This window comes from Microcoleus sp. PH2017_08_TRC_O_A (assembly GCF_020738665.1).
Lineage (GTDB): Bacteria > Cyanobacteriota > Cyanobacteriia > Cyanobacteriales > Microcoleaceae > Microcoleus.
This window is the reverse complement of the sequence record NZ_JAEQCE010000067.1, coordinates 40999-156341: the sequence shown is the minus strand read 5'-3', so window position 1 is coordinate 156341 and position 115343 is coordinate 40999. Positions and strand designations below refer to the sequence as shown.

Sequence of the window (115343 nt, the reverse complement as noted above, 5' to 3'; positions counted from 1 at the left end):
CTGATGACTGAAGGATTTAATGCTGCTGACGGTAGTTCGATCGCACCTACGATCTTACCGATCGCCCTGGATAATTGTCAAAATTCTGCTGTGGGCGCGGCTGTGGGGGCTAAACTGGCGATCGACTCTGAGGGGTTTTTTCGCTTAACTGTTGAGGAATTTTGCGAAAATGCGATCGCGATCGTGAAACGAGTGATGCAAAAGGGCGATCGTTTTATTTTACAGCAAGCAGGGAAGGATCTAGCTGCGATCGTTCCCGAAGCAGAGTTTCACAAGATAGATTATCTCATGGAAGAACTCAAACCCTCACAATTCTTTCCTGACGAAGAAGCATATTATGAAGATGAGAGAGGAATCCACTGCATTTACCCGGACGAACTTGTAGAAGACTTTGATAATATTTTAGCAGATGTCAAGGAATTCGACGAATTATTTGGCTTATTGCCCACTGAGGAAATGGGAGAAAATATTGATATTTTCATGTCTGTAGCTATTCTCATGTCGATCGATCGTTTTTGGGTACCGGAGTACCTAATCGCCGAGAAATCCCGACTAAAAATGCTATCATAATACTATTAGTAGGGTGTGTCGCCATTGAAATACCTCGCATCAGATCGACAATCTCATAGCGACGCACCTGACTATTAGTAGGGTGTGTCGCCATTGAAATACCTCGCATCAGATCGACAATCTCATAGCGACGCACCGGACAAAATACTAAACAACACTTCTTTCCTAACACGGCTGTTTATAACTGCTATAAGTTTGTTCACCTTCGATCGCAAAACCAATACAGAGGACTCGCAATATGAATCCGCAAACAATAACCCCGTCTCCTCCCGTACAAGAGCAAATTATCCGAGAGTCAAAAGTTGTTTTGAAAGGCGTTAGCTGGCAAACTTTTCAAGCGTTGCTTGCTGATGTTGGAGACGATCGTGCGTGGAGAATTGCCTATGACAATGGAGTATTAGAAATCAGAATGCCCTACCAAGAACATGAAATGCCTACAGGGATGTTAGAAAGTTTTATTGAAGCCCTAGCAGATGAGCTAGAAATTGAGGTAATGAAACTCCGATCTCTGCTGCTTAAACGAGAAGATTTAAGTCGCGCGATCGAACCAGATACCTGTTTCTACATCCAGAATGAAGCTTTAGTAAGAAGCAGAGATATTGACTTGGAAACCGATCCGCCGCCGGATTTGGCTGTCGAGTCGGATTACACCAATTCTTCTCTAAACAAATTCGCAATTTATGCAGCTTTGGGCGTTCCAGAAATTTGGAGATACCGCCGCCAAACTCTAGAAGTTTATCAACTTGTCGATGACAAATACGAGAGTGTTGGTCAAAGTGTAGCTTTTCCATTTTTGCCGATCGCAGAAATACCAGGATTTATCGAACAAAGCAGGGCGATCGGACAAAGATCGGCCGTGCGTCTATTTCGGACAAGAATTAGAGAAATTTTGCAAAATTCCAACCTATAATAAATGTAAAATTCCAACCCATAATAAAATATAATTGGGGTGGATCTGAGTTTGGTAAATATGATTGTAGGGGCGAAGCATGACCGCAGTCAATATGAGATTATAACTAATAACTCATATACGGTCATGCTTCGCCCTCTTGAAAAACCCGATGCACCCTATAATTGGTTCGTAGCCAGGACTTCAGTCCGCATCCAATCCAAGGACTGAAGTCCTCACTACGAACCTTTAAGAAGGACTGAAGTCCTCACTACAAACCTGTGAGTCTTAAAAAATATTAAATTTTTTGATTATTTCTTTCGCATCTTTCTCTGTGAACCTCTTTTAGCCAGGTGCTTAATTTCATTGTCGGCTGGAACATCCACTTGTTCTACAATTTCTAAATCCAAAACTTCAACCTCGCCTCCGCTGATTTCTTCAGCTTTCTCAACATCCTGCAAATCCTGCTGATGTTCGATTAACTCCAATCCAAATCCAGAATCTAAAATCGGCAATTCATCGATTTCTTCACTAATTTCAGATTCTCCAACCCAATCGTCAATTTCCGCCGCTAAATCTTCCTCAATTTCTTGACTAATTTGAGTTTCTCTAATTTCCTTCTCTACTAGCTGCACCGATAACTGCTGGTTTTCCCTTGACAAATGCTCAATCTGAGTCGATTGAATTCTAAGCTGTTCATTCAAAACGCGAATTTCTCGGTTTTGCTGCTGAATCATTTCTTCCCCATCAGCAATAGTTCGATTTCTCTCTAATATGACTTCATTTCTAGTTTCTAATTCCAAAGCGCTCATTGCTGCTTTAATTACATTATAAAAATGCGGCTTAGACACATCAACTTGTTTAGCATTATGGCGACTTTTCCCCAAAAGTCCAATCTTTTCTCCTTGCTTAACAGCCAACACAAAACCTTGATGATTTTTAATTTTTAATTCTTTGACAAAATCAACTTGAACTAAGCTGCAAATATATCTGTGACAGTCATAATAAAATTCTGCTTTCATGAAAAAGCACCCCTTTCTGCTACAGTCCCGCAGAATTATAGCACGAAGAATGTTAAATCTCGAACAAAATCTCTAAACCTATGGTGCGCGCCGATCGCCCTACCATAATTTCAAATGTATGCGATGTCAAGAGTTGTTGCTAAAATTAATCAAAAATCAATAATCGATCGCCATTTCAATCAAAACATAAGCGTATCGCGAGTAAGCCCTGGCATTTTTAATGATTTTTTGAAACGAGCGGGCGAGACTTAAAGATTGAAAAAATAGTCATCCCTATAGCCATCAACGGTTTGAGATACTAGATTAGATCTAAAACTGTCCTTCGTATTGCTAATCAATAATAAATAATATCTTCCTCCAACTCAATCACACCCGCAATCAACTTCCAACAAGGATCGTCTCCTTCCCAATCATCAGGCCGCCAAGGCATACTTAAACTGATGGTTAGCAAACAAGCTTTTTCCGGGCGATAACCCAAATCCAACCTTCTAGTAAACACCGGATCGGTAATTGTTGCCGTCAATTTTTGATTGTATGCAGTTACAATAGATCCTTCCCATTTATTCCCACTTTCAAATCTTTTGCCGACCATTCTTACGGTAAATTTTACTGCTTTTATTAATTGTAAAGTAATGCGCTCTTCCCTTGGCAAAGACTGCATATAATCTACTGTCACAAATCGCAAATCATTATGCAAAATATATGCCCGATCGCGGAAATATTTCAGTAAATATGCAGAAGAAACCTTCCCGACGTGCTGCCATTTTCCCGGAATAATAGACAGATTTTCACACTCAAAACCAAAATCCGGCCCCGTATTTGCCAAAGGAATGTCTATAACATCTAATAATGCCGGTTCCAGTCTATTTATCTGCCGTATTTCTTTAGGAATCTGGCCGTCTGGTAAGTCGGAAATTGGACGTACCCAGTTACCATTAATTTCATTAATTCCAGCGATGCACCTGTCACCTCGTTTCCAGGAATTAGCAAGGCAAATTATCCGAGTCATTCGATTTTAGATGTTAGATTTTAGATTGATTCCTGTATTTATGGCGTACACTCCCCGCCAGCTATGCAATTCAAAGATGACTAATTTTGACATTTTGCCACTTATCGTTGAGATATTCAGCAACTAAACGGCGGTGACAGTTGTGAGGCTGTGGTTCGCTACAAAGCAGACACCCGCAGTCTAGAATATCCGGCGAAATTTTTTGCTCAATTTGTCGATCGCGAATCAACTGCAAAAACTGCTGTTCATAAACATCCCAATCTCCCTTTTTCTTTTTATAATCATCCAGAATATCTTGAGTCGGCGCTAAATCCAGAATATGCACATACTTAATATTACCAATTGTCCGCAAAAAATACTCTAAATCTTTCCGCTTAGCAAAACCAGCTAACTGGGACACATTATTCAGCCGCGTATCTATCACCCTGCGGACTCCGGCTTTTATCAAAGTATCAAAAAATTGCTCGGCGCTTTTTTGAGTAAAACCAATTGTAAATAAATTAATTGCTTTCTTTGGTGACATAAGCGATTTCCAATCCATAACGATAATAAGCTGTTTCTAAATCAACTATTTCATCTTTAACTTGAGGTTCTAATTCAAACAAGCTTAACTGAATTGGCTGATTATTTTTTTTACCTTTGTTAAACTTGCTCAAAAGTCTTGCTTCTACATCCTGATGCGATTCTAAACTGCCATCGGACAGAATATGATTTATTTGCAAATTAAATTCTTTGAGTTTGTGGCAAACTAAAATAGTGCGGTGACAAGTAATCGGGTCTTTTTCCGCACACATTAAACTGATTTTATAATTGGTGGCGCCTTTGAGCAAGCGTTGAATTCCTGAGGCAAATAGAGGAGTCGCTGCTATGCGATCGTACAAAGCTTTACCGCTAGTATCGTAACAGCTTAAGTCTTCCGGCCTCGCACCCAATTCTTGCCCCAAAAAAACATATTGAATGCCCGCAGCAGACAGAGAAGCTGTAATTTCTGATTTATTAAAATGAGGTAAATAGCGGCTGAAAGGATGCGATCGCACGTCCGCAACCGCTGTAATTCCGTGTTGTTCCAATAACAAAATAAACGCTTCAATACTGTGATTGGAGTGTCCGATCGTAAATACTTCCATTGCTTCGATCTTACTATTAAGTATTCAGCTTGCAGGCTAGATTTTCTGTAGTCTGATAGTTTCAACCAGCAGGTTTCTTCACCAACTTTTGAATCCCAATTTGCAAACCCAGCAGCATTAAGCCGACTGCCGCCAGCCCAAAAACGCCCGTACCTAAAGCCACCATCCCCACGACTAAAGTTCGCACGGCGACACTAATTTTAAGCACAGTAATATTGGTGGAATGCAGCGGCTTGCTAGCAAAATTTAGAGCGATCGACATAGTTAGCGAATACAAACCAAAAGCGAACACACTCGCGATCAGCGAACCAATCACGCACCGCAAAACAGTCGGCTGCTTGGGAGATGCAGGCGTTGCATCCCGCGCCGAACTTAGAGGTTCAGAAGTGGAATTTGGATTAGTTAAATCAGCCATGGCGATTTTAGATTTTAGATTTTAGATTTTAGATTTCTGGTTAATTTACCAAAACTAAAATCGGTGTTTCATGTCATTTTATCAGTTCTGCGATCTTAATAGACTCCGCGCAAAGTTAGATTCATTTTTGCCGTTAGCGCAGCCCTCGGAGAGGATCGCCCCCACTGACATTTAACCGACGATCGCGATCGCACCCGACAGCGAGTTACACCCTCACAATCGGCGGTTTCGTATCATTTCCTTCCGAAAAAATCCGAATCCCAGTATTGCTAAACTTTGCTACCCAAAAATCCAAATCGGGAGAAGCGATCGCACTTTTCACCCGTTCCAGAACCTGCTGAGCCTGCTCTGGAGACTCACACAGCGCAAACACCGTCGGCCCGGAACCGGACATCATCGCGCCCAAAACCCCCGCCGACTCAAAAGCCTCCCGCAATTGCAACACCTGCGGGTACACGGGTAAAGCAACTTTTTCTAAATCGTTGTGCAGCAATTGACCAATTTTCGATCGATCTTTTTGGGCGATCGCCCCCACCATCGGCCCTGAATGTAGCCTTTGGCGGCGACATTCCAAATCTTCTGGTGCACAATAGGAACTACTGAACTGTTTGCGATAAGTTTGATACGACCATGCAGTAGAAATACTGAGATTGCGAAACTTCGCCAGCACCACACAAAAACCTCCCAAATCAGGCAGTGGAGACAATTTATCCCCGCGTCCGGTTGCCAAAGCCGTACCTCCTCCAATGCAAAAAGGCACATCTGAACCCAGAGTTCCCCCCAACTCTTGCAACTCCGATTGAGTGAGTCCCAATTGCCACAGTAAGTCCATCCCGACTAAAACTGCGGCAGCATTTGCAGAACCGCCGGCGAGCCCAGCAGCCACCGGAATCTGCTTGTGAATCGCAATCTCAACTCCGCCGTATTTCGCCAAAGCATCTGGAAATTGCTGCGCCAACAAATCCGCCGCGCGATAAGCCAGATTATTCTTGTCCGGCGGGACTTGGGGGTGATCGCAGCGCACGCGGATCGTGTCCGTTCCGATCGCGCGCAAGTCAATTCGATCGGCCAAATCTATGCTTTGAAGCACCATCGCCAGTTCGTGATATCCGTCGGGGCGATCGCCTATTATCTCCAAATACAGATTGATTTTTGCTGAAGCTAGCAGAGAATATGAACGCATAGGTGATTAAGCCGCGGGTGAAAGAAACCCCTGGTTGAAGAAATTAATTGACACCAGTCAGACTACATTTTCTCACAACTCAAAGGAAATATTATGCAGGAAATGTGGAAAACTTTTTTTAGTTCGGGGTCATTTATTCCCCACGGGCGCTGTTATCGATGGCAGACCAAGTTAGTCTGGCTGCACGTAGCCTCAGATTCAATAATTGCGATCGCCTATTTCTCGCTCCCGATTACACTGCTTTACTTTATTTCCAAACGCGAAAGTCATTAGTCATTATTCATCAGTCATGTTTTGCGAGTAAACAAGAGTTCGCGAACGTTATTAATCATCAGTTATCAGTAAACTTATTGCATAAATCTTTGATTGATAGGCGAACCGCAGATGCAACCGACGATGCAACGCAGATTATTTCCAGATAAGAAAGCTTGGGAGTGCAAGGATTCTAGTCATCGGAAAACAAATTATTGCTCAAATTTACCCATTGCGCCACGCTTAAATCTTCAGCGCGAGATTGAGGATTGATCTGTAACTTTTCTAACAATTGAACGAGTTTATCTAAATCCACAGATCCTTTTAAATTATTACGCAGCATCTTGCGCTTGCTGCCAAATCCTAACTTGACTAAAGTCTCTAAATAACGCGGATTAACTGCTGGCGTTTCTATCACTCGGGGCAGCAGCCGCACCACGGCGGAATCGACTTTTGGCGGCGGATAAAAGTCTCTAGACGGCACATCGCAAATTAACTCGCATTCTGCTAAATACTGCACCCGCACCGACAAAGCGCCAAAAGCTGTCGAACCAGGTTTAGCGTAAAGCCTTTGGGCTACTTCTTTCTGCACCAACAGGACGATCGCATCGAAGGGTTTCGCAACCGGCACAGATATCGTTCCCAGCAGTTTTTGCAGGATGGGGCCGGTGATATTGTAGGGAATGTTGGCAACAACTTTATTGGGATCTTGGAATTTGGGAAAGGCGATTAGTTCAGCCTCTAAATCCATTTCCAGAAAATCGCCTTGTAGCAGTAAAAAGTTGTCGTTTTTGCCTAGTTGCTTGGCGAGTTTTAGGCACAAATCTCGATCGATCTCCACCGCAACAACAGACTCAGCCGCAGCCAGCAAGGGTCGAGTCAGAATCCCAGTGCCCGGCCCGATTTCCAGGACGCGATCGCCCGACAAACTCGCCGCTTTGACAATCTTATCTAAGGCTTTCTCGCTTTTGAGCCAATGTTGAGCAAACTGTTTCCGGGGTCTGGTCGATCGCATTTTTTGAATTCTTCGAGAAATCTTAGCCTGCCATTCTATCACAACCCCATATTTTTTCCCAAGCTAAAGTTATGTTTATTTTTGTAAACAGGGGTTGAATTCAGCAAAAAACTTGGGCATCATAAAATAATTAACGATAAAAAATAAGTTTATTTCTTCCCAATTACCAATTACCAATTACCAATTACCAATTACCAATTACCAATTACCAATTACCAATTACCAATTACCAATTACCAATTCCCCAAAAATGAAATTCCAACGAGTATTTGGTACATTACCCCAAACCCAAGCCAGCGCGCCCGGAAGAGTAAATATGCTGGGCGAACACACAGACTACAACGATGGATTTGTACTTCCGACTGCGATTGGGCAGCGCACAACAGTACAAATTGGCTTCAGCAGCGATACCCGACACCATTTTTATTCAGCCGAATATGACGAACTCATAAATTTTTCAGACGACGATACCATACCGCAAAAATTCGTCAGTTATATCTGTGGCTGCATCAGACTTTTAGAAAAAGAAGGGTACAAAATACCACCAATAAATCTCTACATTACCTCCGATGTGCCAATCGGCGCCGGTTTGTCCAGCAGCGCCGCTTTAGAAATAGCCACCCTCAGAGCAATCCGCGCGCTGCTGAACCTCCCCCTAGACGACGTGCGGCTGGCTCAAATCGGACAGCTAACCGAAATCCGGTATGCCGGGGTGAACTGTGGCATCATGGATCAAATGGCGTCGAGTTTAGCAGACACCAAAACGATGCTATTTATCGACACCCGCAGCCTCGAATACCGCGCCCTACCTTTTCCCACAGGCACAGAAATTTTAGTCATTGACAGCGGTGAAAGCCACAACCTAGCAGCCGGAAGTGGCTACAACCAGCGGCGTGCTGAGTGCGAAGAATCCGCCCGGATATTGGGAGTTAAAGCCCTTAGGGATATCAGCGATCCCAAAGCAGTGGAAGTATTGCCAGAACCCCTAAAAAGGCGATCGCGCCACGTAGTCACCGAAAACAACCGCGTGCTGCAAGCTGTAAAATCTTTACCAGCCGAACGTTTCGGCGATTTAATGAATGCTTCCCATGCGAGTTTGCGCGACGACTACGAAGTTTCGGTGGTTGCAGTAGATGCCTTGGCGGCAATCTTGCAGTCAATCCCCGGAGTCTTCGGCGCGAGGCTGACGGGCGGAGGTTTTGGTGGTGCTTGTGTTGCACTGGTTAAGAGTGGGAAAGCCGATGTTATTGCATCAGAGGCGATCGATCGTTACCACCGCGCGGGTTATAATGGTCGCGTTTTAGTTCCCGAAGTTCAAGTTAATTCTTAATCGCAGAACTATCTCCCGACACCGAAGGCCACCGCACAGTCACGATAACCGAATCCTCCTCGGCCGACCAATAATGAGGCACTCCCGGCAGCCAGAGAGCATAATCTGCTTCACAACACAGCAAGATTTCTTGCGAAGGAAATTGCAAGCGAAACCGCCCTTTTACCAGAATAGAAAGCGTAGTTGCTGCCGCATTTACCGCCCACTGAGTCCTGCAATCTCCGGCGGAGTGAACGCCCCATTTTACCTCTAACGCAGAAGTCGATCGCGCGTCATCTTCGGGCATTATAAAGTGACCCGCAAACCAACCGCCGCGACTTGCACCTTCAGCACCCGCATTTCCAAAAATCACTTCAGGTGGCATCAGTTAATAATCTAACAAACAAATATTTTAAGTAACACAAACTCAAAGGTTCGTAGTAAGAACTTTAGTCATAAACACAACTGGCAATTGATCTTTAGGTACGTTGTTGCGCTTCAGCGCTCTTTGATAGATCTAGCATAGCGCCCAAGCGCAACAACGTACCTCATCCTTGATGATTTTTAGACGAGCCAACACGATCGCAATTATAACTTGCGGTCCGAAGATTGACCTTCCGTCGTAGCTATTTCCCCAGCTTCCATAAACTGCTTAAAGTGGCGCAAATCGTCAGCAATTTGCTGTTCTGGATCTTCCCCAAATAGTTTAGCAGCGCCCGCACCGATCGCACCGCCCGGAGGGTTGTATTCGATCGCCACTTTTACCTTTGATTCGCATCCGCAGCCGACTGCAAACCCTCCACAACCCCGAGTCCGCGCGCCGCCAAACTGCCGCCCGCAACCGCCAGCAAAGCACCTCTGAGTGAACGCTGCGACAAACCAAACAGCACCAGCGCTCGCCCACCAATTAACGAAGCCCAGCGTTCGGTATCGCTGGTGTTAGCTTGGTTTTGTTTGTCAGAATTTGCGATCGAAGTAGATTCGATTGCTTTAAACCTCGTCAGTCGATTTTAGATTTTAGATTTTAGATTCTTCGACTTCGCGATCGAACCAGTTTTAGATTTTAGATTTACTCCACAGATAAATCTGCGAGGTCTAACTAAGGTCTAAAATCTTGGGATACCCACGACAGCCCTGCGGGGACTTCCGTTTTTGGGCGGGTCAATTAATCGTGAAAAACAGCAGCAAAAGGGGCAACCCAAACAGATCCATCGAAACTGGGAGCATCTCAGTTTTTCATTTATAGCGGTTCTCAGAAAGATTCGCGGATGTTGTTGGGCTTGGGCCCTCTTGGTTTAAGGGTTGTGTGGGCTGTCAGTTATACCTCATCTTTTTGAGAAAGGCTATATATAGATAGTGCTGTCCCCGCTCGCGAGTTGTACAATACGCGAGCGGGGACAGCACTATAATAAAAAAAATGCTTTTTACAAAATTGAGATGCTCCCACATGAATCGCCTCAAACCGTCCCTGAAAAAGTGAACCAACTCTTTGATAGCGTTTATTAATAGCCTTAGTATAAGACAGAGTAAATGCCTGCATCAGGTTGGAAAAACGATTGGTGTTCAGGTGAACTAATAAATGATAGTGGTTCGGCATCAAACAATAAGCAATAATATCGACACCATGAGTAATCAGATGGTTTCTTAATTGACGTAAAAAATAAATATAGTTTTCTCGCTCAAAAAATATCAACTGACGGTTATTACCTCGGTTATAAACATGGTAGTAATTACCCGCTTGCAAGATAACTTGGCGACGTGGCATATCAGATAGTAGGTAAGTGGCTAGCCGAAGTCAGAAACTGGGAGGCTCAGAAACCGGGTTTCTACGAAAAATCTGGTGAGGTTGTTTAAATTATCGCAGAAACCCGGTTTCTTGGACTAAGCGCGTGGAACTCAGAAACCGGGTTTCTCGCGAAAATCTGGTGAAGAGGCGTAAATTCTCACAGAAACCCGGTTTCTTGGGCTCAGCGCGGGAACTCAGAAACCGGGTTTCTATGAAAAATCTCGTGAAGATACGAAAATTCTCGTAGAAACCCGGTTTCTCGGACTCAGCGCGTGGGACTCAGAAACCGGGTTTCTCGCGAAAATCTCGTGAAGAGGCGTAAATTGTCGTAGAAACCCGGTTTCTTGGACTAGGCGCGTCGAGATTCAGAAACCGGGTTTCTTCAGATCATCTCATGAGGAGGCGTAAATTCTCGTAGAAACCCGGTTTCTCGGACTCAGCGCGTGGGACTCAGAAACCGGGTTTCTGCGTAAAATCTCATGAGGAGGCGTAAATTACCGTAGAAACCCGGTTTCTTGGACTAGGCGCGTCGAGATTCAAAAACCTTACTCAAACCTCACGAATCGCCAAAATATTCGTGTTATTTTGTAGTGAGATTAAGGAATATTCAAAATCAAATCATGTCTCAAGATCGCCCTTTCATCTCAAAAGGCGATGATCGAACTTATATACAAAAATCAAAATAAGGAATTGGCAATGTCAGGAACTGAGGGCGATCGGAAAGCATATCAGCGCATTGGAAAAGCGCGGCGAGAGGGAGCAAAAACACTCAATCTTAGCGATCTGGAACTGACGAAACTGCCAGAGGCGATCGCCTCCCTCACTCAGTTGGAAAAGCTTTACCTTCACAACAACCAACTGACAAAACTGCCAGAGGCAATCGCCTCCCTCACCGAATTACAACAGCTTTACCTCCACAACAACCAACTGACGAAACTGCCAGAGGCGATCGCCTCCCTCACCCAGTTGCGTGGGCTTTACCTTTCCAGTAACCAACTGAGGGAACTACCAGAAGCGATGGTCTTCCTCACCGAGTTGCGACTGCTCTACCTCCACAACAACCCTCTCAATTCTGACCTCGCCGCCGCCTATGAACAAGGCACTAAAGCCCTTTTGCAATACCTACGAGCAAAGGCAGAAGCACAAATCACCCTGAACGAAGCCAAGCTGATTTTAATCGGCGAAGGCGAGGTAGGCAAAAGTTGCCTCCTCGGAGCATTACGAGAAGACGAATGGCTAGAAAGTCGTCCCACCACTCACGGCATTGAAATTAAGCCAGTCATTGTCACCCATCCTGAAACCGACACAGAAATATCCCTCAATGGTTGGGATTTTGGCGGTCAACCGGTTTATCGACCCACACACCAGTTGTTTTTCAGTGCACCAGCCGTGTATCTAGTGGTGTGGAAGCCACGGGAAGGCCCCCAGCAAGGCTTTGTCAAAGAGTGGATTACCCTAATCAAGCATCGGGAACCAGATGCCAAAGTGCTAGTAGTCGCCACCCACGGCGGCCCCGGACAGCGACAACCCGACATTGACAGACAGGAAATTTGCGATCGATTCGGCTGCGATACGGTGCTTGGCTTCTTTCATATCGACAGCAAACCTGACACTCAGAACTCCTGCAACGGCGTGGCAGAATTAAAAAGTGCGATCGCTAATGTCGCCGCCTCTCTTCCCGAAATGGGACGTTCGATTCCCGCCAAATGGCAGCGAGTGCGGGAAATCTTGCAGACAAACGACAAAGCCTATCTGCCCTACGATGAAGTTATTGCCATCTGCGCTAAACACGGAATCGATAAAGAACAAGCAGAACTTTTTCTTCGCATTTCCCATACCTTGGGGCATATCATCCATTACCATTACGATCCAATACTGCGAGATATTGTCATCCTCAAACCCGACTGGTTGGCCAAGGCAATTAGCTTCGTACTTGATGATGAAACGACCCGCCGCCGCAACGGTTTAGTAGACTTTGAGCATCTGGGTGAATTATGGAGGAATCCCCCGTTTCCAGGCGAAAACGGCTACCCGAAAGAACTACATCCCATCTTTCTCAAGCTGATGGAACGCTTCGATTTGTCCTACCGCGTGGTACTCGATCCAACTAAACCCAGTAATACCAGTTTGATTGCTCAACTCGTACCCGATACACGCCCGGAATTGTCCAATTGGGGACAGCAACCGGAAGCCGGAGACAGACAACAAATACAAATCTGCCGCATTGTGGACGATCGAGGACAACTTGCAGTCGCAGAAGGATTGTTTTACCAGTTAATTGTGCGCTTGCACAAATACTCACTGGGGCGATGCAATTACGAACAAAGTATCCATTGGCAACGCGGTTTGATGCTTGACGACGACTACAACGGTCGGGCATTGCTGGAATATATTAATACGGATGTCAAAATCACCGTGCGGGCGGCTTATCCAGAACGGTTCTTGTCTTATCTCACGGCAGAGATTAAATGGCTAGTCGAGAATTTCTGGGAAGGATTGCGATGTAATGTGATGGTTCCTTGTATTGCGCCTTGTGGTAAAAATCTGCCTGGAAACGCGCTATTTGAAGTAGAGAAACTAATTGAAAGCAAAAAAGATAATCGTCATGATTATCCATGTTCACTCTGTAATAAATGGCAAAACATCGATTCTTTGCTGAATAACGCACCGATTGCTCAACCCCCATCTCAAGAAATCGGCATTCAGCAGTTCCGAAATATGTTCAAAGACGAGCTAAAAATCATCCGCGAAGATTTAGTGATTTTCGATAGTCGAAATCAAGAACGATATCAGTCATTGTCTCAGGATCAGCGAATCATTCTCAGTAAAGTCGATGAAGAATTTGCGTCACTGATGCAAATGCTCACCGATGAAGCGAAAGATGGCCCGCGCCTGTTTAGTTTCAAGCCCGTCGATCCCAAGTTTTTCAATCGCCCAAAATGGATTAGTACAAAATTGCAAATAACCCTCTGGTGCGAACACTCTCGTCAACCGCTTCCCGCCTTAAATCCTCACGACAAGCAGAAAGGAGTTTATGAATTGGAAGTATCGCGCCAATGGTTTACCATAGCAGCCCCATATCTCAAAATTTTGACCGGAACCCTGAGTCTAGTCTTACCTGTCGCAGCCTCTGCCACCAAGTTCATGCTAGACGAAGCTACCTACAAAGGCATTGAAGAAGAACTCGATTTAGGACAAAAAAGCATCGAATCTACCTTGAAAGGTAGCGATTTAGCTACTAATTTGTCTGGCGAAAATGACATCCCAGATTGGCAACAGGGCGACTCAGCAATCATGGCGAAAGGCTCGATTTTGCGAGAATTACACGCGCTGCTAAAAGCAAAAGATCCTGGTTTTGGTGGCTTAGTTCGGGTACAGAACAGACGGCGCGAATTCCTGTGGGTTCACGAGCAGTTTGTAGATGAGTATTAATATTGTTCGCCGATCGCCCGTTCCGCGCTACGATCGAACTATGATTCGGCGATTAAAATCGCTTCTACAAAAACGAAGTCCGCCTTCGCGGACTAAGAAAATAAACGGCGCTCTAAACCCGGATTTGGTATGATTACTGATGGCTAATAACTAATGACTGATAACTCATAACTCATACATAACTAATAACTAATGACTGATAACTCCAAACCGCCGTTATACGAGATGAATCCGCTAGGTCGATTTTCCGATCGCGCTACGGATTATGTCAAATACCGCCCGAGTTATCCAGCCGCTGCGATCGATCCGATTTTAGCAGGACTTGGGGAACCTTCACGGTTAACCGCAGCCGATATCGGTGCAGGTACAGGAATTTCTTCCCGTTTGCTAGCAGAAAGAGAGGTTCGAGTATTAGCGATCGAACCCAATGCCGAGATGAGACAAGCGGCCGCACCTCATACTTTGGTAGAGTTTAGAGACGGAACTTCCGAAGCCACTAATTTGCCTGACCGATCGCTCGATTTAGTCGCGTGTTTCCAGTCTTTCCATTGGTTCAATCCTGTTTTAACTTTACCAGAATTTCGGCGAATTCTCAAGCCATCGGGAAGGTTGACTGTAGTTTGGAATTTGCGCGATCGCACGGATGCGCTGACAGAGGGCTACACTCAAATTGTTAAGAGCGCTTCCCAGAGCTATCCTGCCGAAAAGCACGATCGCTCGATCGAACCTTTGCTTGCGAGTGCAGATTTTACTGATGTGCGATCGATCGAATTTGCTAACAGACAAGATTTAGATTTAGCAGGGTTAATCGGGCGGGCACAAAGCTCATCTTATATGCCGAACTCCGGGCCTCAGTTGCAGAAACTCACCTCGGATTTAACCGAACTTTATCAAGCTTACTGTGGCGATCGTGGCTTTGTTTCATTGGTTTACAAAACAATAGTTTATCTGGGAAATTCTACGGATTGTTAATTTTTTATATAATACCGATAAATTAAAACTTCTGTGATATGATGCTGGGCAAATTGGCGTGGCGATCGCTCGTTCGTTCAGTTGACAGTTGACAGTTGACAGTTGACAGCTACCTCTACCTGGAAGGAAGAGGATTGGAGTAATGAATAGTCTGATTTTAATTTCTCCCGATCGGGATTGGGGCTTTAAACCAATTCTTTCTGGTAAATTCAAGAATAAATAAAGGCGATCGCACAGCAGCACTAGGTAAGAACTCCATCTTTTGTAAGATGCTCAAACTAATCTCTTAAGATGAATCTATTTCTATTGATAGAGCCCGCAAAGTTGTTAACATTTGTAAAATGAGAAAAACATCCTATCCCAAAGCTTCATCTATGCAAACGTATGACGTGATTATCATAGGAGCAGGTCACAACGGGCTTGTCTGTGCGTCTTATCTCCTCAAAGCCGGATATACCGTTCTTTTGTTAGAAAAACGTTCCGTTCCCGGTGGCGCCGCGACTACCGAAGCTGCGATTCCCGAATTACCAGATTTTAAATTCAACTTGTGCGCGATCGACCACGAATTTATCCATTTAGGGCCAGTTGTAGAAGAGTTAGAACTGGAAAAATACGGATTAGAATATCTTTACTGCGATCCAGTGGCGTTTTGTCCGCATCCAGACGGCAAATATTTCTTAGCGCACGGTTCCGTAGAAAAAACTTGTGCAGAAATTGCCCGCTACAACGAACGCGATGCGAAAAAATATGCCGAATATACAGATTTTTGGCAGCGCGCTTTAAGCGCGATGATTCCGATGTTTAACGCGCCGCCAAAGTCTATAATAGATATTGCCGGCAACTACGATATTGCTAAACTCAAAGACTTATTTTCAGTCATTGGTTCTCCAGACAAAACGCTAGACTTTATTCGCACGATGATTACCAGCGCTGAGGACATTCTCAACGAGTGGTTTGATGAGGAATTTTTGAAAGCACCTTTGGCAAGACTGGCCGCAGAGTTGGGCGCGCCTCCTTCACAAAAAACCATTGCTGTAGGCGCAATTATGATGGCAATGCGCCACAATCCTGGGATGGCGAGGCCGCGCGGAGGAACGGGTGCATTGGTGCAAGCGCTGGTCAATTTAGTGAAAAGCTATGCGGGTGTTATACTTACTGACCAGCACGTCGAGAAAATATTAGTTGATAACGGCCGCGCTGTCGGTGTTAGAGTTGCAGGCGGCACAGAATATCGAGCTACTAAAGGCGTCATTTCTAATATTGATGCGAAGCGTTTGTTTCTGCACTTGATGGATGATAGCGATGTTGACAGTGCCGATCCGAATTTGCGGGAAAGATTGGAGCGCAAAATTGTCAATAACAATGAGACAATTCTGAAAATAGATTTAGCTCTCAATGAAGTACCTAAGTTCGATCGCTGGAACCATAAAGACGAATATTTAATGGGTTCTGTTTTGATTGCTGATTCGGTGAAACACGTGGAAATTGCTCATACTCAGCCTGCGATCGGCAAAATCCCCGATTCCGATCCGTCGATGTATGTGGTGTTTCCAACGGTACGAGACCCGTCAATGGCTCCCCCCGGACACCATACGGCTTGGATTGAATTTTTTGCTCCTTACCAAATCGAAAATGCTGAAGGAACCGGCCAGCACGGTACGGGTTGGACGGACGAGCTGAAAAACAAAGTTGCCGATCGCTGCATTGACAAATTAGCAGAATACGCACCCAATATCAAGAACTCAATTATCGGCCGCCGCGTGGAAAGTCCGGCGGAATTGGGAGAGCGTTTGGGGGCGCTGAAGGGGAATTATTACCACGTTGACATGACGCTGGATCAGATGATATTTTTCCGTCCGTTACCCGAGTTGGCGAATTACAAAACGCCGATCGACGGTTTGTTCCTCACCGGTGCCGGCACGCACCCCGGCGGCTCGATTTCGGGGATGCCGGGACGCAATACGGCTCGCGTGTTCATGCACTCGCAGCAGCCGATCGCGCAAACGTTGAGCGATGCGGCTAATTCTCTGAAATCGACGGCTAAGTCGGTATTTCGGATTAATTAGAAGTAAGATTTTTAACCGCAGATGAACGCAGATAAACGCAGATGAATTACATCTGCGTTTATTTGTATTAATTTATCAGTGTGCGAGTGCGAGAATTTTTTCGGGTTGATTCCCTGTGAGGGGAAAACGATTTGCGATCGCACTTAACACCCTTTCTAAATCGGGAGCATCTTTCGCCAATGTTGGCTGCTCCTCCCGTTCGGTCAAATCTGTTAAAATATTCAGGATGATCGTTGCTAAATATTCATCAGCATTATCCAACAAACTCAATAGCTTCTCGATATCTTCTTTCGCGCCCAACCAGTACCGCGCTCCCAGCAATTCAGCTTTTACTGATAAAGGAAGTTCCGAGTTTAGATACTCTTCCAGTTTTGGCAATAGCTGCGGCGTACCTAAAAGCCCGATCGAATTAGCAGCATACCCTCTAACTGCTTTATCTTCATCAACATCAAGCAGTGAAAGCTCCAGAGTTTCTATAGCTGATGGTTCTTCTAAATATCCAAGAGTTTCTGCTGCTGATGCGCGAACCAGTGCTGAAGGGTCATTTCTGAGAATATATTCTATCGGTACAACCGCAGGACTATAACCAAGTTCTCCCAGTGCCTCCACTGTTTCAGACCTAACCAGTTCTTCAGGATCGTTTAGCAAAGGCATTAATGCAATGCCAACTGTCTCTACTTCCTCTGAACCGAGATAACCTAATGCCTCGGCTGCCTCAGCTCTAATTGATTCATCGGCGGATTTTAGCAATCTTAATATCTTCGGTACAGCTTCATAAACTTCTGCATCTACAAGCTGTATCAATGCTTCTGTTTGCAGGGTATAATCATCTGAATCGCAATAATCTAGCAGTGTTTCAGTTGTCAGCTTATCCATAATTTTTGCACCTCCCTAAATTTTAGTGCTTCCAGCCTAGGTTATTTTCACACTTAGTCAGTTAGATTGAATGGCATTACGCAAGTATCAAAATGAATAAGTGTGAGTAATTCGACATCCCCCAAAACTCTCTGAATTTCGTGGTACTACACTAATTGCAGACTAATTTTGGGAGATATTTCTTTGAGCAGCTTACCTTTTGGTCTTCTTCTTTTTGCCGCTGGATCGGCTATGTCTGTCACCAAAGAATTTCTGGGTGCTTTTAATTTTTTCCATTTTTTCTTTATCTTTATCGCGTTTAGCTTGCTGTTTCAATATTTCGAGTGCTTCAGGCATATCTGATGCTCTTTTTTCGGCGATTAGTTGTTTAGCTTGTTCTACAATACCCGTATCAGCTACATTACCTTCAGATGTCATAGTGTTTTATTTTAGGTTTATTATAAGGAATTATCAAAAATATTACGGACTGTTCATATATGATTACATTTTAACTCAGATATCAAACCTTGTCAATAAAGGATTTTCTACTTTGGTGGAGGTTTATTTAACTTGTCTGTAATTAGTTTGATTTATTGGTTTTCACCGCCCTTCTGGGGTTATGGATATTGGTGCGAGATATCAGTTATCATAAAGTCATACTTTATGTGGATGAAAAGACCTGCCAAAAGTTGACATAGTGAAAGATGGCGTTACCCTTTTTTGAGCGATGGCAAACCGAGTTTTGATTGTCGGCGGGCGCGGACGAATTGGCAGCAGCGTTGCCCAAGATATTCTCACCTATACCGACGCAGAAATTACTGTTACCGGACGCGATCCCAATGGCTCTCTTCCAGCAGAGTTGCCGTCGGATCGATCGCGCTATTTAGCTTTAGATTTAGCAGACAGTGCAGCTTTGCAACAAGCGGTTTCATCCTCTAACCTCGTCGTGCACTGTGCCGGGCCTTTTCACTACCGAGACGCTGGCGTGCTGAAAACTTGCATCGAAGCAGGTGTTAATTATACCGATGTCAGCGACAGCCGCAGTTTTACTCGGAGAGCTTTAGACTGCCGGGAACTTGCTAAAAATGCCGGGGTGACAGCGATTATCAATACGGGCATTTTTCCGGGGGTTTCTAACAGCATGGTGCGCCGAGATGTGGAGCAGTTAGATACCGCAGAACACATTCATTTGAGTTATGTTGTCGGCGGTTCTGGGGGTGCTGGCGTTACCGTCATGCGTACTACTTTTTTGGGTTTGCAAACTCCTTTTGATGTTTTGGTTGATGGCAAACTACAGCAAATCAAACCCTACACCGATCGCGAAACGATAGAATTTCCCGCACCCTACGGCAAAACAGGCGTTTACTGGTTCGATATGCCGGAAGCAATTACTTTGCCCGAAACTTTCCCAGTGAAAACAGTTATTACTAAATTTGGCACTTCTCCCGACCTTTACAATCACCTTACCTGGTTTGTTGCTAAATACTGGCCGGATAGCTGGCTGAAAAATAATTCAGTCATTGAGTTTTTGTCTTATGTCAGCTACGGGATGACTTCTGTTACCAATAATTTTAGCGGTGTGGGCGTGGCTGTGCGATCGCAAGTGAGCGGCATCAAAAACGGTCAACCCGCAAAAGTGCGATCGACAGCGGTACACCCGAATGCTGCCACAGCAACGGGCATCGGTACTGGCAGCATTGCTCAATTGATGTTAGAGGGCAAACTGACAAAACCGGGGGTTTGGTCGGTAGAACAGGCTCTTTCTACTGAGCTGTTTGAAGCAGCTATGCAGAACCGAAACCTCAACATAGAGCAGGTTTTCTTGTAGTTCGATCGGGTTTTTATAGGAAGTTTAGATGTTTGGTCAAGGGGCTTTTTTTGATGAACCTAAGAAGGACAGGCGAGACGCCTGTTCCACCTATAGCAATCAGATCGGATTGGCACAAGATAAAAACCTTTTTGTCTTGCGAGACTCCTTGTTGAACAAGGATTTCAGGATTTCTAGGACTAGCAAATCAATTAGGATTGCTATAGAAAGACCCAGAAGAGAAGAGTAAGGGTTTGAAATTGATAGGAAAACCGCTAGATGGGTTTTTTGTAGGAATGGGGATCGCCCCTCAGACAACCTCATAAAAGATGAGTTCCGCTTGTTTAACTAATCTATCTTTTGGTAGAAGTAATGGTAACAAGCAGGAGCTTAATATGTTGCACATCACGATAAATATCTCTGTTCGCTCGATCGCTCTTTGGTAGCTGCGACAAAGATGGCGCTTCAACCAAGGTTCTTGACGCGCGATCGCCCGATCGGGAAAACAAACACGACAATTTTTGCGACAAAATACGAGGAGACGTTGATATGAAGCGGGTTTTAAAAGCTCTTAGATTTTAGAGGCGACCCCACGGATAAATTCGGGGGAAGAGAGGATTTTCGATTTTAGATTTGGGATTGATTCCACGGATAAATCACGTGGCGGGTACTATCAAGAAATTCTTGGTCAAAGCATTTTGCTGGTATTTTTCAGTCTAGGATGCACATAAACTCGATCGTGCGGGAGTTTTGTACCAGCGCTGCTGAATGCAGCGAAGTGTTTGGGTAAGGAACGCACGTGCGGACTTAAGTCCGCAGCCGGATTGCGGACTGAAGTCCGCACTACGAACTGTTTTTTTATGGTAATCGAGCGGACATCATATGACACTATTTTCAAGGCGAGTTTAGCAAAGTTATTGGGGATTTTTAGCCCCTCTCTACATCGGGAGGGGTATTTTTCGGCTGCGTTGAAATCGCTTTTTTCAGAAAGCAAGATTTGTGCGCGGTTGGTTGTCCGGCTGGGGGTGCAGCGGCTTGTGCAAGAAAATATATCTGTAGGGGCGAAGCATGACCGCAGTGAATATGAGATATAACTAATAACTTATATGCGGTCATGCTTCGCCCTCTTCAAACAAAAGTGAGATGCACCCTCCGGCTGGGGGTGCAAAAAAACTTATTAACAACGGAGTTTGAGATGGACATTATTTTTTGAATATTAGGCTTAAAATTAAACTAATTCAGGACTCAGGCATCGATCGCATATTTCGGTCATTCTTCGCAATCTGCGCCATTCTATCCCAGCCGGAGCGTAAAGCGTCGGTTGCTTCAAGTCCGATAATTGTTAAGAATCTAAATCCTTTCATTCAAAATCGGTATAACTTGTGGATGCAATGTTGGAAAGAGCTTGGACACTCAAGCAAAATTTAATTGACTTTGTGCTGGATGCTGAGGGAGAGTTGGCGGTAGCTTTAGAAGCTTTTGCCGCAATTCGCTCGACGGGCGAGCGCTACGATATTGCTCAACAAAATCAGGTAATTGACAGTTTTACAGTCGAAGGTAAAGTCGGAAACAAAACGCCGATCGACCTTTTTGTCGAAAGTCAGCCCGATTTAACCGAGGGCGAGATCAGTTTGCTAAAAAGTTGGGGTCAAAAAAGCTTCACCGGCTTGTTTGAAATTACTCAAATTTCCCCTGACAGCTTCGAGGTGACAAACTGGCTGACGGCGAAGCACTACAATGTCAAGCCCAACAGCGCTAATTTCCTCCCAGAAATGTCTCGCTTTAAGTTAGGAGAAATCTTGCGGGCTCGGATTGCGCCTCTCACCGATGAGGCGTGGATACTCTCAGGGCCTCCGATTCCCATGGGGAAATTGGGCAAGCCGAAGTTGGCGGTGGCGATCGGCAGTTTCAAGCAAAATTACAAAAATAACCTGTACAGCGACGCCCCAGAACTGTTAGAGCAAGCTTGGAAGTCGGTAGAACAGTATCACGACGATTTTACCGAATTTTTTGGCGGCGACGAAGTGACGCTATCGGGATATCACCTCAACAAACAGTTGGCCCAATTTCAGGAGGTAATGACTAAAAAACGCTTAGCTGATATCGGCATCGATGGAAGTAAATCTCTCGCGGATATCGTTGAAGATGCCGGAATCGATCCCGAAGAAATCAAAGCAGTCGCGATCGCAGCAGCAGGCGCCGATACTAAAGCAGTTGAGGTGGCGATCGACAGCAATGCGAGTTCAAAAATGGTAACGCCGAAAGTCGAATTGCCCGATCGCTTCAAAAAAGCCGAAAAGGTGACAGCGCTTTCTCATTCCCGCTGGGGACAAACCTTTTTGTCTAACTACAGCCAGTTTACCGAAATGCTCGCAGCCGAGGACTTTTCCACCATTCCCGGTTACGAGAAAATGGTTCGCAGCTATCTAGAAGATCCGGCAATTAATGCCTGGATTTGGTGGCGGTTAGCTAAAGTTAATCCAGCGAAATTATCACAAATCTTGCAAACAGTATTGCAGCGCACAGACTTTCAGATCGAGACCGATTTAGATTCCCTACTGCAAGAGTATAAAAAACCCTTAGAACCCGAACTCCCGGAAATTGCCAGCGTTCCCCTGCACCTGCACAACTTATTTCAGGAAGCTTTAGGCGAAGTTCACAAGTCAAAGTCCAAGCCGCAGGACAAAAAGAAAAGCTCTAAGGGCTTTAAATCGTGATTGTGCGATCGCGATGGGGACGAACTCACCGCATTTGATATGAGAGTCGGTTTTAACCGACTTTAGCTTTGAGGCAGGGGTTTAAACCCCTGCCGGACTCCGGCACAAGTCAAAAGCTCGATCGAGCTTTTATTCCTAATCGGGCTGCGCCGACTCACCAAGCAGTCTCACAATAGAAAATTCAAAACTATTAATTAAGTTTGTAGTGAGGACTTTAGTCCTTCTTCACTCCAACCGGAAGGACTGAAGTCCTGACTACAAACCTGTTCTTTTCACTCTTCAACTTGTCTGACAGCCATGCGTTGCAGCGGCAGGCTGAGGATGCTAGAAGCAGTCAACAAATAAGAAAGAACAGTAGTCAGCTTCAAACTCAGCAACAACCAGCTATCCTCTGGCAAGTGAAGTTTCAGCCCGAAAACAGATATGCAGTAAACTATCCAGTAAGTAAAGCTCATCTTGATCAGGATTTCTTCGCTCAAAGTACGCGCGGCGAAGCTATCCCCTAGGGAATCGTCAGCCCCGTCAGAGGAGGCATTATCGCTCAGCACGACTAGACCCGCAATAGCAGCGACAAAAGAAACGATCACCAGATTGTCATGCCAGTTAAGCTCAAGCATTTCTAAAACTCCGCTTTTATCGTAATTTTTGGAATTAGACATCAGTCTAAAGGATAAGTTTTCCCGCTCCAAGCAATAGTTACAATTTGACACAGCCACAGTTACAAATCGCAATGAAAATTCACCGCAACCGCCCGCCACAGGCTCGTTTAGTCAATCGCAAAGGACAATTCACCTTGGGTGTTGTCAAATTGGGAGTACCTCGCCTGCATTTTGCCGATCTATATCACAGGCTGCTAACTCTTTCTTGGCCACAATTTTTCATGCTGATTTGTCTGTCGTATGTACTCACAAATTCTTTATTTGCCTTAGCTTACTTAGCGGGAGGAGATTGCATTGCTAATGCACGGCCTGGTTCATTCAAAGATGCTTTTTATTTCAGCGTGCAAACAATGGCGACAATCGGCTACGGTGCCATGTATCCGCGCACCGAGTACGCTAATACTATAGTTGCGATCGAAGCGTTTTTTGGTTTGTGGGGAGTCGCAATGGTGACGGGACTGGCTTTTTCAAGATTTTCTCGAGCAACCGCTAGAGTTATCTTCAGCCGCGTAGCTATAATCGCTCCTTTCAACGGCGTTCCGACTCTGATGTACCGCGCAGGAAATCAGCGCTTCAACCAAATTTTAGAAGCACAGCAGCGAGCTACTTTAATCCGCGACGAAGTAACATCGGAAGGAGAATATATGCGGCGTTTTTACGATTTGCAATTAATGCGGAGTCAATCTCCTATTTTTGCCTTAACTTGGACGGTAATGCACACAATTGATGAGAACAGTCCTTTGTACCAACTTACCGCCAAAGATTTGATCGAGCAGCACGCCGAAATTGTAATTACGCTAACGGGAATTGACGAGACAGTTTCGCAAACTATACACGCGCGACATTCTTTTGTAGCGTCAGAAATTGTGTGGAATATGCGGTTTGTAGATATTATTTCGAGAACTCCGGATGGCGGGCGGGTGGTTGATTATACTCGGTTTCACGATGTGAAGCCTGTGGAATAGAAGTTTTGATTTAGCGCTAGAATTAGGTGTATTGCAACACAAGCCGTAGGGACACGGCACTGCCGTGTCCCTACCTCTGTTAGATTTAGCCAGTCCTAGAAGACCTGTAGGGCAAAACAAGTTAATATTTATGAACTCAATAACTGCGAACATGACACTGAAAGAATTGCAACCGCAACTTTTGGCGTTAACTCCTGAAGAAAAGACTCAAGCTATACTATTTTTAGCCCAAAGTTTAACCAACTTTTGGTCTGGAATTCAAAAGACTCCCGGCGTGTGCGGTGGCGATGCTTGCATCAGACAAACGCGCATTCCTGTTTGGGTGTTGGTGAATGCTCGCCGTTTAGGTATTTCTGAATCTGAACTGTTAGAAGATTATCCGACTCTGCGTGCCACTGACTTGGCAAATGCTTGGGCATATGCTGAGGCATATCCTGACGAGATTGAAACAGCAATTCAAGAAAATGAGGATGATTGAAAAGTGGCACGTTTTTATATTTGTTGAATGAAGTTATGAGTTACATTATTATCTATTCTTGGCTGGCAATGCGTACTATACAATTGGCACTTAAATAGGCTCAATAAATCTGGGTGGCAAGTGCTAGAATAGTTTGACGATCACCAAACATATATTTTTTACCACTTAGTACGAATAACGAACATGACACTAAAAGAATTACAACCGCAACTCCTGGCGCTAAGTCCAGAGGAAAAAACTCAAGCTATACAATTTTTAGCCCAAAGTTTAAGTAACTTTTGGTCGGAAATTCAAAAGACTCCCGGCGTAATGGGCGGCGAAGCTTGTATCAGACAAACGCGGATTCCTGTTTGGCTGTTAATAAGTTATCGCCGTCAAGGTGCTAGCGATGCTCATATTTTAGAAGGTCATCCGGATCTGAGTGCTGCCGATTTGGTAAATGCTTTTGCTTATGCTGAGGCACACATTGAAGAGATCGATCGAGGTATTCTAGAACAAGAAAAAGAAAGCGACACCTAAACGATTGTTAGAAACCCATAAGTATTAAAATAAATAAAAGACTCCTTGTAATATGCGAATAATTCATACTGCTGACTGGCATTTGGGACGACGTTTTCGAGGGATCGATCGCACTTCTGAAATTGCGATCGCCCTAGAACAAATATTGAAACAAGCCAAGGAGCTCGATGTTGATGCCGTGTTGGTCGCCGGTGACATTTTTGACGTTCCCAACCCTCCAGCCTATGCTGAGCGCATTGCCTATCAATTTTTCTGCGAACTCCAAGCTGCCGAAATTCCCGCAATTGCGATCGCCGGCAATCACGATTCAGCATCCCGCATCGACAGCATCGCGCAACTGCTATCCCTTGCCGGCGTTCGCGCTTTAGGTAAACCCAGGCGATCGGCAGACGGTGGCAGCATTACTCTGAATACCAAAAATGGTAAACTATGCGTAGGAGCGATGCCTTTTGCTTCCGAACAAAGACTCTTAGATGCCAATTCTCTGTGGCACTCTGGCGACGCCAACCGCCGTCAAGATTACCGCGAGATTGTAGCAGATTTACTGCAAAATTTAACCACAGATTTTCGAGACAATACTGTGAATATGCTGATGGGACACATGAGCATTGACGGTGCTCGCTTGGCTAAATCCGAAGTCGCTTATTACACGCGGGAAAAATACCTGCACCCGTCGCAAACTCTGCCGCCAGAAGCTCAGTATGTAGCCCTCGGACACATCCACATTCACCAGCGCATTGCTAAGAATTCTCCCGCTTATTATTCCGGTTCTTTGATTCAGTTAGATTTTGGAGAAGCCGAACAGGAAAAAGGATTTTGCTTGATCGAAGTTGAGCCGGGAAGTCAAGCCAAAGTAGAATTTAGACCGGTGGCTTGCCACAAACCGTTAAAAGTGCTTCAATGTGATAATGACAATCTCGATCAAATTTTAGAAGCTCATCAATATCATCCTGGTTTTTTGAAGGTAATTGTCGAATTGGATAGCCCGCAAATCGGATTAGCCGATCGCGTGCGGCAAATCTGTTCTCAAGCGCTGTTAATTGAACCGCGCTATCGGGATGCACCGCTAGAACCAACAGAGAGCACTAATATCGATCCCAACAACTTCGATCCAGCAGCAGAGTTCTGCAACTATTATCAAAACCGCTTGGGAACGACACCACAACCCGCTGTATTGGAGGGATTTGAGAATTTGTACAAGAAGTTTAAGGAAACAGTTAATAGTTAAATAGGTAATTGGTAATTGGTGATGGGTAATTGGTAATTCTTTGCCATTGCTCGCGAGCTCGCGAACAAACTTGATAAGGGGAGCATCTCAGTTTTAATTTTATAGTGCTGTCCCCGCTCGCAATCTATCCAACACTCTCGAGCGGGGACAGCACTGTAAAGAAATTGTTTTTTTGCAAAAGTGAGATGCTCTCCTTGATAAGTACCCTAAAACTCCGAACAACGTAATTGTAAAAATCCCGAAATCTAAAATCCAAAATCTCAAATCTAAAATCAGTATGCGTCCACTAGAACTTTTGCTCGAAGGATTTACCAGCTTCCGCCGGGAACAGCGCTTAGATTTTTCTCAACTCGATTTGTTTGCAATTACTGGTGCTACTGGTGCGGGCAAATCTTCACTGCTAGATGCCATGACTTACGCGCTTTTTGGTACGACAAATCGCAGTGGCAAACAAGTAGCTGATTTGGTAAGTCAAGGAAGCGAAAATTTAAAGGTGCAGTTGCGTTTTGCTGTGGGTTTGGCACAGTATCGGGTGACGCGGAGATGGCGTTTTCGTCCGAAATCTCCCGAGAATAAGGTGATTTTGGAATGTTGGCAAGATGGCAATTGGGAAACTTTGGGGACGAGTATTGTTGCTGTTCAAAATACGATTGAACAGATTTTGGGGATGGATTTTGATACTTTTACAAGAGCCATTATTCTGCCTCAAGGCAAGTTTGATGAGTTTATTAAAGGAGATACTTCTAAACGCCGGGAAATTTTGCGGCAGCTAGCGGGATTTGAGATTTTTGAGCAGATGCGGAAGGAAGCAAACGAACTCGCGAAGTTGCTGAAACAGGAACGGGAAATGGTGGAAAGACAGTTGGCTGAGTTGAGCGCTCCGGCGGCGAATGAGGTGGAGCTAAAACGATCGCAACTTTGGATTTTAGAGCAGCAATTACCTCAGTTCGAGCGCGCTGTTATGGAAGCTCAGAAGGCTGTGGATGAAGAAGAACAGCTATTTTCCCAAATCACTCGCTGGCAAGAGTTGCAACAAGAATTAGCGCAATTAAATGCTAGTTCCGCCGAGATTACAATTTTAGCACAGCGTTTAGAAAGAGCGCAAGCTGCGAACCATTTACAGGGAGATTGGGCTTTATTGCGATCGGCTCGCAGTCAGTATGAAACTGCCGAAAGTGCTGCTTTATCAGCGCGGGAGCGGTTAACTAAAGCTCGCTCGGAGCTAGCAACAGAGCAGCAGCAATTTGAAGCAGCCAAAGCCAAATCTGAGGTATTAGCACCACAAATTAAGGCTCGCGAAGATGCTCTGGCTGCTGCAAAAGTATATGAAGAACAGCGCACTCAATTAGACAAAGAAGTTGCCCTCGCCCAGAAAAATCAACAGGAAAAACTGCGGTTTCTTCAAGTAGCAGATAAAGAACTGCAAGCTGCTAATACTAAAATTCAGGCGGCTGGTTTTCGGGTTACTCAAGTAGCGGCAATGCTCGAAAAGTATTCGCCCGGAGGAAAGCGTTTTGAAAAATTGCAGGAAGTTGCACCTTTATTGATGGAACTTCAACTAATTGCCAAACAGGTAAAAACTCAGCGCGAACAGTTGAATAAATCTGTCGCCGAAAAAGCCAGCGCCGAACAGAATTACGTGCAGGTTGCGACTAATTTAGCAGCAGCAGAAATCAGGCTAAAAGAGTGCAGTGCCGAGTTAGAAGCGGTGGAAACTGCTAATGCGGAAGCGGCGCGTTTAGAGAGTGTTGCTGCTGTCAGGATGTCGCTGAATGCTGGCGATACTTGCCCGGTGTGCGGGGGGGTGCATCCTGAGAGCGATTTGCTCCCTGCTTTGCCGATTTCTAAGATTGTCGATGTTGCTGGTTTGCGCCGGAAAGTGGCGGCTGCAAATCAGGTTTTGCCAACTGCTCAAATGGCGGTGGCTGAGGGGAAAAGCGCAGTTTTTGCCTGCGAGCAAAAACAGTCAGAAATTGCTCTAGCATTGGAATTGACAGAGAAGAGAGTTGCTCAGTTGCAGCAGCAAATCACTCAAGTTCTGGAAAATCCGCAGTGGGAAGTCTTGCAGTTGCAGCAGGAGTTGGTTATACTTGCAGATAGCGATCGCCAATACCGCGAAACCGAGCAGCAATTCCAACTCGCATCCTTTGAATATAATAATTACGAACAAAGATTCAATTTTGCAGCGACGACTCAAGCAGCTAAACAGCAAGAATATCAAGATGCGATCGCCGAATCAGACCGTCGGAAGCAGCAGTTGCAAAGTTGTGTGAATGCGCTTTATCAAATTACGGAATATCAACCCTATGCTAATTTAGCAAAAGCTTTAGCAGAAGACAAGCAAGAGTTGGCAAATCTGCTGACAACTGCCGAAAAATCGTATCAAACCGCTCAAAATACTGCTATTCAAGCAGCCGAGAGAGAGCAACAAGCGGGGGAGGTTTTCGCACAAGCCCAAGCTAGCAAACAGCAGTTAAACCAGGATTGGTTAGCAAAATTAACAGCGGCTGATTTCACAGAAGAGACGTTTCTAGCAGCGGTGGCGCCCGTTAGCGAACAATCGCAGTGGGAAAATGCGATTCGGTGTGTACGCGAGTCAAAAATTCAGTTGGAGACGCGGGCGAAGGATTTAAGCGAGGCGATCGCAGGCAGGACTACCGATGAAGATATATTAGCACAAGTGCGATCGGCAAAACACGCCGCCCAAGAAAAATTCAAACAAGCCAACAACAACCGCGCCGAACTTTTAGCGTGGATTCAAGTAGCAGCCCAAACCCTCGAACAAGCCGAAAGACTGTCCCAGCAAATTACAAATTTCACAGAACAAGAGCAAACCTATCACACCTTAGCGCAGAATCTGAAATCCAACGAATTTCAATCCTACATCTTAGAACATTTAGAAGCAGAATTAGTCGGCAGCGCCACCTTGATTTTGCAAGAATTAACCGAAAATCGGTACAAGTTAAAAAACCAAGACGGCGAATACTGGGTAACAGATAATTGGAATGGCGGCGAAGCTAGACGAGTGCGAACCCTTTCCGGTGGCGAAACATTTGCCACTTCCCTATCAATGGCTTTAGCTTTATCAGAAAAACTATCTCAAGGAGCTCAACTGGGCAGCTTATTTCTGGATGAAGGATTCGGCACTTTAGATGCAGAAACCCTCGAAAGCGTCACTCAAATTTTAGAATCGTTGCGGCAGCGAGAAAGGCTAATTGGAGTGATTACTCACGTTAGAGGATTGGGTGAAAGATTGCCCGCACAAGTTAAAGTATTTAAGTCGCCCCAAGGTTCTAGAATAGAAATAGAAAGAGTTTAAAAGACCGGGCGGTTGGAAACCGCGTCTACACAAGCAAAACCCGCCTCCGCGGGTTGAAGATTTGCCCGTTAAAATTATGTTTTTTTTCTTCAGTTGTTTTCTTCAGTCCGCGGAGGCGGACTTCCCTTGTGTAGACGCGGTTTCAACCGCCGTATACAAACAAAATTAATCCTAAAAACAGACTTAAATTAAATGAAAAATTACCCAACTCGAATGCAATCAGTACAATCGCCAATCATCCCAGTAGTAGGCGAACTAATCCGGCAAAATCCGGGAACGATATCCTTAGGACAAGGCATAGTTTACTACAATCCGCCCCAAGAATCATTTGAAAAAATCCCCGACTTCTTCGCAAATCCCGACAATCATAAATACAAAGCAGTCGAAGGAATCCCAGAATTACAAGATGCCATCGCGGCCAAACTCAAAACAGATAACGGCATAGAAATTAACACCCAAAACTGCATAGTCGTTACCGCCGGCAGCAATATGGGATTTACCAATGCCATTCTCGCCATCACCTCGGCGGGAGACGAAGTTATCATTCAATCACCTTATTATTTCAACCACGAAATGGCTGCTGTCATGGCAAATTGCCGTCCCGTGATAGTAGAAACTGACGCCAACTATCAACTCAATATTGTTGCGATTAAAAAAGCAATCACCGAAAAAACGCGAGCAATTGTCACCATTTCACCTAACAACCCAACAGGCGCGGTTTATTCTGCCGAATCTCTCCGGGAAGTGAACGAGATTTGCCGCCAACACAATATTTATCACATCAGTGATGAAGCCTACGAATATTTTACCTATGACGGCGTGAAACACTGTTCGCCCGCAAGTTTTTCCAACAGCAGCGAACATACAATTTCCCTGTTTAGCCTTTCCAAAGCCTACGGTTTTGCGAGTTGGCGCATCGGGTATATGGTAATTCCACAGCATTTGCTGGTTTCGGTGAGGAAAATTCAAGATACCATCTTAATTTGTCCGCCGGTAATTTCCCAGTATGCAGCCCTGGGAGCCTTGCAAGTTGGTAGAGGTTACTGCGATAATTATGTAAGGGCGATCGCATTTGTGCGCCAACTCGTATTAGACGAACTCAATACCATCCAAAATCTGTGTACAATTTCCCCAGCCGCCGGGGCTTTCTACTTTTTCTTGAAAGTTGACACCGAACTCGATACAATGGAATTAGTAGAGCGATTAATTCGCGAACATCAAGTAGCAGTGCTTCCCGGCACAACCTTCGGTATGGATAGCGGCTGCTATTTGCGCGTTGCTTACGGTGCCCTAGAAATTGCAACAGCAGCCGCAGGAATTAGCAGGCTTGTCAAAGGTTTGAAGACAATTTTAAACCAGTAACATAGGATATTAAAAAATGGTTGCAACTAACTTTAAATCTGAACGCATTCTTGAGAATGCCTCCGTTGAAAAAATTGCTACTTTGCGTGCTTTGATGGCAAACTATGACTTAGATTGCTATTTCATCCCAGCAGTTGACGAACACTTAAATTTATCAGTCCCAGCCGCAAAGCAGCGACGAGCTTGGATTTCCGGTTTTACGGGTTCGGCTGGCGATTTGTTAGTTGGCAAAAATTCGGCTTGGTTGTTTGTGGATTCCCGTTATTACGAACAAGCAGAGTTGCAAGTCGATGCCGGATTGATTCAAATATCGAAACTCGGCTTAGAAGGAAATTTAAGCTTAATTGAAACTTTAGAAAAACTGGCGACTGAATCTGCCCAAAAATTAACTAAAATTAGATTCGGTTTTGATCCGTTTACCGTAGCCACAGAGCAATATCAAAATTGGGTGAAAAAATTTGCAACAGTGGGAATTGAACTCGTACCGATACCGGAGAATTTAGCAGACAAGGTTCGACAAACAGCAGAGACTTTACCCGCGATTGACGAATCTCCTATATTTAGCTTACCAGCATCCCTGACCGGAGAAACCTGCGACGAAAAATTAGTCCGAGTCAGGGAAGCGATGCAGAAAGCCAACATCGACTTGCTCCCAATTACCAACCTCAATCAAATAGCGTGGCTGTTCAATCTGCGAGGCTCGGATATTCCCCACATTCCCATTTTCATATCCTACGCGATTGTCACCGCAGGTGCAGCATTTTTGTTGACAAATCTCGAACGAGTTTCACCGGAAATCGAGCAAGAATTGGCGGCGGCTGTAACTTTGCTTCCCTACTCCGACTATCCGTCAACCTTGGAACTTTGTTTGAATTTGCGGAAACAAGTTCGGGTGCTGTTGGATGCGAAACACAGTACAGCAGGCACTTACCAGTTATTGTTAAACCAGCAAAAAGCTAGTGAAAATAAGATAGAAATAGTTTTCGAGCCAAATCCCGTAGAAGGGATGAAAGCTCGGAAAAATCCTGTGGAAATCGAGCAGATGCAATCTGCTAATTTTAAGGCAAGTCGAGCTAAAACTCTAACTTTAAAGTGGTTGACAGAACAGCTAGAAAATGGTAATGTATTGACGGAGTTTGATGTTAAAGAAAGTATCGAAAGTTTTTATCAGCAAGAAGCTGATTTTCATATTTTAACATTTAGAACGATCGCAGGTGCGGGAGCAAATAGCTCGATCGTACATTACGGCACTCCCAGCCCCGAAATCACGCTAAAACCCGGAGAATTGCTGCTGCTAGACTCAGGCGCACAGTATCTAGCCGGGACAACCGACGACACCAGAACCATGATAGTCGGGGAACCGACAACGCAGCAAATCGAACACTACACCACAGTTTTGATAGCACACATCAACTGTGCCATGCAGCAATTCCCCAAAGGTACAACCGGATCGCAGTTAGATGCGATCGCCCGTGCGGTATTATGGCAACAACAGCTAGATTACGGACACGGCACGGGCCACGGAGTCGGCGCATTTTTAGCCGGTCACGAAGGCCCCAACGGTATCAGCAAATTTGTCCAATATCCCCTCGAACCGGGAATGGTAACGAGTATCGAACCGGGATATTACGAACCAGGCTGGGGCGGAATTCGCCTTGAAAATCTCTATGTTGTCAGGGAAATGCCGTCTAAAAACGGTACGGCTTGGTACGGATTTGAACCGCTGACGTATATTCCGTTCGAGCAAAAATTGATAAATGTCGATCGGCTATCAACAACTCAACTACAATGGTTGAACAACTATCACGCTTCAGTAGTTGAGAAACTCTCACCCGTACTCGATACTGCTACAATCACCTGGTTGAAAAAAGCCTGTACTGCGTATTGAAAAAATAGGTACGTTGTTGGGCTTTAGCCCTCTTTCAAGATATAAATAAAGAGGGCTAAAGCCCAACAACGTACCTTGATTTGGATTATAATAAATTCGCCTTAAGCAAACGTCTTTTCAATCCAGAGCGACTGCTATATTTATTATGCAGTTGTTGAACCCGTGTGAAAAATTTAACTGTTTGTTTTTGATAATCCGCTAAATCTTGGAGTTTTAAAAGTAACAGCACTACTTCATCGTAAGAGCTAGAAGTTCCTTTTTGAATAAGAGCGTCTATATCTTCCCAAGCAGCCGTTTCTCGCTTAGCCAAAGCTTCTAAATCTCTGATTCGTGCAGCTTTAGCTTCCTGTCCTCTTCTTTCTTCTTCCTTCTTTTCTTCCTTTTCTGCGCTTGCTAAAAGCTGACGAATTGTTCGTTTACCGGGATTTTCCTCTTGTCTAACTTCTATCATTCCTGATAATTTCTTACTCAATTCAATAGACAGATTAGATTCTCCTTTGAGTAACCGCATTAAAAAAGTATCGACTTCAGAACGTTCAAGTTTTTTGATAGCTTCTTTGATGCTACTTTCAGGAATTGAAGGTTTAGCAACACTCGCACTGATTGCAGCTTTGAGTAGATGCTCATCGACTTCAAAAATATCGATAAAAGCCTGTAACGATGAAGATAACTTACCGAAATTAGGAGGAACAGGTGGTTCTAGCCCTTCTTCATCATTTTCATCATCTTCATTTTCTTCATCATCATCTTCATCTTCGTCGTCTAATTCATCAAGATAGGTAATCCCTTTCAGCCAAGCTAAATAAAGTAAACGATAATCTCCCTGCAAAATTTCCTGACGCAAACCTATCAAAGAGGATAAATTTCCTTCTCCCTCTATCCACCCATTAAAACCTTCTTCCTCATTAATAGAAATTTCTAAAACAACAAAATTATTAATTTCCGAAACCTCAACTATGTCTTCAACACAATATTTCCGCATCATTTCGATATCAATCAAACCTTTGGGGAAACGAAACATTAGTTGTAGCGATCCCCAATTAGCTATGTAAAACATAGCATCGAAATATTTGATTAATAATTGTTTTTCGTTGCCCGGTAAGTCTCCATAGCTATAGACAAAGATAGCTCTGCTAGAGCTTATTTGTGCGCGACTAGACAGTTTGCTGATTGCTTCTTGTTCGGATTGAGTCAAACGTCGATCGACGCTTTGAAACTCGTAATATTGATATTCGCTCATTTTGGGTTATTCCAAGTACATCGAAGAGATGGCAAAGGCTTCTTCCGGCGTACCGTAGAAACTGCCATTTGGGAACATACAAGGCTCGTATTTTTCACTGCTATAGGCGTAAAATCCCAGAGTCCAAGCTTCTTCATCACTAAAGTAACGCAGCCGACACAGGTGAAGGGGGTTATTTCGTCTTTGTTCTAAATATTCTTCACGAGATACGCGAAGCTCTTTGAACGGAAAATCTAAGGGGACATCAGGTTCTGTGTAGGCATCAACGTAACAAAATTGACTGCGAAAACGGATGCCTAGGCGAGTGTATTTACCAGCGTAGTTAGCAGCAGCATAATTAAGAATACGCTGTTTCACCCGTTCTTGAACTGCCGGTGGGATTTTAACTCCTCCTGAATGTGGATCTTTTACCCAAGGGGACATTTCGCTGCTCCGGTACAGTGCTGACAAAGTTAGTGTAGAATAACTTGCTAACTTTAGTGGCCAACATTTAATCAAACTTGATAATCAGACGCTCAAGTTTGCGATCGCCCGATTCAATATAACCTTCAATATAACCATAGATATTTCTATTTTTGGAAAAAAGATTACGTTAACAATCAAAATTGCTGAGGCGGGTGACAAGGACTTTGAGACGCTTGCGGGGCAAAAAAAATTAAGGCTAGAAGTTATATCTAGCCTTAATTTCATGAAATAAGCTGGTGACAAGACTCGAACTTGCGACAGGCTGATTACAAATCAGCTACTCTACCAACTGAGTTACACCAGCAGTGAAAATTAATATAGCAAACTTATCGCCATTAGCGCAACCCCCTCAGCAAACTTTTTTGCAAATTCGCCCAAAACCTCTTCCGGTAAGGGCAGAACCGGAATTATCGTCTCCTGGGCGCACCCCGAGATCAGAAACCGGGTTTCTTCCGATATTTCTCGTCACTCAACCCAAATTTTTCGTAGAAACCCGGTTTCTAGCCCCTGTGGGTAAGTCGCGTGGTGGGGGCGGGTTTATCTAGATTGTTAATGGGAATTATAGATTGTTGGTGAACCCGCCCGTACAAGTATTGTGGTTAATTAGCGGATAGGATCTGCAACTGCCAACTGCCAACTGCCAACTGCCAACTGCCAACTGCCAACTGCCAACTGCCAACTGCCAACTGCCAACTGCCAACTGCCAACTGCCAACTGCCTAATCGCAACACCAAATCTTAATTGTCTCATCCGCGCTGCCGCTGGCTAGCAAATTGCCCGAAGGTGCGATCGCCACCGAGTATACCGTACCCGAATGTCCCTCAAGAGTGCTCAACAGCTCCCCCGTCTGCAAACTCCAAATATTAATCTTATTATCATCGCAGCCGCTAGCCAAAGTCAAACCGTCCCTACTGATAGCAACCGAATCGCCCCGACTTACATAATTCCGCAAAATATGCACAGCCTCATTCATCCCTAAATTCGCTACACCCTTTCGCTTCGCAGAATTAGAATTTAAGATCCGCAACAAACTGCCCGTGTGCAAATTCCGCAGCTTAATCGTATAATCATTGCTGACGCTAGCCAGAATTTGACCGTCCGGCGCGATCGCCACAGAATTCACCCCAACATTCAAACCCGAAAGAGTCCGCAGCAACTTACCGCTTTCCACATCCCAAACCTTGCTCGTCGCATCCGAACTCCCGCTCGCCAATATCTTACCATCCGGGCTAAAAACCACCGCATTCACATTGTCTGAATGACCCCTCAAAGTCCGCAGCAACTCACCAGTTCGCAAATTCCACAGCTTAATCGTATTATCAGCCCCGCCGCAGCTAGCAATTATCTGCCCCTTCGGGTTGATCGCCACCGAATTCACCTCCATAGAATGTCCTGGAAAAGTACACAATAGATCGCCATTGTACAAATTCCAAAACTTAATTGTTTCGTCCGAACTGCCGCTGACCAACATTTTTCCGTCATAGCTAATAGCAACCGAATTTACGCGATCGGAATGTCCCGTCAAAGTGCCAACTAATTCCCTTGTTTCTAAATTCCAAATCTTAATAGTTTTATCCCAACTGCCACTAGCCAGAATTTCGCCATCAGGACTAATCGCCAGAGAATTCACAAACGATGAATGTCCCGGCAGCGTGTAAGCGCACCGCCATTTCAGATTTTTTAATTTGTGAGCGAACTCCTTCGCCCGCTTTGATTTCGCCTCAGCTTCCTGTCTGCTTTTTAGTGCCTCCTCCTCCAAACGCTTGCGTTCCGCCCTAGCTTTCGCCTCTCGCAGTGCTAACCGCCGCATCTCTCCCTTATAGGTTATTCGCTGCTGCTCCTGAATTTCTTTAAGAGTTTCCATATACGGTAGGGCCCAATCTTGAGAAAACCATTCCTGAGCAAATTCCGCCTCTAAATTAAATAGCTGAGGTTCGTGAGTAAAATCTATTTTTAAATAATACAAATCCGCTAAAAAAGCCGCCAGCAACTTATGAATTGTCACAATTATTTGCCGAATAATCCGCAGTCTCACCTTTTCATCTTTCCCCTCGGCTTCCAACTGGTGATAAACTTCTTCCCAATTCCAAGGCTGCATCGCCACTAGGGAAACATTCTGATTGATGATTCCCCAAAAACCGACATGAAAATTAACTTCATAATCGCTGATGTCGCTGTACAATATAGCGGTTGGCACGGGAGACAAAACAGTCTGCAACCGCTCCACATCAATATCAGAAATAGGGTTTTTGAAATAATCTCCGTAAAACTGAACTGGAGAGGATTCTCCGTGCTGGGGGTAGTGCTGGTTCAAAAAAGTTCTCAACTTAGCCGGCAGCTCGATATTCAGATTGTGGCGAAACGAATCCGGGCAATCTTGGCTAATTTTGGCCGGAGCAACTAACAACAGCAATCGGTGCTGCTGCTGCTGCAAAATCTGTTCAGTTTCCTGCCTGCTCAAATTGGAAAACCAGTTGTCCCTGTCCCAAATAATTTGAATTTCGTTCAGCTTAACTCGAATTGCTTCTGATTGAATCTCCCGCATTAACTCGCGGCCAAGCCGACTAATAGTCCGCTGATCTCTCAATTCTTCCGCCCTAATTCGATTGGCGCGTTCTTCCTTTACCTTTTCTTCTTCTATGCTGGCGATCGCAATTAACTCTTGTTCTCGGGCCTGCTGCCGCTGCAAATACTTCACTTGTGCTTTAGTCCAGCGGGGGTCTTTTTTGATTTGCTGGTTCAAAGCAGAAGAACCAGACGGCTCAATTTCTGCATAGCGTTCGTTGACAGCGCTTGCTCCCAATCTTTCTCCCAATTCGCAGGCTACAGGTTTCAACAGTTCAATTAGGGTATCTGAGACGGGGCGAGGTAATACCATTTTAGATTTTAGATTTTAGATTTTAGATTGTCTGAGATTTCCGATTTTAGATAATCTATTAAATTTTAGATTGTCTTTCTTAAATAACTTATGAGATTTTAGATTGTCAATTGTAGAGGAGTTATTCGATGTATTGGAGATGTCTGACAATCGAATCAATTTCCTAACGAGATTTACTTGGCAGGCTGCGATCGGATTCCCCCCACGACGCGAAAGCCCCTAAAAAACACTATCTAGAGTCGATCGCCCTTTCTCCGAAACTCGCAACTCCAGCCTTTGACCTTTGAGGTCTCGCCCAGGTTTACAGCCTCAGCAGCTTAACTTAACAATGTTTATATTCTTTACATTTTACTGCGAATCCAGGCGTACAGCACCGGGCAACTAGGCTAAGAGACGCCCGATCGACCTTTTTTTTTACCAATTTTTTTTGCTTATTGCCATTTCGCTCGCCCTTGTCTATAATCGTACTTCACCACCATAATTACGGTATCCCGACCTAATAACCGTACTTTAGTAAAGGAACAAATATAATGAGCCCGTGGCAACACCTAACTCAACAATTTCACCGACCACAACAGCTACCAATTAGCCAAAATCGATCGCTGACTGCACTTAAAAGATTTGTGTCGCTATTTGTAGTAGGAATAACTTTAAGTTTGGCAATTGTATCCTGCCAGCAGGGAACCCCAACAAACCCAGCAGCCAACAAAGGCAAAGTAGAATTAACCCTCGTTTCCTTCGCCGTCACCAAAGCAGCCCACGAAGCGATAATTCCCAAATTTGTAGAAAAGTGGCAAAAAGAAAAAGGACAAACCGTCACCTTCAGCCAAAGTTACGGCGGTTCCGGTTCCCAAACCAGAGCAGTAATTGACGGATTAGAAGCAGACATCGTACACCTAGCCCTCGCCCTCGACACCGCCAAAATCGAGAAAGCCGGACTCATCCAACCAGGCTGGGAAAAAGAAGTTCCCAGCGAAGGTATCGTCAGCAAATCCGTAGCAGCAATAGTCACCCGCGAAGGCAATCCCAAAGGCATTAAAACCTGGGAAGATTTAAGCAAAGACGGAGTTAAATTGATCACCGCCGATCCCAAAACCTCAGGCGTTGCTCGCTGGAATTTCCTAGCACTTTGGGGTTCGGTAATTAAAACCGGAGGAGACGACACCAAAGCATTAGAGTTTACCACCAAAGTCTACAAAAATGTTCCGATTCTGACTAAAGATGCCCGCGAAGCTATGGATGCTTTTTTTAAACAAGGCCAAGGCGACGCCTTAATAAATTACGAAAACGAAGTTATTTTAGTAGCTGAGAAAGGCGAAAAACCGAGTTATATTATTCCCGATGTGAATGTGTCGATCGACAATCCCGTTGCGATCGTCGATAAAAACGTGGACAAACACGGCACTCGCGAAGTCGCCGAAGCCTTTGTCAAGTATCTGTACACTCCAGAAGCCCAGCGAGAATTTGCCAAAGCAGGATTTCGCCCAGTAGATGAGACAGTCGCCAAAGAAGCAGAATTTGCCCAAAAATATCCCGCCGTCAAAACCCTATTTACAGCTAAAGATTTGGGAGGTTGGGGAGAAATTCAGAAGAAATTCTTTGATGACGGAGCCGCGTTTGACAAAATCCAAGGATCGATTAAACGCTAATTCCCGAATTACCCGCTCGTAGTGAGGACTTCAGTCCTCTCCAAACGGTTCGATCGTTCGGACTTCAGTCCTCCCCAAAATATTAGCTTTTCAAGGACTTGCATTCCTTACTACAAACGAAGAAATACTCAAACCTAAATGGCAGTATCATCTCCAGCAACCAACCCTCAATCTGCGATCGCCAATATCAAAAGAGCGATCGGCAAAATCACACTACCTTGGGGAATCACCATCGGCTACCTCAGCCTAATGCTATTTCTGCCAGTCACAGCCATGCTGCTAAAAGCCAGCACAGCAAACCCCGGCGAATTTTGGAAAATTGCCACAAGCCCGATCGCCCTTTCCGCCTACGATGTCACCTTCGTCACATCATTAATCGCAGCCCTAATCAACGGAGTCTTCGGCACATTAATAGCCTGGGTATTAGTCCGCTACGACTTTCCCTTAAAACGCATTGTCGATGCAGCAGTCGATTTACCCTTTGCGCTACCAACATCCGTTGCAGGTTTAACCCTCGCCACAGTTTACAGCGATAACGGCTGGATCGGTTCGCTATTTGCACCATTAGGAATCAAGATATCATTCACTCGCTTGGGCGTAGGCGTAGCCATGATCTTTATATCCTTACCCTTCATCGTGCGAACTGTACAGCCAGTTTTACACGAAATGGAAAAAGACATCGAAGAAGCAGCTTGGTGCTTGGGTGCGTCTCAATTTCAAACCTTTTGGCGAGTAGTTTTACCGCCGCTCTTTCCGTCAATTTTAACCGGAGTTGCTCTCGGATTTTCCCGAGCCGTTGGCGAGTACGGTTCGACGGTAATTGTAGCAGCCAACGTACCGTTTAAAGATTTAATTGCACCTGTTTTAATTTTTCAAAGATTGGAACAGTACGACTATGCAGGAGCCACAGTAATCGGCACTGTCATGTTAGGTATTTCCCTAGCAATGCTGTTCACAATTAATATTTTACAAGCCTGGAGGAGACGCTATGACGGCTGAGATCAATTTATCTAAAAATTATCCAGTTCCACCAGCGGGTTCCTCGCGGGGCAAAGAAAAAGCCTGGGTAAAGCCAACTTTAATCGGAATTGCGATCGGCTATCTCGGCCTCGTCTTATTTATCCCAACCCTCAACGTTTTTTACCAAGCTTTCAAAAAGGGAGTCGAGCCATTTTTCGCCAACTTAACCTCGGCAGATTTTCTCTCAGCCGCACAGCTAACCCTGCTGATAGCTCTGATAGTTGTACCTATAAACACAGTATTTGGTTTGTGTGCAGCTTGGGTAATCGGCCGCAATAAATTTCCCGGACGCACCCTATTAATCACCATTTTAGACGTGCCGTTTGCCATCTCTCCCGTAGTCGCAGGTTTAATGATTGTACTGCTTTACGGTCGGCTGGGATGGTTCGGCCCGTGGCTGGAAACTGCTGGAATTAAGATTATATTTGCTTTCCCAGGAATGGTGCTAGCTACTGCTTTTGTCACTCTACCTTTTGTTGCCCGCGAAGTGATTCCTGTTTTAGAAGAAGTGGGAACCGATCAAGAAGAAGCGGCGAAAACTTTGGGAGCAAATGATTGGCAAATCTTCTGGAATGTGACGCTGCCGAATATTCGCTGGGGCTTACTTTACGGTGTGATTTTGACAAATGCTAGAGCAATGGGAGAATTTGGAGCTGTTTCTGTGGTATCGGGAAATATTGCTAAAAAAACTCAGACTTTGCCTTTGTTTGTCGAGGATGCTTACAAGCAGTACGCGACGCAAGCAGCATTTTCCGCTGCGGTAGTTCTCGGTTTTTTAGCTGTTGTTACTCTCGTGGTTAAGGAGATTCAGTTGACAGTTGACAGTTGACAGTTGACAGTTGACAGTTGACAGTTGACAGTTGACAGTTGACAGTTGACAGTTGACAGTTGACAGTTGACAGTTGATACCGCAGTTTCGATCGCCCTAAATCCCGCTTCTTAAGGGAGACTTTGAGAATACTCCTGCCCCCCTCTTGTTAAGGAGGGTTAGGGTGGATCGAAGGGCTAATCGTCAAGCAGTAGTACGTTATCCCTGAAAAGAAACAGACATTAGGAGGCCACAATGTTAAACCAGAACAATAGCGAACCTGAATTTGAGTCGATCGACAATTTCCACCAAACTCAACAATCAGACATACCGCACACTGAGTCAGGAGACAGCAGACCAACTCAAACCCGCATTCGCATTCGCATTCCCAAAGAATACCATCAGGAACCTGTTATCTCTAACCTGATTTCGGAACACGGTTTAAAGGTGAATTTTAATGCAGCTTTGTTGGGTGGCAAAACTTCCGATGACCAATAATTTTTTGATGGTGAATCAATCCCAAATCGAAAATCTAAAATCCTCTCTTCCCCCGAATTTATCCGTGGGGTTAATCTAAAATCTAAAATCTAAAATCTAAAATCGATTGACGGTTGGTTTGATTTGGAACTTAACGGTACAAGTCAACAAATTGAAAGTGCTCTGATTTATCTGAATGATTTAGATGTGGAAATCTGGAGCAATTCCAATCATCCCGATGAAGAAACTTGGTAATTGGCGATCGATCCAGGCTGTACAGGCTCGCGCAGCCGTGTTGGTTATTAGTCAAAAGCTAAAAACGAATAACTTTGGAATCAATACCCTAAAAAATAACATCAGATTGTAACTAATGGCGAGCGCTCGCCATTAGTTATTTTTTGCTTGACATTTATGACAATACGTTGTACTCGTTCGAGTCTAATGACATTAAAAACTGAGTACAAGCTTGACTCAAATATTTTTGTAAAAGCCGGAACAACAGCCCCCTTGAAAACTTCTACACAATCAAACTAACTTCAGTATATCCTATAGGGAGCACAAAAAAAACGTTTTGTCAATCTTCCAGGTAGGTGAAAGTTAGGGGCGATCGTCTTCGAGAGCTTCGCCAACGACAAAATCTACCCTAAAATTAAGATATCTCGCTGCTGCGTTTGGTTTGTGCTATGAATTTAATGTGTGTGTGTACCAGAGGAATTTAATCATGGAACTCTATAAAGAACGGAAACACCAGATAGTTTTTGCGGATTCACAAGTTAAAGATTGCGAAAGTTTAACAAAAACCGCGAATTCCGATACAGAAGTTATTATTCTCAAGGCCGATCGCGACGGCATCGAGCAAATCGCCGAAACACTTAAACAGCGGCAAAACATTGCAGCAGTTCATATTCTGTCTCACGGCGCAGCAGCCAGCCTGCAACTGGGAACCACAGAACTCAATCTCAGCAACATTGAAACCTACCGCAATTATTTAGAAAAATGGTTTGCTTTGCCAGCAGCCGAAGCAAACTCGAAGTCTTCAACTACTTTTGCTAAACCCGAAATTCTGCTTTACGGTTGCAACGTCGCCGCCACAGAAGCCGGTGTCGCCTTCGTCGAAAGGCTGAGCCAGCTCACGGGGGCAAATATTGCCGCATCCGATAACTTGACCGGCAGTGCAGCCTTGGGCGGAGACTGGGAACTGGAAGTAACTACGGGGAAAATAGAAACACCTTTAGCATTTTCCCAAGAGGCGAGGGAAGCTTATAGCGGCGTGTTAGGAACTTTTAGCGTCACCAACTTTAACGAACTGCGCGATGCCATCTTGACAGCTAATGCTGTCAACGATCCAGATACGATTACCCTCACCGGCAACATCACCCTAGCAGCCGGACAGGTTCTGCCCAGGATTTCCAACCCCATCACTTTTACGGGTGGGGGTTTTGGTTTAAATTTCGGTAATAACCGGGGCTTTTTGATCGACAGTGGCGCTACACCAGTCACATTTTTTAACCTGACAATTGCAGGCGGTCGCTCTGTAGGCGCTGCCGGTACAGGCGGTGGCGGCGGTGCAGCCGGCATGGGCGGTGCACTATTTATTAACAGCGGGGCTGTCACAATTAACAATGTCACCTTTAGTGGCAACAGCGCTGTGGGCGGCGCGGGCAGCGCGGCTCCCGTTGCTCCAGCAGTAGCAGGCGCGGGCGGTAACACCGATTTTGCAGCTCTGTTTCCCTTTGTCACCGCAGGTGGGCCGGGTCTAACTGGTCTTCCTGGCTTGGCAAGCATCGGCGCTGCTGGCGGCCCCGGCGGTACGGGTGGCAATGGTGGACCTGGTAGTGGCGGATTACAAGGTACTGGTCTTAACGGCGGCCCCGGTGGTGCTGGCGGCCCCGGTGGTGCTGGTACCGGCGGTACTAACGGCGGAGTTGGTGGTATCGGTGGCCCAGGTGGCATTGGCGGCCTGGGTGGCGGTGGCGGTGGCGGTGGTGCTGGTGGCGCTGGTGGCGTCGCGGGCACTGGCGCGGCAGGTTTACCGGGCGCTGGCGGTGTTGGTGGTGCTGGTGGCTTCGGTGGCGGTGGCGGTGGTGGCGGTGTTGGTGGCAACGGCGGCGCTGGCGGCTTCGGTGGCGGCGGCGGACGCGGTACTGTAGGCGGAGCCAGCACTGCTGTAGGAGCTTTCACCCCGGGCGGCGCAGGAAGCGCAGCCGGCGGTGGTGGCGGTGCTGGTTTGGGCGGTGCAATTTTTGTGAATGCTGGCAGTTTGACCCTGAACAACAGCACTTTCTTCAGCAACACAGCCACGGGCGGCGCTGCTGGCGGTGCTGCCGCTACACCCGGCCAGGGCGCAGGAGCCGCGATTTTTGTTAACAGCGGCGCTACTGCAACTCTGACTAACAACACGATTACTGCTAACAGTGCTGCTGCGACTGCTCCTGCTCTTGCTGTGGGCGGGGGTATTGCTACTAACGGCGGTGCTGTGAATGTCAGAAACACTATTGTTGCTGGCAATACTGGTGGCGCGAGTCCTGATGTGTTCGGAACCTCTTTCGCCGCCACCAGTATCAAGAATTTGATCGGGAACATTGCTGGTAGCAATTTACCTGCTACCCAGCAATTGGCGGCGACTGTTCCTCTAGCTAATGTACTCGCACCTACCGCAGCACTGAACCAGGCTACAGGCGTTCCCTTCACTTATGCTTTGGCTGATAGCACTGCGACAGTGATTAATCCGGCGATCGATGGCGGAGATGTGGCGGCTGGGGCGGCTGCTGGCGCGACTGACGAGCGGGGTACTGGCTTTCCTCGGACGATCGGCGCTGCTGTTGATATCGGTGCCTACGAGTACGGCCCGATCGTCACAGGCGTCAAATACAACGACCTTAACGGTGACGGCGTTCGGCAGGCGGCTGAACCCGGTCTCCCAGGTTGGGTAATTTCTGTAGGCACGAAGAGCGCTACCACCGCAGCCGACGGCTCTTACACCCTCCGCGACGTAAAAACAAATACTGCGATTACAGAAGCCCCGCCCGCTGGAACGCCTCCCACTGCTTGGGTGCAGACTGTCGGCCCGACTCCGCCCTCTACAGGTATTGTGAATGTCACCGGCGCCAACTTCGGTAATTTCCAAAAAACTACGATCGCGGGCAAAACCTTCAGCGACCTCGCAGGCAACGGTTTCACTCCCGACGACACCGTATTAGCTGGCGTCGTAGTCAATCTCTACAAAGACACCAACGGCGACGGCATATTCCAAGCCGCCACAGATACAGTTGTCGGCACTCCGCAAACGACTACGGCAACAGGAGATTACAGCTTCGCGGACATCGGCCCGGGCAAGTACCTGATACAAGCCACTCCCCCAGCCAACTCCAGCATCTCTTTCCCCGCTGGCGCAATTCCGGCTATTCCGGTTACTACCCAAAGCGGTCTTGCCGTCACCGGGCAGAACTTTGGCATCTTCAAAAACATCACTATCACAGGTCAGAAGTTCAACGACCTCAACGGGAATGGGGTCAAAGAGGGGGCCGAACCAGGATTAGAAGGCTGGAAAATCTTACTAGAACCACAGACCTTTATCGGCACAGCAGTACCGCGATCGACTACCACTGATGCCTCTGGGAATTACACCTTTACTGACGTTGGCGCTGGTACATTCCTCCTGCGGGAAGAGCAAAAGACTGGTTGGCAGCAAACTTTCCCTGTTCCCCCAGCGGCCACGAGGCTTACTACCGCAAGTGGCGTTAACATTGCCAACACCACCACCCTTCCTACCAACTTCGGGAACTTCCAGGTTGGCAAGATTAGCGGGATCAAATTTAACGATCGCAACAAAAATGGTGTCCAAGATGCTGGCGAACCAGCGCTAGCAGGCTGGAGAATCTACCTAGATGCCAACAACAACGGCACGCTAGAGCCAACCGAAACCGCTACTGTCACCGATATCACCGGTAAGTACCAGTTCAACGACTTGCCATTCGCCACCTACAACGTCCGGGAATTAGTAGAACCAGGCTGGACGCAAATCGCCCCCGCAGCCAGCGCCACCGCGCCTACCCTTCCAGGTGCGTATACTATCCCTCTCACCAGCGGTCAAGACTCCCAAAACAACAACTTCGGCAACTTCTTCGAGGCGAGCACGATCAGCGGTCAAAAATTCAATGACCTCAACAACAACGGCGTTAAGGATGCCACAGAACCGGGTCTACAAAACTGGCAAATCTTCGTAGACACGAACAAAGATGGAGTCTTCCAACAGGGCGAATTGACTACCATCACGGATAAGGATGGCAACTACACTATCAACGACGTACCCGCAGGTACTTTCCAGGTAAGGGAAGTCCAGCAAACCGGCTGGACGCTGACAACTGCGCTCCCCGCCGACGTTGTTATAGCTAAGGCCGGAGAAAAACCCACCGGCATTAACTTCGGCAACTTCCTGCCCCAACCGGGCCAGATCCGCGGTCTGAAGTTCCAAGACAACAACAGAAATGGCGTTCAGGATGCCGGAGAACCGGGTTTACCCAATGTCCAAATTCAGTTAACCAAAGTCGTAGCTCCCGCGCCAGGAGCTCCTGTTGCTGTTCCGGTTACTACTACCACAGACAACAGCGGCAACTACCTGTTCGCGAACCTAGCGCCGGCAACCTACCGCGTCCGGGAAACCCCGCCAATAGGTTTCACTCAAACCAGCCCCAACCCCGCCGACATCGTGCTGGCTTCGGGCGCTATTGTCAGCGGCATCAACTTCGGGAATTCCATTACAACACCGACGCCACCGACGCCGACGCCGACATCGACGCAGCCGACACCGACACCGCCGGCAAGGATAGAACCGACACCTTCACCTGCACCGACGCCGCTGCCGACACCTGCACCGACGCCTGCACCGACGCCGCTGCCGACACCTGCACCAACACCTGCACCGACTCCGACGCCAACACCTGAACCGACTCCGACACCAGAACCGACGCCGACACCGACGCCGACACCTGTAGGGACAGATTTGGTTTGTCCCGATCCCTTCCCCAGGGTTACCCCTCCGAATCTGCCCCCCAGTCCTTCGCGCAACGGTGTCATCAACGGTACTAACGGCGACGATACCCTCGTGGGCAGTGCCAATGTTGACTCTATCTTCGGGTTAGGCGGCGGCGATTTGATCTTCGGCCAAGAGGGCGGCGATTACATCAATGGCAATACCGGCAACGATACTATCTACGGTGGTAAAGATAGCAATACTATCTTTGGTGGTAAAGGCTTTGACCTGATTTTTGGCGATCGAGCTAACGATACTCTTTACGGCAATCGGGGCAACGACTCAGTAAGCGGCGACGACGGCGATGACGTATTGTACGGCGGCAAAGGCGACGACGTGCTATTGGGAGAAGCCGGCGACGACGTGCTATTGGGCGATCAAGGTAATGACACTCTCTGCGGTGGCGACGGTAACAATACCTTACTGGGCGGCAGCGGCGATGATATACTCTTTGGTGGCACCGGCGATGACTTGCTGTTTGGCGGCATTGGCAATGATACTCTGATCGCTAACGGCAACCGACAAGACTTTGTATTGGCAGCGATTCAGGGAATTGACACGATTATCAACTTTAGACCAGAATCTGATTCGATCCAGTTGGTGGGAGGCTTGGACTTCAATCAACTGTTGTTAACCGAAACTAACGGCTCAACTGCGATCGCGATCGCCAGCACCAACCAGACTTTGGCTATATTGGCGGGCGTTGTCCCCAACCGGTTAGCGGCAAGCAGTTTTAACGTGCTGGTGGTTTAATCTGTAGTCCTTAGTAGGCATTGGTTTCAACTTAACGTCAAACGTAGTGCCTGTCTGGCGATCGGGGCCAGATCCCCCCTAGCCCCCCTTCTTAAGGGGGGGACAGGATTTTTCTCAAAGTCCCCCTTCTTAAGGGGGATTTAGGGGGATCGACGCTCAGGGTAAACGAGAGATACAAAGGTTTTCGGGGTTAAGTTGACACTAATGCTATGTAGGATGCGTACTTCGCGCACCCTACTATTACCCGGACAATCAGGATGAGGGGAACGAAATTCCGTTCCCCTTTTTTGCTTAAATTTGTTGGAGATATTTCAGCAAGTCGGCCATTTCTTGCGGGCTCGGCTGAAACTGTGGCATTGGTGGGGTTCGCCCGCTGGTGACTTGGCGGATCAGCTCGAATTCGGATTTGCGCTCTGAAACTCGGTGCAAGTTGGGCCCAACTTGAGTCTCTCCGACGGATATGTGACACCCCGCACAGTTCATTTGAAAGATGGCGGAACCCTGAAACTGGTCGCCAGCAAGGGACAGCACGCTTTTGACGTAGGGATCGGCAACTTGAAACTGACGAATTGTCATCGTCGCCAACATGATGGCAAGCAACACCGCGATCCCAAATATGACCAGTCGCTCGATCGGGTTTTTAATTTCATTCGTGGCAATTTGGTGATTCAAAGGAGTGCAATTTTAAAATAGTATCTACAAGAAAATTTATTTCTCATCACATAGCTTAATCGTTTCCAGCGGGGATATCAAGATCACAGACCCCCAGAACTCCCAAGAATGGGAAAATTCATCTGTCTCAGTGCTGGTAATATTAAAAATAGATTGTTAAATCTTAACGTTAAGGAGCTCTCATGGTAGAACCGCTGCTTTCAGGTATTGTTCTGGGTTTAATCTTTGTTACTCTGGCTGGGCTGTTTTTTGCTGCTTACCAGCAATACAAGCGGGGCGATCAGTTGGGTATCAACAAGTAAAAGGGCCTAAGTCCCTCGGTGAAGCGGAGGGAGGAGATGGAGGAGAGGGGGAGAGGGGGAGAGGGGGAGATTGGAAAAATCTTTCTTCTTTCTTCTTCAGTCTTGCTTCTGTCAACTGTCAACTCTTGGGAGCATCTCAGTTTTGCATTTACAGTGCGAGCATCCCCGCTGGCGTATTTTACAATACGCGAGCGGGACGCTCGCACTACAAGAAAAAAAATGCTTTTTACAAAACTGAGATGCTCCCCAACTCTTCCCTCTTTCCTCTTCCAACTGTCAACTGTCAACTGTCAACTGTCAACTGTCAACTGTATCGATCGAGAATAGCAGCAGTTTCCACGCCTGTCTTTTCCCAGCTAAACTGTTTTGATCGGGCCAAACCGAGTTCCCGCAAGTGCGATCGAGCTTTGGTATCTATTGCCAGCTCGTGCATAGCAGAGGCTATTTCTGCGACGCTGTACGGATTGACTAACGATGCTGCGTCCCCCCCGACTTCGGGCATCGAAGATAGGTTAGAAGTGATGACAGGAGTGCCACAGGCCATTGCTTCGAGCACCGGCAGACCGAATCCTTCCCAAAGACTGGGGAATACAAGGGCGATCGCCCGGTTGATGACTTTCGGCAAATCAGCCGCGGGGAGGTAATTTAGGAATTTTACGCGATCGGACAATCCCAATTCTTGAACCTGGGCCTTCAGCAGCGGCGTATAGCGTTTATCTTCCGATCCCGTTATCCACAATTCGTACTCGGAATTATTAGGTAAAGCCGCAAACGCTGCTACAACTCGCTGGACGTTTTTATGGGGATTGTGGCGGCCCATATACAGGAAATAATTGCTAGTTGGTAAGTCTAGAAACTTAAAAAAACTGGTATCGTAGCCGGGAAAGATTCGTGTAATTAAAGAACTTGGAATCTTACAAAAATTAGTAATATCATTGGCGGTTGACTCGGAATCGCAGATGATATGTTCAGCCTGCCGCAATACTTGGGGAATGTAGTAACGGTGATAAACCGCCAAAGGATCGAAGCGGCGGGGAAATCGTAGGGCTATTAGGTCATGTACTGTAATTATATACCGACAACCGCTAAATAGAGGAGCTTCGGGAATTGGCGAAAATAACAGGTTAGATTTTAGCTGTTTGTAAATTTTGGGGATTTGGGTTTGTGTCCACAGCAATCGGTTGATGTGTCCTTTGATTCCTTGTTCTGGTGTGAGGTTCGCTGGGATTTCGTAGCAGTTATTATTGGGAAATTTTTGGGCTGTTAGTAAGGTTGGATTGAGGGTTTTTAGGTGGGGAAATAGGTTTTTGGCGTAGATGGCTAATCCGGTTGGTTCGGAAATTAGGAAGGAGAGATTAATTAGTAGGTTGGATTGGGGATTTGGCATAGAATAATATGAGGATTGCGGTTTTTTGATTGGGATTTTTTTTTGATTAACCGCAGAGGGCGCAGAGGGCGCAGAGAGAGAAAATAGAGAGAGGCAGGATTGAGAGATATTGTTGTAAGATTTATGAGGATTGCGGTTTTTGGTTGGGATTTTTTTTGATTAACCGCAGAGAGAGAGGCAGGATTGAGAGATATTGTTGTAAGATTTATGAGGATTGCGGTTTTTGGTTGGGATTTTTTTTGATTAACCGCAGAGGGCGCAGAGGGCGCAGAGAGGAAGAGAAGGAGGATTTAAAGATATTGTTGTAAGATGTTGGCGGTTGCTTGTCCGGTTTTGTGCCAGCTAAATTCGGCCGATCGCGCTAAGCTAGATTTTTTTAAGTGCGATCGCACTTTTGAATCTGTGGCTACTGTTTGCATGGCTGCGGCTATTTCTCCGACGCTGTAGGGATTGACTAATAATGCCGCATCTCCGGCTACTTCTGGCATCGATGACAGGTTGGAAGTGATGACTGGTGTACCGCAGGCCATTGCTTCTAAAATCGGCAAGCCGAATCCTTCCCAGAGTGTGGGAAACACCAGGGCGATCGCCTGATTCATCAGTACGGGCAATTGCGAGTAGGGAACGTAACCGAGAAACTTTACCAAAGATTGTAAACCCAATTGTTCTACTTGTGCGATCGACTGCGGCGTGTAGGCGTTGGGAGGCCCGGCTAGCCACAATTCGTAATTTGTGCGATCGGCTAAACTTGCAAATGCAGCAATTAATCTTTCCAAGTTTTTGTAACTATCGTGTCTGCCGGTATAAAGAAAATAATTTTTTGCTGGCAAGTCGAGACAGCGAAAATTAATATTATCACAAGCTAGGGGAATTGCGGTCATTTTCTGACGCGAAATCTGGTAAAAGTTAGCAACATCTGTCGCCGTTGCTTGAGAATCGCAAATAATATGTTCGGCTTGTCGCAAAACCTGGGGTATGTAGTAGCGGAAATAAGCTGTCAGCCGAGATAACTTTTGGGGGAATCGCAAAGGAATTAAATCGTGAACTGTAACTATGTAGCGACATTTAGAGTATAAAGGTGCTTCGGGAATTGGCGAGAATATTAGGCTTGACAGCAATTTGTCGTAGATTTTAGGCAATTTAAATTGAGTCCACAGTAGTCTGTTAATTTGTCCTTTCGGCCCTCGATCCGGTGTGATGTTATCGGGGATTTGATAGCAACTATAATTCTGAATTTTCTGGGACGTAAGTAATGTTGGTTCTAGCTGTTGCAGTTGCGGGAAAAGATTAGCTGCATAAGTTCCGATTCCCGTGGGTTCGGGAGTTAGAAAGGATAAATTTATTAACAGTTTATTGGACACGTTTTGAGTAAAAATAAACTTGTGATTAGTCGATATTTGATATCAAATCAAGTCGATTTTCGGCGATATCTGTGGGGAAATGGCACTCCCTCCGCTACGCTTCGCCCATTGGTGTCAACTTACGATCAAAAACTTTTGTATTTATCGTTCGCATCTGAGTCCAGATCCCCCTAAATCCCCCTTAAGAAGGGGGACTTTGAGAATACTTTTGTCCCTTTTTAAGAAGCAGGACTTTGAGAATACTCTTGTCCCCCCCTTTTTAAGGGGGGCTAGGGGGGATCGAGGCTTAACTTAACACTAACAGACACTGCCACGTCCTTACCCACAGCTATATCTGTATGCTTAAGGTCGATCGAGCATTTGAGCAATCTCGCCTGGATTTGGCAGCCGAATTGTAGCATATTCCTGGTGAATAATCTCAAAAAAACTCTTGACTTTGTGTTCAAAAGGTGCGAGTCTAAAGTTCTGACTGCGTTGCTGTGCGCCAGCTTGAAGTTCTGCTAACAAATCGGGATTGACAATTAGTTGATGTGAATAGCGGCAAAGTTCCTCAACCGTATTGAACAAAAAGCCCGATCGCCCGTGTTCGACAATTTCCGGTTGTCCACCGCCACAAAACGCGATCGGAGCACAACAGTTTTGCATTGCTTCAACAGTCGCCATCCCAAAATGCTCAAACCTTTGGGGATTGACTTCACCCAAACCGCAGCCATGCCAAAATATACTCGATTTAGCATAAAGCGATTTTACCTCATCTAAGGAACCATTGACTTTAAGTTCGATCGCCCTTGAATCCTGCTTCAACAAATTCTGAACCGTCTTTAAATAAGGATTTTTCGGAACACTGCTACCAGCTAAAATCAGCCGCCATCCTTGAAGTTCATCTGGATAATCTGCTAGCAAACTGCGGAAAGCTTGGATGAGTTCAATTTGCTTTTTTGTTCCCCCAGCTTCAAACTGTCCCACAGCTAAAATTATCTTTTCCTTCGACACTTTAGCTGTAGCCATTTCCACGGGCGGATACAGCATAAAAGTTGGTTGCAAATTCCAACGTTTCTCCAACCACTTGACAGTAAATTGACTGTTGGCAATAATAAAAGTGTAATCATCCACAGCAAAATGACGGTTGCGAAAAGTATTCGGGAAGTGGCAGAAAAATACTGATATCGGCGACAGCGGTTTGACTTTTTCGAGTTGGTTGGCGTTGACAAAAATATCGTAATTTTTGCTTTCTCTGGCAATTTCATCAAAGGGATTTTCCATATCCTCAGCGATGATACTGGAATCGATGCACTGCATTCCACGTTTCTCGTAAAACGCCAAGGGCATAATCTTAACTTTGCATCCTGAAAGGTTAAGCCCGTACCACGATTCTAAGTCGGAAACAGCCACGGGTTTGTTGGCGATAAAAGTAATGTCAAATTCATTTTGCAGCAGCGAGGCGATGGTAGCGACGTATTTTTGCCCGCCGCCGATAAAATGCAGTCCGTGATCGTAAATTGCGATCGACATTTTGCGATCGCCCCTAACCACCTCCAATCGAGGTAAAATGCGATCGACCTTCATTCTACTGTAAATCACCGCCAACTTTTCCGTCAACTGCGGCAGTACCGCTGCGACGATTTCCGGTTTCTGATAATCTAGCAGTTTTTTAATCGCGAAAAACAAACTCTCGAACAGCAAATCGTACTGCTTGTTACTAAAAAAATCCGAAGTATGAATCGATTTCACTAATTGCAGAGGTTCGTGTTTCGCCAAATACAAAAACCGATTGCGGTTGCAGAAATACTCGGTGAGTTTGCTACCTTTACTCGAACCTCGATACTCGTGATGGGCGATAGCTGCGGGAGTATAAAGCATTTTCCAATCGCGTTTTTGGCAGCGTTTGGAAAACTCTACATCTTCAAAATACATCACAAAATCTTCATCAATCGGCCCGACATCTTCCAGACATTCTCTGCGGAAAAGCACCGCCGCCCAACAAAGCCCTTCTACTTCCCTTTCTGTATTATACTGTCCCGAATCTTTTTCGCCAAAACCGACATCTTGCCAATAAAAATTAGGTAATTGCTGAATGCCCGCGCTGTTGATTCGCCCGTCTTTAAACAGCAATTTGCCACTAGCTGCACCAACTTTATTGTCAGTTTCTAGGCGTTTAACTAATATTTCCAGCCAGTGACTGTCAAGCGTTGCATCGTTATTGAGAAAGCCGATGTATTGCCCTTTTGCTTCGCTGATGCCGAGGTTGAGGGCTTTGGCAAAGTTGTTGGCGGTATTCACAAAAATGCGAACTTTTGGAAACAGTTGGCGCAAAGCATTAACCGAATCGTCTTGAGAGCAATTATCAATTACAATTAAATCGAGTTGTGATTCTGGATACGCAAGTTTTTGTAGGGATTTCAAGCAGTCTTTGGTGTGGCGCAGACCATTATAGTTAACTATAATAAATGAGCATATAGGAAGTGTAGTCATCTTTGATGCTTTATGGTTGTCGATCGCCCAATTGAGCGCTAATCTCCTCTAAAATAGCAGTATGTTGCTGCTGTACTGCTTTGATTTGCTCTACTTCAGACTGAAAATTTGCGATCGCCTGTTGTTGACTCTCAAGCTGCGCTGTCACTTCGGGAAACCCGCTGCTGAATTCCGATGTAAGTTTTTTCTCTAGAGTTTGTTGATTTTCTTGCAATTTTTGCAACTGTGTGCTCAAGGTTTGCACGACGCGGGTATTGGCGAAATTGTAAATTACTTGTCTGTCTAGTACGGGCTTGAGCAATTTTCGGACAATTTTTCTGACGGCGATGACTGCGGAACCGAGCCGCCTTTGGTAAGATGTAATTGGAATGTTATAAATGTCAAAGCCCGCTTTGAGAAGCGCAATGTCTTCGTCATCTTCATTTTGGGCGATCGCACTATTTGGTCTTTCCGACAGCGACAACTCAGCAATACCAATTCGCGGCTCCAAAGTTTGCCGCAGTTTATCTATAATTTGTTGAGTCGGTATTTCTTCGTACTGCAATCTTCCGCCTCCTTTAAATTTATGGTGCGCCGAGGGGCACCATCTCGTAGACGTAGCAACGCGCACCATCGGGTAAATTGCCGCTACGAGAATAGTGCAAATCCTAAGTTATACTAACTCGATTTGACTGTCATCACCAATCATAAACCGCAACGCTTTAGGACGCGGCGGCGCATTTGTGAGTTGAGCTCGCTGTCCGATCACGCTGTCAACAATTCGCTGGTGAATGCCAACAATTTTCGCCCCTTGCAATATTACACTGTGTTCGATATCAGCATCAACCATCGTCACGCGATCGGCAATACTGCTGTAAGGCCCGATAAAGCAATTTTCAATGCGGCAATTTTCCCCAATTACCACAGGCCCGCGAACTGTAGAATTAATGATTTCACTACCTTCCCCTACTTGCACTCGCCCGATAATTTGACTTTTGGCATCTACTTTTAATTCAGTTGAAGCTACAATACAGCTATCTAAAATGATTTGGTTTGCACTCAGCAAATCATCTTTTTTCCCGGTATCCAACCACCAACCATCTAAATTGCAGGCTTCTACGTGTTTTTCTTGATTGATTAGCTGTTGGATAGCATCAGTAATTTCGAGTTCCCCGCGGGGCGAGGGTTGAATTTGATCGATCGCCTCGTGAATAGTAGGAGCAAAAAAGTAAATCCCCACCAGTGCTAAATTAGACGGCGGAACTATGGGTTTTTCTACTAACTGTAAAACTCGCCCATTCTCATCAACCTTTGCTACACCGAAAGCACTGGGATTGGGAACTGGGCGCAGCAAAATTAGAGCGTCTAGTTTTTGCTTATTAAAATTCTCTAAAAACGGATCTAGCTGACTCTGAATTAAGTTATCTCCTAAATACATAATAAATGGAGAATCACCCAAAAATGGTCTCGCAATTTTTACTGCATGAGCGAGTCCCGCCGGCTCTGATTGTAAGATATAAGTAATTTTTGCACCGAAGCGAGAGCCATCTCCTGTTTTCGCCTTCACCTCTTCACCTGTTTCAGGACTAATAATAATCCCGATATCCGTAATCCCAGCCGCCACAATGCCTTCAATTCCGTACCACAGTATAGGCTTATTTGCCACAGGAACCAACTGCTTAGCACCCGTATAGGTGAGGGGACGCAAGCGTGTTCCTTTGCCGCCAGAGAGGATGAGTGCTTTCATTGGTGAAATCTAAGTTATCCTTTAGAGTTTGCGGTGCTGGCTTGATTTGCCTGCACTTGTTAGCTCTCGTTAATTTTAAAGCACGGCTACCCCGCTGGCAATAGCTGACCCAAAAGAAGGAAGAATTGACAGTTGACAATTGACGGTTGACAATTGACAGTTGACAATTGACAGTTGACAGTTGACAGTTGACAGAAGGAAGAAGTAATCAAAGCAGGGGTTTCAGGAATCAAGAAGGTTTTCAGTATAGCAACCGCCACATGGGTGAAGACATAAATAACTTCATGAATAGAGTCGATTCCCGTTCTGCATCAATGATTTGATTCCCGTTCTGCAACTGTCAACTGTCCACTGCTATATCTTAGCGGTTGCAATCCAAATGATTTATGGCGATCGAGCATTCAGTCATTTAAAATCTAAAATGGTTTAATAGCGGCCGTATCGGGCGATAACTTGACTACCACTATTCTTGTTATTTGTCAACCACGTCCACATCTGATCGCCCACAGAAAAATGCCACCACTCGTTAGGATGTTGCTCAAAACCAGCAGCTATCATCGCATCTTTCAATATTTGCCGGTGCAGGTGGTATTGCTGTTGTTGCGCGTCCTTGCTATTACCAAAATAATCGGGATAAGAACGTTCTGATATTTCATCAATCGGAGAACCCATATCAATTGGTCGATTATGTTCATCGACTAAAGTTACATCTAAAGCTGCACCTGTACTGTGAGGAGGAGGCGTCGCGCGATCGAGGCTCGGCACAGCCCAAAATTGATACACGTGTTCTATAATTACTTGGCGTTTGTCTTCGGAAACCGGAAATTCGCAGCCTTGAGCTACGGCAATTTGATTGAAAGTATAATCTACCATAAATTGCTGGACTTCCACGGGTCGATAAGCATCAAATATCAGAATTTTCCAATTTTGATGATTTTGCTGTAGCTGAGTTTGAGCTGCTACTAAACTATCTACAACTCCTTGCCGCAAATAGTAAGGTGAATCTGCTTTGCTGTTGTGATAGGGAGCACCCAACTTTTGATAAGGGTGCGGAATTTCAAAGGCAAAATCTTCTGGTGGAATTGGGACTAAAGGCTCGCCGCATTCGTCAATTTCTATTTGCTGATATGGTTTCATATCAAGGTTTTACCTACTTAATTATTACTGGTGAACTACAATTGTATCGCGATTCATTTCTATCAATGAATGTTCCTCAAACATTTCAACCAAATGCGGCAAATTATTCACAAATAAGTCTATAAGTTGGTTGTTATTTATGTTGCCAGTCGTCAATATTAACAGCTTGTAAGGTTGCTGGCTAATCAGAAATGAATCGAGAAAATCTCGATCTTTGGTGATAACAATTCTGCTTTCTTGCATTGAAAGCAAGTTAATTTCTGAATCGGGAGTTGCGTTGAGTCGAGGTAAATCCTTAGTATGAATAGTATCGCAACCAGCAGATTGCAAAACGCGTGCCAGACGTACTGGTAATTGTGCATCTACCAAAAACTTCATTACACTAATACTCGATATATGCTTTTCACTTGAGTCAGCCGTGCTGCAAATAGCAAAGCAGCTAGAATATCTTCATGTTCTAAATCATCATAATCATCTATAATTTCTTTAGCATTCATACCTGAACTAAGTAATTCAAGAATCAACTCTACTGGATATCTGAGACCGCGAATACAGGGTTTTCCGTGACAGATATTTGGATCGAGTGTGATGCGTTGCAAAAGTTCGTTGTCCATGTTTTAGGAGCCACTGTTAAATATATTCTAAGATAAAGATCGTAACTCTAGCTCGGTTTGTAGTAAAGACCTTAGTCCTCAAAAAAATCAGCGGACTAAAGTCCTCACTACAAACATTTAAAAAAATCCTAACTTTGGCGGTAAGCAACTACCGCATAAAACGGATCGCCGCCTCCCATCCCCAGCATTTGCATAAAACTCGGCAAGCTAGACTGTTTAGCAATTACTTCCGGCTTGCTAAATCCGGGTATGTTCGCTCCTTTGACGGAATCAAAGTAACCCTGGACTAATTTTACCCGATCGCCCTCCGAACCTTCCCGCCAAGCCGCAATTGCTTTCTGATAAAACATCCGGTTGGAAAAACTGATAATTGCGACGCCCCCCGGCTTCAAAATCCGGTGCATCTCGGCAAAAATCGCATCCGGGTTTTGCAAATACTGCACCGAAACGCAGTTGACAACCGCGTCAAACTCTGAATCGGGCAGTGGCAATTTAGGATTTGCGTTCAAATTCTGCACGAAATAATGATTCAGTCGGGGATTTTTTGCCAACTCCTCTTCATTCATGCCGTGTCCTTCGACATGAGCAAATTCCATTTCCTCGGGCAAGTGAGACACCCAACTGCTCATCATATCAAAAATCCGAGTATTCGGTTTCAGGCGTTCCCGATACAAGTCGGTTAGTTGCTGAATGAATCCCTCGTCTACGTGCGTCACAAACCGGGGATAGGAATAAAACAGATTGTCGTCGGTGTCGTCTAACTTGGTGCGCTGATTTCCTTGGAGTGGCATAACGTGCGATGTGCGATCGTAACTTTACTCTTCTTATTTTACTAATAATTAAGAAATGTAAACAGATTCCCCAGGATGGACTTTCCGGGACTCGCCTGATCCAATTTTAAATCATTCTCTTCAGAGTTTACTCAGTATTTTTATTATGCAAGACTCTGCTTCATTCAGCTTGTCACCACAGATTCCGGCTCGTTTATGCGTTGATTCAGAACTAAGAATAGCTGAATGAGCTGCTTCAAAATAAGGCATGAGCTGGCTCTTTATAGACGGATCGATCGACTCATTTTTTTTTAAATCATCACACAGGCTAGACACGGCCCATTTGGCATCACTCATCATTGTTGTTTCGTAGGCTTCTTGCACCTCGGATTGGGCGTTCTTTAATTGCTGAATGATTTGATCTAATTTTTTTCTTTGCTCTTCGCACATCACATTAATCACTCCTTGAGAGACTAAATTATATAGGAATAGAACAAATTATTATCGTCGGTATTATTGAACTTGGTGTACTGATTTCCTGGGACTAGAATAAAGTGCGATCGCAACTTTGAGCTTCCTATTTTAGGAATAATTAAGAAATCCAAACAAGTTTGACGAAAATTTAGCTGTTTTTTGCGATCGAGCGTGGGCGATCGCCCTCATTGTACTGACTTACTTGCTGCCGACTCCATCTCAAATCTCAAATCCGATGACCGAAAATCCGCGATCGCCCCTTGACAGCTCCCAAATAACATCTTACACTAATAATACGAACGCTAAGTAATAAGCCGATGGTTACTATATCCACAGTCGATCGCAAATATCTAGCTAGGTGGCACGATGTTCTCGCCCCCCACAGCCTGGGCTACCGCATCAAACTGCTAGGGCAGCTAGGGACTCGCAGGTTGCAAGAGATACTCGAACCATTTGGGCTGACACCATTTCACTGGTTGGTACTGTGCTGCTTGTGGCAAGAAGACGGCTTGCCAACTTCCAGCATTGGCGACAAACTGCAACAGGTAGGCGGTACACTCACAGGCGTGCTCGATCGCATGGAAGAAAGAGGCTTAGTCCGCCGCGAGAGAGACACGCGCGATCGGCGGATTTGGCGAATTTGGCTAACGGATGCAGGCAGGGAACTGCAAGACGTGCTGCCACCGCTGGTGGCGGAGATCCGAGAGAAGTCAATGACTGGCATTTCCAAAGCCGATCGAGAACTCTTCTCCCAATTGATCGATCGAGCGATCGTCAATCTTTCCTAAACCGCCAACAAATAGCTCTTTCGACTGAAGCGCAGCAGCATCTACCTCAACTACATTAAAAACAACTCAAAAATACTACGCACTCTTAAAACAAGCAGTCTTACTAAATAAAAACTACGTACCCTAAACAAACGACATCTTACTAAAGTATCAGGAGTCAAATACCATGAAAGGCACAAACGAAATCAACCCAGCAGAATTCAACGGTAACGGCAAAGGCAAAGCAGTAGCCCTCTTAGAAAAGCCGATCGACGACACCATAGCAAAAAGCCTACCAGTAATCCCCGCGCCAGAAACAGAAGTCAGCGCCCCCGCCGAACTCAAAACCAGCCCAGAAACAGAAATCCAAGCACCCCTGCCGGCGCCGGAAACACCGAAGAAAAAAGCCCCGAAAGCGATAATTTTAGCAGCGCTGGGCATCGGGGCGATCGCCGCGGGCAGCTTTGGCTACAATTATTGGCAATACGCCTCCATCCACCAAGAAACCGAAAATGCCACAGTAGCCGGACACATCCACCAAGTCAGCAGCCGCATCAACGGTACAGTCGGCGAAGTCTTAGTAGAAGATAACCAACAAGTAAAACCGGGCCAACTGCTGATCAAACTCGACCCCCGCGACTACCAAGTTAAACTGCAACAATCCCAAGCAGCCTTAGAAAACGCCCGCCGCCAAGCCGAAGCAGCCCAAGCGAATATTTCCCTAGCCTCTCAAACCAGCCAAGGTAAAACAGCCCAAGCCCAAGGAGATATCGGCACCGCCAACGCTGGCATTTCCACCGCCCAAGCAGCAATTAGGGAAGCCCAACAAGGCGTACCCGCAGCCGAAGCTGCTGTCGCTCAAGCTGAAGCCGGCGTACCCGCAGCGCAAGCGAAAGTCGCCCAAGCAGAAGCCGGAATTCCCCAAGCTCAAGCTAAAGTGACGGAAGCCGAAGCCGGAATTGCCGCAGCGCAAGCTCAGTTAGTGCAAGCGCAAGCTAATCTTGTGAAAACGCAAGCAGATTATAAACGGTACGAAAGTTTGCAGCAAGAAGGTGCGATCGCCGGCCAGCAATTAGACGCAGCGAGAGCCGCCTACGAAGTCGCCCAAGGCCAAACCACCGCAGCCCAACAAGGAATTGCCCAAGCTAGAGCCAGGTTAGCCCAAGCCAAGGAAGGCGTAACCGCAGCGATCGCAGCAGTAGCCCAAGCTCAAGAAGGAGTAAAGCAAGCTGAAGCTCAAGTCGCGCAAGCCAAAGTCGGCATCGCCAGCGCCCAAGCTAAAGTCGCTGTAGCCCAAGAAGGAATCAGCACCGCCGAAGCCAAACTGGCTGCATCGAAGGGCGGATTGCAACAAGCTCAAGCTACGGGCGAGCAAACTAAGGTCAGTCGATCGCAGTATGATGCTGCTAAGGCTGCGATCGCCCAATCGGAAGCTGCGGTTAAAGACGCTCAACTGCAACTTTCCTACACGAATATCACCGCACCCGCCGCCGGACAAATCGGGCGCAAATCCGTTGAAGTGGGGCAGCGGGTGCAGTCGGGAACTCCGTTAATGGCGATCGTCAGTAACGATTTATGGGTAATTGCTAACTTCAAAGAAACGCAATTAGCAAACATGAAACCAGGCCAAAAAGTAGAAATCAAATTAGATGCTTTTGGTAGCCGCAAATTTGAAGGCCGTCTTGATAGTTTCTCCCCTGCTTCTGGCGCTCAATTCTCCCTATTGCCTCCAGACAATGCAACGGGAAACTTTACCAAAGTAGTGCAGCGGATTCCGGTGAAAGTTGTGTTTGATGCCGACAGTATTAAAGGTTATGAATCGCGAATTGCACCAGGGATGTCTGCTACTGTAAATGTTGAACTGAAATAAAGTCAGGATTTACGCAGGAAATCATGTAACCTCTGCACTGCCATTCCCGTCAAGATGAATGTCGAGCCTGGTATAGAAGTCCCTCTCTCCGATTAAAACCTCATAGTTTGTGGGTGTGTATTGCCAGCCAGCGATTGGTGCGATGGCTTACCAGAAAGAATTGGTTTAAAGCCTCTCTTTTTTAGGGAGAAATTAAAATCAGACGATTCATTACTCCAATCCTCTGACTTCCAGGTAGAGGTCGCTGTCAACTGTCAACTGTCAACTGTCAACTGAATGAAGCCCCACTTCGCGACGACTCACTTTACCTCATCGTACTGGTACCCAATCAGTAATCTGTCGGCTGGCTACACGCGCTTTTTCAGAAAATGGGAGACGAAGGGCGATCGGGCTTTGACTCTCAGACCTGACTCTATTTCTATTTTTTCAGCATAAATCATACTATAATTTTAATTACGAGTATTGTAGAACAGTTTGCTATAATTATTTTAGTCAACGCTAAGAAATCCTAGCCATGACCCAAGCTCCTTCAATCAAAACTGAATATCAAGTAACTGTAAATTATCCAGTCTGGCAAAGAGTTGAGCAAATTGCTGAACAATTCAACTTGTCTGTTTCTGAACTATTGGAACATCTAGCTAAAGGTGAACTGAAAGTTGTTGCTGTTTCAACTAATTCGGAAACACTGAGCGATCGCGAGATTGCCAATTATTTCATTTGGTTAGCCTCGCAATTCGATGTAGAAATAAATGCTTACAAGCTACAAAAACTCGTGTATTACGCTCAAGCTTGGCATTTAGCAATTTATGGCACGCCACTCTTTAATGCGGATTTTCAAGCGTGGGTTCACGGCCCGGTGATTCCTGATTTACTAGAGAAGTATCAAAGCCAATTTAGCTGGGAACCAATTGTAGAAAGAATCGAGCGCCCGAAACTTTCTGAAGAAATCGGGGAATTTCTGGAAGAAGTTGCAGATGCCTATTTGGAGTATGATGATGAAACTTTGGAACGAATGATTTGCGGTGAAATGGCTTGGCTAGAAGCGAGAGGGGATTTGCCCAGAGACGAATCTTGTCATGCCATTATTTCTCAAGAATCGATGAAAAAATATTATTCGGGCCGTGTCAAAGAAGAAACCTCAGTCTAAAATCGTCCCTTCTCAAGGGAAACCGCACGCATAAATATGATACAATACAAACTACGCTCTTTGTAAAAGCCATGTCTCAAGCAACATTAACTGATGTTTCCTTAGATCCAATATTAGAGCGCTTGACGCAACTTGCCCAACTAGAACCTGACTGGGATTCTTATGGTGCATTGCCAGTTTCGCCCGTTGCTTTTGTAAAAGCCTGTCAGTTGCTTATTCATATCAAATACTCTCTTTCGCCTTTAGTTGGCGATCTAATTTTACCCTATGATGCAGCACCAATTGCTAATGGTAGCCTACAACTGGAATGGCGAACCCCACACGACAATCTAGAAGTGGAAATTAAACCTGATATGAGTTTCAGCTATCTACTAATTAAGGGAGAAGGAAACGAGAGAAAATTTGAGGAAAAAAACCAGGTGTCATTATCTGAAGTCCTGAATGTGGTGTCTCAGCTATTGATTCCCTAAGTCAGGATGAGATAATGCTAGAAGAAATTGCAGACAATGATATTCTTTATCGTCGAATTCCTAATGTACATCTCTATGAGGATGGTACTGTAAAATCAGTTGCTTTCCAGGTTAGAGGAAAACCTGATAACAGTATCTCAGTTGAGTTAGCGAGGCTAACAACTCCCCAAGAAATTTTAGCTCGTGCGAGAAATCCTGACACTACTAAAGTGGGTGTTTTGGTAGCAGGATCTGCCCGTTCTTTAGGCTTCATTATCCGGCATGACCCCTTGGAGGATAATCCAGCTCATTGTCTGATTGAGGGCGAAAACAATAAAGTCAAGTGTAAACTATTGGCTGAGGCTACAACTATTTTAACTTTGCTTGAGTAAAGGCGATCGCACTTTTTGACAAATTGGGATGTAAGGGCGATCGCCCTTTTTTAGAAAATAGGGAGAGGAGTTTTTAAGACTCTATTTCCCACTTCTCTTAGTTAGTAATCTACATCGTAGTTCATCAAGAAATCAACTTGATTCCCCCCATCCCGATATCTCTTTGCGTCCAGTACATTAAACCTAAAAGAGCAAACCCCTTGTGCAAAGAAAGACCTGTTAGGAAAGTCAATATAGTTTTGACCTGTAGAACTGGTGGAAATATCTTTTGACCCAGTAATCTCCTTACCATCGCATAGCCTCGCGCTCCATCTGATAATAGCAGAAGAGTCTGGACTTGTTAGATTTACATAAAACCCAGCTATTCCCCAAGCATTAGAAGGTTTTTGATAGTCCTGATTCTTATTATATGTATCGCAAACTTGATTTACCAGACAGCTACCACGATTTTCTGGAACAGGCCATCGCTCTCCCGCTCGTGCGATTGAACCGAAAGAAAAACTCGATACAACAGTAACAAACAACAAACCCATTTTTAAGCGGTGCATCAGCTTTATTATCTTTATGGTGTCTATTTATAAATTATTTCCTAAATGCCAAAGTTTTTCAAGCCATATAAAGCCATGTTTAGTAGTTTTTTCCCCTCCCAACTAAGTCATAAAAAGTCATATTTAGCTGGTCAAGTTTGAAAAAGTCATATTTAGTTACGCTATAATCAAGTCGAACCCTTGCATCTGCGTGACTAATGGATATTGAAGAAGCCTTAAAGTTTACTGACAATCTAGCTTTAACTACTACGGGAAAACACTTAGATAGTCTGCAAAAAGCTATACTGCGCGGCGCTTGGGACAATCAAAAATATAAAGAAATTGCACAGGAACACCACCGCTCAGAGAAATATGTTAAAGAAGTTGGTTTCAAATTATGGAAACTTCTATCAGTTGCATTAGGCGAGGAACAAGTATCTAAAGCAAATTTTAGAGCAAAGCTGGAAAATTTACAAGTTTCCAATGTCTCACTCGTCGGGAATGGCTGTATTCATATTCGTAACATCTCCGCAGATACTTTTTACTCTCCCAAAGTCTCACAACCTGCACCGCAAGACAAGGATAAATTTCATGAAAAAACTAGCAATTCCGAACCTAAAATACATTTAGACTTATCCGACGCACCAGAACCCAACCTATTCTATAACCGCACATCCGAACTCTCCACCCTCGAAAACTGGATTTCAAGCCGCACCCGTCTCGTCACCATCCTCGGCTTATCAGGTATTGGCAAAACCGCGCTGACACTCCAACTAATCCCACAAATTCAACACGAATTCGATCGCATTATTTACCGCAGTTTCCGCAACTCCCCACCCCTGGCATCACTCCAAACCGACTTAATTCAATTCTGTAGGGGCGGTGCCCCCGTGCCCGCCCCCTCCCCCGAAGAAAGGGCAACCACGGGGGGATTGCCCCTACTAGAATATCTGCGATCGCACCGCTGTCTGATCGTACTCGATGATATCCAAACCATCTTCAGCAGCCAACAACTCGCAGGCCACTACCAACCAGGCTATGAAAATTACGGCACATTCTTCAAACAAATAGCCGAGTCATCCCACAACAGTTGCCTCATCCTCCTGAGTTGGGAAAAACCCAGAGAAATAGCCGCTTTAGAAGGCGAAAACCGCCCCTGTAAATCGCTGCAACTCAACGGTTTAGGCCCCGAAGCACAAGAAATATTCAGAGAAAAAGGTTTAGCAGAACCGGAGAAATGGTCAGAACTAATCGACCTTTACCGAGGCAATCCCTTATGGTTAAATATAATTGCCACATTGATTCAAGACTTATTCGGCGGCAGCGTTTCCGAATTCTTATCCTATGATACCCTATTCTTAGGTGACTTAGAATCACTATTGGAGCAGCAGTGCGATCGGCTAACCGAACCAGAAAAACAAGTGATATCCTCGTTAGCTAGTGAAGCCGCACCAGTTGAAATATCAAAAATTTCAGCCCATCTCGAATTATCGCCATCAGCATTATTACAAGCTGTGCAATCCTTGGGACGGCGTTTATTAATTGAAAAAATTAAACAAGGTCAGAAAACACTTTTCACACTCCAGCCTGTATTGATTGAGTATCTGAAAAACCAGCATTAATAACTGACTGAGTTGGCGATTAACTAAATCTATCAATAAACATATCGGGAGTAATAATTTCTACTGTCCTAAAAGGATTTAATATCAACAAATCCATATCCCCCGTAACAATTATATTGGCATTACCACTAACAGCCAACTCTAAAAACTTATTATCTTTTTCATCTCGACACACTGCGATTTTTTCGGTAATAGAGACTAACTGAGAAGAACTGATAAATTTCAGCAAAAATACCTTTCTGTCCTCTAAAGAAAGATACTTGTTAAACTTTTGACGATTCAGAACTTGCTCTAATTCTTTTAAAGTCGCTTCAGAATATAAAATTATTCCTTGTTTTTCTGCCAATTCGATCGCCCGAAATGGTACTGAGGTTTTAAAAAGCAAAGCACTGATTAAAACATTAGTATCGATCGCAAATCTATTCGTCATTATCGGCTAAAATCTCCTGTAATATTTCTGGTGTCAAGCCGCGCTGTTGTGCTTTATCAGAAATTTCTGCCATTACCTCTGTTAAAGTTTTGTTGTGTAAATTTTCTCTCAAAAACAATTGAATGATCGAGCTTAACTGTTTCTGAGTCTCAGGAGTAGCCCCTTCAAACGCCTTCTTAATATCTTCATCAACTTGAATTGTAATTGTTGTCATAACTAAAAAAATAAAAACTTAATAAGAAAACAATTTCTTGCTTAAATTTATTGTATCACAGGGTGTGAAGTTCAATTTCTAGGAAGAGCCCATATCCCTCAGCTTGCGCCATGCTATCAGCCAAATCTGCCTCAATGCGCTTACGTGCGATTCACGCTCGGGATAGCTTCGCCGATCGCACATCCGAACTCACCAGCCTCAAACTGTACTATACTATAGAGCGTCGCGGTTGCGACCATCGCTCACGAGCATCCCGATCGCACTCCGATGCAGAGTAAATCTAAAATCTAAAATCGACTAATCTATTACTTACTATAGTCAGGAACTCAGGGCTGAAGCCACTGAGCTTGTAAGAAATTACAAGCTATTCTGACGGGCCTAAGTCTTAACTGACTACGTTATTTGAGTCACGACACCGGGCGAATGCGAAGCTAGTCCCTTGCTCTGTCATCTGCAATTAAACAGTTTTAAAGTCACTGAAACAGTGTTGCAGGTCTAAAAAGCTCTTATAACCTTGGCGAAGCTAACATTACCCGAAAGGGATTCGGAGACAACCATATCTCCACAGAGGGGCAACCATACCCCTCTACCCCGCAAGGGGGATTCAAGGCGATTGAAATCGCCGGGTCGTTTTCCTCTCAGGTCTAAAGACTCGCTCGTTTCCCACTTACCGAGTGTTTTTATGAAAATTGCCACCTGGAACGTCAACTCAATTCGCACCCGCCTCGAACACGTTACTAGCTGGTTGCAAACCAACCAAATCGACGTTCTCTGCTTGCAAGAAACCAAAGTTACAGACAAAGACTTTCCCCTGCAACCCTTCCTCGACATCGGCTACAACTGCTACATCTCCGGTCAAAAATCCTACAACGGCGTCGCTATTTTTAGCCGATCGCCCCTGTCACAAGTCAGCGCCGGATTTGCCCCCATTCTCGGCGACGCAACCGTCGGCAGCTTCGACGAACAAAAGCGCCTCATAGCCGGGGTTATAGACGATATTTGCATCATTTCCGTATACGTTCCCAACGGTTCCGAGGTTGGTTCCGAGAAGTATCAATACAAACTGCATTGGCTCAAACTGCTGCAAGAATACCTGAAAATAGCACTAGACAAATCGCCCAACCTGTGCATTTGTGGCGACTTCAACATCGTACCGGACGATCGAGATATATACAATCCCAAAGCTGCTGCAAACTCCGTTGGCCTATCAATACCCGAACGCCAAGCATTAACAGAAATCACCGAATTAGGATTAAGCGACCCCTTTCGCAAATTCACCTCAGAAGGCGGACATTATAGCTGGTGGGACTATCGCGCCGCCGCATTTCCCCGCAACAACGGCTGGAGAATCGACCACCATTATCTCAGCCCTCCCCTCTACGAAAAAGCCAAAAACTGTACAATAGATATTGCTCCCAGAAAATTAGTCAAACCCAGCGATCACACCCCCGTAATTGTCGAAATTTGAATTATAAGTTATAAATAAAACTCAGGTCAAAAACCCTGTTTCTAAGCTGTTGTACATTTAAATTATGGGCAAATCATCAATCATAATATTGTGGAATGGGCTTCTAGCCCGTTCCAAATATACCATTTAAATGCGCGACAGCTTATCCTAAATCTTAGGTTTAACAACCAGAGATTTAAGAAACTGGGTTTCTCAAACCCCTTGCAGAAGATTCCTTCTTCAATCCGTTAAATCCGCTACAAAATCCGTTGCCGAACTTTCTTCTTCCATAACAACCAACCAACAAAAATCATGTTCTTAGTAACTGGAGCAACAGGCCCACTAGGCCGCCGAATAGTACGAAAAATCAGACAGCAAGACAAACCTGTCCGCGCATTTGTTCGCCTCGCTTCTCGCTATTCAGAACTAGAAAACCGAGGCGCCGAAATTTTTATCGGCGACTTGAAACAAGACAAAGATATCAAAAAAGCTTGCCAAGGAGTGCAATACATCATCAGCACCCACGGCACCGGCGGCGACGTACAAGCAGTACACTACCGCGCCAACATAGAACTGATCGACTGCGCCAAAGAAGCGGGAGTGCAGCACTTTGTCTTTCTTTCGGTACTCGGAGTCGATCGCGGATACGAAGATTCAGCAGTATTCAAAGCCAAGCGAGAAGTCGAAAAATACCTGCAAAACAGCGGATTAAATTATACCATTTTGCGGCCAGCCGGTTTTGCTTCCAGCTTGTTACCGCTAGCAGAAAGATTTCGAGAAACCGGACTTTACCTGCTGATTGGCGACGGCAAAAACCGCACCTCTGTTGTCAGTACCGACGACTTAGCAAAGATTTCCGTAGACTCGCCAACAGTAGAAGGTGCGCGCAACCAAATTTTACCAGTCGGCGGCCCCGATGTGCTGACCAGAGACGACATTGCCCGCATTTTCGGACGCTTGTTCAATCGCGAACCCGTGGTAATCAACCCGCCGTTGATGGTATTTGACGGCTTGCGAAATGCCTTGGGTTTGTTGAATCCTCAAGCTCAAAAAGGCTTGGGAACTTTGCGGGTATTGCTGGGTAACGAGTTTTTCTGCACTCCCGAAGAAGTGCAAAAATTGGAGTTAATCTACGGCATCAGAATGGAATCCCTAGAAAGCTTTTTGCGGCGCAATTTGAGCGTTTAAAAGACTGGTTCGCAGTTGCGCTTATTTCTCGTTACCAGGCAGAGCCTGGTAATGAATATCCAGAGGCTCTGCCTCGAAATTGCTGCGGAATATCCGATTTACTTTAACAATCGGGATGACAGGATTTGAACCTGCGACCCCCTCGTCCCGAACGAGGTGCGCTACCAAGCTGCGCTACATCCCGAAATTAGTCAATAGATTTTTAAGATATCACATTTAAGTCAAAACTTAGCCACCTCCTAGTATAATGTTTTGTAAAACACTACTCAGACGGAGGCAGGCGTGACAGTTAAGCCCCAGTGGTTGCGAGTTAAAGCCCCCCAATGGGAGCGCGTCGGCAACGTCAAAGAAATTTTGCGGGATTTATCCCTGAATACGGTTTGCGAAGAGGCTTCGTGTCCGAACATCGGCGAATGCTTCAACGCAGGTACTGCTACATTTTTGATTATGGGGCCGGCTTGTACCCGCGCCTGTCCTTACTGCGATATCGATTTTGAGAAAAAGCCCCAAGCTTTAGATCCGACGGAACCCCAAAGATTGGCGCAGGCGGTGCAGCGACTCAAACTCAATCACGTTGTGATTACTTCTGTTAACCGCGACGATTTGCCGGATGGGGGCGCGTCTCAGTTTGTCGAGTGCATTCAAGCTGTACGATCGACAATGCCCGATACAACTATAGAAGTTTTGATTCCCGACTTGTGCGGCAACTGGCAAGCTTTAGAAATTATTCTCGCAGCCCGGCCCGAGGTACTCAACCACAATACCGAAACCGTAAAGCGACTTTACCGCAAGGTGCGGCCGCAAGGAAAGTACGATCGCAGCCTGGAACTATTGCAACGCAGCCGCGAACTCGCACCTGGGGTTTACACCAAATCCGGGATTATGGTGGGACTGGGGGAAACAGATGCCGAAATTCGGGAGGCGATGCAGGACTTGCGGGCTGTTGGCTGCGATATTTTGACCCTGGGACAGTACCTGCAACCGACTCAAAAGCACTTGAACGTTGAAAATTTTGTGCCGCCGGAACAGTTTGATGCTTGGAGAAAGTTTGGCGAATCTTTGGGATTCTTGCAAGTTGTCGCTTCTCCCTTAACTCGCAGTTCCTATCACGCCGAACAGGTGAGAGAATTGATGAAACTTTACCCGCGCTAGTAATTTAAGTTTAACTGAACTGGCGCGAGAGAGAATGATTGTCACTCAAACTCGATCGGGTAACAGCATTGTTAAACAGTTGACAGTTGACAGTTGACAGTTGAGTGCGAAGTGATAAGAACGGAGATTTAAACTCCGCTCTTATCACAATCTGCCGACCTGAGTAAGGGCTTCAAACCCATGCTATTCGGTGACAATTTAACCTAGGGAAGCATTTGCTCCTCAGCAATTATACTTACAGCTTGCTCTAATTTTGGGTGAAAAACTGAGATTTAGGCGATCGATATAGCTGCAAGCTTCCCTAACGTCCGGAGTGCCATATCGATCGCCCCTCGCCCCCAAATTGCGAATTTTACACTCCTAAAAAAACAGTTTTTTCGGTAATCTTACTGATTGACAAATGCAATGCCATTCTTGACTTTTCACCAATAGGTAACGGCGAGGAAAAACCTACGCTTTCTGTGCCAGCGGGAGTTCAAAAGACCCGGTTTTTGATGCCGATCATATTGGGTGAGGTTAAATGGGAAGCCCCAGCCAACACCAAAAAAGTTATAGATCGATCGCCACATCCAACTCCCAACCTACGCCAAATACATCGATTAACCGGGTTTTTTCCTGGAATTCCTGGGTTGAAATGCCGAATTTTTGTCAGGAAACCCGGTTTTTCCCTTAACTGCCAACTCGATAAGGGAGACTCAAAAAACCATGAATCTCATATGGTGCAAGGGATTAAGCTTCCTATGAGCTGTGGGGTATTTAATCAAGAACCCCGAATTATATAAAGTTTTATTAAAAAAATCCCTATTTTGGCGAAGTGATCGGGAACGAGGTTATTGGTGATGAAGATTAACTTAACTTCTGACCTTGGTCACTTGTTTATAGCCAGTCTCTATCTATACTAGCTATATAAACAAAGAAGTACAACGCACTTTTCGGGGCTTCAAACTGTTACATCAGAAAGTTCTTAGCGTTTTCCCGAATCTTGGTAAAACAAGTGGGGCAGCCAAAGCTCGATCTCTCCAACAGCACAAAAGTCAGAAAAGTTAGTAAAGAAACAAACAGCGGTGATGCTTCGTCTTAACAAAGTGGGCATCATAATTATAAATAACCGCTAAGCGTAGCATCTTTTCACCCGGAGCCATTGAGAAAATCACTATGCCAGCCACCTCTTTTTACGCTCAAGCTGAATTCGACGAACAACTGCGAGTCAATCCCTTGCAAGATGTAGATGTGTTGGATGAAGATGCTGAAGAAGCTGGAGACGAACCCATCGACCAAGACTCAGCAGAGACTGAAGATGCAGACACAGCATCCAAATTGCAAAAAAACGCTAGCCGCCGCACTACAGATTTAGTGCGCCTGTACTTACAGGAAATCGGTCGGGTGCGTCTCTTGGGTAGAGACGAAGAAGTCTCCGAAGCTCAAAAAGTTCAGCGCTACATCAAATTGCTGGAATTGCGCAACACCGTCGCTTCCCAGGAAGAAGGGCTGATTCAAAGCTTCGTGCATTTAATAGAAGTGCGCGATCGCCTGTCTGCACAATTGGGACACAAACCTTCCCTGGAACGCTGGGCATTAACCGCAGGCATCAGTGACGTGCCAGAACTCAAGCGAATTATGGCCGAAGGCAAGCGCCAGTGGGCAGAATTGGCCGAGATGACGGTAGAGGCGATCGAAAAAATTCAAGCTGAAGGCATCGAAGCTAAAGACCACATGATTAAGGCGAATTTGCGCCTGGTGGTTTCCGTGGCAAAAAAATATCAAAATCGCGGTTTAGAATTGCTCGATTTAATACAAGAAGGTACTCTCGGACTGGAACGAGCTGTCGAAAAGTTCGACCCGACACGGGGCTATCGGTTTAGCACATACGCCTACTGGTGGATTCGCCAGGGAATCACGCGGGCGATCGCGACTCAAAGCCGCACCATCCGCCTCCCCGTCCACATCACCGAAAAACTTAACAAAATCAAGAAAGCCCAGCGCAAAATATCTCAAGAAAAAGGTCGCACAGCTACGATCGAAGATATCGGCGTCGAATTGGACATGACTGCCGCTCAAGTTCGGGAAGTATTGCTGCGAGTTCCTCGCTCTGTTTCTCTGGAAACTAAAGTGGGCAACGAAAAAGATACAGAGTTGGGCGACTTACTCGAAACCGACAGCATCTCGCCAGAAGAAATGCTGATGCGAGAAGCTCTGCACCGCGACTTGCAACAATTGTTGGCAGATTTGACTAGCCGCGAACGAGATGTTATTCTGATGCGCTTTGGTTTGGGCGACGGACACCCCTACTCGTTGGCAGAAATCGGTCGAGCTCTGGACTTGTCCCGCGAGCGAGTCCGCCAAATTGAAGCCAAAGCTTTGCAAAAACTCCGCCAACCCAAGCGTCGCAACCGCGTGCGCGACTATCTTGAGTCTCTGACTTAAATTAGCTGGTGTGCATTTACTGACAAATAGGGTTTAAAGCCTCGTCCTTCTTATAGGACGGCTTTCATCATAGGGTATGTATTGTGGATGCGCGAGATCTAAAAATCCGGTCTCAACTCTAGAATCCCAAAACAATCCTATAGGTTGAGGCATCAACCTATAGGGCTAGGCAATATCAAACAAGCGATGCTTGCTTTGTCTGTTTGAATCCAGAATCCCGATTCCTCAAGGTTCGGGAGTATGTCAGTGTATTGGTAATGTCCGTTTCTGGATCTAGGTAGAAGGCAGAAGACAGAAAGCATAAAGCAGAAGAAAAAATTATTACTTCTACACGATTTCTCTGTCTAATTACTAGAAACACGAATATTGGAGTATATTGGGGTAAGTCAATAGATCGGCTTTGCAACTTGATTTGAAAATCAGAGTTCAACAAACATCTCAGGTCGAAAGATGCTAAAACCTCAAAAAGGATTTTCCATTGCCACTAAGTCAGTCAAGGCGAAATTGCTTCGTTCTGGTTTTGATATGCAGCCAACTAAGGCAGCCTATAACGAGATAGTTCATTTCTATTTCCTACTAATTGCCGAAGCTCCTCAAGGCATCCTGACAAAAGAAAATGGAGGCTGGCGTTACTACGAGCTACTCACGGCTAATCATCCTTTCGTAAAAGGCTTTCCTTCTGGGATGAAGAGAGCAGCCATCAGGCAAGCAATTGGTGCTTAATAAAAGCTGGAATTCAACCTATCAAAAATGGTTGAATCGCCCAAAAAGGCTCAAGCACCACAAGCCACCGCTCCATCAAGGAGCGTTTAACTTTAACCCTCAGTACGATGCTGGGATGTGGAAAGAGGATGATGGTTTTTCTATTGTTCTAAAGATGCTGGTAGGCGATTCATGGAAGTGGATAAAACATCAGTATCAATGCCCTGACGTTCCGACCCAATGGGTAAAAGGCTCCCCTAGAGTGCAGGTTCAAAACGGTTCTTTGTGGATAGTTTTTCCACTTGAAAAATACGTTCCTGCTACGGGTGGCATCAAAGGAATCATGGCAAAAAGCACGTTTCGGACCTGCGGAATTGACATGGATCTCGACAAGTTCATCGTCATTGCTAGCATCCTAGAAACCAACGACAGAGGCGAAACGACTGAAGTCGCTAGACATTTCATTAACCAGTCGCGTCATGTAGCTCGTAGGAAGCGGAATCTAGGAAATATCGCCATCAAAATGGGCAAAACGGGAATCATTTCCCGTGGCTTTGCTAAAAAAGCATGGGACTCTTTATCTGCTGTGGAAATTGAATATTCAAGAGCCGTATCCCGCGAGCTTGTTGAGTTGGCCAATCATTGGCGGGCAAATGTGATTAGCTTTGAGCATCTGGGAAATTTGCGACCCAAACGCGGGAAATATTCAAGACGCTCAAATCAAAAACGTGCTTACTGGTTGAAAGGCAAAATCTATGAACAAGTCAAACGAATTGCTTATCAAGATTATGCAATTCTCACAACTCGCGTTAGTCCGATGAATACGAGCCGTCTTACCCCTTGGGGCGAGCCTGTCTGGAGAGGATGCAAATTCCCTTCAAGCCCGACTGAGTTTGATAGCTATCGACCGGGGGCTGCATTAGTAGCAACTGTGGATGGGTACAAAGCTCATAGTGGTTTAAATGCCGCTCGTAATGTGGCTCTAAAAGCAATTAAGCGCCATCTTTCAGAGGTGATGCTTCATCAAAAAAGCCTACAGCAGTAATGCTTGAGGTGTGCAATTAAACTAGAACGGTGTTTGGCGACTACCACTTTAATTGTACGAGGCTTGGGTAAACTGCCTAAAAATTCCTTTCCACTACGCTCTATTTGGTTGGGCTAGCCCCACAAACTGAAGGAAGCGACTACGGAGGAGTTGAAAAAGTGAACTATAGGTGGAATGTTGTGATTTATTCCAATTTACTCCAATTATGGGTTACTCTAAGGCTTTATGGTATGTGTGCCGTCAAAAATTATCAAAAACTAAATTTTTACCCCAAGCTTTTTTCAATAAGCTCCGATATTTGCAAAATATCTCGATCGCTGTGTATGATTGTCAATAGGCAGACTTTCTTGAGAGGGTCACTATGGCACTTTACACCGCGTCCTCATTCAAATCCGAACTCAATGACAAAGGCTGGCGGATGACTCCCCAACGGGAAACCATCTTGCACGTGTTTCAGAACCTCCCCAAAGGCAACCACCTGAGCGCGGAGGATTTGTACACTTTGTTAAAAAATCGCGGTGAAAACATTAGCTTGTCCACCATTTACCGAACTTTAAAGTTAATGGCAAGGATGAGCTTGCTCCGCGAACTCGAACTAGCTGAAGGTCACAAACACTATGAAATAAACCAGCCTTACCCGCACCACCACCACCACCTAGTCTGCGTTCAGTGCAACAGAACGATCGAATTTAACAACGATTCGATTTTGAAAATTGGGATGAAACAAGCTGAAAAGTCTGGGTTGCACCTGCTAGACTGCCAGTTAACGATTCATACGGTGTGCCATGAAGCTTTGCGGATGGGATGGCCGTCTTTGGTTTCCAGCAATTGGTCTTGTCCGAGGTCGATCGCCCAGAATGGCAACAGTGCCCCTGATGCAATCGAGTGAGAATACACTATTTTCGCATTTCAAGTACGGCTGGTTAGAATTATTAACGAAACTCGGCGCAAGTGTGATTCGCAGTTACGCCGAAACCGGGTTTCTGAAGGAAAATATATCATTTCCAGAATGAGTCGGAAACCAGAAACCCGATGGCTTTGACGTAACACCCGCAAGTCCGCTGCTAAAAAGTTTGGCTCAACAAATCCTTGCTGCTCACCCCGTAACTGCGCTGAGCTCGATCGAGCGCGTCTTTCGTCGGAGCATCCAAAACTCCGGTGACGGAACCCGTGTAAAAGCCGAGGCCTTGCAGCCGCGTTTGTAATTGCTGAATGCTCGATCGAGAATTGACACTGCTGCTAATCGGCACAGCAGGAACAGTAACTCGCCCAGCTAACCCCTTTTGGATTGCGGCCAAAGTTGCCGGAGTTGCAATACCTGTCGCCGGTGACAAATTGTGTTCCTGTTGAAACGACAATACCGCCCACTCAGTCTCGGCTCCAAATACTCCATTCACCGGGCCAGGGTTTTTTCCCAGACTTCTGAGCGCAGACTGAAGCTGTCGGACACCAGGCCCAGTATCCCCCCGCCGCAAACCCGTTGCGACGGGCTGCTGTGGCTTTGCCGCCTGCCTGTTGCCTTGTCTCAAAGCCGATCGAGTGCTGCGATCTACTGTACCAGTCCCGGACAGCCCGCTATCTCTCTGAAATCCGATCAAAGCTTCTTGAGTTGGTCGATCGAACCAACCGTGAATCTGGCTCCTGTAATAACCCAATTGTTGCAGCCGCCGCTGCAACAATTCTACTTCTCGACCTGTGTCGCCCAAATCCAGAAAATCTCCAGCATTATTACTCTGATCGTCATTTTCTCCTGGATATAAAGTAATTTCAGCTTCCCTCATCTGGGCATCTATCGCCATCAAAGTAGCAGTGTCAGCGCAGCCGTCAGAAACCAGATTGAAATCTTGCTGAAAACGAGTCACAGCGTAGAGAGTGCGTTCGCGAAACTTGCCGTCAATGCCGCCCTCAAAATAGCCTAAAGCTTTTAACTGCCGCTGGATCAAGTCTACCGTCGCCCCTCTGTCGCCGAACCGCAGCCCCTTGCAACCGCCATTTTCCGAAATATCAGGAGGAGTAACGGGGGGAGTTGGCCTGGTGGAAGCAAACAGCAAGGCTAAAGTTTGCCTGTCAGCAACTCCAGTCACCCGCAGTCGATTAATGCGCTGGAAGTATCTCACCGCATTGAGAGTAATTTCGCGAAAACTCCCTGTGGGATGCGTGTTGAAGTAGCCTAGCTCTTTCAACCTGCGCTGGAGAGCGGTAACATCTGCACCCGAGTCTCCATAACGCAGCTCGTTATAGCTATAGTTTGTATAAGTTGTTTTAAAAGATCGATCGTCCTCGTCTAAACTGTTGAGCGCTATCACCGTAGATCGATCGGGCTTACCAGTCAGCGACAGTTGATAGTCTCGTTGAAAGTTAGTCAGAGCTTGTTTTGTTACCGGGCCGAGCTGACCAGTAGAAGATCTAGGAAAATAGCCAAGATCCCGCAATCTGTCTTGAACAGAGCGCAAATTGGGATTTCCTGGATCTATTTGAGCAAAAGCCGAACCGGCTGCATTCAAAACCGACAGCATCAAAGCCAGAGACAACAAACGGACATAAGTCTGAGTCGATAGGTTTTGCCACTTGGGCGTATCAAAAATTTTCGACTCTTGTGCGGGTGCTTCGCAAACAAGAGCAAGTTCGAGGTAGGCGAGGGATTCCATAAATTTTTAGTGTGAAATTGTGGCTGTGATGTACGAGCAAACTCAAGCTGAGCTTTGAGCGGCCCTGGAGCTATCAAGGCTAATGTTTACCTGTTTGCACGCAGCACCCGTTTCTGAAAAAGAATTTGCCTTCAAAAATAATTACAGGGAACAACCAAGATAGCATCGCTGTTTAGAGAGACGCGAGTGTCAGGAAAATAGTTTGCAGCCACATCTTAGCCTTGATGAGGGAAAAATGACCAGTTTTTGGGTATTATTGGCTAAAAATTAAAATTTGTATGAGAAAAAAATATGAGTTGTTGACGATCGATTAAAAAACCCCACCCTTGCTAGTTGCAAACAGGATGGGGATGTTATTCGTTAACTAATCTGTAAAAATCGGACATTCACTTAAATTAAGCCGAACCGATCGCAAATTAAAGCTACTCCCGCTGCAAAAACAGTAATTGCTAAGGCTACCAGAGGGTTTTGCCCTCTGCTGACTGCAAAAGAAGTGACCACCCCAGCTCCTAAAGCCGCAGTTACAGCAGCAGTCGCCAAATCTCGATCTGGACGTTTGTCGTACATATTTTTTATGGTTGATAGCTGTCAAGCTGAAAACTTAGATCTTGTTATCTAAGCTACCATTCTTGCCTCTACTGCGGTGACAAAAGCCTACGATTTGCAACTAAGCTTAAAATTTTGCTAAGTTTCTTAACATAACTCTCATTAATAACATAATTTCTACTTATAGCGGTTCTCAAGCGTGGTGAGGTATGCCCACGGAGCCCACGGAGCCCACGGAGCCCACGGAGCCCACGGAGCCCTATGCCGGATAGTACCTCATATGGGAGCTCGAAAGGCTATATGTTATTAATGAGTTTTTCTGTTGAGTTTTAGCTATTGAAACCTTTTCTCTGGTGAGCTTTATGGCAAATTGAGGAGTTTTTCGGGGCGATCGCACCCACAGTCTCAGCATCTCAGATTACAACCCTAAATACCCACGACTCGCACAAAAACCCAAGAAACCGGGTTTCTTGACGAAAAACCTACGCTTTCACCACCAACCCGCGACAAGAAACCCGGTTTCTGAGACTTGGTAATATCGCAAATAAATTTAACTTGACTTATTCCTATAAATATGTATCTCACTATTTGAGGCAAAAGACAGGAAAAAACCAGGCGTTGGTGAACAACCTGCTGCGATCGCTCCTATTCGCCTTCAACTTTTTCAGTATTGCCGCCCTTGACCCAACCTTCGCGATTGCCATCCTCAACTCGAATTCGCTGCCACTCTTTGTCCGGCGAATCTTCCAAAACCACAACTTTTTCCTTATAACCTACACCGCCAATGCGGTTTGAGTCTCGGTTGCCACTATCCCGAAGAATTAAGCCGATCGGCTGAGTTACCAGAGCTCGGTAAGCTCCCGGTTCCAGGGGTTTCTCAGACGCAGCATCGCCAGACGCAGCATCGCTAGACGTAGACACTGGGCTGGCCTTGGCTGTTGACTTCGCCCCAGCACCGGCAATCTGAGCTGCTGTTTTGTCGTTGGGAAAAACAGGTCTGTCGGGCACAGTAGTTAGCTTAGCGGCAAAGTAAAGTGCAGCCGCCACGCTAGCGCCTGCCATCAGCACGATCGCTAGCAGAAAACCCACTAAAAACTTGAAAACGCTATATATACTGTTCATAACAGTTGACAGTTGACAGTTGACAGTTGACAGTTGACAGTTGACAGTTGACAGTTGACAGTTGACAGTTGACAGTTGACAGTTGACAGTTGACAGCTTGCGAAAGAGAAGGGTTGACAGTTGACAGTTGACCGAAGGAACAAGGAAGAGCGAATGGGGAAATTTGGGTTCGATGGGATAGACGCTGGGAGGGAAATTTCAGCTTCGGGCGAAGGCCGAATGCTTGGGAGCATCTCAGTTTTACAAGAAGCATTTTTTATTGTAGTGCGAGCGTCCCCGCTCGCGTGCTTATAAACCCACGCGAGTTCTCGACAGCACTATAAATGCAAAACTAAGATGCTCCCGAATGCTTTCTGCACAATGTTTTCGATCGACTATCCTTGAATCCGGCGGCTCAAACTGCCGTATCTCGAAGCAAGGCGAGCTTTACCCGCCGCCGCCCAATCTTGCAAAAATTGGATTTGCTCGCTCGCTGTTCGGGCTAACGGCACCATCTGACTAGCTGATTCTAAAATATCATCTGTGGTAAAGTCTCGATTTTGGCTAAACCCAATGTGCATTGCTTCAATCAAAGTTTGCTCGATTTCGGCTCCTGAAAAATCTGGAGTTTCGTAAGCCAAGCGCTCTAGATCGTAGTTTTTGATGCTGTGCGATCGCAACCGCAACAAATGTACCTCAAAAATCGCCCGCCGTTCCTCCTGACTTGGCAAACCTACAAAAAATATTTCGTCAAACCTGCCTTTTCTCAGCATTTCCGGCGGTAAAGACTGGATGTTGTTCGCCGTGGCGACGACAAACACCGGTGAAGTTTTTTCGCCCAACCAAGTAATAAAAGTTCCGAACACGCGGCTGGTTGTCCCCGAATCGCCTTTACCATCCAATCCCGAAAAAGCTTTGTCAATCTCGTCAATCCACAGCACGCAAGGCGCCAAAGCTTCCGCTAGCTGAATCATTTGTCTGGTGCGCGATTCTGATTCCCCGACTAATCCGGCAAACAAGCGCCCGACATCCAACCGCAGCAAGGGCAAATGCCAGTGGTGAGCGATCGCCTTTGCAGTTAAGGATTTGCCGGTGCCTTGAATTCCGACTAATAACAAGCCTCTGGGATGCGGCAAACCGTATTGGCGGGCGCGATCGGAAAAAGCACCACCGCGCCGCAGCAGCCATTCTTTGAGATTGTCCAAACCGCCGATATCGGAGATGTTTTCGCGGGCTGGGTAAAAATCGAGAATTTGAGTTTGGCGGATGGTTTGGCGTTTTTCTTCTAAAATCAGTTCGGCATCGTCGGGATGCAGTTCGCCTCTGGTGGCGATCGCCTTTGCCAAAACTCGGCGGATTCGTTCGATCGACAATCCTTGACAGGAGCGCACCATTTCATCCAGGAAACGCCCTTCTATGCTTTGTCCGGTAGCACTTAACAGTCTTTCTACCTCAATTTTGATTTCCGCAGCCGCAGGCAGAGGAAACTCCAAAACAGTGATGACTTCGCTGAGGTCTTCCGGGATCGAAGTTATCGGAGATACGATGACTATATTTTTGGGTACAGATTTGAGGAGTCTCGCCAAATTTCGCAACTTCCGAGAAATCGAGACATCTTCTAAAAAGCGCTGAAAGTCTCGCAAAATAAAGATTGCTGGTGCGGATGCCGGCAATTTTTCCAGAAACTCTAAAGCTTGTAGCGGGTTGCGCTTGCCAAAACCCGCATCGTTGGGATTGCCTTGATAGCCATCTACAAAATCCCAGATGTAGACGGCGCGAGAACCCTGTTTTTTGGCGCATTGGGCGATCGCGACTTCGACGCGCTCTTCTTCCCGTGTGGGAATGTAGATTAGGGGGTAGCGCGATCGTAGCAGCAGTTCAAACTCGTCGCTAAAAATAGTCATTAGTTATTAGTCATTAGTTATTAGTTATTAGTTATTAGTCATTAGTTATTAGTTATTAGTCATTAGTTGTTAGCGGGTGTTTTTTTTCGTCGTTATTCCACACTTATTCGTGGTTAGCTACGAAAGCATTTCTTTCCGAGAGTAAAAAGAGTTTTTGTTAGAGTGCGAATTCTTCAAGATCGCAGCAAAGCTTATATACATCTAGCAAATGTCCCGATCGCGGACAGTAAAAGCAAAACTGAAATGCTCCCTTAGCTATTGACTATTGACTGCTGACTAATGACTAATGACTAATGACTAATGACTAATGACTAATGACTCTGGACTGCTGACTCTTGACTAAGGCAATTGCCGTTTAAGTGCCGCCAGAGACGCCCAGCGACTGTCAGAGACTGTTTCTGAACTTTCTGTCTCTTCTGCATCATCCTCATTTAAATCTATTCCCGGACATTCAACATCGCATAGCTGTTTGTGCGGCAGTTCCAAGCACATTTGTTGGTACACCCAATCACTCGGAGAGAAATAGCCTGTGGGAGATAAATTTTCCACTAAATCTTCTAAATCCACTTCAAATTCTCCTGAACTTGCATCAGGATCGCTCACTTTTTCTTCGAGCCAAATTATTTCCGATGATTGGATTTTTAAACGGTGATTGTATTGTTTTAGGCATCTATGACAGCTAAGAGTCACAATTGTTTCAGCTTTCGCCTTCACATCAAGAAAATTACCTTTGTGAGTAACTTGCAGCCGCCCCCGCACGGGAGTCAGAGTTGCTAAATCGGGGATAATTTCTTCAAAATCAATGACCTCTTTCCGCTCGGTTTTTGCGAGTAGGTGAGGGATATAAATTGTCTCCATAATCATCTTTCGCCGTTTTATTATCCTCGTCTCAAGTCACAAGCCAGTCGATTTTAGATTTTAGATTTTAGATTTTAGATTTATTTCACAGATGAATCTGGGAGCTTAAACACGATTCTAAAATTTTCGGATATCTACTTTTGGCATCGGGGCTTGTACTTGTTTTTGGGCGGGTAAAAAGTTAAAAGTCAAAAGGAATAGCTCTTTTTTGGCTTTTTCCTTTTTCCTTTTTTCTTTTTTCCTTGTTACCGTCAGCGCAGTCGCACTACCAAACGCCGATCGGCATCTTGTCCTTGACTGTAAGTTTCTATATCCTCACATTCGCTCAAAAAACTGTGTACTTGACGGCGTTCTGCCGAAGACAGCGATTTGAGTTCAACTTCCCCTCCAGTCGATCGCGCTTGATCTGCTGCGTACTCTGCCATCGATCGCAATTCTGCTTGTCGCCGGATGCGATAGCCGTTCAGTTCGACTGTATAAGCAATGGGTTCATCTGATTCGTGAGCGATGTTCGCAACTGTGTTGCAGAGGTACTGAATCGCATCTAGTACATTACCGTCTGGGCCGATTAAGATAGCAACTTGTTCGGGTGTCAGATTGCTTTCATCTATTGTCATCCAATAGCAATCATCTTGCTGTTGGCTTACCACTGTTGAGGGAATTGCGGACAGTTTTAGCAATTCTTCTAACCATTGCTGTCCGCGCTGCATTTCTGATTCTTTCATTTTAACAATCAAGCCTTTTTCTTAGAACGGCCCGGCTCAAAGGGAAGTGCATCTAATCCCTGTTCTTTTTTTGTTTTCGCTTCTGCTTCGTCCACGATTTTTTGGAGATTTTCGGGCAGCGGTTCTCTAGACAAAATAAACGATTGAACTGTTTGGAAGATGTTAGCAATCAGCATATACATCAACACGCCGGCGGGCAGCGGGAAGAACAAAAACATCCCCGAAAATATCACTGGCGTCAGTTTGTTGACTGTAGCCTGTTGGGGATTGTCGTTTGGCCCTTGTGCTTGTCCCGAAAGAGTTTGGTTGATATACAAACTGATACCGAAGCCGAGGATCATCACCAAAATATCCCAGTGGATTGTGCCGTCTGGGTCGATCGCGCCCACGCGGCCTAGAGCTTCGATAAACAGGAATCCTTTGTTGGTAGCCAATCCGGGGATTGTGCCTTGAACTGTGGCTTCACCGGTCGCTAAAGCCACGATGTTGCCCTGTTCGTCTACCTTGACGAATTCTTCGCCTTTGATGACTTTCCAACTGGGAACAAAGTCAATTTCGCTCTTATTTTCTGCCGCTAGAGCTTGGAGAGGTTTACCGTCTGGGGTCTTAAATTCAACCTTGGTTGTATCGCCGACTCCGAGTTTGTCACCTGCTGGAATCACGCCCACAACTGGAGCGTGAAATGTACCCGTCACGTAAATATTTTGTGGTGGCGTAGCAAAGGCTTGCGGTTGAACAGTTTCGATTTGTTCTTTCGGCAAAACTTGGACGTTGACGCTGTAATTTACGTCAGAAAAAGGCGAACCCCTCAGCGTTGCAAACAGTGCAAACAGCACCGGCATTTGCAGCACCAACGGGAAGCATCCTGCTAGAGGATTGCCAAATTCTTTGTATACTTTGCTCATTTCCTCCTGCTGTTTGGCAGGATTTTCTTTATACAGTTTTTGAATTTGATCTACTCGCTCTTTCATCAACGGCTGCGCTACTTTCATGCGCCGCATATTGCGAAGAGAGCCTGCATTTAGAGGATAGAGAGCAAAGCGAATCACGAGCGTCAGAGCTACGATCGCTAAACCGTAGCTTGGCACGATCCCGTAGAAAAAATCTAGGATCGGCAGCATTAGGTTGTTGGAGAGAAACGAGATACCAAAATCCATTCGCTTTGAGTTAATTTAGGTGCTCTTAGTTTACTGTTGAGAACTATTTTTACCCGCTGAATGCGGGCCGTCTCAACTTTTAGGCTTTTGTCTCTATCTTAGGACATTGCCTGTCGATCGACCGCCCGCTACCAGATTTTTGTAATGACTAAAGCCAATACTCGCGCTGACTTCACCCAAAAAACGCACGCAAACGCCCGACAATCGTCATAAATATCCCCAAATTTTAGACTAAGAGTTCAACCTGGCAGATTCATCTGTGGAGTAAATCTCAAATCAAAAAATGGAAAATCGACAGATTTCGCCTTCAAATCAGGGTAAAAGCCTTTCGGTTATTTAGCTTTTGCTGCTGCGTTGGCTTTTTGAGCTGCTGCGGGCAGTTTTTCGTTAATGTAGTCATAGACTGCTCGAAATTTCGGAATCGATCGCAGTTCCAAGCGGCTGCCATTTTTCATGGTCAGCACCATGTCTCCGTAAGTCCCGAAACCCCGAGGTACTGTGACAATTTTGACTATATCTGAGTAGATAACGTCGATGCGATCGCCCCCCATCCAACCGCTAGTTACGGACACTCGGCGGTTGGTGATCCGGTAGCGCAGCCACAGAGCCCGAACAATTGCTCCTACTGCGAGGGGGATTCCCACGACAGTCAGCCCCAGGAGTAAGTTGATAATCAAGTCTCCCAGCGCGGGGCCGCCTTCATAATATACTTCCTCTCGAATTCCCATCTAGTACCTCGGCTTCTACCAACAACTGCTCTAATTCTTGCAGAATTTCTGCATAATTGCACTCTTGTGCGATCGGACGCACCACAATTACTAAATCCCATCCGAATTTTAATCGGGGCAATAGCTGTCGCAAAGCGGCGCGAATCTGGCGCTTGATCCGGTTGCGGACTACAGCGCGCTTGCTGACTTTCAAGCTGATAGAAATGCCTGTGCGACTCGGTTGCAAGGATTTATCGGCTGTGGGTTTGCCAATCTCGACGCTTTTGGGTTTGCGTAGAGCTCTTAAGCTGAAATGAGCGGAGTTGCGGCGGATTCCCTTGCGGTAAACGGCGCTGAAGTCTTTTCGGTGCTTGAGTCGGTTTGTCAGGGGCAACATGGTGGCTGCGTGCGATCGGGCTCATTCTTGGGCCGTGCTAGACTGCGAGGCGGTGACGACCTTTGCTGCGGCGTGCTTTGATTACCAATCGACCAGTTGCGGTACGCATTCTGGCGCGAAAACCGGATGTTCTTTTTCTTTTGCGGCTGGTTCCGTGCAGGGTTTGCTGTGTCATTTCGATTTCTCCCGTCTTGTTACTTTACTTTTGATTAATATTCACAATCTTCTAGTATACCATAGAGTGGTTTTCTTGGCAATAATATTTTTCCGAGTTGATATGTATTGAGAGTTGAGTTAAGTTGCGATCGCAGCCTTGAATGATTGGTCAAGGCTATAATCCCGACTTATTTAAAAAATGTGGTTTATGAACGGCTGACATCTCTTGAAAGCATTGCCAAAAGAATTTGATGTTTGAAAAACAATGGGTTAAAATGCCAAATATTATAACCAACCGGAAAAAACAGATGGATGCCACAGTATTAAATCCTAATCCGAATCCTAATGAAAAAGTGACTATTGTCCGCACAGAAAGGGGGCTTACGATCGCGGGAACACGCATAACTCTTTATGATGTAATAGATCATCTCAAAGCCCACTATCCCCCTAAATTCATTCGCGATGTATTTAACCTTACGGATGAGCAGTTGGGCGCTGCCATTTCCTACATTGAGGCGCACCAGACAGATGTAGAAGCTGAGTATCAAGAAGTTTTGAAATCAGCCGAAGAAACTCGCCAGTATTGGGAAGAACGCAACCGCGAACGCTTTGCTCGCATAGCTGCAACTCCCCCTCGCTCTGAATATGAAGCTGCGCGAGTCAAACTTCAGCAACGCAAAGTGCAGCGGGAAGCAACAAAGCAATGATGATTCTGGCTGACTACAATTTGAATCGGCAAGCTCTCTTGCTTTCTGGAAGTCTGGTGGCAGGAGGGTGGTTAGATATTGCTCCCATTCGGTTAGTGACATTTCAAGATATTGGCTTAGCGTCTAATAGCGACGATCGAGTTGTTTGGCGATTGGCTCAATCTAATCAGATGCTTTTATTGACAGCAAACCGTAATGCAAAGGGTGAAGATTCTCTGGAACAGGTGATGCGGGAAGAAAATGAGCCAACTTCATTTCCCATTATCACGATTGGCGATCCGGATCGGGTTAACGAATATGATTATCGAGAGCGTTGTGTTGAAAAGCTTGTAGAAATAGCGATCGATATCCAAGACTATATGGGAGCAGGTAGGTTATTTATTCCGTAAACAAATATATCAATACTTCGGACAGTTTTTCTATGGCCCAATGACTTATCCTCTATGACTTTGAGCCACTGTGGATAATTAAATCAAAGTCATGTCCACCCCTGACTTGCATTTAATTCGACTTTTTCATGATCCTTAGCCTGTAAAGCTTGTAGTATCGTTCCAAGAACTGTCCGGAGTATTGGTGTACCAATCTGTTGTTGAATCGAACAGTGTTCCTTACCCGAAATACAGAGGATTTCAGGTAAGTGAACCATGTTGATTTAGGCGATCGCAAAAAAGCCAGTTTCCTAACTTAGATATTGCAACTCATATCGTCAGATAATTGACTGAAACGAGCATTTTCCCGATAGTCTACCGGGCAGTCAATCACGCAGGGAACATCTTGAGCCAGCGCTTCCTTCAGGATAGGAATAAAATCGGTGGCGGATTCCACGCGATAGCCTTTTAAACCCATACTTTCGGCATATTTTACAAAATCGGGATTGCCAAATTTGACGAAATGTGAATGACCAAAGTGATCTTCCTGCTTCCATTCAATTAACCCGTAGCCGCCGTCATTAAAGATGAGAGTGACAAAATTAGTACCGACGCGCAACGCAGTTTCTAACTCTTGAGAGTTCATCATAAAACCGCCGTCGCCGGTGGCTGCTACTACTTTGCGATCGGGATAAACGAGTTTTGCCGCCACCGCACCGGGAATCGCAATCCCCATCGCAGCAAATCCGTTGGAGATTAAACAGGTATTCGGGCGATCGCAATGATAGTGCCGCGCGATCCACATTTTGTGAGCCCCCACATCAGATATGAGAATATCTTCCGGGCCCAGCACTTGCCGCAAATCGTAAATCAGTTTTTGTGGCTTGATCGGGAAACCATCATCCTTAGCATATTGTTCGTACCCAGCGCGAATATCTGCCCGCAATTGCTTAGCAAAAGGATCAGTCTTCTCCATGCGATCGGCACGCTGCAAAATTTCATTGAGCGAATCCGAAATATCCCCCACAACTTCTACAACAGGAATATAACTGCTATCAACTTCTGCTGGCAGAGCTCCTACGTGAATAATCGGAATTTTGCCGTCAGGATTCCACTTTTTCGGGGAATATTCAATTAAATCGTAGCCAACAGCAATCACTAAATCCGTTTCTTCAAAAGCACAGCTAATGTAATCCCGTTTTTGCAATCCCGTCGTCCAAAGTGCCAAAGGATGAGTGTAAGGAATTACGCCTTTGCCCATAAAAGTATTAGCGACGGGAATATTTAATCGAGTCGCAAATTCTGTCAAAGCATCGCTAGCATTAGCCCGAATCGTGCCATTTCCTACTAAAAGCAAAGGACTTTTCGCCTTGGAAATTGCCACAGCAGCTTTATTCAGACTTTGGTAAGCACCAAAAGTTTTTTCGCGGTTATCTTTAGTGAGCGGCTCTCCTTCGACAGGCATTGCTGCGATGTTTTCGGGCAAGTCAATGTGAACTGCTCCCGGTTTTTCACTCTGAGCTACTTTAAAGGCTTTGCGGACAATTTCTGATGTCGTACTGGGGCGGACAATTTGAGCATTCCACTTAGTAACCGGAGCAAACATAGCCACCAAGTCCAAATATTGGTGCGATTCTATGTGCATTCTATCCGTGCCGACTTGTCCGGTAATTGCTACTAGAGGAGCGCCGTCTAAATTCGCATCAGCAACACCTGTAATTAAGTTAGTTGCGCCGGGGCCCAAGGTGGACAAGCAAACGCCTGCTTTGCCGGTAAGGCGGCCGTAAACGTCTGCCATGAAAGCGGCGCCTTGTTCGTGGCGAGTAGTAATAAATTTAATTGAAGAGTGTCTTAGGGCTTCTAAAACTTCTAAATTTTCTTCTCCGGGAAGTCCGAAGACGTATTCTACGCCTTCGTTTTCTAAACATTTGACCAAGAGTTGAGCTGTGTTCATTTCCGTTTTTTCCTCGGTTACTCAGGATTTGTTGTTCTCAAACAATTTACAAGGTTGGGATTTATTGTACAACTTTTGAGGCTGACAAAGTTTTTAGCCGCCCTCAGTCAACTTCTTGCAAAAATCTAATGTTGAATTTTTAACCGCAGATCAACGCGAATTAACGCAGATGGATTGAGGTTTTTGCAAGAAGCCGATCGAGCTTTACTTATTTTACCCACACTGTTTTAATGTTGACAAATTCGTGAATTCCTTGGATGCTCAATTCGCGTCCGTAACCGGAGCGTTTGATGCCGCCAAAGGGCAATCTGGGGTCGGATTTTACTAAGCCGTTGATGAATACGGCGCCTGCTTCTAGTTCGGAAATAAATCGATCGCCTTCTGAGCTTACTGTAGTCCAAGCTGTCGCGGCTAAGCCAAAAGATGTATTGTTGGCTAGTTCGATCGCCTCATCGATGTCTGCAACTCGAAATACTAAGGCTACGGGCCCGAAAAATTCTTGTTGGCGCGCCGCAGCATCCAGGGGAATATCTGTCAAAATAGTTGGCAAGTAGAAATTGCCGGCTTTCTCTGACAGTGCGCGGCCGCCTGTCAAAAGTTTTGCTCCTGACTGAATGCAAGCTTGCACTTGATTGTCCAATTCTTTAAGAATTGTCGGAGTAGCTAAAGGGCCGATATCGGTTTCTGGCAACATCGGATCGCCTACTTTCAATTCCTCGAATTTTTTGACAAATCCTTTGATGAATTCATCGGCGATTTCTTCTACTAAAATAAAGCGTTTAGCAGCTACGCAAGTTTGGCCGTTATTTAGCATCCGCGATGTTACAGCAGTTGATAAAGCTGCTGGTAAATCGGCGCTGGACATCACAATAAATGGGTCGCTTCCTCCCAATTCCAACACTACTTTTTTCAAATTTTTGCCCGCATTTGCTGCTAAACTTTCGCCGGCTGGTTCGCTACCGGTGAGAGTTGCTGCTTTGACGCGATCGTCCGCAACGATTTTAGCTACTTTGTCGGCGCCCACTAGCAAAGTTTGAAAAACTCCTTCGGGAAACCCTGCTTCGGCGAAAATCTCTTGAATTTTTAGAGCGCACTGAGGCACGTTGGAAGCGTGTTTGAGCAAGCCGACGTTGCCCGCCATCAGCGCCGGCGCCGCAAACCGAAAAACTTGCCAAAATGGGAAATTCCAGGGCATGACGGCTAAAATAGCGCCCAGCGGTTGGTAGCGGACAAAGCTGCTGCTAGCGTCGGTGGTTGCGGGTACGTCTGCCATAAATTGAGCGGCATTTTTGGCGTAAAAGCGGCAAACTAAGGCGCATTTTTCTACTTCGCCGATCGCCGATTTAAGCGTTTTGCCCATTTCCAACGTCATCATTTGGGCGAAAATTTCGCGATCGCGCTCCAAGATATCCGCAGCTTTCTGCATCCAGATTGCTCGCTGCTCAAACGGCTGGTGGCGGTACTTGTTAAAAGCTTGCTGTGCTAATGCCAGCTTAGCTTCTATGGCCTCATCTGCGATCGGCTCGAAAGTTTTCAGCGTTTCTCCCGTTGCCGGGTTGATAGTAGAAATACCCATTGTTCTATCTCCGTTTCAAAATATACAAAACTCCCTTATAGTTTTGAAGCTAGTTCGGGAGTTGTATTGATGTATTACAAAATTTGGATTTACCAGCCATACTTTTAGATATTGCTAATTTGCAAGTGCCGGGATTTGTTTAAATCTCTCTGTTTTTAATTATAGTGCAAAGTATTAATTGCAAATCTTAAGAAATTTTGTTTTTAAAGTTTATGTTGGCGATCGAAGTGGCAAATGCTTCCCAGGCAGAGCCTCTTGGGTGCATCTGGTTTTTGAAGCCTGAAGAAGCATGACCGCATATAAGTTATTAGTTATCATCTTATGTTGACTACGGTCATGCTTCGCCCCTACGGATATATTTGCCTTGCGCCAGATGCACCCGAGCCTCTTAACCCATATTCAGAGGCTCTACCTCGGCTGGGAGAATCGACAATGGAGGCAGAGCCTCCGCATCTCCGTTACCAGGCAGAGCCTGATAACGAGTAACTACACGCTCCTAAACAGACTTTTCCTCGATGTAATTCTGCACGTAAGACTGATAGTAATACCTGCTGCCCTTATCGTTATTAGCCACCATTCCCAACAGCGGAATCCCCGCCATTTTCAAATCTTCAAAAGCCAACAACAGCGCCTCCCGCTCAGTTTGATGCAGCCCCACCACCAGCATCAATCCGTTAGTATGAGCCGCCAACAAATTCGCATCTGCCAAACCCAAAAGCGGCGGAGTATCGTAAATAACTAAGTCAAAATGACTTGCCAAAGCTGCCATTAAATGCTGCATTTTTCGGGAAGACAGCACCTTTGTGGGATCGGGAGGCACTGGCCCGGATGTTAACACAAATAGGTTTTCATCGCGGGGCGATCGCAAAATCACCTCTTCGACATCCACATCCTCGGCAATTACATTGTGCAAGCCTTGCCAATTCGGCAAACCCAGCATTTCGTGCACCTGCGGCCTCCGCAAATCCGCATCCACCAACAGCACTTGCTGGCCCATTGCCGCCGCCGCCCGCGCCAGATTTACCGCCACCGTAGACTTACCGTCAGCTACTTGACAAGACGTAATTACGCAAGAAGCGATCGGACTATTAACATTTAACAACCGAATATTAGCATTGAGCGATCGAAAAGCCTCTTGAAAAGCATCCGTCGGCACCGGCGAACTTCCCACATCAATCGTAGTTCCCTCAGCAGGTGGCAGTCTCAAAATTTTATCGCTAGCAGGAATTACCCCCAACAAAGGCAACCGAATCGAATGTTTGACATCCTCAGGAGAATTGAACACAGTTTTATTATTAAACCGTTCCGCCAACTGCGCCGCCAGCATCCCAAACAACAAACCAGCCAATCCCCCCAAAGCCAAATTCAAAGGCATAATCGGAGCAACAGCCATCAACTCGCCATTTTTGTAGCGCGGAATTTCCGGCTTAGCAATAACTTCCCAAGCCACCTCTTTTTTACCCACAGCTTCAAGCTGCAAAGCTTGCTGTTTTGCCAGCAAACCATTCAGCGTATTGTTAGTCAACTCCGCCTCCCGTTGCAAATCCGAATAGCGCCGAAAAATTACCGGGAATCCTTGAGAATATTGATTCAACTGCTTAGCAGCCTGTTCCAAAACTTGATTCCGCACGCCCAAAATCTGAATTAAATTAGCAGTACCGATAAACTGTTCGATTAACTTAATCCGCACCGGATCTTGAAAAGCCAGCACTTGCGAATTCACCTTAGCCAAATCAGTTCCCAGAACCTGTTGGGCTTCTTTCTTCAGCAAAGGAATCAGATTTTTGCGCTGTTCTCGCAACAACTGCATTTGCGGAGTTTGGTCTGTATATGTCGCCGAATTAATCGCAATTTGTCCTTCCAATTGCTGCAATTGAGTTAGCATTCCTTGATAGCGGGGAGCTTGACTCAGCGCCGAAGCCATCAGCGCTTGTTGCTGGTTTAATCCGAGCTGATTTTGCAGGTTAATATAGAGCAATCTTTGCTGGTTAAGCTGCGTTTGCGCGTCCAATCTTTGCGTTTGAAGTTGGCTGATTTGCTGCGCGAGTTGTTGGGTTTGAATTTGCGGATCAATGAAATTGTACTGCTGCCGCAACTTTTGAATTTCTGTTTGCAGAGCTTGTTGGCGCTTTTGCTGGTTGGGAATTTTGGATTTCACAAAATCCAAACTCTGGCTAATTTGAGTTTTGGTATCTTGCACGCTGTAGTTGCGGTAGCCTAGGGCAACTTTTTCCAAAACAAACTGAATTTTTTTCGGATCGAAATCCCGATATCTAACTTCGATAATTTTGGTATTTTTGAAGCGATTGATTGACAGCCTAGTTCCCTGAGAATATGGCAGATTATCTGCTTTTTCGTTCAAAAGATAGTTGTAATTTATTTCTGGATACTTCGCTCGCAACTGTTTGATAATTGGCGACATTACTTGCGGGCTTTGCAAAACTTGAATTTGCGATTCGTAGTCAAAACCTGGATTTTCTGGCGTCGCGGGACTCGCTGGTTGTAGTTTCAGCTCCCCGGAGTAGACTTTTGCTAAAGTGTTTTGCGTAACAGGGGTTTCTACTAATAATTGAAAGCGTCCTTCATACTCGCTTTTTTGAGTTAGAGTCCAGGCAAAAACTCCGGTTGTCACCGCCGCTGCTACGCCGATAACTAAGAACGAACGACTGCGGCAAACTTCCCAAAAACTTAACGGTTCTTCTGTATTTTCCCTGCCGAAAAACTGCTCTTCATCATAAAGTACGGAAGATAACTTTTGCTGTCCAAGGATTTTTTTATTGTGATTAAACAGTGCTATTGAAGATTTTTTACCTGGTTTCATTTGATTGCTACAACTTATTAGTTTAAACGTCTGTACGGCTGGCGCAGTTTCATCAACCCGGTTTCTGACTAGATATCTCGTTACCAAACTAAATTTTTTGTAGAAACTAGGTTGATGAGGCCTTAACGCTAGTCTATTCAAAGGTATCCGTAGGGGCGAAGCATGACCGCAGAAAATAGGAGATTATAACTAATAACTTATATGCGGTCATGCTTCGCCCTCTTCAAAAACCAGATGCACCCTATTGAAATCATCGAAAAATATTGAACAACCGGAAAATTCCCAACAGTGGACTGAAAGGAGCGAGAGTGCCACCTACATTATCCGAGAACGCAGCGCGACCCGATCGCCTTACCATAATTACATCATTATTTTGCAGTTTGGGATTACTTTCCTCATTGGCGGTTGCAGAAAAATTCACCTTAACACTTAGTCGCGAAACAGTGCCATTAGGATTGAGGCGAATTAAATCCACCGAATCCATTTCTGCCCGCGATTTATTAAAACCTCCCGCTGCTACCAGCGCTTGATTTAAAGTAGTGTTGGGCTGCAATGCAAAAGACCCCGGTTTGACGATTTCTCCCACCAGACTAACCTTAATCGAATCCGGTGAAAAATTAGAAGTAGCCACTTGTGCGCCTTCGAGTGCATTGAGATTTTCGGCTTTGGGCACGATTACCGTATCTCCCTGTTGCAGTGTTAAATCTTGGGATACATCTCCTGCTTCCAAAAGTTGCCACAAATTCACATTAATAATTTGTTCGGTGCCCGCCCGCGTCAGGCGGCGAACTTGTATTTGTCTGATATCAGCTACCGGCGTAATGCCGCCCGCCATTTTAATAGCCCTAGTTACAGTTTGCTGCAAAACATTTTCCCCTCCACCGGGAGTTTCCTTAGCAGCAAACAAACCAGAATCTGCACCCGATTCATTCTCTTGTAACCTACTTTGAAGCTCTTTTGCCAGAGTATAAGTACCGGGTCGAGTTACTTCGCCCACTACAGCAATATTAATTGGTTGAGTGCTTTGCCCGGTAATGTTAGCTACTGCTAAAGTCGGTGCTTCTTGGCGGTTGAGGCTAGTTACAGTGGGAATAAATATTGTGTCGCCGTCGCGCAAAGTCATATCGGCGCGCAAATCGCCGTTTTGCAATAATTCCCACAAATCCACACTAATAATTTGTTCCGCTGCGTTGCGCTGGGGGCGGCGGATTTTGATTTGCCGCACGTCTGCTGACTGGGTAATTCCGCCCGCGAGTCGCAGCGCCCGCGATATTGTGGGCATTTGAGTGCCTATTTGCTCTGAGGTGCCTCCAGGGCCTGCTGCTGAAGATATTGTATAGGCTCCGGGGCGGTTGATTTCGCCTGCGATCGCAATTTGCAAAGGACGCGCAGCCAGCAGTTTCAGCGTAATCCAAGGACGTTTGAGGTATTTGCCGTATCGATCCTTGACAGCATTAGAAGCTTGTTGTAAGGTCATTCCAGCCACTGATAGGCTGCCAATTAAGGGCAAACTCAGGGAACCGTCAGCCTGTACTTGGTGTTGACCGTTGGGGCCGCTGTATTCTGGGACGTTGAAAATGTCCATTTGAATGCGATCGCCCGCGCCCAAAGTGTAAACTTCCGATCGTACACTCGAAGGTGCACTGGCTGGAACTGACGGAAATCCCGGCGCTGCCGGTACCGGTACGCGAATCGGAGAACCCGAACCCGAAGCAGGAGGAGGAGGAAGAGGAGAAAAAGAAGGAAGAGGAGGATAAGAAGGGGAAGGAGGAGGAGAAGGAGGAGAAGGAGGAGGAGGAGGCAAAAACTGGGCCACCGCGGCAGATGAACCCACAGTCGCCGCCAGCACTGACACTGTTAAACTTTGGAAAATTAAATTTTTGACTGCATTACTTACGCCATAAACCTGTTTGCAGATTGTGCTGAAAACCTCTCCCTCAGACCCTTTCCTGCAAAGATAAGGGAGAAAATCTCCCCTTTTCCTTTTTGCCAAGACAACCGCAGGGTGAGGTTTTTTCTCAAGTTGCGCGCCGCGCGAAGAACTGTTCACCACCATCGCTTTTTGCCCCTATCCTCTTCCTACCCCGCCAACATTAAATGTAACCCAACTGTTCCAACTTGCTCAGAACTTTTTTGACACTATCTTCCAAACTTTCCTCGTCTGTGCAACAAACAATCTCGGGATTGAGGGGTGCTTCATAAGCATCGTCAATGCCCGTAAAACCCTTAATCTCTCCTGCTCTGACCTTAGCGTACAGCCCTTTGACATCTCGAACTTCGCACACTTCTAACGGCGCTTTGACATACACCTCAACAAAATTTGGCTCCATTGCTCTAATTTCGTCGCGAATAGCTCTGTAGGGGCTAATAGCTGCCGTGATTGCCACAACTCCATTGCGGCTGAGTAGGTTTGCGACAAATCCAATCCGCCGAATATTAGTATCTCGGTCTTCTTTGCTAAATCCCAAGCCTTTTGACAAGTTGGTGCGAACGACATCTCCATCCAATATTTCAACTTTGCAGCCTCGGGTCTTCAATTCTGGTTCGAGAGCTTTGCTGATAGTTGTCTTGCCAGAACCGCTGAGTCCGGTAAACCACAAAATAAAACCTTTTTCCATTTTCAACCATTAATAAGTAACTGGGAAATTATAGAATGTAAAATTTTCTATATCTATTCTCCCTTTTCTATCTTATCGTGGTTTGCGGTGTCATCTTGATAAGATTTGCCTGCGAAAAATGAGGACTCAAAATTTGCGAGTTCTGCGGTCATCTCACCACACAAATGCGCGGCAGTCACATAATTTACGATATATTCTTTGTAAAGACTTAACAAATTCAATTCAAAGTCGCGATCGATCGCAAACCTCGAAGATCTAACAGTATATTTACGGCATTGAACACTTAAAATTATTATAAACATCGAGCATATATCCGTAGATTAACGGTACTCAACATTTAATATTATCACAAGTGTTTAAAATATATCCGTATATTCACGGCACGAATTGCTGGTAATTATCACAAGTGTTTAACATATATCCGTATATTCACGGCACGGCTCGCCTACATAAGCCTTGAACAATCCCAAATCTCCAATCTCCAATCCTATTGCCTATGTTTCCCGTCTTAAAAGCAGATGTTTTAGTAGTTGGTGGCGGCACCGGCGGCACTTCAGCAGCAGTCCAAGCAGCCCGCCGAGGTGCCAAAACTATTTTAGTCAGCGAATTCCCCTGGCTGGGAGGAATGCTGACTTCGGCCGGCGTTTGTGCTCCCGACGGCAACGAATTAGCAGCATTTCAGACTGGTTTGTGGGGCGCGTTTCTCCGGGAACTCCAGCAGCGACAACCGGGAGGTTTGGATTGGGGCTGGGTCAGTTTTTTTACTTACGATCCCCGCATCGGTGCTGAAATTTTTGCTGATTGGGTTAAGTCTTTGCCGAACTTGCAGTGGATTTCTGGACAAACAGCTCAAGATGTGATTTTTGAAGACAACAGAATTTCTGGGGTGAGATTTGCAGATTTTACGGTTTCTGCCAAAATCACTTTGGATGCAACGGAATTGGGAGATTTGCTGGCTTTAGCTGATGTTGGACATCGCTGGGGTTGGGAATTTCAAGCTGAGTGGGGAGAACCTAGCGCGCCGATCGCATCTAACGATCTCACACAAAGGTATTCGGTGCAAGCTCCAACTTGGGTGGCCATCATGCAGGATTTTGGGGAAGGTGCGGTGGCGCCAGAAATTCCCGCGCCACCTGTTGACAATCCCGATCGATTTTTCGATGCTTGGAAAGATTACACTCCCGAACAATTTCTCAATTACGGCCGACTTCCTGGGGGATTGTTGATGATTAATTGGCCGATTTGTGGTAATGATTATGGTGAAAAGGTCGATCGACTAATTGAATCTCAAGCATCCCGACAACAATTCCTCCAAGAAAGTCTCTGGCACAGCCAAAGTTTCGCCCGCTTCATTCAAACCCAACTCGGCCCCCGCTACGGTTTAGCACAAAATATTTTCCCCATTTCCAATATCGAAAATCAATCAAATTCTTCCCTACTGTCTTCCTTCGCCTTGCACCCCTACTACCGAGAAAGCCGCCGTTTGCGAGGGATAAGTACAGTCAAAGAACAAGATATTTTGCCGGTTGTCGGGGGTAGAGTCGCGAAATTGCCGATCGATTCTGAGGGAATTTGCGAGACAATTGCGATCGGCAACTATGCCAACGACCATCATTACACCAGCGGCGACATTCCCTTGCAGCCCAAATCCATCCGCTGGGGCGGCCGCTGGACTGGCACTCCCTTCACAATTCCCTACAGTGCGCTAATTCCTGCGAGTACAGATGGATTGCTAGTTTGCGAAAAAAATATTTCCGTCTCTCACATCGCCAACGGTGCAACTCGCTTGCAGCCTTTGGTGATGAATATCGGACAGGCGGCGGGGATGGCGGCGGCTTTGTGTGCGGAAGTTGGATGTCAGCCCCGCGACTTAGCTGTCAGAGTTTTGCAAGAAGCTTTGCTGCAAGATTCCGAGGCGAGGGCGGCAGTTGTTCCTTTATTTAATTTGACACGAGATCGATCGGACTGGCTACATTGGCAGCGCTATTATCTCGATCGACCTCAAGCATATCCCGCCAGCGGCGAATGTCCTGTGTCAGTCAAAAGCGATCGAGAAACCGGGTTTCTCAACGAAATTTCTGTATTAGAACCCATAACTTTGAAAGTTGAACCCGGTTTCTACGTAAATCCGCGTAGTAAAACAGCAAATACCGAGAGTCAATTTTCGGGCATTTTCCGCCGTCTGGGCGCACAAGACTGGACACTGACGCTGACAAGTCCCCCATCCTTAGCCGATCGAACTTGGCAACTCGTGACTTTGGACTGGGAAACCGACAGATTTCTACAGAGTTGCGAAACCGAAAAGCCTCTGACGGTATGGGGCAGGCTGAATTTTGCTGGTGCTTGGCTCCTAGCGGGTGCAGTAACATCGAAGAGGTGAGGTTTTTTGCAAAGTTCCGAAAATTGCCAGAAATTTATCCTGATGGATGGGGGGAAGTCTGTATCAGGTTATAGACACTGACACGGAAACTACCCATGCACACCTACACTGCAATTGCTTTACTGAGCCTGTTGGGCATTACCTTGAGTGCCAGCGCCGCTCGATATTTTGAACGCCTAGTGGAACTGCTCGTAATTGCCACTGCTGATTATATGTTCTTGGCGTCCACTCAATCACAAAAAGGCGATCGTTCTCCAGAAAGAGGCAGCGGACGCAGAGAGTTTGCTCAGCACGATCTTTACACACATTACATACTAGCTTAATGGCATAGGACGAAAGAAAGTTCTGCAAATGAGTGGGTTTCTGCCGCCCGTGTCGATCTGATTTTCTGGGATTCTAGTTGGTCACGTTCGTTTGGCAACTGCACTTCTTGTTGACAGTCATTAGGATATTTTTGCGTGTTAAAAATAATAGCAGATCGAGCTGCAACCGCCATCTATTGAGGGATTTACTCTTTCAATATTTGGCGGTTTTGTATGTTCCAGGCTGGAGAGACTTTTGGGAGCATCTCAATGAATGCAAAAAAGCAATTTCTTTACAGTGCGAGCGTCCCCGCTCGCGATTATAGATCGCGAGCGGGGACGCTCGCACTATAAAATCAAAACATCAAAACTGAGATGCTCCCAGACTTTTTACCTGTCAATTCAGGTAACTAAAATTTATTTTGGGTGAGACAATTTAAAAAATTGAGGACTTACGTATTAAGACCAAAGAAATCGGTTTTTTTACCTCATCTGTGGAGTACAACGCAAGATTTTCGTAAAAAACTGCTGGTTAAGCGGAGTCGAAACCCGGTTTCTGCTCGCCCCTGCGTCCAGGACTAAAATCAAATAATTCTCCCATCATGTTTTTTTGGGTAGTCTGGCAAATTCAAGGAAATCAATCCTGATTAGCAAGGGAAAAGTCCGTATCTGTAACTAGACACTGACACGGATACTACCCATGCACACCTACACTGCAATTGCTTTACTCAGCCTGTTGGGCCTTAGCTTGAGTGCTACCGCCGCTCTAAGCATAGAATCCCCAGTCCCACAGCTAAAAACTTCTACCGCTCAATATATGTTATCAGCGCAAACTCAACAAAGAGGAGATCGCGCTCCCCGCAGAGGCACCGGACGGTATGATTTGATGCAGGTCAACACTGACACTCAGGCACTATAATAATTTCGATCGCATTGCCAGAAAGCTAGTTCCGCAACTGACTTGTTTCTGGTTTCGAGGCTGGTTTCGAGGTCGCCCGTGTCGATCGATCGCATTTTCTGGGATTTATAGTTTGTCAGGTTCGTCAGGCCACTGCACTTTTTATTGATACTCCCTAGAAGATTTTTTTTGTAACAAATGTCACAATATAAACTGGAGCTGCCATCTACGTAGAGATATATTCTCGTAGGTGGCGGTTTTGTATTGAAAATGCTCTTTCTCTTTTTCCCATTCTCCCCCTCTCTGAGTCGCCTCAAATTCTTCCGATCGCAATAGTTCTTTACGTTTTCCCCCCACAGGTGGGGTTTAATTTTTAACCGCTGCACTATAATTGACGTGCGATAACTAACTTAATATATAGCTACACCCTGAGTGCAGAGGGTGCAGCTCTCGACTTAAATTCGCCAATAAGAACCACTTATTCGGTGTCGATCGCCTTTAAGCTAAGGCCCGAGTGACCTCAGGAAAATTAACCGGCCTGAATCTTAGGGTAGCTGCCAAGCTTTCCGGCGACTGTCGGCTATGCTTGATTCGGCGGTCTCGCAATATTTTTTTATGGAGGATGAAAAGATGCCTCCAAGTCTTACTATTTCGGAGATTGTCAGTAACTCAGGGAATCAACGCCACTGAGCTTGTAAGAGTAATCGAGCAAGCTGTACTGACGGGCCTCAGACTTTCGAGGTCTACGTTATTTGAGTCAGGACACTCCTTGAATGCGACGCTAGTTTTCCGCTCTGTCGCTTGTAGTTAAACAGTCTTAAAGTCACTCTCGTCAGTGCTGCAAGCCTCACAAGCTCTTATAACATTGACCGACAAGCGAACATTACCCCGCTTTCTTAGGCTCCATCAGGAGCAAACATTATGCGTACAGGGTTGTAAGGTTTGAGGTGGTAATTGTCCCATCGAAAGTACATTACAAAAGTACACCTGATCGAACAACCCCAAGGCGGTAATGGAAAGATTCAAGGCGATTGAAATCGCCTGGTCGTTTTCCTCTCAGGTCTTTCATACTCTGAGTTTCCCACTTACCTAGTGTTTTTATGAAAAATGACTCTTTAGATCTGGTCAAAAGCCTGAGCCCCAGTGCAATGGATCAGATCATGCTATATCTGGCGTTTAGCGCCATGAGAACCAGCGGACACAGGCACGGAGCGTTTTTAGACGCGGCGGCAACGGCAGCTAAGTGTGCCATTTATATGACCTATATGGAGCAGGAAAACAACCTGCGGATGACCGGACACTTGCATCACATTGAGCCTAAACGGGTGAAAGTCATCGTCGAGGAAGTCCGGGAAGCTCTGACTAAGGGAAAATTGCTGAAAATGTTGGGTTCCCAAGAACCTAGATATTTGATTCAGTTTCCTTATGTCTGGCTGGAACAGTATCCTTGGGTTCCGGGACGCCCTCGGATTCCGGGAAACAGCTTGACGGCGGATGAGAAAAAATATCTCGAAGGCAAGATTCCTCCTAATCCGCCTGACGCTCAACTGATCAATTCTTTTCAGTTTATGGAGTTGATCGAGTTTCTACATAGACGATCGCAAGAAGAAATGTCAGCAGAAAGGCGAATGCCTTTAAGCGAAGCTCTAGCAGAACACATCAAGCGCCGCTTGATCTATTCCGGAACCGTGACTCGAATTGACTCTCCTTGGGGAATGCCTTTTTATGCCCTCACCCGCGCTACTTACTCTCCCGCAGAACAGGAAGAGCGCACGTTTACGATGGTGGAGGATACGGCTAGATATTTCCGACTGATGAAGGATTGGGCGGAAAAACAACCGAAAGTCATGCGAGTTATGGAAACTTTGGATGTTCCGCCGGAACGCCTAGAACAGGCTGTTGAGGAATTAGATGAAATTATTCGTAATTGGGCCGATCGCTATCACAAGCGGGGCGAACCAACGATGATTGTACAAATGGTTTTTGGGCCAAAAGACGACGATTAGTCATTGGTTATTAGTTATTGGTTATTGGTTATTGGTTCTTGGTCATCTTCCCCCCAAGCGAAGCCGAAATGACTAATGATTAATAACTAATGTTTCTGGGCGCAGAAACCGGGTTTTTTACGACAATAATGCGTTAATGCCTGGAATTTTTGTAAAAAACCCGGTTTCTTGGGTGAGATTTCGTGCAAGCTGGACTAGGCTAAAAAAGTTCTCCAAGCGGAGGCTAGGACGATCGCTGCGATCGCTCCGATGAGTGTATTGAAAAAATTCACTACCTCGTTCGTGAGCCACTCAAACTTTGATTGCACCGTCGCACCAATCACGCTCTCGATGTTCGTAGCAATAAAAGCTGCGATTACACAAAAGACAATTCCTGTCAAGTCAATTACACCCACAGCCCAACTCACAAGAGCAATCAGGATCGATCCGACAATACCTGCGATCGTTCCTTCCAAACTTACCGCCCCTTCCGTACCCCTAGGTACAGGCTGCAAGGTAGTAATCAAAAACGTATGCTTCCCGTAAGCTTTGCCGATTTCGCTAGCGCAGGTATCGGAAAGTTTGGTGCAGAAACTCGCCGCATAGCCCAGCAACAACAAGGAAATCACATCTTGTGACACAGGCCAAATAGCATCTTGTGGCACAGGCATCTTGCCTGTGTCTCCTAAAATACCGCCTGTGTCTCCTAAAATACCGCCTGTGTCTCCTAAACCTGTGTCTCGGAAAATACATAATGCCAAAACTGCCACAGCACAAATAGCAGCGGTTAAAGCCGAACCCCAGACATTTTCCGGGCCTCGGGCGCCCGATCGCTTTTCGGCAATACCTTCAGCTTCTTTTTGGGCTTTGCCAATGCGGGTAACTCCAGATCCGACCAGAAAGTAGAACATGACCACAGCATAGCCTTGCCATCCCAAACTGCCCCAGATGATAACACCCAGCAGCCAACCGTGGAGTTGTCCAGCCGGAGTAAGCAATTTTTTGGGAGCAAGGGTGGCGATCGCGAGTAAAAATGTATTCAGGGCGATCGCCACCAACCAAGGATTAGACCAAGACAAATAATTAAAAAAGAATTCTGAGTTTTGCATAGCCTCTAGTAGCGTCTCTTATTGTTATGAACAGTCAAGTCTTATTTCATCTTGCCTTCCCCGTAACCGATATCGATCGAACCAAAGCATTCTATGTCAGCGGGCTCGGCTGCGAATTGGGTCGGGAGTCACCCAGTTCTCTCATTTTAAATCTCTGCGGCCATCAGATTGTCGCCCACGTCACCCACGAACCTCTAACACCCCAGCGCGGCATCTATCCCAGACACTTCGGCTTAGTTTTTACCTCGGAGTCTGACTGGGAAGCGCTGTTAGAAATGGCGCAGCAAAAACAGTTGAATTTTTATCAAGAATCAAGACGGCGGTTTCCAGGTTTGCCCACAGAACACCGCACCTTTTTTCTAGAAGATCCGTTTGGAAATTTGTTGGAATTTAAATATTACTGCGATCCAGAAGCAATTTTCGGTCGCAGCGAATACGCTCAAGTTGGAGATTATGTACTAGGAATCAGAGATTGTTACTAGAGATTGTTTGGGTAAATTTAGAGGGTACAATAGGAGCCTCTAGTTCTCGAACTAATGCGTTAATACTTTGAGAATCTGTCACCATTTGGCGGTGCAGCAAAACGTTGAGTTTAACTTCTTTACCTACTGGCATTTGGGAGCTGTGCGACGGTAAAATCATCACATCAAACGGCGTCCACATTGATGTAAAATTTATGCGTTTGAGCATAGTCGCATCTTGGTTCAAATCGCGCAACAAGCCACTATCGGGGCGCATATCCAGGTATCCTGGTAGGCGCAGGGAATAGGCGGTGAGGGTTCCTTTGTGGGGGGAAGATATGGTTATGAAACGCTGGACTCGGTTAATGCCTCCGAGTCGCTGGACGTAGTAGCGGCTGACGATGCCTCCCATGCTGTAGCCTACTATGTCGATCGCCTGTTCTGGATCGAACGTCTCAGAAATGTAGTCTGCCAGTTGCTTGGCTAGGGAGTCGAGGCCGAGGCTGCCGTCGTTGGGGGTGAGGTTGAGGCTGTGGACACACCATCCAAGTTGGGTGAGGCGGGCGGACATTTTGTCAAAAATAGTCTTTGTGTCCCAGATGCCGTGGATGAGAATGACGGGATTGCGATCGAGCGAACTGTTCATTTGAAAAGAAAATTGCTTGCCGATTACAGCATAAATTACTCCCCTAGGGAGTTTGACCCCGAGTAGGACAGATGGCGAATCGGCTTGAGGTATCGCTGGCCAATAGCAAATCAGTCATAAATTCTGAGATAATCGTAAATAAGTGCAAAGTTAAAACTGGCATTACTGAGTAAAAATTACTAGAAGCTCTGCATTTTTAATCAAAAAATGTAAATTTTGATTAAGAAATATAGACAAAGGTTGCCTTAGCTCGTAATCTAACTTTGTTGACAAACTTGTACAAATTTCTCTAAAAAAACAAAAGGAGTAAGTCTAATGTTTGGTTTTATCAAAAATTTCTTCGGCGGTATTTTCGGCTTTTTTGCTGGACTGTTGGGCTTGAAAAAGTCTGAATATTTCCTAGATTTGGGCGAATCTTCGGATAAAGAACCTGCGAAGGTTGCACCTGCGAAGGCTGAGCCTGTTGCAGCCGCACCGGCAAAAGTTGAGGCTGTCAAGTCTGAGAAGTCTGAACCGGCGAATAAAGCTAAGGTAGAGAAAAAGTCTAAGAAAGAAAAAGAACCAGTCGCTAGCGCTGCTGCTAAGACTTCGGAAGTGCCGAAGGTACCTGCTGCTGCAACTAACGGCAAAGTGTCGAGTCAAGCTGAACCTGTTCTGACTTTTGCTCCTAATAATTTAATGCCGACACCAACTGCAAATCGTCGCACCCCAGGCCCAAGCATGAATAATTTCCGGGAAATGGCTCGTCAGGTGAAAACCAAGTAGGAAATGGAGAATTCGCAATAGGGAATTGGGGATTGGATAATTCCAAATGCTGGGGTTGAAAAATTAAAAATGGGATTCCTCATTTTTAATTTTTAACTCTTTTTTTATTCCCTATTTCCTGGGTGTCTGAGAAAGGCTAATCCGCTGTATAGCTGGAACGCCGAGTCCCAAGGAGTTTCGGATTTGCGCTCTACTTCTACATGAGATTCGATTTTGCTTAACATATGCGTGTAATCGAGAACTGTCTCCGCAAAGGGAGTAAATTCCGACCAAACTGTAACGTCAAGCTGTTGGTCAAATATTTCTAGCAAATGATTCCAGTTAATTCTGGTGGTACTTTGAGGTATTTGTGGGGATTTTTTGACACTAGATTTTTGGTTTTTTGACTGCGGTGAAGCTACGCTAGTTGCTGAACTTTGAGTGAAGTCAACGCCTTGTTTAAATTCGTAACTTTGGTCGCAAATTCGCAGAATGCAGTTGCGGCTGGGAATGTGCAAGTCGCAGATTTGAGCGTAATCTTGGGTGATTTCTTTGTGGCGAAATTGCTCGTTTCTGCGGTTGGGCGAGTAGTCCATGATTTCCATGAACATTGGTAATAAGCCTTCTACTCTTTGGCTGACTTCTGACCAGTTAAATTCTATAGCACCGAGCCGATTTAGGTTATCTTTACAAACAACCGCTGGAGAAGAGAGAGACTGGAAGTGTTGGACTCGGAAAATTTGGATGTTTTTAATGTCGGCTAGGGTTGCCCAAAATACGGGAATTCCGGCGTTGAGAAGTTCTTGGCCGTAAATTCTGAGTTCGGCAATGGGGCCGGTTTTGTAGAGTCTCCAGCCGCGGCTTTGAATTTGCATCCGGGTTGTGTACGCGTCGATTTTGAAGATTCTGCTGATATTTTGTACGGCTGCGGGTTTGTCTTCGGGACTCACTGGTTCGAGGATGAGGAGTCCGGGTTCTAGGCTGCTGGGGTCGTTTTTGGCAGTTTCGATGGCTTGTTGGCGGAGGTTTTGTTGTGCCGTTTCAATGCGTTGAATGCCTTGGCGGGCCTGGGAAACGATTTTGGGGTTGGTGATGTCGCGGAGTATTTGTTTGTAGGTGGTTTGGGCTTTGTCGGGGTTGTTGGTGAGTTCGTAGTAACGACCGATGTAGTATTGTACCCAAGGATTTTCGGGGGATTCTTTTTGCAGTTGTTTGATGAGTTGGGCGGCTTGTTTGTAGTCTTGGCTTTCGAGGGCGGTGGCTATTTCGTGGATGTCTGTCATGGCGGTTGGGGGAATGGGTGTGTTTCTATCTTGGCTGATGTTTGGTTGGTTTTGCCAGTGATTAACAAGTTTTGCTTTGATGTTTGTGGGTAATTTTCGGCTGTTTGCAAGGATAAGATTTAGATTTTATAACCGCGGATGAACGCGGATGTGTCCTGAGAAGTGCTATATAATATTTGGGCTGGTGTTTGTTAAAGTTGATTGGAATTAATGCTGAGGGTGTATGAACCTTTGCTGGTGCGATCGAGTCCTTGAACAACTATTTTGTAAGTGCCGTTACTGGGCAATTTTACGGTTATTTGGGATTCTCTCTTGTTGACGCGAACTGCTTTGATATCTACAATTTTATTGTCACTGGGTGCGATGAGGGTGATGAAGTGCTCGAAGGATCTGCTTTTGAGGTCGATGGTGATGGATTGATTTGCATTTCCTTGGAAGCTGTGTTCGCGGTAGAAGCTGCCGTTGGGAAGGCTGGGGTCGCCGTCTTTGAGGGTTCCGCGTTGCTGTAGGAGGGAAAGGGAGGTGAGTTTTGGTCGATCGACATTTTTGAAATCTAGGCCATAATTTGTCATGGGTGTGTCAAGACCATTTCCTTCTCTGACTGTGACGATAAAGGCAGTTTGGTTTTTGGTATCTCGGACTATTTTATCAATAAAATTGGCTTGTATTTTGGGTTGATTTAAATGTTTTGGTTGGTCAAAATTGGGTTTTGATATACACAGAACCACGCCTCCATCTTGATAGCGGGCGCTGTAGAACCAATATTTTTGACCGTTAGTTGTGAATTCGTTTCTGAAGAAGATAGTGTATCTTTCAAGTTGCGGTAGTTGTTGGTTGGGGCGACAATTTTTATCGATGTTGATTTCGGTGGTTGATGGCTGTCGCTGGGCGAAAACTGCTGGGATGCTGGCGGTGGCTAAGACTGCTGAGATAATGGCGGTGATTGTGGGCGATCGCATTTTCATGAATTATACTCCCGTTTTTTGATTTTCTTTGAACCGTAGATGCACGCAAGTTAACGCAGATGTCGGAAAATTAATCTTTGTTACGATCGAGGTTTTGTTGGATTCTAAATTTTCTTATTTTTCTCGAATAACTTGATACATTCTGTCAGCCTTTGTCTGCCATTTACCTGAGTGTCTGAACCATTGAGTCTCTGAAAACTATTTAAATCTATAGATTTAATCTGATAAAGTTTATGTCCTGCGGGGCCGTCCGTGAACTCAATCACGGTGGGATGGATCATAGTGTTTTTATTGACATTACCTCGAAAACAGTAACGATAACTTGTATTTCTTTGGTAGCCAAATCCTGTGACAGTCTTCTTGGATTTCCTTAAGAATATGTACTCTTTACCGGGCTGATTTGTTTTGCTTGTTTGTCCGTAAAAGTAGTCGCCATTGGGGATGCTTTGAATGGTCGGTGTGGATTGTGCTAAGATTGGGAGGGAAGCTACACTAAAAATTAGTAAGTTGATTGTGAAGCTTAAGGGCGATCGCATTTTCATCATTGTTTATCTCTGTAAATATTTCTCTAATTCGGCTGTGCGCTGTTTAGTAGCTCGTTCCAAACACTCATTCAGAAAGCCTTGAAACCCGCTACCACCGCGATTTCTATACACTTCAAATTCGCAGCTATTATCTCGCACTTTGATCCAGCCTAACTGAGCTTCCGCAAGTAGGGCTTTCTCTTCCTTGCTCAATTTAGCAGCCAGTTGCTTGTAAACCTCGTTCAGCCGTTTATCCGAGGCTTCGTACCTTAACCTAATACAAGATCTGACTTGTGCATCTCCTTGGGGGCGATCGCAATTAATCTGTTGAGCGATCGCAGAGTGCTCAGATTGTGCGAAAACTGATGTTGTAGCTAACATTGTCAAAAGCGCGATTGACCAAAAGAGCGATCGGCTTTTCCTTAAATTTCTTTTCATTGCCCTTAAACACCTATTTTACGAATTCTCTTAACACAAGACAGATTTGATATAATAAATTTAAAACTTTTTTTTATATTTGGCGGTTCGCCCTGTCGATGGGATTGCCAAAGTATATTTGATAGCTGCATCTACCGCCGGCATATTTGACCAAATACCAATTTTGCGATCGATTTCAACTTCTAGAAGCGTCACCAGATTGTCTGTCATGATTACGGAATCAGCTAACAATCGTGTTTGCTGGCCCTCCGGTGTTGCTAGGGAAACAAAAACCCGGCTTGGGTGTCCTGCGCGGGCTAAATTGCTAGTAATCATCGCTGTAATAGTTTGTCCTAAACCAGTGCCCAGATTGTCCGCTTGAACTATCAAAACTGGACGGCGTTTCGCAGTCCGCAAATCAGCGTTGGGAAACAAAGCCAGCACTACATCACCTCGCCTATAAAGCATCGTAAGCATCCATTTCAGGTCGTTCCCAATCCTCTGCAAACCTGCTCAACCTTACCCGTAAATCTCCTGCTTGTTGCCGATCGATACCGAGAGATTGCAGCTCTACTAATCCTGATTCTGCCAGAAAAGTAACGATAACTTTCCCTTCAGTTAAGTCGCCCGGAGTTTCTAATAACACAACTTTGCCGTCTCGATATATACCCTTTACTGATTTTAACATTTTAGTTTTATGCCTAATGACTCATTGACATTTTAGCTTCGTTTACCATATCTAGCACTTCAGGGAGATATTTTTTGGGATGGGTACTTTTCAAAAGCGGCTCCTACCAAGGATAAAGCCACCATTGGTGCTGTTACCGCCCTCAAGATTCTCCTACCCAAAGAAACAGGTTCAAAACCAAACTCGATCGCCCTTTCCACTTCTCCATCAGTCCAGCCGCCCTCCGGGCCAACCGCAATCGCGATCGATTCCGGCTCTTCCTCCCCCGTTAAGAAGGGGGGCTGGGGGGGTTCTAAACCAGCTATTACAGTCGATAATTCATCCGGTTCTTTCTCCCCCCTTAGCAAGGGGATCTGGGGGGATTCTAAACCAGCCAAACAATCCCACAAATGTCGATTATCCCCGCGAGCCACACAAATATATCGATATTTTTGACAGCAATCTTTTACCGCCAAATCAAAGGAAAGAGGCTCATAAACCGTCGGCACAATTTGACGTTCCGACTGTTCCGCCGCCTCCGCAGCAATTCTTCTCCAGCGATCGACTTTTTGCGTACTTGGTTTGAGCAAAGTGCGATCGCTCGTCACGGGTACAATACTTGCCACTCCCAACTCCGCGGCCTGTCGGACAACCTCATCAAAGCCGTTTCCCTTGGGCAAAGCGGCGATCAAAGTTACTGCGACGGGAAGCTCCCTGTTAACCGCAATCTCCTCTGTTATCGAGGCAAATAACCCGGTTTCCTGCACTTCTAGAATTGCTGACCACCAATGTCCGCAGCCGTCCATTGCTATAAATCGATCGCCCGCTTGCAACCGCAACACGCGATTTAAATAATGCTGTTGTTCTTTTGTTAAGTCGATTTTGTTAGCACTAATTTGGGCTGCGGTAACTGCTAATCTTTGTAATTGAGCCATGAGATTTTGGATTGCTCGCTTTGTATTAGATTTTTTTATTTAACCGCAGAGGCCGCAGAGAACACAGAGGAAGAGAGGAAGAGAAGAGATATAGGACTTCTCAGAAAGATGAGGTATTACTGTAATTGGAGTTTTTGATGCGATCTCGCTTACTATATAATCACCATAAGAGGGCTGAAGCCCAACAACATACCTCACCTATCTGAGAAGGGCTATAGACTATTTACCCGACTTATTTCTTAGTCGGCGGAGGCCGACATTGTTTGTATAGAAGCGATTTCAATCGCCGTTTTTATGTAAAAGACCAACCAATTCAGAAACAATAAAGGCAAAGCATTTACAACCGGAATTACTTGACAAATTCAAGGTTTTTTCTGCAAATGCTCTGCCCTTATGTTACTTTGGTCTGAACTTTATCTGATGCGATCGAAAATTGACAATCGAAAATCGGCTTATCCTTCCTCCTTAATCTTCTTCAAATAAGTGGAAATTGCCTCTGTAGCTAGCTGCGTGATAGGCTTGCCCTGACGGGCTGCTTCTTCCTTGAGCTCGTTGTAGATTTCATCGCGGACGCTGATGCGACGGCGGACTTTACCACCGCCAGCAGTGGCTGTCTCGTTTTCATCGCCGTTACTAGACGTAACATCTAAATCATTAATCTCAGTTGTCATCGAGTCAGCAGATTGGTGATTGGTTACAAATTGACGGATAGATTCTAACCCAACGCGATCGCAAAAATCGCCAAAACTCTCGCTTTGTTGCCGTTTTTGCTTGAAATAAACAAAAATTGGCTCGAAAAAAGCTTCAAAATCATTGACGTGCAGCTTTTCCTCAATGGGTTTTGCCAGCCGGGTTTGTGAGGGAGAACCGCCCAGCCAAATCTGGTAAGATTCCGGGAAACTCCCAACAAATCCCAATTCTGCCATATAAGGGCGAGCGCATCCATTGGGGCAGCCAGTCATCCGCACTACAAAATGCTCGTCTGGTAAGCCAACTTTGGTCAAAATCGCCCGAATCCGCTCTAAAATGCCGGGAATCGCGCGCTCGGACTCGGTAATCGCTAGCCCGCACGTGGGAAATGCCGGACAAGCCATAGAATAACGTACTAAGGGGTCGATCGCAGTTTCCGCTTGAATGCCGCGGCGATCGAGTATTCCCTGAATTTCTGATTTGATATCCGGCGAAATATCGTAAATCGTCACGTTTTGGTGCGGTGTCACCAGCAGAGGCAAATTGTACTTCTGCACGATTTCCCGCAAAGCTGTTTTTAGCTGAAACGAGCCTTCATCCTTAATCCGGCCGTTTTCTACGGAAATGCCGACAAACAGTTTGCCGTCGCCTTGTTCGTGCCAGCCCAAGAAATCAAAATACTTCCACTCAGGCAGAGGTTTAAACGCTTCTAGCGGTTTGCCAAAATATTCGGCTACTTTTTCTTGGAACCACTTGACGCCTTTGTCGTTAATCAGGTATTTGAGTCGGGCGTGTCGTCTGTCTGTGCGATCGCCAAAATCTCTTTGGGTTGCTACAATTGCCTTGACCAAATTGTAAACATCATCCTTGGCAACATAGCAAATCTCGTCCGCAACGCGAGCAAAAGTTTCTTCTTTATTGTGAGTGCGGCCCAAACCGCCGCCGGCAAACACGTCAAAACCTTGCAACTCGCCAGCTTCATTGGTAATTACCACCAAGCTCAAATCCTGAGAGTACAAGTCTATTGAATTGTCTCCCGGTACAGTAACAGAACACTTGAACTTGCGCGGCATATAATGCTCGCCGTAAATCGGCTCTTCCTTGTCGTCGCTAAAGATTGTGCCGTTCGCGTTTTGCTGTCTGGCAGCTTTCACTGCGGGGTCTTCCTCAGCGGAAATAGCCTTTTCGCCATCGAGCCAAATTTCGTAATAAGCACCGGTTTGCGGTGTCAGCAAATCGGCGACATTGTTGGCGTATTGCAAAGCATACTGGTATTCTGGGCGATTTTTGTAAGGTGCTGGCGGTGCCATGACGTTGCGGTTCAAGTCGCCGCAAGCTCCCAAGGTTGACCCCATATTTTTAATAATTGAGGAAAACACTGCTTTAAGATTTTTTTTCAGCACGCCGTGAATTTGGAAACCTTGGCGGGTTGTGACGCGCAGCGTGTGGTTGCCGTATTCTTCTGATAGCTTGTCTAACGCCAAGAATAGCTGGGGTGGAACTAACCCGCCGGGATTGCGGGTGCGGAGCATGAACTGATAGTCTTTTTCTTGTCCTTTAACTCGATTGTCGCGGTTGTCTTGTTGGTACGAGCCGTGAAATTTGAGAATCTGAATCCCGTCTTCGGTGAAGTGGGTTGTTTCTTGTAACAGTTCAGTCGCAACGGGTTCTCGTAAATAGTTGCTGCGTTCTTTGAGACCTTCTGATTTCGAGGGCTTGCGCGCCGCAGCGGTTGAATTGGTAGATGTGATCATGGGAATGTATAGTGCCAGTTATAATTAGATAAAGGTCGATCGAATATTTCTTGACAATTGGACAGTTGACAAATTTGCACTTGACAAATTTCCTCAGAAATGCTGTGGCGGATCTGTTGACAACCCGGTTAAGAACTAAGTTAATAACGGTAATCCGGTAGGAATTCTGATGTTGTTCTATTTTAACACGTTCGAGCCCGGGCCCCAAAAATTGTAATTAAGAGTTTATACTTTGGCTAGCTTAACTGCTGGAAACTTTAGAAATAATTAACCTCAACCTTTAAAACTATGTCACTGTATGACGAAGACACCTTTGTGGTATTAGAAACAAACCAGCCGGAGCAGTTTTTGACGGCGGTGGAACTATTAGAAAAGCTGAAAGCGGTCTTATCCCAGGAACACGAAGATTTGCCGGCTGATGTGGTAAAATTTCCTTCGGTGGAAGCTCAAGCTAAGTATTTAATTGATACTTATTGTGAATTAGATGTCGGGCCTGGAAAGTTTTTGCAGTGGTATGCAGTGCGTTTAGAAAAATAATTTTGGGAATCGGGCATTGGGCATTGGGCATTGGGCATTGGGCATTGGGCATCAAGAATTGGTTATTACAACCAACAAGTAACAAATAACAAATAACAAGTAACAAGTAACAACAAACAAAAATAACCAACAACTAACTCATGCCCTATGCCCTATGCTCCATGCCCCATGCCCAATTCCCAATTAATCTTCTAACTGTTGAACAGATGATACTTCAACGGCGGTAACATCGATCGTACCGGGCGGAGTCAAACGGCTAAAATGACCTTCCTCTATTTTCAAAGGTTCGCCACAATTAGCACACTGAAACTGAGTTTGATTTAAAGCTGTGAATTCGTACTGACAAACAGGACACTTGTCTTCAATTAAATTGCGTTTCAGCCACCACTGAAGCGCGAAAAATCCCACCACAGGTGTTAGCAGCAACAAACCTACTACAATCAATAATGATTTAACTACCCAACCCAAACCAATTGACACCAACACGCAGGCGATGCCCAGCAATATCAGCCAATTGCTAATACGGGGTAAGTTTAAAGAGATTTTGGGGGTGCCTTGGTTCACGGTGGTCTCCTTTGGTGTCTTTTCAGGTAGGCATAACTCTATCAGTTGACAGTTGACAGTTGACAGTTGACAGTTACTGTACGGGAATCAAATTGTACTAATAAATTTAGATAGTGTTTGAGCTAATTTTCCTATTATACATTGAGAAACTGCCCTCTACGTCATAAATTAATCTGGGCGATCTATCTGAAAAATCCCAATTAGAGATTGACAAAGGGATTGAAAACTGAACGCTGCGAGGGTTTGTTCCCTCAACCAATGCCGATCGCACTTTTTATCTTTTCCTCGCAGCATTTCCACACAAGCAACCGCTACTGCTGCCGGATCTCGGTGAGGAACTCGCCATCCCAGTTTACCATCTTGCAGCGGATCGGCAGATCCGTCCGCGTCCCCGGCGAGCACTGGTATTCCGCAAGCTAAAGCTTCCAAATACACTATACCGAAGCCTTCCTGGGAGGGCATTACATAAGCATCGGCTAACTGATAATGTGCTGCTAAATCTGCTGTCGGTACAAAACCCGCAAATATAACTCTTTCGGCAACTCCCAAATCGGTGGCGAGTTTTGCTAATCTAGGGCGATCGTCCCCGCGTCCAATAACCAAGTATTTCACATTGGGAAAACTTTTGGCAATTTCCGGCAAAGCTTGAATTGTGACATCGACGCCTTTGTAACTATCGGTCGATCGCAATCGGGCTACAGTCATCAATATTTTAGCACCAGTCAGATCGTACTTTTCTAATAAATGCAGCGGTTTGGGGCCGATAGTAAATATTTTTTCATCTACAGTACAAGGCACTATTTGGAATTTCTCGGGATTTAAGTTGTTGAGTTCGCAAGTGCGATCGCGCGTGTACCTGCTAATCGTCCAAATGCGATCGGCTTGTCTCATTGCTATTTGATATTTTAGCGGAAGTGTTTCCCAAACTTCCTTGCCGTAAGTTAAAATCGTGTAGGGAATTCCCAACGGCTGGCATAATGTTTTAATGAGCGGTGCAAGTTTGATGTGACCGCAGAAAACCCGTTGAGGTCGTTTTTGCACCAAGCAGGTTAGCAATTTGGTGGCAAACTTAAAACGGCCAAGCCAAGCGGGATCAGTTTTTAGGTAAGAGAATTTGAGATTTTTGGACTCGAAGGGATTGTGACAATCTGGCCCATCTCGCAACAGCAAAACTTCTGCTTGTGGCGGAAAGTTTTTGGCTGCGGTTAGTGACAAATAAGCTTTCAGGATGTCTTGAATGTAGGATTGAATCCCGCCTTCGCTGGAAAATATTTCTAGGAAACAGAATAGGTGATTTGTCGATCGCATTTTTATTTAGATTTGATAGATAAGAAGACGGGCGCGGTTGAAACCGCGTCTATACAAGCGAAACCCGCCTCCGCGGGTTGAAGATAAAAGACACGGCGGTTGAAACCGCGCCTATACAAGCGAAACCCGCCTCCGCGGGTTGAAGATAAAAGACACAGCGATTGAAATTACGTTATTCTCTTTAGTCGGCGTCCGGCGGACATCGTTTGTTTGGCGTGCGGTTTCAACCGTACGTCCTATCTTAACTTTCATCTGGGCCCTAACTTTCATGTCGCCCAAAAAACAAAAAGCCCCTAAACATCGCTGGTTAGGGGAGAAAATTATCAGGGTGCATCTACTAATGTGGTTAGTATAGCATCCTTTTGTGGGGTGTCACCCATCATGGGTGACACCAACGCAGTTTTTTCGATGAGAATAAATTATATTTGAGGTGCTAAATGATTGCCAAAGCTTGTATGTCCGATCGCATTGTCGCTGTTAACCTAAGATAGGACTGACGCAAAAATCCTCAGAAAGCCTGTAGATTCGTAGATTTATGCTCGCGAAAGCCGATATTTTTCCAGAAATCGGGTTGGCGATCGGCAAGTCCTATATTATTTAAAATAAATCCGTGCTAGACCTCAAATTAATCCGAGAAAATCCGCAAGCCGTACAAGAGGGCCTCAACACTCGCGGAGGCAATCACGAAATCGAGCCAATTCTGCAACTAGACAAACAGCAGCGGGAGTTGGAAGGTAAGCGATCGCAACTGCAAGCCCGCAGCAACGAAATAGCCAAACTCATCGGGCAAAAAAGAAAATCGGGTTTACCCCTCGAATCTCCCGAAATTCAGACTCTGCAAGCCGAAGGTAACGAAGTCGGCACGCAGTCGAACGAATTGCAAGCACAGGAAAAAGACTTAAAAGCTCAAATAGAAGCTCTATTGTTACCATTGCCGAACTTGCCCGGTAAGTCAACTCCGTTAGGCAAAAATGAAGATGAAAACATCGAAATCCGGCGCTGGGGAGACGAATACATTCCCCAAAATCCCGAGATTTTGCCCCACTGGGAAATCGGCGAAAAATTAGGAATTATCAACTTTGAACGGGCAGTAAAAATCGCTAGTCCCCGCTTTGTCACGTTAGTTGGCGCAGGTGCAGCCCTGGAAAGAGCGATTATTCAATTCATGCTCGATCGCCATACCAAAGCTGGTTATATAGAAGTAATTCCCCCACTTTTAGTTAATACCGAATCCCTCACTGCTACAGGTCAATTGCCGAAATTTGCTGAAGAAAGTTTTAAGTGCGATCAAGACGATTTATGGTTAATTCCTACTTCTGAAGTTCCGGTGGTGAATTTGTACCGAGGTGAAATCTTGACAGCAGAACAGTTGCCAGTTTATCACTGTTCTTTCACTCCTTGTTTTCGCCGGGAAGCGGGAAGTTACGGCAAAGATACGCGGGGATTGATTCGGTTGCACCAATTTAATAAGGTGGAATTGGTAAAACTGGTGCATCCGAGTACCTCGGAAGCTGAGCACGAAAAGCTCGTGCAGGATGCTGAGGGTGTTTTGCAGGCGCTGAAATTGCCTTATCGGGCGATCGAGCTTTGTACCGGTGACTTAGGTTTCGCGGCCGCAAAAACCTACGATTTAGAGGTGTGGCTGCCTTCTGCGGGCAAATACCGCGAGATTTCGAGTTGTTCCAATGTCGCAGATTTTCAAGCGCGGCGGGCAAATATTCGGTTTAAAGAAGCGGGGAAAAAAGGTACTCAATTCGTGCACGCGCTTAACGGTTCCGGTTTAGCTGTGGGGCGGACAATGGCGGCTATTTTGGAGAATTACCAGCAGCCGGATGGGACGGTAAAAGTGCCGGAAGTTCTCCAATCTTATCTCGGTCGCGAGGTTTTGTAAACTACGAAGACACGGCGGTTGAAACCGCGTCTATACAGACAAAACCCGCCTCCGCGGGTTGAAGACAAAGGCGGTTGCGAGGTATTGTAAACTACGAAGACACGGCGGTTGAAACCGCGTCTATACAGACAAAACCCGCCTCCGCGGGTTGAAGGCAAAGGCGGTTGAAATTAGGCGATCTTCTTGAGTCCGCGGAGGCGGACATTGTTTGTGTAGGCGCGGTTTCAACCGCCGACTCAAACGGGGTTTCTGACTTACAAATTTTTTAGTGCTTCCTTGATATCCAGCGCCAAAAATCTATCCAACGCTAAATACATCCAATAAAGAGATAACTGAGCATCACTGTTAGTCTTTTGAAACCCCAAAGCATAGGACATTTTTTCATAGCTGGGGTGAATAATTAACGTGTACAAGTCGCAAAGATTGGGAAAATCTGTTTGGATTTCTACTAAAATTTTTTGTACATCCTCAATCAAAGTAATTCGGTATTCTTCTAAATATTTCGGATCGATTACCCAACAGCGGACAAACACTGACTGGCAATTCCGATCTCCTGGTAGCGCCATCTTGAAAGGATCGATATCAGAAACAGAACTTAAATGCAGGCTTTTGCTGGGAGCACTAAAAAAATTAACATCCGATTCGCTAGCGGTAGGATAGAGTAAATAAAATCCGACTGGATTGAGATTGTCACAGCGACGCAAAACTCGCATTCCTTTTGAATATTGAGCAGCCGAAAGCCGAATAACTTTAGCAATCTTTTGGGGAACTGCGTTGGTGCTGCGGTTCATCCAGTTATAATAGCTTGCTAGTAAATTAGCGACGGGGATTGCATCGCACCGAGGGTTAAAATCATCTAATTTTAGTTTGACTGAATTTTCGGGCTTCGGGGGATCTAAAATTTCTGGGATGGGTTGAATTTGAATTGCTGTAGCGTTTCCGTCAAAGTGTTTTTCGATCAATCCGAGTGCTTCTAGTTTATCTAACATCATTCCGGCGGCGCGATCGCTCCCGCGATCGGAATCCGAGTAAAATAGTTCTGCTGCTTCCCGGTGAGTGCACTGCACTTCTGTGGCTGGTAATTCCAGTTTAGTCAGCGGCGGTTTGACGCGGGGCTGGCTTTCCTGAAGCTGTTTCACTGATAAGTAAATCCAAAGCCTGACAAAGCATTCAGCCCTAGTGCGAGTGACGCCTACTCGTTTCATCAATAGCGAAACAGCGGCGCGGCGCTGAGATTGAGAATACCAACTATCTAGTTTTGCAATATCCATTTCAGTCGGGAAGCAGGGAAGGAACTCTAGTTATATTTTGGCTTAATTTTACAAAAAACTTCACCCCGCTTCATGTTACTTGTTGCCGCTGTTGCTGAACTTGTCTGATTTCCCCTGACTCTACAATACAACTGGTTGCTCCTTGCAGGTTCAGTGCTTCACAAAGCACAATCAATTTTAGATATTTTCAGGCTTGATTTAAGTATGTCGTTGAACAGTTGACAGTTGACAGTTGACAGTTGACAGTTTGAGAGCGGCCTCTACCCTTAAGTCCGAGGATTGGAGTAATGAATAGTCTGATTTTAATTTCTC

General features: G+C 45.6%; 101 protein-coding genes, 2 tRNA genes and 2 pseudogenes. 45 read left to right on the top strand and 60 right to left on the bottom strand.

Features of this window, described 5'->3' with window-relative positions; translation table 11 throughout:
* Positions 1-3 precede the first annotated feature (3 nt).
* Positions 4-570 (top strand): type II toxin-antitoxin system Phd/YefM family antitoxin, encoded by a 567-nt coding sequence (locus JGK22_RS22600; protein ID WP_293185979.1) that lies wholly within the window; start codon positions 4-6, stop codon positions 568-570.
* Between the two features lie 238 nt (positions 571-808).
* The gene (locus JGK22_RS22595; protein ID WP_293185980.1) at positions 809-1480 is read left to right on the top strand and encodes a Uma2 family endonuclease; all 672 of its coding nucleotides are present in this window, start codon (positions 809-811) and stop codon (positions 1478-1480) included.
* A 290-nt stretch (positions 1481-1770) separates the two neighbouring features.
* Here the strand turns inward: JGK22_RS22595 and JGK22_RS22590 are convergent, their stop codons facing one another.
* The 6 genes from JGK22_RS22590 to ispE all read right to left on the bottom strand — a co-directional run bounded on the left by JGK22_RS22590 (position 1771) and on the right by ispE (position 6215).
* Entirely contained in the window at positions 1771-2481 is a 711-nt protein-coding gene (locus JGK22_RS22590) for a hypothetical protein (RefSeq protein ID WP_293185981.1), read from the bottom strand.
* 334 nt (positions 2482-2815) lie between these two features.
* Positions 2816-3490 (bottom strand): hypothetical protein, encoded by a 675-nt coding sequence (locus JGK22_RS22585; RefSeq protein WP_293185982.1) that lies wholly within the window; start codon positions 3488-3490, stop codon positions 2816-2818.
* Between the two features lie 70 nt (positions 3491-3560).
* Positions 3561-4013, bottom strand: a complete 453-nt coding sequence (locus tag JGK22_RS22580) for a DUF488 domain-containing protein (protein ID WP_293185983.1) — start codon at positions 4011-4013, stop codon at positions 3561-3563.
* On the bottom strand, positions 3991-4617 hold the full coding sequence (locus JGK22_RS22575; protein WP_293185985.1) for a DUF488 domain-containing protein: 627 nt from the start codon (positions 4615-4617) through the stop codon (positions 3991-3993). Before JGK22_RS22575 ends, JGK22_RS22580 begins: the two co-directional genes overlap by 23 nt.
* Positions 4618-4678: 61 nt before the next feature.
* Positions 4679-5032 (bottom strand): DUF3082 domain-containing protein, encoded by a 354-nt coding sequence (locus JGK22_RS22570; protein ID WP_293185987.1) that lies wholly within the window; start codon positions 5030-5032, stop codon positions 4679-4681.
* A 205-nt stretch (positions 5033-5237) separates the two neighbouring features.
* Entirely contained in the window at positions 5238-6215 is a 978-nt protein-coding gene (ispE, locus tag JGK22_RS22565) for a 4-(cytidine 5'-diphospho)-2-C-methyl-D-erythritol kinase (protein ID WP_293147908.1), read from the bottom strand.
* 93 nt (positions 6216-6308) lie between these two features.
* Between ispE and JGK22_RS22560 the strand changes: the two genes are divergently transcribed.
* On the top strand, positions 6309-6488 hold the full coding sequence (locus JGK22_RS22560) for a hypothetical protein (RefSeq protein ID WP_293185988.1): 180 nt from the start codon (positions 6309-6311) through the stop codon (positions 6486-6488).
* A 172-nt stretch (positions 6489-6660) separates the two neighbouring features.
* On the opposite strand, the gene rsmA is transcribed toward JGK22_RS22560, so the two are convergent.
* Positions 6661-7482, bottom strand: coding sequence for a 16S rRNA (adenine(1518)-N(6)/adenine(1519)-N(6))-dimethyltransferase RsmA (gene rsmA, locus JGK22_RS22555; protein WP_293185990.1), 822 nt, complete (start codon positions 7480-7482; stop codon positions 6661-6663).
* A 250-nt stretch (positions 7483-7732) separates the two neighbouring features.
* Here rsmA and galK point away from each other — a divergent pair, with 250 nt between their 5' ends.
* Positions 7733-8812: a galactokinase gene (galK, locus tag JGK22_RS22550; RefSeq protein WP_293193290.1), complete on the top strand. Its 1080-nt coding sequence runs from the start codon at positions 7733-7735 to the stop codon at positions 8810-8812.
* Here the strand turns inward: galK and JGK22_RS22545 are convergent.
* The 3 genes from JGK22_RS22545 to JGK22_RS22535 form a co-directional block, all read right to left on the bottom strand.
* On the bottom strand, positions 8802-9176 hold the full coding sequence (locus JGK22_RS22545; protein WP_293277386.1) for a signal peptidase I: 375 nt from the start codon (positions 9174-9176) through the stop codon (positions 8802-8804). The two genes, galK and JGK22_RS22545, sit on opposite strands and share 11 nt — an antisense overlap.
* Before the next feature lie 203 nt (positions 9177-9379).
* Positions 9380-9550, bottom strand: coding sequence for a hypothetical protein (locus tag JGK22_RS33325; RefSeq protein WP_363319204.1), 171 nt, complete (start codon positions 9548-9550; stop codon positions 9380-9382).
* 559 nt (positions 9551-10109) lie between these two features.
* On the bottom strand, positions 10110-10556 hold the full coding sequence (locus JGK22_RS22535; RefSeq protein WP_293185994.1) for a transposase: 447 nt from the start codon (positions 10554-10556) through the stop codon (positions 10110-10112).
* Between the two features lie 675 nt (positions 10557-11231).
* Here JGK22_RS22535 and JGK22_RS22530 point away from each other — a divergent pair.
* The 3 genes from JGK22_RS22530 (at position 11232) to crtO (ending at position 17047) form a co-directional block, all read left to right on the top strand.
* Positions 11232-14009, top strand: coding sequence for a COR domain-containing protein (locus tag JGK22_RS22530; protein ID WP_293313726.1), 2778 nt, complete (start codon positions 11232-11234; stop codon positions 14007-14009).
* 192 nt (positions 14010-14201) lie between these two features.
* Positions 14202-14981 (top strand): class I SAM-dependent methyltransferase, encoded by a 780-nt coding sequence (locus tag JGK22_RS22525; RefSeq protein ID WP_293313723.1) that lies wholly within the window; start codon positions 14202-14204, stop codon positions 14979-14981.
* Between the two features lie 374 nt (positions 14982-15355).
* Positions 15356-17047: a beta-carotene ketolase CrtO gene (crtO, locus tag JGK22_RS22520; RefSeq protein ID WP_293197345.1), complete on the top strand. Its 1692-nt coding sequence runs from the start codon at positions 15356-15358 to the stop codon at positions 17045-17047.
* Positions 17048-17122: 75 nt separating this feature from the next.
* On the opposite strand, the gene JGK22_RS22515 is transcribed toward crtO, so the two are convergent.
* Positions 17123-17923, bottom strand: coding sequence for a HEAT repeat domain-containing protein (locus tag JGK22_RS22515; RefSeq protein WP_293197347.1), 801 nt, complete (start codon positions 17921-17923; stop codon positions 17123-17125).
* Between the two features lie 192 nt (positions 17924-18115).
* Positions 18116-18340 (bottom strand): polymorphic toxin type 34 domain-containing protein, encoded by a 225-nt coding sequence (locus JGK22_RS22510; protein WP_293197349.1) that lies wholly within the window; start codon positions 18338-18340, stop codon positions 18116-18118.
* Positions 18341-18629: 289 nt separating this feature from the next.
* Between JGK22_RS22510 and JGK22_RS22505 the strand changes: the two genes are divergently transcribed.
* Positions 18630-19730 (top strand): saccharopine dehydrogenase NADP-binding domain-containing protein, encoded by a 1101-nt coding sequence (locus tag JGK22_RS22505; RefSeq protein ID WP_293207431.1) that lies wholly within the window; start codon positions 18630-18632, stop codon positions 19728-19730.
* Positions 19731-21100: 1370 nt separating this feature from the next.
* Entirely contained in the window at positions 21101-22426 is a 1326-nt protein-coding gene (locus JGK22_RS22500) for a hypothetical protein (RefSeq protein ID WP_363319206.1), read from the top strand.
* Positions 22427-22698: 272 nt separating this feature from the next.
* Here JGK22_RS22500 and JGK22_RS22495 read toward each other — a convergent pair whose 3' ends face one another.
* Positions 22699-23085: a hypothetical protein gene (locus JGK22_RS22495; RefSeq protein WP_293186011.1), complete on the bottom strand. Its 387-nt coding sequence runs from the start codon at positions 23083-23085 to the stop codon at positions 22699-22701.
* 71 nt (positions 23086-23156) lie between these two features.
* On the opposite strand from JGK22_RS22495, the gene JGK22_RS22490 reads away from it, so the two are divergent.
* From JGK22_RS22490 to JGK22_RS22460, 7 genes are all read left to right on the top strand, one after another.
* Positions 23157-24050, top strand: a complete 894-nt coding sequence (locus JGK22_RS22490; protein ID WP_293186013.1) for an ion channel — start codon at positions 23157-23159, stop codon at positions 24048-24050.
* A 151-nt stretch (positions 24051-24201) separates the two neighbouring features.
* On the top strand, positions 24202-24528 hold the full coding sequence (locus tag JGK22_RS22485) for a DUF433 domain-containing protein (protein ID WP_293186036.1): 327 nt from the start codon (positions 24202-24204) through the stop codon (positions 24526-24528).
* Positions 24529-24711: 183 nt separating this feature from the next.
* Complete coding sequence (locus JGK22_RS22480; RefSeq protein ID WP_293186015.1) at positions 24712-25047, top strand: DUF433 domain-containing protein; 336 nt, start codon at positions 24712-24714, stop codon at positions 25045-25047.
* A gap of 52 nt (positions 25048-25099) precedes the next feature.
* On the top strand, positions 25100-26275 hold the full coding sequence (locus JGK22_RS22475; protein WP_293207433.1) for an exonuclease SbcCD subunit D: 1176 nt from the start codon (positions 25100-25102) through the stop codon (positions 26273-26275).
* 277 nt (positions 26276-26552) lie between these two features.
* Positions 26553-29594, top strand: coding sequence for an SMC family ATPase (locus JGK22_RS22470; RefSeq protein WP_293232975.1), 3042 nt, complete (start codon positions 26553-26555; stop codon positions 29592-29594).
* Positions 29595-29786: 192 nt separating this feature from the next.
* Positions 29787-30956, top strand: a complete 1170-nt coding sequence (locus JGK22_RS22465; RefSeq protein WP_293232973.1) for a pyridoxal phosphate-dependent aminotransferase — start codon at positions 29787-29789, stop codon at positions 30954-30956.
* A gap of 16 nt (positions 30957-30972) precedes the next feature.
* Positions 30973-32844 carry an aminopeptidase P family protein gene (locus JGK22_RS22460; RefSeq protein ID WP_293313719.1) on the top strand — a complete coding sequence of 624 codons (1872 nt, stop codon included), beginning with the start codon at positions 30973-30975 and terminating at the stop codon, positions 32842-32844.
* An 85-nt stretch (positions 32845-32929) separates the two neighbouring features.
* On the opposite strand, the gene JGK22_RS22455 is transcribed toward JGK22_RS22460, so the two are convergent.
* The 4 genes from JGK22_RS22455 to JGK22_RS22440 all read right to left on the bottom strand — a co-directional run bounded on the left by JGK22_RS22455 (position 32930) and on the right by JGK22_RS22440 (position 37427).
* Positions 32930-34084, bottom strand: coding sequence for a hypothetical protein (locus tag JGK22_RS22455; RefSeq protein ID WP_293313716.1), 1155 nt, complete (start codon positions 34082-34084; stop codon positions 32930-32932).
* Between the two features lie 6 nt (positions 34085-34090).
* Positions 34091-34507, bottom strand: a complete 417-nt coding sequence (locus JGK22_RS22450; protein ID WP_293193278.1) for a hypothetical protein — start codon at positions 34505-34507, stop codon at positions 34091-34093.
* Between the two features lie 273 nt (positions 34508-34780).
* Positions 34781-34853: transfer RNA gene (locus JGK22_RS22445), tRNA-Thr, on the bottom strand.
* Positions 34854-35267: 414 nt separating this feature from the next.
* The gene (locus JGK22_RS22440) at positions 35268-37427 is read right to left on the bottom strand and encodes a serine/threonine protein kinase (RefSeq protein WP_293186029.1); all 2160 of its coding nucleotides are present in this window, start codon (positions 37425-37427) and stop codon (positions 35268-35270) included.
* Positions 37428-37957: 530 nt separating this feature from the next.
* On the opposite strand from JGK22_RS22440, the gene JGK22_RS22435 reads away from it, so the two are divergent.
* From JGK22_RS22435 to JGK22_RS22415, 5 genes and pseudogenes are all read left to right on the top strand, one after another.
* Positions 37958-39076, top strand: coding sequence for a sulfate ABC transporter substrate-binding protein (locus JGK22_RS22435; RefSeq protein WP_293193277.1), 1119 nt, complete (start codon positions 37958-37960; stop codon positions 39074-39076).
* A 138-nt stretch (positions 39077-39214) separates the two neighbouring features.
* Positions 39215-40075: a sulfate ABC transporter permease subunit CysT gene (gene cysT, locus JGK22_RS22430; protein ID WP_293186033.1), complete on the top strand. Its 861-nt coding sequence runs from the start codon at positions 39215-39217 to the stop codon at positions 40073-40075.
* A complete protein-coding gene (cysW, locus tag JGK22_RS22425; protein ID WP_293313713.1) occupies positions 40065-40925 on the top strand; it encodes a sulfate ABC transporter permease subunit CysW in 861 nt (286 codons plus the stop codon). The genes cysT and cysW overlap by 11 nt, the downstream gene beginning before the upstream one ends.
* 234 nt (positions 40926-41159) lie before the next feature.
* Positions 41160-41636 (top strand): annotated as a pseudogene (locus tag JGK22_RS22420) (NIL domain-containing protein).
* A 466-nt stretch (positions 41637-42102) separates the two neighbouring features.
* Positions 42103-47166 (top strand): SdrD B-like domain-containing protein, encoded by a 5064-nt coding sequence (locus JGK22_RS22415; RefSeq protein WP_293313710.1) that lies wholly within the window; start codon positions 42103-42105, stop codon positions 47164-47166.
* A gap of 291 nt (positions 47167-47457) precedes the next feature.
* On the opposite strand, the gene JGK22_RS22410 is transcribed toward JGK22_RS22415, so the two are convergent.
* Positions 47458-47838 (bottom strand): c-type cytochrome, encoded by a 381-nt coding sequence (locus JGK22_RS22410; protein WP_293274986.1) that lies wholly within the window; start codon positions 47836-47838, stop codon positions 47458-47460.
* A 182-nt stretch (positions 47839-48020) separates the two neighbouring features.
* Here JGK22_RS22410 and petG point away from each other — a divergent pair, with 182 nt between their 5' ends.
* On the top strand, positions 48021-48140 hold the full coding sequence (gene petG / locus JGK22_RS22405; RefSeq protein ID WP_006632329.1) for a cytochrome b6-f complex subunit V: 120 nt from the start codon (positions 48021-48023) through the stop codon (positions 48138-48140).
* Between the two features lie 304 nt (positions 48141-48444).
* Here petG and JGK22_RS22400 read toward each other — a convergent pair whose 3' ends face one another.
* From JGK22_RS22400 to JGK22_RS22355, 10 genes are all read right to left on the bottom strand, one after another.
* A complete protein-coding gene (locus JGK22_RS22400; protein ID WP_293277382.1) occupies positions 48445-49527 on the bottom strand; it encodes a glycosyltransferase family 1 protein in 1083 nt (360 codons plus the stop codon).
* A 290-nt stretch (positions 49528-49817) separates the two neighbouring features.
* On the bottom strand, positions 49818-50888 hold the full coding sequence (locus JGK22_RS22395; RefSeq protein WP_293233099.1) for a glycosyltransferase family 1 protein: 1071 nt from the start codon (positions 50886-50888) through the stop codon (positions 49818-49820).
* A 342-nt stretch (positions 50889-51230) separates the two neighbouring features.
* Complete coding sequence (locus JGK22_RS22390) at positions 51231-53360, bottom strand: glycosyltransferase (protein WP_293313707.1); 2130 nt, start codon at positions 53358-53360, stop codon at positions 51231-51233.
* Positions 53361-53370: 10 nt separating this feature from the next.
* Positions 53371-53904 carry a hypothetical protein gene (locus tag JGK22_RS22385; protein WP_293182890.1) on the bottom strand — a complete coding sequence of 178 codons (534 nt, stop codon included), beginning with the start codon at positions 53902-53904 and terminating at the stop codon, positions 53371-53373.
* A gap of 108 nt (positions 53905-54012) precedes the next feature.
* Positions 54013-55086: a glucose-1-phosphate thymidylyltransferase gene (locus tag JGK22_RS22380; RefSeq protein WP_293182892.1), complete on the bottom strand. Its 1074-nt coding sequence runs from the start codon at positions 55084-55086 to the stop codon at positions 54013-54015.
* Between the two features lie 426 nt (positions 55087-55512).
* The gene (locus JGK22_RS22375) at positions 55513-56223 is read right to left on the bottom strand and encodes a M15 family metallopeptidase (RefSeq protein ID WP_293218573.1); all 711 of its coding nucleotides are present in this window, start codon (positions 56221-56223) and stop codon (positions 55513-55515) included.
* A 24-nt stretch (positions 56224-56247) separates the two neighbouring features.
* Positions 56248-56601 carry a DUF5615 family PIN-like protein gene (locus JGK22_RS22370; RefSeq protein ID WP_293182896.1) on the bottom strand — a complete coding sequence of 118 codons (354 nt, stop codon included), beginning with the start codon at positions 56599-56601 and terminating at the stop codon, positions 56248-56250.
* The gene (locus JGK22_RS22365; RefSeq protein WP_293218571.1) at positions 56601-56837 is read right to left on the bottom strand and encodes a DUF433 domain-containing protein; all 237 of its coding nucleotides are present in this window, start codon (positions 56835-56837) and stop codon (positions 56601-56603) included. The genes JGK22_RS22370 and JGK22_RS22365 overlap by 1 nt, the downstream gene beginning before the upstream one ends.
* Positions 56838-56965: 128 nt before the next feature.
* Complete coding sequence (locus tag JGK22_RS22360) at positions 56966-57628, bottom strand: class I SAM-dependent methyltransferase (RefSeq protein ID WP_293197373.1); 663 nt, start codon at positions 57626-57628, stop codon at positions 56966-56968.
* A 120-nt stretch (positions 57629-57748) separates the two neighbouring features.
* Complete coding sequence (locus tag JGK22_RS22355) at positions 57749-58057, bottom strand: hypothetical protein (protein WP_293182902.1); 309 nt, start codon at positions 58055-58057, stop codon at positions 57749-57751.
* A 341-nt stretch (positions 58058-58398) separates the two neighbouring features.
* Between JGK22_RS22355 and JGK22_RS22350 the strand changes: the two genes are divergently transcribed.
* The 5 genes from JGK22_RS22350 to JGK22_RS22330 all read left to right on the top strand — a co-directional run bounded on the left by JGK22_RS22350 (position 58399) and on the right by JGK22_RS22330 (position 62706).
* Positions 58399-58869 (top strand): MarR family transcriptional regulator, encoded by a 471-nt coding sequence (locus JGK22_RS22350; protein WP_293182904.1) that lies wholly within the window; start codon positions 58399-58401, stop codon positions 58867-58869.
* 166 nt (positions 58870-59035) lie between these two features.
* A complete protein-coding gene (locus JGK22_RS22345) occupies positions 59036-60718 on the top strand; it encodes an efflux RND transporter periplasmic adaptor subunit (protein WP_293313704.1) in 1683 nt (560 codons plus the stop codon).
* Positions 60719-61232: 514 nt separating this feature from the next.
* Positions 61233-61865 (top strand): type II toxin-antitoxin system antitoxin SocA domain-containing protein, encoded by a 633-nt coding sequence (locus JGK22_RS22340; RefSeq protein ID WP_293218566.1) that lies wholly within the window; start codon positions 61233-61235, stop codon positions 61863-61865.
* A 71-nt stretch (positions 61866-61936) separates the two neighbouring features.
* Entirely contained in the window at positions 61937-62335 is a 399-nt protein-coding gene (locus JGK22_RS22335; protein ID WP_293193266.1) for a hypothetical protein, read from the top strand.
* A gap of 14 nt (positions 62336-62349) precedes the next feature.
* Positions 62350-62706: a hypothetical protein gene (locus JGK22_RS22330; protein ID WP_293197381.1), complete on the top strand. Its 357-nt coding sequence runs from the start codon at positions 62350-62352 to the stop codon at positions 62704-62706.
* Between the two features lie 101 nt (positions 62707-62807).
* Here JGK22_RS22330 and JGK22_RS22325 read toward each other — a convergent pair whose 3' ends face one another.
* Positions 62808-63254, bottom strand: a complete 447-nt coding sequence (locus JGK22_RS22325) for a hypothetical protein (protein ID WP_293197383.1) — start codon at positions 63252-63254, stop codon at positions 62808-62810.
* Between the two features lie 197 nt (positions 63255-63451).
* Here JGK22_RS22325 and JGK22_RS22320 point away from each other — a divergent pair, with 197 nt between their 5' ends.
* A complete protein-coding gene (locus JGK22_RS22320; protein ID WP_293218563.1) occupies positions 63452-64855 on the top strand; it encodes an NB-ARC domain-containing protein in 1404 nt (467 codons plus the stop codon).
* A 19-nt stretch (positions 64856-64874) separates the two neighbouring features.
* Here JGK22_RS22320 and JGK22_RS22315 read toward each other — a convergent pair whose 3' ends face one another.
* Both JGK22_RS22315 and JGK22_RS22310 read right to left on the bottom strand, forming a co-directional pair.
* Positions 64875-65285 carry a putative toxin-antitoxin system toxin component, PIN family gene (locus JGK22_RS22315; RefSeq protein WP_293197387.1) on the bottom strand — a complete coding sequence of 137 codons (411 nt, stop codon included), beginning with the start codon at positions 65283-65285 and terminating at the stop codon, positions 64875-64877.
* On the bottom strand, positions 65275-65499 hold the full coding sequence (locus tag JGK22_RS22310; RefSeq protein WP_293193522.1) for a hypothetical protein: 225 nt from the start codon (positions 65497-65499) through the stop codon (positions 65275-65277). The genes JGK22_RS22315 and JGK22_RS22310 overlap by 11 nt, the downstream gene beginning before the upstream one ends.
* Positions 65500-65609: 110 nt before the next feature.
* On the opposite strand from JGK22_RS22310, the gene JGK22_RS22305 reads away from it, so the two are divergent.
* From JGK22_RS22305 to JGK22_RS22295, 3 genes are all read left to right on the top strand, one after another.
* The gene (locus JGK22_RS22305; protein ID WP_293182922.1) at positions 65610-65777 is read left to right on the top strand and encodes a hypothetical protein; all 168 of its coding nucleotides are present in this window, start codon (positions 65610-65612) and stop codon (positions 65775-65777) included.
* A 404-nt stretch (positions 65778-66181) separates the two neighbouring features.
* Positions 66182-66967 (top strand): exodeoxyribonuclease III, encoded by a 786-nt coding sequence (gene xth / locus JGK22_RS22300; RefSeq protein ID WP_293218558.1) that lies wholly within the window; start codon positions 66182-66184, stop codon positions 66965-66967.
* A gap of 291 nt (positions 66968-67258) precedes the next feature.
* A complete protein-coding gene (locus tag JGK22_RS22295; protein WP_293313701.1) occupies positions 67259-68134 on the top strand; it encodes an SDR family oxidoreductase in 876 nt (291 codons plus the stop codon).
* A 110-nt stretch (positions 68135-68244) separates the two neighbouring features.
* On the opposite strand, the gene JGK22_RS22290 is transcribed toward JGK22_RS22295, so the two are convergent.
* Positions 68245-68318 (bottom strand) — tRNA-Pro (locus JGK22_RS22290).
* Positions 68319-68416: 98 nt separating this feature from the next.
* Here JGK22_RS22290 and lipA point away from each other — a divergent pair.
* From lipA to JGK22_RS22265, 5 genes are all read left to right on the top strand, one after another.
* Positions 68417-69286 (top strand): lipoyl synthase, encoded by an 870-nt coding sequence (gene lipA / locus JGK22_RS22285; protein ID WP_293313698.1) that lies wholly within the window; start codon positions 68417-68419, stop codon positions 69284-69286.
* 1155 nt (positions 69287-70441) lie between these two features.
* Positions 70442-71710 (top strand): RNA polymerase sigma factor SigC, encoded by a 1269-nt coding sequence (gene sigC, locus JGK22_RS22280; protein WP_293182930.1) that lies wholly within the window; start codon positions 70442-70444, stop codon positions 71708-71710.
* Positions 71711-72160: 450 nt separating this feature from the next.
* Complete coding sequence (locus JGK22_RS22275) at positions 72161-72433, top strand: hypothetical protein (RefSeq protein ID WP_293218552.1); 273 nt, start codon at positions 72161-72163, stop codon at positions 72431-72433.
* Entirely contained in the window at positions 72426-73457 is a 1032-nt protein-coding gene (locus JGK22_RS22270; RefSeq protein WP_293313695.1) for a hypothetical protein, read from the top strand. Before JGK22_RS22275 ends, JGK22_RS22270 begins: the two co-directional genes overlap by 8 nt.
* 361 nt (positions 73458-73818) lie before the next feature.
* Positions 73819-74346 (top strand): transcriptional repressor, encoded by a 528-nt coding sequence (locus JGK22_RS22265; RefSeq protein ID WP_293147815.1) that lies wholly within the window; start codon positions 73819-73821, stop codon positions 74344-74346.
* Between the two features lie 175 nt (positions 74347-74521).
* Here JGK22_RS22265 and JGK22_RS22260 read toward each other — a convergent pair whose 3' ends face one another.
* The 10 genes from JGK22_RS22260 to rpmH all read right to left on the bottom strand — a co-directional run bounded on the left by JGK22_RS22260 (position 74522) and on the right by rpmH (position 83675).
* Complete coding sequence (locus tag JGK22_RS22260; RefSeq protein ID WP_293313692.1) at positions 74522-76105, bottom strand: peptidoglycan-binding protein; 1584 nt, start codon at positions 76103-76105, stop codon at positions 74522-74524.
* Between the two features lie 390 nt (positions 76106-76495).
* Positions 76496-76672, bottom strand: coding sequence for a hypothetical protein (locus JGK22_RS22255; RefSeq protein ID WP_194010918.1), 177 nt, complete (start codon positions 76670-76672; stop codon positions 76496-76498).
* Between the two features lie 624 nt (positions 76673-77296).
* The gene (locus tag JGK22_RS22250) at positions 77297-77773 is read right to left on the bottom strand and encodes an SH3 domain-containing protein (RefSeq protein ID WP_293181953.1); all 477 of its coding nucleotides are present in this window, start codon (positions 77771-77773) and stop codon (positions 77297-77299) included.
* Between the two features lie 374 nt (positions 77774-78147).
* Entirely contained in the window at positions 78148-79656 is a 1509-nt protein-coding gene (locus tag JGK22_RS22245) for an AAA family ATPase (RefSeq protein ID WP_293181951.1), read from the bottom strand.
* A gap of 339 nt (positions 79657-79995) precedes the next feature.
* The gene (locus JGK22_RS22240) at positions 79996-80514 is read right to left on the bottom strand and encodes a YceD family protein (RefSeq protein WP_293181949.1); all 519 of its coding nucleotides are present in this window, start codon (positions 80512-80514) and stop codon (positions 79996-79998) included.
* Positions 80515-80765: 251 nt separating this feature from the next.
* Positions 80766-81239: a R3H domain-containing nucleic acid-binding protein gene (locus JGK22_RS22235; protein ID WP_293181947.1), complete on the bottom strand. Its 474-nt coding sequence runs from the start codon at positions 81237-81239 to the stop codon at positions 80766-80768.
* Between the two features lie 8 nt (positions 81240-81247).
* Complete coding sequence (gene yidC, locus JGK22_RS22230) at positions 81248-82396, bottom strand: membrane protein insertase YidC (RefSeq protein ID WP_293181945.1); 1149 nt, start codon at positions 82394-82396, stop codon at positions 81248-81250.
* A gap of 332 nt (positions 82397-82728) precedes the next feature.
* Complete coding sequence (locus JGK22_RS22225) at positions 82729-83124, bottom strand: PH domain-containing protein (protein ID WP_293147797.1); 396 nt, start codon at positions 83122-83124, stop codon at positions 82729-82731.
* Positions 83096-83500, bottom strand: coding sequence for a ribonuclease P protein component (gene rnpA / locus JGK22_RS22220; protein ID WP_293181943.1), 405 nt, complete (start codon positions 83498-83500; stop codon positions 83096-83098). The genes JGK22_RS22225 and rnpA overlap by 29 nt, the downstream gene beginning before the upstream one ends.
* A 37-nt stretch (positions 83501-83537) precedes the next feature.
* Positions 83538-83675 (bottom strand): 50S ribosomal protein L34, encoded by a 138-nt coding sequence (gene rpmH / locus JGK22_RS22215; protein WP_006632320.1) that lies wholly within the window; start codon positions 83673-83675, stop codon positions 83538-83540.
* Between the two features lie 256 nt (positions 83676-83931).
* On the opposite strand from rpmH, the gene JGK22_RS22210 reads away from it, so the two are divergent.
* The gene (locus JGK22_RS22210) at positions 83932-84363 is read left to right on the top strand and encodes a DUF433 domain-containing protein (RefSeq protein WP_325315363.1); all 432 of its coding nucleotides are present in this window, start codon (positions 83932-83934) and stop codon (positions 84361-84363) included.
* Positions 84360-84752 carry an ACP S-malonyltransferase gene (locus JGK22_RS22205; RefSeq protein ID WP_293191699.1) on the top strand — a complete coding sequence of 131 codons (393 nt, stop codon included), beginning with the start codon at positions 84360-84362 and terminating at the stop codon, positions 84750-84752. Before JGK22_RS22210 ends, JGK22_RS22205 begins: the two co-directional genes overlap by 4 nt.
* A 295-nt stretch (positions 84753-85047) precedes the next feature.
* Here JGK22_RS22205 and JGK22_RS22200 read toward each other — a convergent pair.
* From JGK22_RS22200 to cysC, 5 genes and pseudogenes are all read right to left on the bottom strand, one after another.
* Positions 85048-86688, bottom strand: a pseudogene (locus JGK22_RS22200) (acetolactate synthase large subunit); the annotation flags it as partial.
* 205 nt (positions 86689-86893) lie between these two features.
* Entirely contained in the window at positions 86894-88261 is a 1368-nt protein-coding gene (locus JGK22_RS22195) for an NAD-dependent succinate-semialdehyde dehydrogenase (RefSeq protein ID WP_293313689.1), read from the bottom strand.
* Between the two features lie 496 nt (positions 88262-88757).
* Positions 88758-91082: a tyrosine-protein kinase domain-containing protein gene (locus tag JGK22_RS22190; RefSeq protein WP_293181934.1), complete on the bottom strand. Its 2325-nt coding sequence runs from the start codon at positions 91080-91082 to the stop codon at positions 88758-88760.
* A 250-nt stretch (positions 91083-91332) separates the two neighbouring features.
* Positions 91333-93138, bottom strand: coding sequence for an SLBB domain-containing protein (locus JGK22_RS22185; protein WP_293313686.1), 1806 nt, complete (start codon positions 93136-93138; stop codon positions 91333-91335).
* Positions 93139-93175: 37 nt separating this feature from the next.
* On the bottom strand, positions 93176-93700 hold the full coding sequence (gene cysC, locus JGK22_RS22180; RefSeq protein WP_293218534.1) for an adenylyl-sulfate kinase: 525 nt from the start codon (positions 93698-93700) through the stop codon (positions 93176-93178).
* Positions 93701-94196: 496 nt separating this feature from the next.
* On the opposite strand from cysC, the gene JGK22_RS22175 reads away from it, so the two are divergent.
* The 3 genes from JGK22_RS22175 to hetR all read left to right on the top strand — a co-directional run bounded on the left by JGK22_RS22175 (position 94197) and on the right by hetR (position 99286).
* Positions 94197-96080 (top strand): FAD-dependent oxidoreductase, encoded by a 1884-nt coding sequence (locus tag JGK22_RS22175; protein ID WP_293313683.1) that lies wholly within the window; start codon positions 94197-94199, stop codon positions 96078-96080.
* Positions 96081-96175: 95 nt separating this feature from the next.
* Positions 96176-96403 (top strand): hypothetical protein, encoded by a 228-nt coding sequence (locus JGK22_RS22170; RefSeq protein ID WP_293181926.1) that lies wholly within the window; start codon positions 96176-96178, stop codon positions 96401-96403.
* Between the two features lie 1977 nt (positions 96404-98380).
* Positions 98381-99286 (top strand): heterocyst differentiation master regulator HetR, encoded by a 906-nt coding sequence (gene hetR / locus JGK22_RS22165; RefSeq protein ID WP_293181922.1) that lies wholly within the window; start codon positions 98381-98383, stop codon positions 99284-99286.
* A 194-nt stretch (positions 99287-99480) separates the two neighbouring features.
* Here hetR and JGK22_RS22160 read toward each other — a convergent pair whose 3' ends face one another.
* Positions 99481-100374, bottom strand: a complete 894-nt coding sequence (locus JGK22_RS22160; RefSeq protein WP_293313680.1) for a TIGR00297 family protein — start codon at positions 100372-100374, stop codon at positions 99481-99483.
* 26 nt (positions 100375-100400) lie between these two features.
* Between JGK22_RS22160 and JGK22_RS22155 the strand changes: the two genes are divergently transcribed.
* Positions 100401-100856: a VOC family protein gene (locus tag JGK22_RS22155; RefSeq protein ID WP_293181918.1), complete on the top strand. Its 456-nt coding sequence runs from the start codon at positions 100401-100403 to the stop codon at positions 100854-100856.
* On the opposite strand, the gene JGK22_RS22150 is transcribed toward JGK22_RS22155, so the two are convergent.
* Complete coding sequence (locus tag JGK22_RS22150; protein WP_293181916.1) at positions 100840-101481, bottom strand: alpha/beta fold hydrolase; 642 nt, start codon at positions 101479-101481, stop codon at positions 100840-100842. The genes JGK22_RS22155 and JGK22_RS22150 overlap by 17 nt on opposite strands.
* A 315-nt stretch (positions 101482-101796) precedes the next feature.
* Between JGK22_RS22150 and JGK22_RS22145 the strand changes: the two genes are divergently transcribed.
* Positions 101797-102246 carry a hypothetical protein gene (locus JGK22_RS22145; RefSeq protein ID WP_293181914.1) on the top strand — a complete coding sequence of 150 codons (450 nt, stop codon included), beginning with the start codon at positions 101797-101799 and terminating at the stop codon, positions 102244-102246.
* A 104-nt stretch (positions 102247-102350) separates the two neighbouring features.
* Here JGK22_RS22145 and JGK22_RS22140 read toward each other — a convergent pair whose 3' ends face one another.
* The 8 genes from JGK22_RS22140 to sir all read right to left on the bottom strand — a co-directional run bounded on the left by JGK22_RS22140 (position 102351) and on the right by sir (position 109460).
* Positions 102351-103508 carry a tetratricopeptide repeat protein gene (locus JGK22_RS22140; RefSeq protein ID WP_293224787.1) on the bottom strand — a complete coding sequence of 386 codons (1158 nt, stop codon included), beginning with the start codon at positions 103506-103508 and terminating at the stop codon, positions 102351-102353.
* Positions 103509-103699: 191 nt separating this feature from the next.
* Positions 103700-104473, bottom strand: coding sequence for a PPC domain-containing protein (locus JGK22_RS22135; RefSeq protein ID WP_293191689.1), 774 nt, complete (start codon positions 104471-104473; stop codon positions 103700-103702).
* A 104-nt stretch (positions 104474-104577) separates the two neighbouring features.
* Positions 104578-105018: a hypothetical protein gene (locus JGK22_RS22130; protein WP_293181908.1), complete on the bottom strand. Its 441-nt coding sequence runs from the start codon at positions 105016-105018 to the stop codon at positions 104578-104580.
* Between the two features lie 3 nt (positions 105019-105021).
* Entirely contained in the window at positions 105022-105378 is a 357-nt protein-coding gene (locus JGK22_RS22125; protein WP_293181906.1) for a lysozyme inhibitor LprI family protein, read from the bottom strand.
* Between the two features lie 117 nt (positions 105379-105495).
* Complete coding sequence (locus JGK22_RS22120) at positions 105496-105882, bottom strand: type II toxin-antitoxin system PemK/MazF family toxin (RefSeq protein WP_293191687.1); 387 nt, start codon at positions 105880-105882, stop codon at positions 105496-105498.
* Entirely contained in the window at positions 105872-106102 is a 231-nt protein-coding gene (locus JGK22_RS22115; RefSeq protein WP_293181902.1) for a hypothetical protein, read from the bottom strand. The genes JGK22_RS22120 and JGK22_RS22115 overlap by 11 nt, the downstream gene beginning before the upstream one ends.
* A 59-nt stretch (positions 106103-106161) precedes the next feature.
* Positions 106162-107016, bottom strand: a complete 855-nt coding sequence (locus JGK22_RS22110; RefSeq protein ID WP_293313677.1) for an RsmE family RNA methyltransferase — start codon at positions 107014-107016, stop codon at positions 106162-106164.
* A 452-nt stretch (positions 107017-107468) separates the two neighbouring features.
* Positions 107469-109460, bottom strand: a complete 1992-nt coding sequence (gene sir, locus JGK22_RS22105) for a sulfite reductase, ferredoxin dependent (protein WP_293212060.1) — start codon at positions 109458-109460, stop codon at positions 107469-107471.
* Positions 109461-109748: 288 nt separating this feature from the next.
* Here sir and JGK22_RS22100 point away from each other — a divergent pair, with 288 nt between their 5' ends.
* Complete coding sequence (locus JGK22_RS22100) at positions 109749-109997, top strand: chlororespiratory reduction protein 7 (RefSeq protein WP_293181897.1); 249 nt, start codon at positions 109749-109751, stop codon at positions 109995-109997.
* 183 nt (positions 109998-110180) lie between these two features.
* On the opposite strand, the gene JGK22_RS22095 is transcribed toward JGK22_RS22100, so the two are convergent.
* Complete coding sequence (locus JGK22_RS22095; RefSeq protein WP_293212062.1) at positions 110181-110561, bottom strand: hypothetical protein; 381 nt, start codon at positions 110559-110561, stop codon at positions 110181-110183.
* A gap of 168 nt (positions 110562-110729) precedes the next feature.
* Positions 110730-111869, bottom strand: a complete 1140-nt coding sequence (locus tag JGK22_RS22090; protein WP_293218525.1) for a glycosyltransferase family 4 protein — start codon at positions 111867-111869, stop codon at positions 110730-110732.
* Positions 111870-112479: 610 nt separating this feature from the next.
* Here JGK22_RS22090 and serS point away from each other — a divergent pair.
* Entirely contained in the window at positions 112480-113760 is a 1281-nt protein-coding gene (gene serS / locus JGK22_RS22085) for a serine--tRNA ligase (RefSeq protein WP_293181893.1), read from the top strand.
* Positions 113761-114014: 254 nt separating this feature from the next.
* Here serS and JGK22_RS22080 read toward each other — a convergent pair whose 3' ends face one another.
* The gene (locus JGK22_RS22080) at positions 114015-115031 is read right to left on the bottom strand and encodes a hypothetical protein (protein ID WP_293181891.1); all 1017 of its coding nucleotides are present in this window, start codon (positions 115029-115031) and stop codon (positions 114015-114017) included.
* Between the last annotated feature and the right edge of the window lie 312 nt (positions 115032-115343).

Coding starts and splice junctions, on each gene's coding strand:
- sir (WP_293212060.1), bottom strand. CDS start 109,460: ATGATCACATCTACCAATTCAACCGCTGCGGCGCGCAAGCCCTCGAAA.
- JGK22_RS22505 (WP_293207431.1), top strand. CDS start 18,630: ATGGCAAACCGAGTTTTGATTGTCGGCGGGCGCGGACGAATTGGCAGC.
- JGK22_RS22560 (WP_293185988.1), top strand. CDS start 6,309: ATGCAGGAAATGTGGAAAACTTTTTTTAGTTCGGGGTCATTTATTCCC.
- JGK22_RS22500 (WP_363319206.1), top strand. CDS start 21,101: ATGTTGGAAAGAGCTTGGACACTCAAGCAAAATTTAATTGACTTTGTG.
- hetR (WP_293181922.1), top strand. CDS start 98,381: ATGAAAAATGACTCTTTAGATCTGGTCAAAAGCCTGAGCCCCAGTGCA.
- JGK22_RS22490 (WP_293186013.1), top strand. CDS start 23,157: ATGAAAATTCACCGCAACCGCCCGCCACAGGCTCGTTTAGTCAATCGC.
- JGK22_RS22465 (WP_293232973.1), top strand. CDS start 29,787: ATGAAAAATTACCCAACTCGAATGCAATCAGTACAATCGCCAATCATC.
- JGK22_RS22195 (WP_293313689.1), bottom strand. CDS start 88,261: ATGGGTATTTCTACTATCAACCCGGCAACGGGAGAAACGCTGAAAACT.
- JGK22_RS22360 (WP_293197373.1), bottom strand. CDS start 57,628: ATGCCACTCCAAGGAAATCAGCGCACCAAGTTAGACGACACCGACGAC.
- ispE (WP_293147908.1), bottom strand. CDS start 6,215: ATGCGTTCATATTCTCTGCTAGCTTCAGCAAAAATCAATCTGTATTTG.
- rnpA (WP_293181943.1), bottom strand. CDS start 83,500: ATGTTGCCCCTGACAAACCGACTCAAGCACCGAAAAGACTTCAGCGCC.
- JGK22_RS22535 (WP_293185994.1), bottom strand. CDS start 10,556: ATGCCACGTCGCCAAGTTATCTTGCAAGCGGGTAATTACTACCATGTT.
- galK (WP_293193290.1), top strand. CDS start 7,733: ATGAAATTCCAACGAGTATTTGGTACATTACCCCAAACCCAAGCCAGC.
- JGK22_RS22160 (WP_293313680.1), bottom strand. CDS start 100,374: ATGCAAAACTCAGAATTCTTTTTTAATTATTTGTCTTGGTCTAATCCT.
- JGK22_RS22295 (WP_293313701.1), top strand. CDS start 67,259: ATGTTCTTAGTAACTGGAGCAACAGGCCCACTAGGCCGCCGAATAGTA.
- JGK22_RS22545 (WP_293277386.1), bottom strand. CDS start 9,176: ATGCCACCTGAAGTGATTTTTGGAAATGCGGGTGCTGAAGGTGCAAGT.
- JGK22_RS22265 (WP_293147815.1), top strand. CDS start 73,819: ATGGCACTTTACACCGCGTCCTCATTCAAATCCGAACTCAATGACAAA.
- JGK22_RS22485 (WP_293186036.1), top strand. CDS start 24,202: ATGACACTGAAAGAATTGCAACCGCAACTTTTGGCGTTAACTCCTGAA.
- JGK22_RS22575 (WP_293185985.1), bottom strand. CDS start 4,617: ATGGAAGTATTTACGATCGGACACTCCAATCACAGTATTGAAGCGTTT.
- JGK22_RS22475 (WP_293207433.1), top strand. CDS start 25,100: ATGCGAATAATTCATACTGCTGACTGGCATTTGGGACGACGTTTTCGA.
- JGK22_RS22310 (WP_293193522.1), bottom strand. CDS start 65,499: ATGACAACAATTACAATTCAAGTTGATGAAGATATTAAGAAGGCGTTT.
- JGK22_RS22595 (WP_293185980.1), top strand. CDS start 809: ATGAATCCGCAAACAATAACCCCGTCTCCTCCCGTACAAGAGCAAATT.
- rpmH (WP_006632320.1), bottom strand. CDS start 83,675: ATGACACAGCAAACCCTGCACGGAACCAGCCGCAAAAGAAAAAGAACA.
- JGK22_RS22495 (WP_293186011.1), bottom strand. CDS start 23,085: ATGTCTAATTCCAAAAATTACGATAAAAGCGGAGTTTTAGAAATGCTT.
- JGK22_RS22470 (WP_293232975.1), top strand. CDS start 26,553: ATGCGTCCACTAGAACTTTTGCTCGAAGGATTTACCAGCTTCCGCCGG.
- JGK22_RS22100 (WP_293181897.1), top strand. CDS start 109,749: ATGTCACTGTATGACGAAGACACCTTTGTGGTATTAGAAACAAACCAG.
- JGK22_RS22190 (WP_293181934.1), bottom strand. CDS start 91,082: ATGAAACCAGGTAAAAAATCTTCAATAGCACTGTTTAATCACAATAAA.
- JGK22_RS22570 (WP_293185987.1), bottom strand. CDS start 5,032: ATGGCTGATTTAACTAATCCAAATTCCACTTCTGAACCTCTAAGTTCG.
- JGK22_RS22340 (WP_293218566.1), top strand. CDS start 61,233: ATGACCCAAGCTCCTTCAATCAAAACTGAATATCAAGTAACTGTAAAT.
- JGK22_RS22460 (WP_293313719.1), top strand. CDS start 30,973: ATGGTTGCAACTAACTTTAAATCTGAACGCATTCTTGAGAATGCCTCC.
- JGK22_RS22150 (WP_293181916.1), bottom strand. CDS start 101,481: ATGAACAGTTCGCTCGATCGCAATCCCGTCATTCTCATCCACGGCATC.
- JGK22_RS22355 (WP_293182902.1), bottom strand. CDS start 58,057: ATGTGCGAAGAGCAAAGAAAAAAATTAGATCAAATCATTCAGCAATTA.
- JGK22_RS22110 (WP_293313677.1), bottom strand. CDS start 107,016: ATGGCTCAATTACAAAGATTAGCAGTTACCGCAGCCCAAATTAGTGCT.
- cysT (WP_293186033.1), top strand. CDS start 39,215: ATGGCAGTATCATCTCCAGCAACCAACCCTCAATCTGCGATCGCCAAT.
- JGK22_RS22255 (WP_194010918.1), bottom strand. CDS start 76,672: ATGTACGACAAACGTCCAGATCGAGATTTGGCGACTGCTGCTGTAACT.
- JGK22_RS22435 (WP_293193277.1), top strand. CDS start 37,958: ATGAGCCCGTGGCAACACCTAACTCAACAATTTCACCGACCACAACAG.
- yidC (WP_293181945.1), bottom strand. CDS start 82,396: ATGGATTTTGGTATCTCGTTTCTCTCCAACAACCTAATGCTGCCGATC.
- JGK22_RS22530 (WP_293313726.1), top strand. CDS start 11,232: ATGATCGAACTTATATACAAAAATCAAAATAAGGAATTGGCAATGTCA.
- JGK22_RS22245 (WP_293181951.1), bottom strand. CDS start 79,656: ATGACTATTTTTAGCGACGAGTTTGAACTGCTGCTACGATCGCGCTAC.
- JGK22_RS22225 (WP_293147797.1), bottom strand. CDS start 83,124: ATGGGAATTCGAGAGGAAGTATATTATGAAGGCGGCCCCGCGCTGGGA.
- JGK22_RS22510 (WP_293197349.1), bottom strand. CDS start 18,340: ATGACATCTGAAGGTAATGTAGCTGATACGGGTATTGTAGAACAAGCT.
- cysC (WP_293218534.1), bottom strand. CDS start 93,700: ATGGAAAAAGGTTTTATTTTGTGGTTTACCGGACTCAGCGGTTCTGGC.
- JGK22_RS22205 (WP_293191699.1), top strand. CDS start 84,360: ATGATGATTCTGGCTGACTACAATTTGAATCGGCAAGCTCTCTTGCTT.
- JGK22_RS22155 (WP_293181918.1), top strand. CDS start 100,401: ATGAACAGTCAAGTCTTATTTCATCTTGCCTTCCCCGTAACCGATATC.
- JGK22_RS22480 (WP_293186015.1), top strand. CDS start 24,712: ATGACACTAAAAGAATTACAACCGCAACTCCTGGCGCTAAGTCCAGAG.
- JGK22_RS22370 (WP_293182896.1), bottom strand. CDS start 56,601: ATGAAGTTTTTGGTAGATGCACAATTACCAGTACGTCTGGCACGCGTT.
- JGK22_RS22345 (WP_293313704.1), top strand. CDS start 59,036: ATGAAAGGCACAAACGAAATCAACCCAGCAGAATTCAACGGTAACGGC.
- JGK22_RS22080 (WP_293181891.1), bottom strand. CDS start 115,031: ATGGATATTGCAAAACTAGATAGTTGGTATTCTCAATCTCAGCGCCGC.
- crtO (WP_293197345.1), top strand. CDS start 15,356: ATGCAAACGTATGACGTGATTATCATAGGAGCAGGTCACAACGGGCTT.
- JGK22_RS22210 (WP_325315363.1), top strand. CDS start 83,932: ATGCCAAATATTATAACCAACCGGAAAAAACAGATGGATGCCACAGTA.
- JGK22_RS22455 (WP_293313716.1), bottom strand. CDS start 34,084: ATGAGCGAATATCAATATTACGAGTTTCAAAGCGTCGATCGACGTTTG.
- JGK22_RS22400 (WP_293277382.1), bottom strand. CDS start 49,527: ATGCCAAATCCCCAATCCAACCTACTAATTAATCTCTCCTTCCTAATT.
- JGK22_RS22350 (WP_293182904.1), top strand. CDS start 58,399: ATGGTTACTATATCCACAGTCGATCGCAAATATCTAGCTAGGTGGCAC.
- JGK22_RS22330 (WP_293197381.1), top strand. CDS start 62,350: ATGCTAGAAGAAATTGCAGACAATGATATTCTTTATCGTCGAATTCCT.
- JGK22_RS22275 (WP_293218552.1), top strand. CDS start 72,161: ATGCTAAAACCTCAAAAAGGATTTTCCATTGCCACTAAGTCAGTCAAG.
- JGK22_RS22515 (WP_293197347.1), bottom strand. CDS start 17,923: ATGGATAAGCTGACAACTGAAACACTGCTAGATTATTGCGATTCAGAT.
- JGK22_RS22260 (WP_293313692.1), bottom strand. CDS start 76,105: ATGGAATCCCTCGCCTACCTCGAACTTGCTCTTGTTTGCGAAGCACCC.
- JGK22_RS22320 (WP_293218563.1), top strand. CDS start 63,452: ATGGATATTGAAGAAGCCTTAAAGTTTACTGACAATCTAGCTTTAACT.
- JGK22_RS22175 (WP_293313683.1), top strand. CDS start 94,197: ATGTTTCCCGTCTTAAAAGCAGATGTTTTAGTAGTTGGTGGCGGCACC.
- JGK22_RS22115 (WP_293181902.1), bottom strand. CDS start 106,102: ATGTTAAAATCAGTAAAGGGTATATATCGAGACGGCAAAGTTGTGTTA.
- JGK22_RS22240 (WP_293181949.1), bottom strand. CDS start 80,514: ATGGAGACAATTTATATCCCTCACCTACTCGCAAAAACCGAGCGGAAA.
- JGK22_RS22135 (WP_293191689.1), bottom strand. CDS start 104,473: ATGAAAATGCGATCGCCCACAATCACCGCCATTATCTCAGCAGTCTTA.
- JGK22_RS22305 (WP_293182922.1), top strand. CDS start 65,610: ATGCTATCAGCCAAATCTGCCTCAATGCGCTTACGTGCGATTCACGCT.
- JGK22_RS22145 (WP_293181914.1), top strand. CDS start 101,797: ATGTTTGGTTTTATCAAAAATTTCTTCGGCGGTATTTTCGGCTTTTTT.
- JGK22_RS22125 (WP_293181906.1), bottom strand. CDS start 105,378: ATGTTAGCTACAACATCAGTTTTCGCACAATCTGAGCACTCTGCGATC.
- JGK22_RS22235 (WP_293181947.1), bottom strand. CDS start 81,239: ATGAAAGAATCAGAAATGCAGCGCGGACAGCAATGGTTAGAAGAATTG.
- JGK22_RS22585 (WP_293185982.1), bottom strand. CDS start 3,490: ATGACTCGGATAATTTGCCTTGCTAATTCCTGGAAACGAGGTGACAGG.
- JGK22_RS22600 (WP_293185979.1), top strand. CDS start 4: ATGACTGAAGGATTTAATGCTGCTGACGGTAGTTCGATCGCACCTACG.
- JGK22_RS22375 (WP_293218573.1), bottom strand. CDS start 56,223: ATGAAACCATATCAGCAAATAGAAATTGACGAATGCGGCGAGCCTTTA.
- petG (WP_006632329.1), top strand. CDS start 48,021: ATGGTAGAACCGCTGCTTTCAGGTATTGTTCTGGGTTTAATCTTTGTT.
- rsmA (WP_293185990.1), bottom strand. CDS start 7,482: ATGCGATCGACCAGACCCCGGAAACAGTTTGCTCAACATTGGCTCAAA.
- JGK22_RS22365 (WP_293218571.1), bottom strand. CDS start 56,837: ATGGACAACGAACTTTTGCAACGCATCACACTCGATCCAAATATCTGT.
- JGK22_RS22415 (WP_293313710.1), top strand. CDS start 42,103: ATGGAACTCTATAAAGAACGGAAACACCAGATAGTTTTTGCGGATTCA.
- JGK22_RS22335 (WP_293193266.1), top strand. CDS start 61,937: ATGTCTCAAGCAACATTAACTGATGTTTCCTTAGATCCAATATTAGAG.
- cysW (WP_293313713.1), top strand. CDS start 40,065: ATGACGGCTGAGATCAATTTATCTAAAAATTATCCAGTTCCACCAGCG.
- JGK22_RS22130 (WP_293181908.1), bottom strand. CDS start 105,018: ATGATGAAAATGCGATCGCCCTTAAGCTTCACAATCAACTTACTAATT.
- JGK22_RS22120 (WP_293191687.1), bottom strand. CDS start 105,882: ATGCTTTATAGGCGAGGTGATGTAGTGCTGGCTTTGTTTCCCAACGCT.
- JGK22_RS22090 (WP_293218525.1), bottom strand. CDS start 111,869: ATGCGATCGACAAATCACCTATTCTGTTTCCTAGAAATATTTTCCAGC.
- JGK22_RS22440 (WP_293186029.1), bottom strand. CDS start 37,427: ATGGTATTACCTCGCCCCGTCTCAGATACCCTAATTGAACTGTTGAAA.
- JGK22_RS22450 (WP_293193278.1), bottom strand. CDS start 34,507: ATGTCCCCTTGGGTAAAAGATCCACATTCAGGAGGAGTTAAAATCCCA.
- xth (WP_293218558.1), top strand. CDS start 66,182: ATGAAAATTGCCACCTGGAACGTCAACTCAATTCGCACCCGCCTCGAA.
- JGK22_RS22185 (WP_293313686.1), bottom strand. CDS start 93,138: ATGGTGGTGAACAGTTCTTCGCGCGGCGCGCAACTTGAGAAAAAACCT.
- JGK22_RS22390 (WP_293313707.1), bottom strand. CDS start 53,360: ATGACTACACTTCCTATATGCTCATTTATTATAGTTAACTATAATGGT.
- JGK22_RS22525 (WP_293313723.1), top strand. CDS start 14,202: ATGACTGATAACTCCAAACCGCCGTTATACGAGATGAATCCGCTAGGT.
- JGK22_RS22170 (WP_293181926.1), top strand. CDS start 96,176: ATGCACACCTACACTGCAATTGCTTTACTGAGCCTGTTGGGCATTACC.
- sigC (WP_293182930.1), top strand. CDS start 70,442: ATGCCAGCCACCTCTTTTTACGCTCAAGCTGAATTCGACGAACAACTG.
- JGK22_RS22580 (WP_293185983.1), bottom strand. CDS start 4,013: ATGTCACCAAAGAAAGCAATTAATTTATTTACAATTGGTTTTACTCAA.
- JGK22_RS22590 (WP_293185981.1), bottom strand. CDS start 2,481: ATGAAAGCAGAATTTTATTATGACTGTCACAGATATATTTGCAGCTTA.
- JGK22_RS22325 (WP_293197383.1), bottom strand. CDS start 63,254: ATGCACCGCTTAAAAATGGGTTTGTTGTTTGTTACTGTTGTATCGAGT.
- JGK22_RS22380 (WP_293182892.1), bottom strand. CDS start 55,086: ATGAAAGCACTCATCCTCTCTGGCGGCAAAGGAACACGCTTGCGTCCC.
- JGK22_RS22250 (WP_293181953.1), bottom strand. CDS start 77,773: ATGAACAGTATATATAGCGTTTTCAAGTTTTTAGTGGGTTTTCTGCTA.
- JGK22_RS22140 (WP_293224787.1), bottom strand. CDS start 103,508: ATGACAGACATCCACGAAATAGCCACCGCCCTCGAAAGCCAAGACTAC.
- JGK22_RS22315 (WP_293197387.1), bottom strand. CDS start 65,285: ATGACGAATAGATTTGCGATCGATACTAATGTTTTAATCAGTGCTTTG.